The sequence below is a fragment of the Paenibacillus sp. J22FR21 genome (assembly GCF_056269135.1).
Map to the genome: position 1 here is coordinate 57,385 of NZ_JBWDNJ010000004.1, position 115,343 is coordinate 172,727.

Below are 115,343 nucleotides of genomic sequence, written 5' to 3' on the forward strand. Positions count from 1 at the left end.
TTAATAAATCAGGCACTGCATTCGTCAACGGTTATCCCTCCAATGTGACTTACATCGTTTTGATAATCGGATATTTCATGAAGTAAAGAATTACTACATAGATAACAAGAATGATTAGACTCAGTACGCGGGCTTTGCCAATATGAGCCGTTGCACTTTGACCGCTCTGAATCTCAGCTGCAATTCGTTTCAGCGGTTTCGTCACAATCCCCCCCAGTGCTGCAATTGCCAGGAACAGCAAAGTAACAATAATCATCCAAATTACTTTATACTCACCTTGCGACATCAAGTAACCGCCTGTCAGCAACTGCAGGACGAGAAAATATTGGGCAATGCGGTTAGCGGAAACCAGACCTTCTGCAAGGCCAGCTTGTCCGGAGCCGTCAAGCTTGGATGCGCGTCCGACCATCAGTGGCAGAACAAGGTAAAACCCCATTCCGGCAGCACCGAGCACGTGCAAAAATAACATGAAATTCAACATCCGTACGTCCTCCTAAATTGTATTATGATCTTTACAAGTATACTAAAATCGGCGCGGCAATTCAAAGAAACCCGTTTATTCAGCGGCAGGTGACAATCGATGCTTCACCATAACAGCTTTGATCGCAAAATATTCGACATCATCCGGAAGCGCTTCTTTGATCGGCTTGAGCTTGTCTACCCCAACCTGATTGATGGTTTCCACAATCTGAGCCTCATACTGCTGGGGAATAAAAGCATCCCAGTCCAGCTCCTCGCCTTCTTGTGCACATCGCAGCAAGTGGTTCTCGATCGTCACTCGTCCCATACCGCGAATCGACGCGATGTCAGCGATGGAATGACCCATGCCTAGCAGCGTCAATGACTGCATGTGGCTTGATAACCCCTCTAGCTCTGCTTGAATAGCAGCTGTGAGCGCTTCAGAAGGCTTCTCACGCTCTGCACGCGGCACTGATGTGACTGAATCAGTGTGGGGAGTAGAAGACTGTGAGAAAAGCGTACCGCCTGTCTCAGCCGCTGCATCTCCTTTAAACGATCTTACGATTGCAATGACTTCACTGCCGTATTTGTTCGCCTTAGCGGCCCCGATTCCTTTCACGCCGAGCAGCTGCTCTGTATTAACCGGCTGTCGATCCGCAATTTCACGAAGTGCCGCGTCGAAAAACAACATAAACGGCGGGACATGCTCTCTGGCCGCCGTAACCCGGCGCCATTCGCGAAGTGCTTCAAACAGCGGCGTGTTCGCCGAAGTGACCGAAGTGCTCTCGGTTGCCCTTCTTTTGGCTGCCGCACTTTGTCTGCGATGAACCGTCACTTTCCCTTCCAGCACAGGAAGTGCTTCGGCTGTGAGTGAAACCGTCGGATACTCGCCTTCGCTGATACGCAAATAGCCTTCTGCCACAAGCCAGTACAGCAGATCCGTGATCTCCTTCTCAACCCAGCTCCTCATGAGTCCATACGTGGACAGACGGTCTAACCCAAACTCAATAATACGTTTCTCTCTTGAGCCCTTCAGCACCTTAGCTGCAAGTGAAATTCCGAATCTGCCCTTGAGCCTTCCCACGCAAGATAACGCCTTGCGCGCATCCTCAGTCGTATCAATCAGCGCGCTTTGATCCAAGCAGTTGCTGCATTTTCCGCATTCCGGCACATCCGACTCTCCAAAATATTTCACGATATACTGCAGCAGACATTTCTCCGACCTGCTGTAATGCATCATCGTATAGAGCTTATTAAGCTGAATCGTCTTCCGCTCCGGATCGCCGGTGCTTCTGTCGATCAGAAACCGCTGCACCTGGACGTCCTGCGGTTCGAACATGAGGACGCAATCACTCTCTTCACCATCACGTCCTGCACGTCCGGCTTCTTGATAATACGACTCGACATCGCCAGGCATCTGATAGTGAACGACATAACGAACGTTCGGCTTGTCGATCCCCATACCAAACGCATTCGTCGCAACCATCACCCGATAGTCGTCGAATCTGAACTTCTCCTGTGCATCGGCACGTTCTTCGTCGCCTAAGCCGCCGTGGTATTTGCCAACCGTAATCCCAAGCCGGCTCAAATCCTCGCTCACTTCATCCGCTTCCTTGCGTGTTGCCGTGTAGACGATACCTGATTGATCAGGCCGCTGTGAAACGAAGTCGCGCAGAAATTTACGTTTATCCGTTCCCGTAACTACGGAGAGCGTTAAGTTCGTCCGGGCAAATCCGGTTATGAAAATATTCGGCTGGCGCAGTCCGAGCATCGCGGCAATGTCATCTGCGACTTCCGGTGTCGCCGTTGCCGTGAACGCCGCAACCGGCGGCCGATTCTCCAATCTCCCGATCCAGCCCGCAAGCTGGCGGTAGCTCGGACGGAAATCATGTCCCCATTGCGACACACAGTGCGCCTCATCGATCGCAATCAGCGGAATATGCATTTGGCTGGATAGAGAGTCGAACATATTGCTGTCCAATCGCTCGGGCGCTACAAAAAGCAGCTTGTACACTCCCTCTGCCGTCTGCCTCACTACATCGCGGTAGGCAGCAGCATCTAAAGAGCTGTTTAAATACGCTGCGGGTACTCCTAAGCGGTTTAACGCATCCACTTGGTCCTTCATTAACGAAATAAGCGGCGAGACCACAATCGTGGTCCCTGGCAGCAGCATGGCCGGAAGCTGATAACAGATCGACTTTCCTCCGCCGGTCGGCAGAATCGCGAGCGTATCTTTACTTGCGAGCACGCCTTCAATGATATCGCTTTGTCCTTTGCGGAAGCTGTCGTAGCCGTAGACTTGCTTCAGCATCTGCTGTGCTTCAGTATGCATGGGCAGCCACCTCCTTCTTCAAATTAAAAACAGCAAAACCCTGACGAAGAATCTGTCAGGGTCTCATGTGCTTCATGAGCTGTGTCTTGCTCTATTAGCCGTTAACGACCGCGATCACGTTGCGAACGGAGTTCGCGGACTTCTCGAGTGCCGCTTTCTCGTCTTCCGTAAGCTCAAGCTCGAATACTTTCTCGATGCCGTCACCGCCCAGAATAACCGGTACACCCATGAATAGGTTGTTGTAGCCGTATTCCCCTTCTAGCAGCGCGATAACCGGAAGGATGCGTTTCTTGTCCTTCAGAATCGCCTCTGTCATCTGAACGAGCGATGCAGCAGGAGCATAGTAAGCGGAGCCGTTACCCAGCAGGTTGACGATTTCGCCGCCGCCAACACGTGCACGCTGCACAATCGCTTCAATGCGATCAGCCGGAATCAGTTTCTCGATAGGAATGCCGCCTACGTTGGAGTACCGTACAAGCGGAACCATATCGTCGCCATGACCGCCAAGCACGAAACCGCGAACGTCTTCCGTAGATACGTTCAGCTCTTGTGCAATGAACGTGCAGTACCGTGCTGTATCGAGTACGCCGGATTGACCAATCACTCGGTTCTTAGGAAAACCAAGCGTATTGTATGCCGCGTAAGTCATCGCATCAACGGGATTAGAAAGAATAATCACGTAAGCATCCGGGCTGGTCGTTTTAATGTTTTCGCAAACCGATTTCACGATGCCGGCATTGGTGTTGACCAAGTCGTCGCGGCTCATGCCCGGTTTACGAGCGATTCCGGCAGTAATGATTACTACAGATGAACCAGCTGTATCTGCATAGTCGGAAGTACCTGTAATTCTGGAGTCAACACCAAGAACCGGTGTCGATTCCAACATATCAAGCGCCTTGCCTTTAGTCGGGTTCTCAAGCTGCGGGATATCGACCAAAACAACATCGCCAAGCTCTTTCTGCGCAAGCATCAATGCTGTCGTAGCACCTGTGAAACCCGCACCTACAACTGTAATTTTATTACGTTTAATCGCCATTACAAACGGCCTCCCTTAAACAAATGTAATTTACGCCTGTCTAAATCCGTCATCAGCCGGCTGGGATTCCAAAGGATAAGTCCTTGGGGTCCTCCTCAAGTTGAGAAGGACCCCAAGGGGACGTGCTTCGTATGGGTGAACTACAGGTTTTTGATGATTTCGTCAGCGAATGCGGAACATTTAACTTCAGTTGCGCCTTCCATCAGACGTGCGAAGTCATAAGTAACGGTTTTGTTGTTGATTGCTGTTTCCAGACCTTTGTAGATGGAATCAGCAGCTTCTTGCCAGCCAAGGTGCTCAAGAAGCATTACGCCGGACAAGATAACCGAACCTGGGTTAACAACATCAAGGTCAGCGTATTTCGGAGCTGTACCGTGAGTTGCTTCGAAGATTGCATGTCCAGTCAAGTAGTTGATGTTAGCTCCCGGAGCGATACCGATACCGCCAACTTGTGCAGCCAGTGCATCAGACAGGTAGTCACCGTTCAGGTTAAGCGTTGCGATCACGTCGAAGTCTGTAGGACGTGTAAGTACTTGTTGCAATGCGATGTCGGCGATAGCGTCTTTCACGATCAGCTTGCCAGCTGCTTCTGCATCTTTTTGTGCTTTGTTAGCTGCGTCAGTGCCTTCTGCTTCTTTGATGCGGTCGTATTGACCCCATGTGAAAGTTTGTTCTGCGAACTCTTGCTCAGCCACTTCGTAGCCCCAGTTCTTGAACGCGCCTTCTGTAAATTTCATGATGTTGCCTTTATGAACGAGTGTCAGCGATTTACGGCCGTGTTTCAGCGCGTATTCGATCGCAGCACGTGCAAGACGTTTGGAGCCTTCAGCGGAAACCGGCTTAATACCGATACCGGATGTTTCAGGGAAACGGATTTTGTTAACGCCCATTTCGTTTTGCAGGAAGGAAATCACTTTCTTCACTTCTGCGGAGCCTTCTTGGTACTCGATACCTGCATAGATATCCTCTGTGTTTTCGCGGAAGATAACCATGTTTACAAGCTCAGGACGTTTAACCGGGGAAGGTACGCCGTCGAAGTAACGAACAGGACGCAAGCATACATACAGGTCAAGCTCTTGACGAAGCGCTACGTTCAGGGAACGGATACCGCCGCCGATTGGCGTAGTCAGAGGTCCTTTGATCGCTACGATGTATTCGCGGATTGCAGTCAGTGTGTCAGCCGGAAGCCATTCGCCATAAGCGTTGAATGCTTTCTCGCCGGCAAATACTTCGTACCAAGCGATTTTCTTCTCGCCGCCGTATGCTTTGTCAACAGCTGCATCCAGAACACGCTTGGACGCTTTCCAGATGTCACGGCCTGTGCCGTCGCCTTCGATGAAAGGGATGATTGGGTTGTTAGGAACGTTTAGTACACCGTTATCGATTGTAATTTTGTCGCCTTCGGTTGGCAGTGCGAACTTTTCGAGTTGCATGAATGAATTCCTCCTAAGATTATGCGTTGTTCCTTGAGTGCATGACTATGACTCGAAGCACACGCGTGATTAATGGATTACTATCGATAAACATAACTTGACGGGAGCCGGCCCCACAACCTATTGGCTGTGCACCGGCACCCCGCCCTCTTGCAAGGCGCCATCAGGCTGTGCCTGCTGGCGCTTGACAGCTTCTTATTCTTAACGCTGTGTAATAGGCGTTACCTTCTGGTCTACCGGTCCTGTGTACTCAGCACGAGGGCGAATCAGGCGGTTATTCTCATATTGCTCAAGAATGTGCGCTGTCCATCCGGATGCACGGCTGATGGCAAAGATCGGTGTGAAGAGGTCACGCGGAATTTCCAGCGTAGTGTAAACCGATGCGGAGTAGAAGTCAACATTCGGCTTCAGTCCCTTTTGTCCGGTTACAAGCTCTTCGATCTTAACAGACATTTCGTAAAGCTCCATGTTGCCTGTCAGTTTGCCAAGCTCACGGGACATCTTCTGAAGATGTTTCGCGCGCGGATCGCCGCCTTTGTATACGCGGTGACCGAAGCCCATGATCTTCTCTTTGTTCGCAAGCTTCGCGTTAATATAGGATTCTACATTATCGAAAGAGCCGATCTCTTCAAGCATAACCATAACGGCTTCGTTCGCACCGCCGTGAAGAGGACCTTTCAAAGCGCCGATTGCGGATGTTACGCCGGAGTAAATATCCGAAAGCGTTGCAACCGTAACACGCGCTGCGAATGTGGATGCGTTAAGCTCGTGGTCTGCATGCAATACAAGCGCTTGATCCAGTGCTTTAACAGCTACTTGATCGGGCTCTTGTCCTGTTAGCATGTAGAGGAAGTTGAAAGCAATGGAGACGCCGCTCTTCGGTGCTACCGGCTCTTGACCTTGGCGAATGCGTGCAAATGCCGCAACCAGCGTAGGGATTTGAGCTTGGATCTTGATGGCTTTCTTGATATTCGCCTCTTGCGACATATCGTTAGCCGATTCGTCAAACAGGGCAAGACTTGAAACCGCTGTACGAAGAGCTGCCATCGAATTTGTATTTTTAGGGTAGAGCTTCAATTGTTCCAGCACCCCTGCCGGTACAGTCGCAAACTCGTTAAGTTGACCAAGCAACTCGTCCAGTTCGGATTGGTTTGGCAGCTTGCCGTACCAGAGTAAGTAAGCCACTTCTTCAAAAGAAGCGTGCTCCGCAAGATCATCGATGTCGATTCCGCGATATGTCAGTACGCCATCGATGATCGAGCTGATCGAGGATGTCGTTGCGACAATGCCTTCTAGACCTTTGGTTGCTGTCATGTTTCTCTCTCCTTTGACCTCTTTTTATTTAAAAAATGGAGTAACTATTAACAATAATTGGATTCGAGTTCCGTATCGTCGCTTTAATCATATCGGATTTTGACCGCGAAGTGAACAAAATCGGACATAAAATTGATTTATCGGCACCATAAAGGTTTTTTCTTCACCTTTCCTGCAATGATTTTTCCCAAATTTCTATGCTTTTACCCTCATGAACAAGCACTTTATTGCGCCGCTGTAGAAATGGTAAGATGTGATAATAGAATTAGGACTTGCATCGACATGAAAGGGGCTTACTTATGACGGAACAGCGAATTGGCATCATCGACATTGGCTCCAACTCCATCCGGCTTGTTATCTATGAACGGACTTCCGGCGGCGCTCATCGCGTCATCGACGGAAGCAAACGTGCAGCCCGTCTCAGCGATCAATTGGATGATGAAGGCGCACTGCCTTCCGGCACGATCGACGAGCTTGTAGATATGATTAATCACTTTCGATTAATTTGTGCGCATCATCGTACAGGACTTATTCGCGCTGTAGCAACCGCTGCTATTCGCAACGCATCGAACCGAAGTGAAGTGCTGCACCAAATCGAAGCGAAAACAGGGCTGCCCATAGAATTGCTGTCAGGCGAAGAAGAAGCCGGGTACGGCTTTCTGGGCATGATCAATTCCATGGACATCCAAGACGGCTTCCTCATCGACATCGGCGGCGGAAGCACGGAAGTTTCGCTATTTAAGAATCGCACACTCGTACAAGCCGTTTCGTTCCCTTTCGGCTGCGTCAGCATGACTCGCCGCTTTGCAAAGGGAGGTATGTTATCCGACCAGCAACTACGAGAGCTCGAGCAGTATGTAACCGAATATGTTGAACGTGAAACATGGCTTAAATCGAGTCCGGGAAACCCGCTAATTGGAGTCGGAGGCACTGTACGAGCACTCGGCAAGGTACATCAGGCCCATACAAAGTACCCGTTCGAGAGTACTAACAACTACCCATTATTGGCACAATCGACGGACAGTTTATTTGAACTGCTGCGTAAGGAGCCTCTTGATAAGCGCAGTAAATTACCCGGCTTGTCGAAGGACAGGGTCGATATCATCGTCCCCGGCATTGCCATCTTGCGTACGATTTATCGGCTCATAGGCGCCTCGCATTATATCGTTTGCGGGGCAGGCCTGCGCGATGGTCTCTTCTACGCTACTCGCTTCCCAGAGCGTCCAAGGCTGGATGACGTCCTTACGTACAGCGTCAACAATCTGGCTGCCCTGCATCCCGAGGCGCCGACGCAGCATACCTCACAGGTCAATCGCATTGTGCTTAGCTTGATGGATGCGCTGCAATCGCAGGTGCGAAATCCGGTCCAGGCGCGGCAGCTGATTGATGTTGCTTCGATACTTCACCGAATCGGAGCCAGCATCGATTACTACGATTATCGTAAGCATACGTTTTATCTGATGATCAATTCGCATATTAACGGACTATCGCATTTAGAGCTGCTTATATGCGCATCCATTGCTTCTTTCAAAGGAAAGAATCGAGTCAAGCAAATTGCTGCAGCCTATAAACCGATGCTTGGCGAAGAAGATATCAACCACATTTGTCAGCTGGGTACCTTGCTGCAGCTGGCCATCGCACTCGATCGCAGTGAAACCCAAGCCATCGGCAAGCTCCTGATTGAGATTGCCGGCGGGAAGCTTCATCTGCGCGCTGTTCGCGCCGAAGGCATGCTTACCGTTGAACGGAAAGAAGTCGACGCGCTCGCCGGTGACTTCAAGAAGGTATGGGGATTAATTCCCGTCCTCCATACGCCGGATTACCGATAAGTTTTCCATTTGCGAATGTTTTTCGCTTGAAATTGACTTCGCAGAACCGGAAGATCATTCTGAACAGGCTCGTAGTTTCCACTTGGTTGGAGCTCGCGGGCCTTTTTGTTGTCATCCAAGTTAAGACGCAGCACATTGAATAAATTTTTGCGCAATCTCGCATCAAATACAGGACACATCAATTCGATTCGACGGGTTAAGTTTCGCGTCATCCAGTCTGCACTGGACAAGTACAGCTCCTCTTCGCCCCCGTTATGGAAATAAATGATCCGCGAATGCTCTAAGAACCGGTCAACGATACTAATTACTCGGATATTGCTGCTTTGGCCGGGTACGCCCGGTCTTAGACAGCATACGCCGCGAATAATCAGCTCAATTTTCACACCGGCCTGCGACGCCTCATGCAGCTTATCGATCATCTCTTGATGGGATAGACTGTTCATTTTTGCAATGATATGAGCGGGTTTGCCTGCTGCAGCATGGGCGATCTCGCGATCAATCAAATCGAACAGCTTCTCCTTCAGGTCAGACGGAGCGACGCCGAATGCTTTCCATTCGTAAGGAGACGAATACCCTGTTACCTCGTTAAACAATGCCGATGCATCGGCACCGATAATCGGATGAGATGTAAACAGTCCGATGTCTGTGTACAGTTTGGCCGTACTGTCATTATAGTTACCCGTACCGACGTGCACGTATCGGCGAAGCATGCCTTGTTCCCTGCGCACCACGAGCGTGATCTTGGCATGTGTCTTCAATCCGACTAGGCCATATACGACATGACAGCCCGCTTTCTCAAGCTGCCTCGCCCATGCAATATTACGCTCCTCGTCAAACCGTGCTTTAAGCTCCACGACCACCGTTACCTGCTTGCCGGACTCAGCCGCCATAGCGAGCGCCTGAACAAGCGCGGATTGACCGCTGACCCTGTACAACGTCATTTTGATAGCAAGCACATCGGGATCCTCAGCAGCTTCCGCTACAAAATCACTTACCGCCTCAAACGACTCATATGGATGGTACAGAAGCACATCCTCCTGCCGGATTACGGAGAAGATATCATCCGAATGTTCAAACTCTTGGGGGTAAACCGGCTCAATCCGTTCAAACAACAACGATTCATAGCTCGACGACAGCGAATTGGCAAAGCGCATCAGAAAACTCAGGTCGAGCGGCCCGTCGATTTCAAATACATTTTCCCCCTGCTCAAGCTCTTCCTTCAGCATTTGAAGGGCATAAGGGTGTATACCCTTCCCATATTCCAAACGAACCGGAAGTCCCCATCTGCGGCGGCGAAGCTCCTTCTCGATTTCCTCGAGCAAGTCCTCGGCGCCTTCTTCGTTCAGCGTAAGATCGGCATTACGCGTTAAACGAAACGGATCAACCGCTATCGTCGTATAACCGTTAAACAGGGTGTTGATATGTCGTTCAATCAGCTCTTCAAGAAGCACGAATTCATTCTTCTTGCTGTTAACCCGTCCCGGTACAGAAATAAACCGCTGCAGGATCGAAGGCACTTGAACGATCGCAAAGAAAGGCTCTTCTTCCTCCGGCATATTCTCTCGTCCCAGAATAACGGACAAATAGAGCTCCTTCGTATGCAGCAACGGGAACGGACGGCTTTGGTCCACCGCCATTGGCGTCAGCACCGGAAACACAATATCATAAAAATATTCATCTACAGCCTTGAGCTGCTGTGCATTTAATTCTTCTATGGGACGGAAGCAAATGCCTTCCTTAGCCAAGCCGCGCATTACTTCGCGGTACGTGCGGTATTGATCCGCAACCATTTGATTCGTACGTTTCATTAATCGCTTCCACAAGCCGGCAGGTGTATAGCCAGTGAAATCCCGCTTCGTATAGCCTGCTTTCATTTGATCTTGAATGCCTGCAACGCGCACGCTCATAAATTCATCCAAGTTGCTTGAGACAATTGCCAGAAATTTGGCTCGCTCGAGCAGCGGATTATCGGGGTCCTGCGCTTCTTCCAGCACTCTTCGATTAAATTCGACCCAGCTTAAATCGCGGTTTACATACGGTGATATCGTTTTATTCATTCCGGATCCTCCTGCTTGTCGATTACTCCAATTATGTAGTTTGTTTGTTTCTTCCTTATTAAACTATTGTAAACGCCATGTAAAAGACGAGACTTTATGACTAAATTTTTTTTTGATAAACATCGAAATATCGCCTATGCTACAATTATACAATAAATAGAGGAACGTTTTTCCTGTTTCACATCTGAAGGAGTGATCGCTGTATGGACCGTATCATATGGAAGCGTATCTGGCGCATTTTACTGCTCGTTGCCGGATTAGTAGCATTCGTGCTTGCTGTCGTATATGTAACTCCGCTTGTGTATCCGTTTCTGCTGGGATGGCTGCTTGCTTACGCCATAAATCCCATTGTTAATCTTCTGCAAAGGAGACTTAAGGTACCTCGCTGGATTGGGGTTACGTTCACGCTCTTGGTTTTCGTTGCCGCCATGGTGACCATCGTTTCCGCGCTCGTGACACGAATCGTGGTGGAAATCATTCACTTGTCCAAATCGCTCAGCAGCTCCATTGACTGGTGGCGCGATCAGTTCGAAATCATTGTCGCTTCCCCGGAGATTCAGAACCTGATCGAGAAGCTAAACGCATTCTACCAAGATAATCCAAATTATCAAGAAACGATTAATTCAAAGATCAACGATACGGCTAATTTATTGGCACAAACGAGTACCAATATTATAACCTATTTCTTAAACGGGATCGTTAGCATCATTACATCGTTGCCGAATGTAGCCACCATCATGGTCGTCGTTCTGCTTGCGGCTTTCTTTATAAGCAAAGACTGGAGCCAGCATGTCAGACGCATGTCCCATTGGTTTCCCGCCGAACTCCGCAAGTCCATATCCATCGTATGGGTCGATTTGCAAAAAGCCCTGTTTGGGTATGTACGTGCACAGTTTATAATGATTTCCATCACAGCCATTGTAGTAACCGTTGGTCTGCTTATCATTGGAGTCGACTACGCGGTCACGATCGGTATGCTGATCGGGCTTGTCGACCTGCTCCCTTATCTCGGTGTCGGAGCCGCTATGGTACCTTGGATCGCCTATACATTCATTTATGGAGATGTATCGCTCGGAATCAGTTTATCGATTCTATACGGCGTCATCCTCGTTGCAAGGCAAATGATTGAGCCGAAGGTGCTTGCGACGAGCGTCGGTCTCGATCCATTGCCGACACTCATTGCGATGTTCGTTGGCCTCAAGCTGTTCGGCGTACTCGGACTGATTATCGGGCCGGTTTCACTCGTTATCTTGACCGCTATACATAGAGCGAATGTGTTTCGGGATTTGTATTGGTTTGTGGTTCGTGGGCCAAAGCCGAAGTAGGGGGAGCATCCCCTAGGACCCCGCTGTTTGGACATTAAAAATCTAATTCACATACTAAATTTCTAAGAGACCTGCTAATTCCGAAGAGACCCCCTACCTTAGAGACCCCCTAAATCCCCCTAGAAGGGGGACCCCGAGGGACCCGTCCCTCTGGACACCCGGAAGGTTGGCGGTGACAGTTACTGGGCAGCTCCCTAGTTGCTACGTGCCCAGTACTCGCTTTCGTCCCTCCGGGACACGCTTTTGGTTTTGGTGCTCCAACGGAAAAGAAGCTTGGCCTATTGGCCATGCCTGAAGAGAAACCCGCCGTTTTTTATAACGCCGGGTTTCTTGTTCGAGTTGCCTGTGAGCAATTACACCGGCCTTGAGCGGCGGCTAACGGTTGTCAGAGTGGCTATTTCAAGAAATGTACACCTTTTAAAGGGCTAACGGTTGTGAGCATCGCTATCCACTGCATAGTTGATGATTTTTATCGGAAAATGTCCAAATAAGCTCGCCTGCAACCGTTAGAATATTAAAAACCGTTTTTGGGGCTATTTAACCACTGTCACAACCGTTACAGGTTGGCGGTTGATGCTACTTGGCAGCTCCCTAGTTACATTGCTCCCCGTACTCGCTTTGGCGCTCCAATGGAAACGGCCAAGCTGTTTTTTCAAGCCTAAAAGCGGCTAGCGGGAGTTTACCTTCTTCGAATCGTTAATGAACCGTTGCGGAGCTTCTTTTCTAGCCAGCGAAGCATGAGTAAGCGGTAGAAGGGGCGGGTGAATGGGAGAAGCAAGGTAACGCCGATGATGTCGGTGAAGAAACCCGGCATGAGCAGCAGCAACCCACCGATGAGTACACAGATGCCGTTTAGCATGGCATGGCCAGGAGGCCTGCCGCTTTGGAGTTGGGCTTGGACATCCATGAATGCTTTGCGACCTTCGCTTCTGGCTAACTGCGCTCCTGCGAAACTGGTGATCAGTATGAGGCCGAAGGTTGACCATCCTCCGATGAAGTGACCCATCTTTATAATGCCCCACATCTCGATGGCGGGAACGATAATAATTGCGGCGATAATCCATTTCAGCATATTAGCAGCCTCCCTCTTCCTTGTGCGGCATGTTTCCATCTGCAACAGCCTGCATCATGCTGTAAAGCTCAGGAAGCAGCTTATCCAGCCTCGAAGGCCGCCAATCCCGGTTTACCCACACATGCCGAGTCCCGCCTCGTACAAGCAGCTTCCCCGGCGGCTCAGCACCTTGAAACCAACCTAGCGATATGTGTTCCGTATCTTCGACAAGGCGAATCTCCGAACGAAAAGATACACGAATGGGTGAAAATTGTTCTAAACGCGTACAGATGATGATGTTATTATCATACCGAGCCGGCGATACATAGGAGCAGTCCAAGTCAACGACCGGCAGCAGTAAGCCTTGCTTCTCAACCGTTTCATAGGTCATCCCCAAAGCCCGAACAAGCTCAGTACGTCCAATTTCAAACCATGTCACATAGTTCCCATGGAACACTACGCCCATCTGGTCCGTTTCCTGATACCGAACACGAAGGGGATGCAAATGCCAGAGAGTGTTCTCTTTGTCTGCTTCTGTCATGCTTCGATCAATCCTTTATCCCGTAATCTATAGAGCTATTAGCGGCAAGTCAGATTATTGTGCATTATCAAAGCCGTTAGGCACCGTATAGCCAAAAAGCGACGGTGCTTGCGCACCATCGCTTCCCTCAAACAACAAACCTTACATTACTTTAGCTTGACCCGAGTAGATAACGCCAACTTCAGCGTAAACCGTTACTTCGGAACCGTCTTGCAGAAGCTCAAGTGCGTTCTGAACGCCAAGAATTACAGGGATTCCAAGGTTAAGCGCGACAATCGCCGCGTGGCTAGTGATGCCGCCTTGCTCTGTAATGACTGCTGCGGCCTTCTGAATCGCAGGCATGTACTCTCTGTCAGTGGAAACTGTCACGAGAATGGAGCCTTCAGTTGTCTTAGCGATCGCCTCTTGCGGAGTACGTGCTACAACCACTTTACCAGTAGCGCTTTGGCTGCCGATCCCTTGACCTTTGGCAATCATTTCACCGATTGTATGAATCTTGATCAGGTTCGTCGAACCGGAACGTCCAACCGGAACACCAGCTGTAATGATAACCGTATCACCAAGCTTCACGATTCCGGAGTTGATTCCGCCTTGTACAGCGATATCGAACATTTCATCTGTTGTTTCGGCAGGTGTGCCAAGAACCGGGATAATCCCCCAGATGAGCGCCAGACGGCGCATGACTTGCTCTTGCGGCGTAACTGCCACGATTGGCGATTTCGGACGGTATTTGGAGACCATACGCGCCGTATAACCGCTCTCAGTCGAAGTGATGATCGCTTTCGCGTCCAAATCAAGTGCGGAGTTCGCAACTGCTTGGCTGATCGCTTCTGTTACTGTCGTTTGTTGTGCTCTTGCTTGTTTCGTGAAGATCTCACGGTAATCAAGCGCCGATTCCGCACGCACGGCAATACGGGACATCGTTTGAACGGATTCTACCGGATATTTACCGGCAGCTGTCTCCCCGGAAAGCATGATTGCATCCGTACCGTCAAAAATCGCATTCGCTACGTCACTCGCTTCCGCACGAGTCGGACGCGGGTTGCGCTGCATGGAATCCAGCATTTGTGTAGCCGTGATTACCGGTTTGCCTGCGCGGTTACATTTCTGAATCATTTGCTTCTGAACCAAAGGTACTTCTTCAGCCGGAATTTCTACGCCAAGGTCGCCACGCGCAACCATTAGACCGTCGGATACTTCAAGAATTTCATCGAGGTTGTCCACGCCTTGCTGGTTCTCGATTTTGGAAATGATTTGGATGTGACTCGCACCATGCTTCTCAAGCAATTCGCGAATTTCAAGAACGTCAGTCGCTTTACGAACGAAAGATGCGGCAATGAAATCAATGCCTTGCTCGATACCGAATACGATATCGTTAGCGTCCTTCTCCGTAATACCAGGCAGGGAAATATGTACGCCCGGAACGTTAACGCCTTTCTTGCTCTTGATCGGACCGCTGTTTACGATACGGCAAAGGATTTCAGTGCCTTGCACTTCTTCAACCGTAAGACCGATTAAACCGTCATCGATTAGAATGGTGGAACCCACTTCAACATCTGCAGGAAGGTTCGCATACGTTACAGGAATACGGTTCTTGTCACCAAGAATTTCTTCGGTAGTAAGTGTAATCGTTTCGCCTTGATTCAGTTCAATCGGCTCTTCTTTCAGTTTGCCGAGGCGAATTTCCGGACCTTTCGTATCCAGCAGGATTGCTACGGTTGTGCCAAGCTCGGAACATGCTTGACGGATGTTCTTGATTCGGTTGCCGTGCTCTTCAAAGTCGCCGTGCGAGAAGTTAAGACGAGCGACATTCATGCCGGCATTGATTAGTTTCTTCGTGTTTTCCAGCGATTCGCTGGATGGGCCAATCGTACATACGATCTTCGTTTTACGCATAAGTAAATTCCATCCTCCGTCTGATACGTTCACATTTAAGTTGCTATTCTCTATACTTGCGCTGATTCGATCTCGTTCAAAATCAGGTCAGCTTCCGGCTCAGGAGCATGGAATTGACCGATTTTGCGGAATTTATTGTAACGATCTACGACAAGCTCCTCTGAGGAAAGCTTGGACAGCTCGCCAAGATGGCGCCAGATCGCTTCTTTAATCGTCTCGGACTGCTCAGCCAGGTCGCGATGCGCCCCACCTTGCGGCTCCTTGATAATCTCTTCCACGATACCGAACTCAAGCAGATCATCTGCTGTTATTCTCATTACTGCAGCCGCTTCATCCGCACGCGAAGCATCTTTCCATAGGATGGATGCTGCGCCGTTTGGCGAAATTACCGAGTAAATCGCATTCTCCAGCATAAGCACGCGGTTACCGACACCAAGTGCCAAAGCCCCGCCGCTTCCGCCTTCCCCGATAACCACGCAAATAATCGGCACGCCGAACATGGCCATTTCACGAAGATTACGAGCAATTGCTTCGGATTGACCGCGCTCCTCCGCCGTATTCCCGGGATATGCGCCTTTCGTATCGATCAAGGTTACAATAGGACGACCGAATTTATTCGCCTGCTGCATGAGTCTCAATGCTTTGCGGAACCCTTCCGGATGCGGACTGCCGAAGAAACGGGCAATATTGTCCTTCGTATCTTTACCGCGCTGATGGCCGATTACCGTAACCGGTACGCCGTTCAGCTTAGCAAGTCCTCCCACAATAGCAAGATCATCTGCAAACAGACGATCTCCGTGAAGCTCGATGAAATCGGTGAAAATCATCCCTATGTAATCCAGAGAGGTTGGTCGGCCATGATGACGCGCCAAGTGCATCTTCTGCGCCGGCGTCAATTCATCATACAGCTCTTCCTGCAACTGTTTACAACGGTCCTCCAGCCGGCAGATTTCATCGCTGAAATCAATGCCTGACTCTTGCCCGAATTTCTTCAGCTCTTCGATCTTCTTCTGCAGCTCGTTAAGCGGCTTCTCAAACGGCAGCTCACCCGCCATTGATAATTTCCCCCTTTACCGAATGCATATCAAGCAATTTAGCTAATGTTGCTTTCATTTCTTTACGATGAACAACTTTATCAAGCTGTCCATGCTGCAAATTGAATTCTGCGGTTTGGAAATTATCCGGCAGCTTCTGACGAATCGTCTGCTCGATAACCACTCGACCGGCAAAACCGACGAGAGCACCGGGCTCGGCCAAATTAAAGTCGCCAAGCATCGCAAAGCTTGCGGAGACGCCGCCTGTGGTAGGATCGGTCATAATGGAAATGTACAGACCGCCGTCGCCTTGGAACTTTGCCAGTGCCGCGCTTGTTTTGGCCATTTGCATCAAACTAAGAATACTTTCTTGCATCCGCGCGCCGCTTGATGTGGAGAAGATGAGCATCGGCAGCTTCTTGGCATGGGCTTGTTCAATCGCACGCGTGATTTTCTCACCGACGACAGAACCCATGCTTCCTGCAAAGAAATCAAAGCTCATGAAAGCGGCGACGACCGGCAATCCGCCGATCGTCCCCTCTCCTGTAACAACTGCATCTTTAAGACCGGAGCTCTTCTTCTGAGCTTCCAGCTTGTTTGCATAACCCGGGAAAGGAAGCGGATCAACCGACTCCAGATCCGCATCATACTCAACCAAACGCCCTTCATCGAGCGTAATGGCGATTCGTTCCCAAGCGTTCAGCCGGAAATGATGGCCGCAGCCCGGGCATACTTTTAAGTTTTTCTCGACTTCTTTGCTGAATTGAATATTGCCGCACTTCGGACATTTGGACATTAAGCCTTCCGGAATATCCGGCTTCGTTCTCGGCTGGCCCGAAGGAATTGTGGCATATTTCTTTTTATGAAATAAGTCCTTGAACACAAAAGACACCTCTTTGGGGGCGCAAAGTTTTAAAGTAATCGTTGCGCTTATGAGTATGCGGTAGTTTAGAATGTACCTCTGTAAACACAACAGTTCTGAATTTACACGCTGTGCGTTAGGTACGCAATAGTTTTTTTTGCATGGCCCGCAAGTGGGTACGCCGTAATTGGAATTAACGTTGCGAGTTGAGAATGTTGTTTAACACTTCCTGCACTTCTTCCAGTTCGCCAGATGGGACCAATATTTCGTACTGTTGCTTAGAAACATTAATCGGTCTGATCTTTACGAGAAACCCTTCTTGGGTCAGCCGGTTTTTAATGCTCTCCGCAATTTTTGCCGTCGGCGCGATGTAGATAACCGTCCACATGAAGGAACCTCCTGAGCATTGATAAAAGATCATCTGCGCGTACATGTAAACGCATTGGCCGCAATATAAACACACGTTATCTGGGCATATGATGTCATAATGATACCATATGTTTAGTTTTCACCGCAACGCCACAAGGCTGGAAGCGAGTTTGAACCCCTAAGAGAGTCTAAGAGAACCCTTACTGATTAAGGACTATCGTCAATTTCGTACCGATTAGCCTTCGGATCCTGATGTGCAATGCGTGCGGATGCCGCGGCAGCCAGCCCGGCTACCAGATCGTCTAGGAAGACATGCACATGCTTGCCTTTCTCGTTCAATTTGCGAATGATGCCCGGCTTTACTTTGTCCAAGTAGCCAAAGCTTGTGAGTCCGATCATCCCATACACGTTCGTGATGCCAAGAGCCAGCGTTTCGTCCACGCCGTAAAGGGATTCATCAGCCTCCATGATCGCCTGAAGCGGCTCTGGCAGCAGTTTGCGCTCCGCTAACTCATCGAGGGCAATGCCTGTAAACAGTACATACTGCACCTCTCGTTTATTAAGAACCGTATGCACACTCTCTTCGCATTCTTGGTGAGTGAGATCCGGATTATAAGGACGCTGCAGCGAAAATACGATATCCGCAACATCACCGACTGTAACACCACGTCTGTTAAGCCATTTTTCCATGTCGGACGACACTGTTCATTCCCCCCGCATCGGCTTGTACGAATCGGGCGGAGCGCCAGCGGCCAACAACCATCGTCAGCTGACCAAACGTCAGTCCGCACAAGCGGCGAAATGCAGAGCCAACAATAGCGCTCTGTGTCTCCTAAATGTATGCAGCCGTTAGGCAACTTGTGCCTGGCTTTACGAAACGATTATTCCTGTCCATTATTATTTCACGACCGCTGAGCCTTTACCAAAAATCGACTCGATCTGCTGCAGCAGCTGCGGTGAAGGCTTAATTCGGAATGCATCGCTTAGGGCGACAGTACGGCCTTCTCGCTCATAGAACAGCACCGTCTCATAGGTACCTGCGCTGCCTCCGAGCAGTGCCTTCAGCTTCTCAAGCGCTGAGGAATCCTCGCGTCCGGCAACGATCTTGATATAGAGACGCTGCGGGCGTTTCGCCGGCACAGATGACTTAGCTGAGCCGGCTTGCGCTGCGGATGAGACATTGGCCGGGGTATGCTCCGCCGATGCTTGGTTCTTCGCAGAAGCCACCGGCTTCTCCTCTCCCTTTGCCGCAGAACCTGCCGATGCCGTTGCCTTCGCAGGCAGCGTCGTCGATGCCGGCTGCGATCCAGAGCCAGCTGACGCGCCGCCTTTGCGTTCGGCCGGGCCTGAATTGCCGCCGCCGGCAGTTCGCGCGGCCTTGCTGCGCGCTTGCCGCTGCAGGCGCTGCACCTGCGAGGCGGCATCCTGCCCCGGTCCGCCGCCGCCGAGCAAAGCGACATCCTCGATCAGCAGCTTATAATCCTCGTCCTGATGCTGCACATTTGCGAGGACGAGAACCAAGCTGCCGGGATCGAGCAATCCCGAGTGCCGCTGCCAAATCGTCGGAAAAGCAACAGCTTCCACGCGCATAATCCGATCCTCGATTTCCAGAAAAGCCATCTGTTGACCTTTGCGCGTCGTAAACGGCTTCACCGACACCACCATCGCGGCTATGACTGCGAAGGAACCTTCCGGCGCTTCGGTTAGGTCAACAAGACGATCGAGCGGCAATTCTTCCAGCAATTCCTTATGGTCGTCGAGGGGATGACCAGACAGATACATGCCGAGCAGCTCCCGCTCCAGTGCAAGCAGCTGCCCCGTCGTAAACGGTCGTACTTCAGGCATTTCGATATCCCAGTTCTGCACCTCGTCGAAGCCGAACAGTTCGATTTGCAATTCTTCGCGTTCCTTGCGCCACTTCAGCGCGGCATCGACCGTCTCATCCAGCACCGCGATCAGCTGTGCGCGATGACCGGCCAAGGAATCGCAAGCGCCTGCTTGAATCAACGACTCCAGCACCCGTTTGTTCACGACGCGCAGGTCGACTCTTCGGCACAGATCAAGCAAGCTGTCAAACGGACGTTCCGCACGTTCCTTCAGCAATGAATCGATCGCCTGCGTGCCGACGTTCTTGATCGACGCCAAACCAAAGCGCACCGCCCCGTTAACCGGCGTGAACGTCACGCTGCTCTCGTTTACATCAGGCGGCAGAACGGCAATGCCCATTCGGCGACATTCATCCACATATTCGGCCGTCTTGCGCTGACTTCCCGTCACGGATGCCAGCATAGAAGCCATAAACGGAACGGGATGATTCGCCTTCAGCCAAGCCGTCTGAAACGCCAATACGCCATAGGCCGCGGCATGCGCACGCGGGAAACCATAATCGGCGAAACGGACAATCATGTCATAAACCGCATTGGCGTCCGACTTCTCGTACCCTTGGCTTAAGCTTCCCTCCACGAAATGAGCGCGCTGTTCATCCAACACTTCTCGCTTCTTCTTGGATACGGCACGACGGAGCAGATCCGCTTCTCCCAATGAGAAACCCGCCATTGACGAGGCAATCTGCATGATCTGCTCTTGATACACGATGATCCCATAGGTATCAGCCAGAATCGGCTCAAGCGACGGATGCGGATATTCGACCTCCACATGTCCGTGCTTGCCTTGAATGAATTTGGGTATAAACTCCATAGGGCCCGGCCGGTAAAGCGCAAGTACGGAGACGATGTCTTCGAATTGCGTCGGCTTCAGCTCCTTGAGCACTCGGCGAACTCCGGCGGACTCCAATTGGAAAATCCCCGTTGTTTCACCGCGCGTGAGCATCTCGTAAGTTGCCGGGTCCTGATCGGAAATAAATCGAAAATCGACCGTAATGCCCTGCTGCTCCTTCACCCAATTGAGCGTTCGTTCAAGAATAGACAGCGTACGCAGACCGAGAAAGTCCATCTTCAGCAATCCAACGGATTCCAGATGTTCCATCGAATACTGGGTTAACGCCGTACGCTCGCTGCCTGCTTGAAGCGGCACATAATGCGTCAAGGGCTCGCCGGAAATGACAACTCCGGCGGCATGCGTCGAAGCATGGCGCGGCATTCCTTCCACCTTCAAGGCCATCCGCAGCAAATCGCCGGTCTTCGGCTGGCGCTCAGTCGCCTCGCGAAGCTCCGCACTCATCCGCAGCGCTTCTTCCAGCGAGATGCCAAGCTGATTCGGGATGAGCTTCGCAGCCCGATCCACTTCGGCGAAAGGAACGGCCATTGCGCGGCCGACGTCTCGCACGGCAGCTTTGGCCGCCATCGTTCCGAACGTAATGATCTGTGCCACATGCTCCTCGCCGTATTTGGCAGAGACATAACCAATCACTTCATCGCGGCGCTCGTCATTAAAATCAATATCGATATCGGGCATCGAAATCCGTTCCGGGTTCAGGAATCGTTCGAACAACAGCTTATATCTAATCGGGTCTACGTCGGTGATATTCAGTGTGTAGGCGACCAAGCTGCCGGCAGAGGACCCCCTCCCCGGACCGGTCCGAATCCCCTGTTCATGGGCAAAACGGATGAAATCCCAGACGATGAGGAAATAGTCGCTGAAGCCCATTTTATCAATGACACCCAGCTCATATTCCAACCTCGTCACCGCATGCACCTTCGCTCGCGAATCTTCGGCCCAGTCCGAATTTCCGGCGTAGCGTGCTTCCAATCCTTCATGGCATAAAGCGGCCAAATAAGCCGAAGACGACATCCCCGTCGGAATCGGACTGAACGATGGAAGCAGCGCTCGGCCAAACGTTAGCTCCAGATGGCATTTCTCCGCAATTTCAACCGTGCGAGCAACCGCATCAGGCGCCTGGCGGAACAGCATCGTCATCTCATCCGCGCTCTTCAAATACATCTGATCCGTCAGCATTTGCAGCCTATCGTCATCTTCGATTGTTTTGCCCGTGCCAATGCAGATCAGCACATCCTGTACCGCCGCATCCGTCGACTTCAAGTAATGAACATCGTTTGTCGCAACGGTCTTGATGCCCGTCTCCTGCGCAAGCGCAAGCGTCGCCTGCAGCACCTTCTTCTGCTCCAGCATGCCGTGATCTTGCAGCTCCAAGTAGAAGTCGTCGCCAAAGATATCACGGTACCTATTCGCAGATCGAAGCGCATGCTCCGTTCGGTCATGCAGCAAATGCTGGGCAATCTCGCTCCCCAAACAGGAGCTAAGACAAATAAGACCCTCAGCGTGCTGCGAGAGCGATTCAAAGTCGATACGCGGCTTGTAGTGGAAGCCTTCCAAATGTCCGATCGAACTCAGCTTCATCAAGTTGCGATAGCCGGTCTCATTCTTGGCCAGCAGGATGAGATGATAAATCGGGTTATCTTTGCGAGTGCCCTTCTCGAAGCGAGAGCCTGTCGTTAAATAAACCTCGCAGCCGATAATAGGGTTGATTCCTTGTGCCTTGCAGGCTTTATAGAACGGAACGGCGCCGTACATGACGCCATGGTCCGTAAGTGCCAGCGCCTTCATGCCAAGCGCGGCCGCTTGATCCACAAGATCCCGAATTCTTGCAGCCCCATCGAGCAGGCTGAATTCGCTATGAACGTGTAAATGTACAAAGTCTTGTCCGCCGCTCATCGCTATTCCTTCTTTCTTTCTATCGAAGCATCATTTTATACTAGTTTATCATATTGAAGCCCTCCTCGCCCATAGAATGGACTAGGGGACGAGCATGACGCCCTCTCATTCTACAGGAAGGGTGGACGTTACAAATGGACTCCTTCTTATCCAAAGCCACGATAGATTTCTTCATTGCCTTCGGCGTTGTATTCGGCGGCTCCATGCTGGCAGGCATCGGATCTGTCTTCGTATTGGCAGCACCGGCAGCCATTATGCTGGAAACCGCGTCAAGGCTGAAAATATGGGCTCTCGTAGCGGCCGTTGGCGGAACGATAGACCCGATGCGTGTCATTGAAAGCAATATGATCGAAGGGCATCTCTCACCGGTGGTGCTGCAAATTGCGTATATCCTATGTGCTTTTCTCGGTGCGCATATGGGAACTGAACTTGTTCGGTGGTTATGCAGAGGGGCGGTCTGACCGATGAGGGTACCGCCTTTTGAACGTTTTACGAGGCTGATGCAAGCAGCTGCTTATATTGTGCTGGGGTCCATAATAGGCGCGATGATCTACCACGCCATCTTCTTCATGAACTTTAACGCGTTGCGCAACAGTAATACGGCGCTTGAGGATAAGCTGATTGACTATGAGGATCGAATCGAGAAACTGAATAAATTTAAAGACCAGCATACCGTCATTCAGAGTGTTCAGCCGATTCTGCTGGATAATAAAAACGGTGATGGAGCCGTCATCGCGAATGAACAAGACAAAAAAGCGCTCAAATCAAAGCTGAAGGCAGACTTGTCCGTGTTCGTCGGCACCAGTATTTACAAAATCAATTCAAACGCCGAGCTCTCCTGGGACCTGCTTGACCGCAAAATTTACGCGGTGGAAGGCAAGGAGTTTGTCGTTCAAATTCGTACGATGCTCGTTGTCGATAACGTGCTTCAAGTGTGGTTCAAAGCCGCGCTCAATCAGCGACAGATTAATTGATTCTACCTCGTCCCATCCGTTTCACTTGCAGCTGCAATTCATGGTACAATAAGGCACATATTGAAAGCTGCACAGCTAAGAAGGAGATGCTTGTTTTACTATGGTCAATGCATTACATTGGGCGATCGTTATTATCATTTGCGGCACATCGCTGCTCTCGGTTTATTTCAGCTTCCAGGCACGCCGTTCTACCGACACGCGTGTAAGAGGTATAAACGCTGCACGGATGAACATAAGTATGGGCGTCATGCTAATCTTCATCGCTTTGTTTATGATGCTTGCTTACAGCGGCTCCACGGTAAAAGTCATCATCGGCGCTCTGTTTATCGTTCTGGGACTGTTCAACCTGTTCGCAGGACTTCGCAACGGCAGCGTTTACCGCTCGATGAAAGGTTAATACGGATCGATCAGCTGCGCCGTCAGCAGCGCTTTGGCAGCAAGGCCGCCGGGGTCTTTCAACTCAATTTCGAGCTTGGCGCTCTTGCGGCTCATCTCCAGTAAATTCGGCATGATGACCACTTCACTTTCCAGCTGGACGGGTCTTACGAAGTACGTCGTCATGCTTTCAATGACATAATCCCGCTTTCCTAACTCCCGGATTAATCCTCGTGCCGCCTGATTCATGAGTGTAACCAATACGCCTTCGGAGATCGTACCGAATGTTCCGGACATCTGCGGCGTAATGCGTCCCTCGTACAGCCATTCCCCTCCATGCTCGCTTTCTTTCTTCTCAAAGCCCGCTCCGATCAACTCATCGAAGGTTTCACCTGACTCTTTCTGTTTCCCGGCATAACGCATCGCTTCCAGCACCTCGCTACGGCTAAGTGCCGCCAGCAGCTTACGATTCTTATCGACAATCGGCAGCAAGTCGATTCCTTCGGCCGCCATCGTATGTGCCGCAGAAGCGATCGGAATGTTCGGCGCAGCCGTAATGGGACTTCGCGTCATCAGCCGCTCTACGAACTGTGAATCCTGTGCACCTTCAGCATCCTTAGCGGTCATGATGCCGACGACTCTGCCTCTATCATCCAACACGGGGAATCGCGTCCCTCCGACACGGCTGGCAAGCGAAATATAATCGGCTTTCGTCTCGCCGAGTCTCATCGTTTCAACAGGACGGCTGTAGGTGACGATATCCTCTACCAGCATGATCTTCTGACGGATCAATCTGTCAAACATGGCACGGTTAATCATCGAAGCGACGGTAAACGTATCATATTTGGAGGAAATAATCGGCAATCCTTTCTCATCCGCAAGCTTTTTCATATCCTCACTGGTGCCGAATCCCCCTGTGATTAACACGCCTGCCCCCTGCTCAAGCGCGCAGCCGTGTGCGCCTTGCCTGTTACCGACAATCAGCAGACTGCCCGCGTCAATATAACGGACCATCGCATCGAGCTCCATCGCACCGATGACGAATTTATGCAGTGTTTTCACGAGTCCTGCCGCGCCGCCTATCAGCTCGCCTTGCACAATATCAAGTACTTCTCCGAACGTTAACCGATCTAGCGATTCCCGGTTCTTCCGCTGTATCCGGACTGTGCCTATCCGCTCTTTGGTGCTGACAAGCCCGGTCGATTCCGCTTCTTTGATCGCTTTATATGCAGTGCCTTCACTGACTCCGAGCTCCTCGGCCATCGTGCGTACAGAAAGTTTCGTACCAATCTCGAGCTGCTGGATATACTGCATGAGTCGCTCATGTTTCGTCTGCGATTCAAGTCCTTTGTCTCCTGTTATCACAGTGGCCCCCCTTACTTGTTTCAACCAATTGCTCGGCTTGTTCTAGTTCTATATTAGCAGATGCTCTTCCTGCTGGCACACCTGCGGAGAGGTCAAGTATCTCGGAAAAAGGGCCTTTCCCCCCTGCTTTTCATGATGTCCGCTAATCACCAAGGGGTAGATGTCCTCATATGATGAAAGTAATTCGTGTGAAAATCCCATAGACCGCAAGCTGCACGTCGTCATCCTCCAGCTTGGAAGGAGATCCGTCGATGCTGAAATCGAAAGTCGCCGTTCAGGTGATCAGCCCAGGCATCTTGCCGGATGATGCCATTATGCTCGGTGATGCTTATTTGAGACAGTGGAAAATACCGCAAGGGCAGCCTATTATGCTGAAATTCGGTGCATTCCGCCACTATGTAAAAGTAGTCCCGGTCGAGCGGTTTGACGGTATGCGTATTGGGCAAAGCTTAGCCCGCAAAATGGGGCTGATCTCGAGCACCACACTGCGAATCCGTTACCGGCAGGAGAATGCCACGCTCTCGATTGGCCCGCTGATCGGCGTGCTCATCAGCCGCGATGATCCCGAAGCCCGGGATCGGCCTTTTGGCACCATCACTATGTTCTGCAAGGAACTCGTAGACGCCTGCGAAGCGCAAGGCGCTCATGTTTATTTCTTCACACCGGATCATATTACAGACAATTTCAACACGCTCGAAGGTTGGGTCTATTCCGATGGCTGGCGGAAAGTACCTGTACCTGCACCTGATGTTGTTAACAATCGTCTGACCTCGCGCAAGCTCGAAAACCGACCGAATGTACAGCTCTTCATCAAAGAAACCAAGCATCGTCATAACAGTGTCGTGTTCAATGAGAAGTTTCTCGATAAAGCCGAAGTGTTTGATGCCCTCGTGAAGGATCCCGCTCTCGTTCGCTATTTACCCGAATCCCATGTACTTCGCGGTTTGCAGGTGCTGAAGTCGATGTGCTCCAAGCACAATACCGTTTTCTTGAAGCCGGTACGCGGCAGCTTGGGCAAAGGCATCATTCGCATCTCCAGATTAGATACCGACTCCTACTCGGCTCAATATGCTACGACTGCCGGCACCCGCAGGCAGCATTTCGGCGGGGTTGATAAGCTCTATGCTTCCCTGGCTGGCAAAATGAAAACGGTGCGCTATCAAATTCAGCAAGGGCTGCATCTGATCGACATCATGGGAAGGCCTGTCGATTTCCGAGCGCTCGTACAGAAGAATGAAACCGGCAAATGGGCGCTGACTTCCATTGTGGCACGAACAGCCGGCAACCATCATTTCGTGTCGAACCTGGCACGCGGCGGTACGCTAAGCACAGTGAAAGAAGCGGTCAATAAGTCCAATTTATCCGGGTCAAGCGCTCAAGAAGCACCGGGAAAGCTGCAGCGGGCAGCGCTTGAAATCGCCAAAGGGATCGACACTCACATTCCCGCCCATTTCGGCGAGCTCGGGATCGACTTAGCGCTTGATGCCAGCGGCCGGGTGTGGCTGCTCGAAGTGAATTCCAAGCCATCCAAGAACGACAATACACCGCTTCAGGATAATAAAATCCGTCCTTCCGTTCGAAATATGGTGCGTTATTCAAGACATTTGGCCGAATTTTAACGAAAAGGAGGAAGCGGTAATGGCTGAGAATCCGTGCAGCAGCGTCCTCGGTATTATGATTAGCGAACCGTCTCATGTCCCCTCCTCAAGCTCCGGTGGTCCGTATCCCCCTCCGGTGATGCCCGAGGATCTATTTTGCCGCCGTTTATCCCGGTTTGGGCAATCTATCGGCCTGTTCGTCTATTTATTCTGCGCTTCCCAAGTCACAGGCGGCTCGTCTCGATTGATCAAAGGCTTCATACTGAAGCACGGCCAGTGGCAGCAAGGAAGCTTCCCGCTTCCTGATGTGCTCTATGACCGTTCGCTTCCAAGGACGAATGCCCAATATAAGCTTGCAAGCTGCGCACTAGCGGAACTGAAACGCCTGAAGCCGTATATACTGCTGAATGGCGCACTTCCCGGGAAACTAGACGTTTATCGGGAGCTCGAACGCGATTCGCAGCTGTCGCCTTGGCTGCCTTCGACTTACAAGTACGAAGGAGCTGCCGTTCTGACTCAGCTGATGAAGCAATATCCCGAAGGTTTATTTCTCAAACCCTCTGCCGGCAGCCATGGAAAAGGTGCCATTCGCCTGCTTCGGAGGGATGACGGCTGGCAAATTGACGGCCGTGATCGGAAGAACCGTCCACTTGCGGTGTTGCACGACAATTGGCAGGACGTATGCCGATGGGTTAATCGCTTCGTCGCTTCCACGACGTATATCATTCAGCCTTACCTGCCCCTCACCGGCAAAGACGGCCGCTCCTATGACGTTCGGGTCTTAATCCAGAAGGACGAAACGGGCAGCTGGTCGTTCACAGGTGCAGCTGTCCGGACCGGGCAACTGGGGAGCGTTACCGCCAACTTACATGGCGGCGGCTCCGCTGGAGACGCTCTCGAGGCATTGACAGAACAGTTCGACGGCGAAACCGCCGGACGTCTGCTCGGGCGAATTCGCTGGATCAGCGAACGGGCGGCGGCTGCGCTGGAGAATCATTTTGGCAGGCTCGCCGAACTTGGCATCGATTATGGCATAGAGCAAGGCGGCCGAATCTGGCTGCTTGAAGCCAATGCCAAACCCGGACGGAAGGCGCTGGAAGGCAACGAAAGCGCTGCGAGGCTGGCCATTGAACGACCGATCCGTTACGCTATGAAGCTTGCCGCACACAGACAGCCGGTTTATCAGTTTGGACGAAATCAAAGGAGATACATCCAGGAGGTTCATCCATGAGTTTGACATCTTGTCATGTACACTTCTCACCATCAAGCGATCGAATCGTTTACCTGTCGGGCTCACTCCTTAAATCACTGAAGCTCTCCGGCAAGAAAACCATTCAGCTTAAGCTTGGTCATGAAAGCATAACTGCTGCCGTAAAGTCGATCGATCGGCAAGGCCATCACCTCTACCTCTCCGCAGGCGTTCGTCAATCCATCCGGGTTCCGAAAGCCGGCAGCATCTCTTATGTCCAAGGCGAAGATAATGAGGTTCAACTCGGACCGCTTATCGGCGTGCTGACAGACGGAAGCCGTTCCGCCGATTCACCTTTTGGCGCACGGTCGGGGTATATCCGGCAGCTTCTCAAAACAGGAGAACGCAAAGCCTATTTCTTCGCCTTTACTCCGCGCGACGTGAATTGGAATCAAGGGACGATTAATGGGTACTTCCTAAACAGTACGGGAAGCTGGTACCGCAAAGTCGTTCCGCTCCCTGACGTCGTTTACAACCGCCTCCCAAGCCGCATCGCCGAGACAACAGCTACGATCATGTCGCTGCGGGAGAAGTTTATCCGTAAAGGGGTTCCGTTCTTCAACTGGAGCTTCTTCAATAAATCCGATGTTTATAAGCTGCTCGATAAGGATGTTGAAGCGCTGGAACATCTGCCTGAATCGGTCAATAACCCACGCGCTGACAAAATCAAAGAAATGCTGGAGAAACATCAATTTATTTATTATAAACCTTCTGCCGGCAGCCTCGGCATCGGGATTTATCGACTGACGTATCATCCCAAACGCGGATACTTTGCCAGATATCGCAGAGGGGATACGAATGTGCTGCTTCGCTTCACGAACTTCAGCAGTCTGATGCGCATGCTGGAGACAAGACACGGAAGCGGACTTGGTCGATATGTCAGCCAGCAAGGTGTGCGATTAATCGAAATTGACGGATGTCCGATCGACTTTCGTTTCCATATGCACAAGAATGGCAGCAACAAATGGGTGCCGGTGGGCATCGGCGCGAAGAAGGCCGGTCGCGGCAGCGTCACCACGCATATTAAGAACGGCGGGCAACTGCTAACGCCGGAACAAGCGCTCAGCCGGGCTTTCGGTGATCGCTCCGACGAAATCTTGACGAAAGCCAAGGATGTCTCGGTGAGGCTGTCGGAAGCGATTGAACGCAACTTCCCGCATACGCTGGGAGAACTCGGTCTTGATATCGGCATTGACAAGGACGGCGAGGTTTGGATGTTTGAAGCCAATGCCAAGCCGGGTCGGTCGATCTTCAGCCATCCTGCGCTGCGTGCGCAAGGACGTGATTCCGTAAGTCATATTCTGGATCATTGCATGTATTTAAGCAGGTTCACGGGGCAAGGAGGCGAAGCTTAATGGCACTCGTTATTCACGAGGATACGGCGGCGGTAGATGAAGCCGCCTCCATTCAGCGTAAGCAGCCGGTTCTCGCTATCTTGACGATCGAAGATGATATACAGCTATTTCGCGGCAATCGTGGAAATTTTGCAGACATCATTGCAATGGGAGCCGAATTCGGTTTTACGGTTTACGTCCTTACTGTCAAGCAGCTGAAGTTTCAGCGCAAGCTGCTTGACGGCTTCACCTTCAACACGGCAACAGAGAGCTGGGAGCTGCAGAAGTTCCCGCTGCCCGACCTCATCTATAACCGAATTCCACTCCGCGAGGATGAGCTGCAGCCCGAAGTGAAACGTAAAATTGCGGCATGTGTCAAACATCCCCGCATTCAGATCTTCAATCCTGCTTTCTTCAATAAATGGAGCCTGTTTAAATGGTTAAAGCAGTCGCGGACAACTCAGCCGTTCATTCCGGCAACACGCCGCCTGCTAACAATCAGCGGACTCGGAAAAATGATGCTGAAGCATAAATTTCTCTATCTCAAACCGGTCAGCGGCAAAGCCGGCAAAGGAATCATGACGATCCAGCTGCAGCAGGAAAAGCCGCTTCCCTATCGCTTGAAGATACAAGGGGATCGCGGAAGCACGACCTACAATTGCGGCACGATCGGGAAGCTTTGGACCCGCATTATCAAAGAAAGCAGCGGGGAACGTTACATTGCCCAGCAGGGCATTCAGCTCGCTGCCTTTAATGAGCGCTCCTTCGATCTTCGTGCACTCGTACAGAAGAATCGTCGCGGACAATGGGACATCTCCGGCGTCGGCGCACGTGTCGCCGGAACGTACAGCATTACGACACATGTTCCTCGCGGAGGCAGCATTGAAGATCCGGAGAAGCTGCTTGTCAGTGTATTTGGTCAAGATGAGGCACGTAAACTGCTAGTAAAGGCCCGCAACGCTGCGTTAATTATCGCTCGTCAAATCGAGCGCGGCTCCGGCCGCCGATTGGCCGAAATGTCGATGGATCTTGGCGTGGACCAGTTTGGAAGTATCTGGTTCTTCGAAGCCAACGCGAAGCCGATGAAATTCGACGAGCCGGATATTCGCAAACGTTCGCTTGAGCGCATCTTTCACTACAGCCAATATTTGCTCAAGCTGAAGGGTCTATAGCGAGGAGTGATTTGCCGTGCAGGTAAAGCTGCTATCACCGACCCAATGGGCATCTGCGAAGGAAAAGGTCACCCGCTTCATATACCGGAATGGCGACGATCGCATCACGAATGCAGCCTTGGTTGAAATGCGGGAGCTTCCCGCATCTCAACTGGCCAGCAGCCGCTCCGGCGAGGCACCTGCTGCAATTGCGCTGGCGATTTCAAGCAGCGGGAAGCTGGCTGCGTGCGCATTTGCTGCCGAAGGCGGCGAACGCGCATGCTTCGTCGTCGTTGCCCCGGAGTTCCGCGGCCAAGGCGCCGGGAGCGCACTGCTGAAAGCACTCAGTCAGCACATGGGCTCTCTCACCTGCTCAGTCGCCTCGGATAACCCCTCCAGCATGGCCATGTGTTTCCGTGCTGGTATGAAGGCTGTGAGCCTGCATACCGGTCCGACCGGCAAGCCGACACTGCGTTTTGAGAGTTAAGTTAAGTTAGGCCTATGCCTCACCGCTTTGTAAAACCTTAAGCTTAGGCAATGCTTCCGATGCTAGTTTTTGCGCTCACCGCAAAACCTTTTAGGAGGAGTCCTTATGGTTCAGCCGGTTCTCGGCATCCTGACGCTCTATTTGAATGACAATGGATGGCTCGAGGAGAAACCGATCTATCAACGCATGACGTTGGCCGGCAAGAAGCTCGGTCTTGAAGTATTTGTGTTCACACCGGCGGACGTCAACTATTCAGATCATCGAATTCACGCCCATATCTATGACACCGCATCGCAAAGCTGGACGCGCAGATGGCGTTCCTTCCCCCATATGATCTATGATCGCTGCCGCATTCAGCGCAGCCATCGCTTCGTCCAGTTAAGCCATTTTCGCAAAAAATACGGCCACTTGACCTTCTTAAACCGGGTGCTCCGCAACAAGTGGACGGTATATCGTACCATGCGCAAAGAAGATGACTTTGTCCCCCATCTCCCAATGACACGGCTATACGAAACTCCCAGCGATCTGACGGAAATGATCCGTAAGTATCCGCTCATCTATCTCAAGCCAATCAACGGAACCGGGGGCAGAGGTATTCTGCGCATCGAGAAGCAGCAAGGCGGCGAGTATTTAATCCAGGGAAGAGATCAAGATCGGCGTATCGTTCGTCCTCAGCGTACCTCACTCACCGGCATTCAAGGCCGGCTGGCTTCTTGGGATTTGAAAGGGAACCGGTATCTCGTGCAGCAAGGCATTCAGCTTAAACTACCGAATGGCCGTGTGCATGATTACCGGATGCTTGTGCAGAAGAACGGCAAAGGGGAATGGGAAGTGACCGGCTGCGCAGGACGAATCGGCGCTTCCGGCAGCATTACCTCCAACCTGCACGGGGGCGGTCAGGCGATCAAGATGCAGTCGCTGCTTAGCGACTGGATTAGGAACGAGGATACAGCTGCCGATATTCGGCTGAAGGCCGAGGATTTCGGCGTGAAAGTAGCCGCCTACCTCGAGGAATCCTACGGGCGCTTATGCGAGCTCGCGCTTGATTTGGCCATCGATCGGAGAGGACAGATCTGGCTGCTCGAAGTGAATCCGAAGCCGGCTCGCGAAGTATTCGCGCAGGCTGGGGAACGCGAGACATATAAGCAAGCCATCATCCGGCCGCTCGAATACGCCGTCTGGCTTTACGATCAGAAGAAGCGGCGCAAAGAGAAGCAGGAGAAGCAAGAAAAGAACGAAAAGCAAGAAAAACAAGTGCCTTCGCTGGATTAAGTCCCGCTTAGCCGCATCGTTGACCAACCAAAGAGAGGTACCCAGTACCTCTCTTTGCGTTACATCCTCGATATTCCACCAATGAGCGGTACCCAGTACCTCTCTTTGCGCTTCATCCTCGCTTTTCCGCCAATGTGCGGTACCCAGTACCTCTCTTTGCGCTTCATCCTCGCTTTTCCGCCAATGTGTGGTACCCAGTACCTCTCTACGCGCTTCATCCTCGCTTTTCTGCCAATGTGTGGTACCAATGAATGTAGACAATGTGTACCTAGAGGGCAAGCATCGGAGCCAAAGTGGCGAAATCCGTGGATGTAGCGTGCCTAGAGGGCTACTTTGGAGCCAAAATGGCGAAATCCGTGGATGTAGCGTGCCTAGAGGTCTACTTTGAAGCCAAAATGGTGAAATCCGTGGATGTAGCGTGCCTAGAGGTCTACTTTGGAGTCAAAGTAGCGAAATCCGTTGATGAAGCGTGCCTAGAGGTCTACTTTGAAGCCAAAGTAGCGAAATCCTCCCCGCCAACGCCACATCCCCCGCTCACCTCACCCACCAACCAAACAAAAGGCTGTCTCAAAAGTCGCCTTGCGACTTTTGAGACAGCCCTTTAGTTCTACACTTGCGTCAATGCAAGCAGCTCGCGGAAATCAGAGATTAGCGCATCCGCTCCCTGCAGCTCTTCCTTGCGGCCATACACGGCATAGGCGCAGCCAATAACGCCTAGCCCATTGCTCTTGCCTGCTTCCACATCGGAGGAACGGTCACCGACCATCCAAGCGGATTTCACGCCGTGATCCTCCATGAGCCGGGCAACGAGATGGATCTTCGATGCTGTTCCATACTCACCTGCACTGTACAAACCATCAAACAACGGAGCGATCCCCTTGTAACGGGCAACCTCTTTCACATAGCGTTCCAACCCGTTGCTAGCCACAAACAATCTGAACCCTTGCTCCTTAAGTGACTGCAGCGTCTCCGCCACATGCGGATACAGCTCGCCTTCCCCGGCTTCCAAGCCCTCCAGCTCATACTGGAGCAGCAGCTCGTCAGCCCGTCTCTGAGCAGCCTCAGTTCCGTCCGGCATCACTTTGCGCCAGATATCCTCCAGCAGCATGCCAAGACAGCTCAGCAGCTTCTCTACCGGCGGAGTGGGCTTCATATACAACCCCTCTGCCCGCAGCGTTTCGAAGATACGTTCATGCACGTGGATGAGCAGCGTATCCGTTTCAAACAATGTACCATCCATATCAAATATAATGGCCTCTGGTCGCGCCAATGTAACGTTGGTCTGCAAGAAGAAATCCCCTTTTCGCATTATTGCCCTTTATCATACTGGAAAAGAAGACCGGCGCGCAACCTGCATTTACCATTTGCCGGGATCGATATCTTTCGGTCCAAGGCCATTCCATACATTCGAAATCGTCGCTTGCTCCGGATGCTCGAACACTAGGAATGCCGTAGGCAAATATCTGCCCTCGCTGCTCTTGGTAGACGGTTTGTTGATCACATGACCGTCGTTGACCAGCACAGTGGACGACCCACCGTCTAAATTGGCTGCAATGACCGCACCGCGCTCCAGCATAATTTGCTGCACATCGTACAGATTCGCGCCAATACTATGACCAGGCTGTCTGCCGTCGATGACCACGAAGAGAATAGCGCCATCCTCCCTCTGCCCCATCGCCGTCCTCGGGGCGATTCCCCAGCCGTCTGCTGCATTCTTAATAAGCCCCTTACCGTTCACAATAATGCGGGGCTGGAACGTCACCGCTTCCTGCACGCCCATTTGCTCCAGCTCAGAGATCGAGTAGCGGCCCGCTACCATCTTGCCATCGCGATCAAGTCCAACGACTTGCGTTGATTTCGATTTGCCCAAATCATCATAGAACAGCTTCCCGCCGGACATCACGATGCCAATTGGCTGAAAGCCATTGCCCTGCCAATTCGGATCTGCAAAGCCGCCGCCATTAACGCCGGCTATAGCCCCGGTCCGCTCTACCATACTGCGCACACGCTCACCACGGCCTTGTTTTGCCGGAACGCCGATGCGGATTTTCGTCGGATCATTCACCGTCATAACATACCCGCTGTAACCTGTACCGGAAATCTCCTCGATCTCAACGAGCGGCTTCTCTTCCGGCTGTGTGCTGACCGGCACGGCTGTATCGACCGGCTGCGGTTGCGACTGTGTATGTATTTCGTGTGTATCTCGTTCTTCTCCCATAGCATTAAATCGCTGCTGGTATTGCTGTACACGCACATCCAGCTCATGCTGTCCGATGATATATTTCGCCCAATGCCTGTGCTGCGTTGTAATGAGCGTATCCGCCATCAGATAGCGAAAGTTGCTGCCGGACGGTGTCAACAGCAGCCAACCGATTCCGGTAATGCCCAGCATCAGCAGGATCATCCCGCTGATGGTCATGATACGGATCATTCGGTTCCAGCGTCTTCGGAAACCATGGTTGGTCGTCCCTTGGTGCTGTAGTGGAGTGTCAGTACGTTTCATAGCTGCCTCTCTCGGTGTCGGTACATTCGATTGTATGTCCATCCTCCGCCTCGCTTTTCCCAGACTTCAAACACATTGTAACTAGTAAACGCGAGGCGGAATATAAAAGTTTCAGTCGAATGAGGGTTTTGACAAAACTAGTTATATTTCGCCAAAAAATCCCTAAGAAAATTCAAAAAAAGCCGGCTCCGCAGGAGGGCCAGCTTCGTACTTGTACATAGATTGAACACGATACTAGAACACTTTCTTCGTGCTCTGATCGGCTTTTATCATCTCGACCGCTTCCTTAAAACGCATCGCATGGACGATTTCACGCTCACGCAGAAATTTGAGACCATCCTGCAAATCCACGTCGTCGGTCATATCGATAATCCATTGGTACGTCGCACGCGCCTTCTCCTCAGCTGCAATATCCTCATACAAATCGGCGAGTGGATCACCCTTCGTCGCAATATAGGCTGCCGTCCACGGTACACCTGAGGCGTTGTTATAGAACAGGCCGTTATCGTGATTCACATAATGCGGAGCGAGTCCCGCTTCTTCAAGCTGCTTTGGCGTCGCATCTTTGGTAAGCTTGTAGATCATGGTGGCGATCATTTCCAAATGGGCGAATTCCTCCGTACCAATATCCGTAAGCAGGCCAATCACCTTGTTAGGGATGGAGTACCGCTGATTTAAATACCGCAGTGCCGCTGACAGCTCTCCGTCGGCCCCACCGTACTGCTCGACCAAGTAGCCCGCCACCCTGGGATCACATTTGCTGACCCGAACGGGGTACTGGAGCTTCTTCTCATAAATCCACATGGAATCTCCTCCTCTCCTTCCTAAAGCTGCAAATCTGCGCCTAGACTTGCCAAGGCCATGGGCATTCGACCCATTGCCATGGATATTTGGAGTAACTGTGACCGAATTGCATGAGCGGCCCGTATTGCATCTCGAACTGCAGTGCACACTGCTGACGCTGCTGCGCCAACTGATTGAATTGCTGAAGCGCCTGCAGATCATTAGGATGCGTATCGAGGTAAAGGGTCAACTCAACTAAGGCAAAATCCAGCTGTTGCAGCTCAAGCAGCTTCTTATAATAGTTTTCGTCCAACTGCTTATTCATCCTGTTGCCCCCTCACCCTAGCTTTTCGCCTCATAAGGGCCGTATAATGCCGGCCAAAGCGTCCCCAATTTGAGTGCATCTGCCAGTGAAAATTGCGGTAAATTCATGGGCTGATAAGGAATGAATTCATTCGGCGGTACATAATAGGACTTCACATATTTAGGCGGGCAAGGATCGAACGGACCTACGAAGGGGTACCAATCTCGTGTCGGCTTCATCGCATTCACCTGCATTCTCCTCCTATTAAACGAATCTGACCGAAGCAGTAACCAAATTCCATTTCTAATCATATGACATTCGCCCAGTAAATGTTCCTGTTGATTTTGTTGATATCTGATTTTGATTTCCCGGGGAATAGTAGTTGCCGATATAACAAAAAAGACCGACGCCTTCAATCATCCATGATGATCGAAAGCGTCAGCCTCGGTCTCTGCTTCTTTATTCCTTCTCTTCTTGTTCCTGCAGCTCGGATTGTTCCGTTTGCTGCTTCACACGGTAGATAAACACGCGCAATACTCGCAGCCGTTCACTCTCCGCTACTTCAAAAGCGTAATCCTCAACTACGATCTTCTTGCCTTTATCCGGATTGCCTTCCAGCTGCGTGAAGAGCCAGCCGCCGATCGTATCGACGTCTTCGTCCTCAATATCCAAGTTAAACATATCGTTGATTTCTTCGATTAGCATCCTGCCGTCTACAGAGGTGACATCCCCTTTAACGACAATGTTAGGCTGCTGATTATCAAATTCGTCATGAATTTCGCCGACGATTTCCTCCAAAATGCTCTCCGTTGTAAGCATACCAGCAGTTCCGCCATATTCATCTACAACGATAGCGAGCTGCGAATGCTTGCGCTGCATCAGCTTCAAGACATGGCTGATTTCCATCGACTCCGGAACATTGAGTATAGGACGAAGATATTTCTGAATGGATTGCTCCTCATCCGGGTCAGAGGTGAGTAAATCCGTAATATGCACAAATCCGATGAGCTGATCCTTATCCTCTACACAAACGGGATAACGGGTATGTTTGGTGGTGTAAACGATCTTCATGTTCTCTTCATAAGAATGATCCGCATAGAGACAGTCCATATCGGTCCTAGGCAGCATGACTTCGCGAGCAAGTCTGTCACTGAATTCGAAAATATTATCGAACAGTCGCAGCTCATCCTTGTCGATGATGCCGCTCTTGGCGCTCTGATTCATCAGAATGCGAATTTCTTCCTCGGTATGTGCCGAATCATGTTCGCTGGCAGGCTGAACGCCAAACAAACGCAGTAAGCGATTGGCCGATCCGTTGAGCAGCCAAATGACTGGCAGAAACATTTTGTAGAAGAACAGCAGCGGCATCGAAAGCCATAAGGAAGTCGCTTCCGATTTCTGAATAGCCAGCGATTTAGGCGCAAGCTCTCCAAGTACGATGTGCAGGAAAGTAATGACGATAAATCCGATAATAATCGAAACCGTATGTACGAGCGTCTCATCCGTCAAACCGAATTTGAAAAACATGGGTTCAACGATGAGATCAGAAATCACCGGCTCTCCTACCCAACCAAGACCAAGAGAAGCTAATGTAATACCGAATTGCGTGGCTGATAAGTACGCATCGAGCTTTTTGTTTACGGTCAGCGCATATTTAGCCCTCTTATGTCCTTCATTGGCCAGCTGAGTTAACCTTGATGAACGAACCTTCACCAGGGAGAACTCCGCCGCTACGAAAAAACCGTTCAACAATACAAGAATAAGGACTACACTTAAGTTTAACAGAATTCGGCCTGCTTCAAATTCATGCAAAGGCTTCGTCCGCTCCTCTCATCGGCATATCGCCGCTCTATCTATATTATAGGATGGCTTGACGAGCACCAAAGTCGACATCCCGGTAATACATATCTTTCACGAGCAGGTTCGGTCCGCAGCAGGACGCAGCCGGGCAGTGACAATCAACGCTGCGTGCCAGCGGATGTGCAAGCCAGCGACCGAACAGATCGTCTAATCGATCTGATCCAATGTTGCCGAACGCCGGAACGTCAGAGAAATCGGTGACGAACACATCGCCGGTAAATAAGTTCACATTCAAGCGATTGCGGCCATCCGGATCGTTCCGGACCGTTACAAGCGGTGCTGCAGCCAATCTCGCCAGCAGCTCACGATCTTCCTTCTGCTCATTGCAGTGGTAGAACGGCAGCGTACCGAAGAGCATCCATACCGATGGGTCCCTGCTATCCAGCAAGGAAGTAATCGCATCCCGCATCTGTTGCTTCGAAATGACAGGCAGATCCGCCGCAAATGCGCTTGGGTACATCGGATGTACTTCGTGACGCTTACAGCCCATTTCCAGAATCAACTTGTGGATCTCTGGCATTTTATTATAAGTCCGGAAATTTATCATCGACTCTGCCGATACGAATAGTCCACCGTCACTGAGTCGTCTTGCATTATCAATCATGCGATCATACATACGCGCAGCCGTGTCCTTCGAAACAGGATGCCCGCTTTTGGCGAAGCCTATTTGGTGAAAATCATCGCTGCTCGTGTAATTGAATGAGATGTGCATTACATCCAGATAAGGCGCGATTGCTTCATACCTGCCATAGTCCAATGTAACATTGGAGTTAATTTGAGAGGATACGCCACGACTGCGAGCATATTTAAGCAGCGGAATCATGTAGTCTTTCACTGCCTGAGCGGAGAACGTCGGTTCACCACCTGTAATACTGATCGTCTTCAGATGTTCGACTTCGTCCAATCTGCGCAGCAGCGTATCAAGCGGCAGCTTCGCAGGCTCCGCCATCACTAAAGTATCACCAACAGCACAATGCTCGCAGCGCATGTTGCATAAATTGGAAAGTGTCATCTCTACACTTGTCAGCACATGTTGACCATGCTCGCGCAGGGAAAGAATAGGATCCCACGGATCGTTCGCGGGCGTGAATAACAGCTTTGAATCCGGTTGTACAAAAGGTATAGCATTCTGCATTTGTTTCAGCACCTTACTTTGTCATGATATACGCACGTTCTTCTTATAATAACTTTCTTTTATTGTAATGTCCGAAGTCGCTCGTTGCAAACACAATGGCGCAAAAAACGAAAAGGAGCCTGCTCGGCTCCCCGGACTACCGTATTGAATTGGGATGCTGCAGCAGTTACGCGCCTCAGCTTCAGTACGCCTCTGCAAAAGGCTGATCTTCATTTACGCCTACAATCATCGTCGTCAATTGCTTCGATAAGTCAACCTCGTAAGGGACCTTCAACTCTTCGCCTTGCTCATCGTTCAGTATACGCACGACAGGCCTGTGCGGGCAAGAAGCGTTGATATCTACGACGACGCCGCTCTCTCCGGAATGAAACTTCACCGTAATGCCGAGCGGGTAAATGGCGACTTTATCACGGAACAGCTGAAGCATCCGCTGCTCATATAACGTGCCCGTACCTGCATATAAGGATTCTACCGCTTCATGGGGCAGAAGCGGATTACGATAAATGCGGGTTGTCGTCATTGCATCATAGGAATCGACGAGTCCAATCCACTTCGCATACTCGTGAATCTCGTTGCCTTTAATGCCGCGCGGATAACCGCTCCCATCGAGCCGCTCATGATGCTGGTAGGCACAGTGAGCAGCGAGCAACGGAATATTCGGCTCATCCTTGAGCAGATAGTAACCTCGTTCCGCGTGCCGCTTCATTTCTTCGTATTCATCTCTCGACAGCGAACCCTGCTTCTTGAGAATGTTCATACTGATTTGCGTCTTGCCAATGTCATGCAGCATGGCGCCAAGGCCAAGCGTCATCAGCTCGTCCCGAGAATAACCGTTCGCAATACCCAGCAAAGTCGTATATACCGATACGTTCAGTGAATGTTGGAACAAATAATCATCCACAATGCCCATGTTCATGAGCATAATCATAGCATCCTTCTGATCCGTCAAATCATCGATAACCATCGTCATTATTTGTTTGAACGATTTCGCTATATATGGATAAGTAACGCCGCTCTTCCGATTGGGACGATCCATTAAATCTCGGAAATTCGTTCGAATCTCGCTTAGTGCCCTATGCCTTGTTTCTTCGCTTATTATATCGGGAATAATCAGATCAGCCGTTCGCGGATCTTGAATATAGACAAAATGCACGCCGCATTCATAAAGGCGAGTTATCAGTTTTGCCGTTAATTCGACATTCTCGGCGAGTAAGACCAGTCCATCCTCGGAGTATATCTTTTTAGCTAGTCTCATGCCCGGCCGGCACATCTGTGTGGGCAATAATCGCATCGTATCGACCCCTGCCTTGCATCTATTTTCCTAAATTTGTAGGCTAGGTAAGAAGAAATGCTATGCCGTACAGTGTCGGCGTTGTAAGTTTCTCCTCTGAGGATACCAGTCAAGCATAGATAGCAATCCAATACTTTCTAGTAGCAATAAAAGCCTCGTAATGTTACTGTAAGGGATTTCCGAAAAAAGAGCAATAACCGATTCGCCAAATATCGACATATTCGCGTTATTTTTATTAGCTCATCACAAACAGCCAAAACAATGCCGCCACTACAAAACGGTAAATAGCGAAATGCGTCAGTCTCACCTTCTGAATGAAGCGTAGGAACAAGACGATGACAAGCCACGCAACAACGAAGGATACGAGGAACCCTACAATAAAGAACATCAAATTGTCGCCTTCAATAAACTTGTAATTATCGAGCATTTCGTAGCCGGTAGCCGCCACCATGATCGGAATGGCCATCAGAAACGAGAAGTCCGCAGCTGCTTTATAACTTGTTCCTGTCAGCATACCGCCGGCGATCGTAGAACCCGAACGGGAGAAACCAGGCCAAAGCGACAAGCATTGCAGCAAGCCGATACCGAGAGCCTGTTTGTACGAAATATCGTCCATCGTTTCAGATACGACCTTGATCCGACGAGACTTCTGCAGCCGCTCAGCAGCGATCATGTAGATCCCGCCTACCACAAGTGAAATCAAGACCGGTGTCTGATTGAACCCTTCGCCTTTAATAATATCCTTGAGCAGGAATGCAAGCAGCATGGCAGGCACGATACCAAGCGCAACATGGATCAAATTCAATTTTCGTGCTTTGCGTCTTCCGGAAGAAAGCGTTCCGAGAGATTGTGATTTGCGCGACAAACCAAATAAATCGAGAATGCGATCCCAGTAAACAATAGCCATCGCTAATATAGCGCCAAGCTGAATGACGATTTCAAATGTAACAATCGCTTGATCGTCCGATGCAATCCCAAGCAGCTTATTCGTCAATATCATATGGCCCGACGATGAAACAGGCAGAAACTCGGTTAATCCTTCTACAATACCTAAAATAATCGCGTGAATAATGTCTCCCATTTGATCCTCCTAAGGCGTTCTGCTATTCAATTATTCTACAATCCAACGATGCCGATAACTCTCGGCGATCGCGTCTTTATCGAGCAGCTCTTGCTCCAGCACATCACGTAGAAACTCAGGCAAATAATAAGTAACGTCTGTGCCGTATTTGATTTTCTCATAACCGACACCAAAGGTAAACATATCGATCGTCCCAACAATGTAGACCCTGTCATCCTGTAAAAGGTGACCATTTACTACAATGGAGGAGATTCGGTTGTAGTTCGTCCGTTCCGGCGAATAGTGAATCTCGAGTCCGTCTACGGCAAGCGTGCCAAGGACAAGACCGCGGAAACCAAACCCGCGGATCGGTTTATCCACATATTCGCGTTGGAGTGCTTCTTCAAGCGACAAGCGGATTTCAGTGCCGGTCAGTTTCATTCGGCACGGATTGATCGGAGACGGGCAGAGGGCATGCAAATCGCCTGCCGTCACCTCTCCTGCGGTGAGGCCTCTGAGCAGCTGCCCCGTGTTGACGATGCCGATCTCGGCGTCGGCTTTGCGCCGCAGTCCTGCGGCAAGCAGATTGGCGAGCGATGTTTCATGCTCGCTGCTTGCAGGCATAGGTTCGTCCAGCACCGTGATAACCCGGCTTAGACGTTGGCTGCTATCCGCTTGAAATCCGCTGATGAGTGCGGTTGCTTGAGGTTGCTGCTCCCGCGGTTCCATCGAGACGACTTTCGCACGGATGATAGGCCGATTCGTTGCGGCCTCCATCCTAATCTCCACATGCCCCAGAAATTCTCCGAATTTACCTGCCGCACAGAGAGAAGTCTCCCCAATTACTTCAGGCTCTTCGAATAAATGATGCGTATGACCGCCCAGGATGAGGTCGATACCTGGAATTTCAACAGCCATCTTGCGATCCAGCGTGATGCCGACATGCGACATCACCACTAACACATCTACTTGCGATCGCAGTACGGCAACTTGCTCAGCCACGGCTTGCATCGGATCTGTAGCATTCCAGCCAAGAAGCTTATAGAAATCAGCAAAAGCTGCCGTCACGCCAATGAGGCCGATACGCAGTTTCCCTTTATGAATAATCGTGTTAGGAAGCAGCCAGGATGGACGTTTGCCATCCTCGAGCTGATAGAAATTGGCGCAGGTCGTCTTGAAGGCTGCTCGCGTTCCGTAAGCTTCCGTGAGCTGATCCGGTGTAAACGTCAGCCCTTCATTGTTACCAATCGTTACAACCTCATAACCGGCCGCATTCATCATATCGATGTTAGCCAGGCCGTCGCTTGCTTCCGTTTCTACACGCATGCGGTCCATGTGATCGCCGATATCCAGGGTGAGCACACGCTCAGCCCCGTATATACGCCGTGTCTCCTCGATGTATGCAGCCATTTTGGCTGCTTGCTCCAAACGACTGTGAATGTCATTGCTATGTAACAAAACGACATTTGGCGCATCCGCTGCCTTATCTTTCATGCTGGCCTCCCGGTTGCAAGGACTACTTCTTTAATCGCATCTCTTCTGCTGAGAAGGTTTGCTTGAAGCCGTAGGATACTTCCCCGCGTTTCTCTTCGTCATGGATGAACTTGCATACGACAACGCTTTTTACATTTAAGCATTCGCTTGAACCATGGGGCACATACAGTCGAATCGGTCCGCCTTTAGGCAGCGCCTCTCCATCGATGGCATACTGTACAGCAGCGTCCTTTAATTGCTCCCAAGGAATAAGCGCCTCGAACGTATCGACTGCCTCTACCTTTAGATGAGTAGGCAACGGCGCATCAGCAGCGATTCCTTGCCTGTCGCGCCATTCTTTGAACCATGCGCCGAAATCGAACGCTTCTCCGGCAACACCGGCGATTCGACTCGATAACGGAAAACTGGCTCCTGCCAGTTTGGCCATATCATCAGCTGTCATTCGAACAGGCTCTTGTCCTGTGTATGCGATCGTAATTGAAGTATTCCCTGATTGAACGGTCATGCGAATCCCTCTCTTTTCACCGAAATAGGTTTAGCCGCCGATCTGTGACATCCGTCTTCCGGTAGGCTCATGGCTTTGCGCCTCATCGGAAAGCTTCGCCGCCATCTCATGATTAAGCGGTTTAATTGCCATTGCTTTGCTAAACAGCTCAAGCATCTTCTTCTCATCGCCAAGTGCAGGCTTCACATTCAATTCATCTACCCAGTACAAGCAAGGATGAATATGACCGTCTGCGGTCAAGCGAAGCCGATTGCACCTTGTGCAAAAATGGTCACTCACGGGATGGATCAGTCCGAAGGAGCCTTTGCCGCCTTCAATCCTGTAGTCATCGGAAGGCCCATTCCCCTGCACATCGTGAATCTGTTTAATATTCAGGCCATTCTCCTCCGCGATTTCAAGAACTCTCGTAAGAGGCAAATAATGATTTCTCCAATTGTCATCGGCATGTCCGATAGGCATGTATTCGATAAAACGCACATGCAGCGGTTGATCGTGAGCCATACGCAGAAAAGCAGCGATCTCATCCTCGTTGACGCCTTTAAGCAGCACGCAATTGAGTTTGATCGGGGCAAAACCGACTTGAGCCGCAACCTCTATGCCTTTCAAAACACGCTTCAAATCACCGCGCCTTGCAATAAATTGAAAACGTGCGGGATCGAGCGTATCCAAACTGATATTAACACGGTTTACGCCAGCCTCACGAAGCGCCTGTGCTTGATCGGCGAGGAGAACGCCATTCGTCGTCATTGAAATGTCTTTGATGCCCGGAATGGCGGCAAGCTGACGGACCAAACCTGCCAGGCCCGGTCGGACGAGCGGCTCTCCGCCGGTAATGCGCAGTTTGGAAATCCCCAAGCTTGCGCCGGCGCGCACGACCTCGGTAATTTGATCATAACTAAGCAGATTCTCCGCAGGTTCGAACTGTACACCTTCCTCAGGCATGCAGTACAGGCAACGTAAATTGCAACGATCCGTAACGGAAATTCGCAAATAATCATGAACGCGTCCAAATCGATCTGTTAATGCAGTCATTTTCCGCTCACCTCCTCGGTTCCCCAGTCTCTGCCTCTAGCATAACATTTTTGGACACATTATGGTATGCTATGGAGACCATTAACATTATGAATGCGAGAGGTTAAACACATGTCTGTAAAATGGAATATCCACCTTTTTGCTGGTCTTGCCGAGCGTTTCGGAGGAGCTGTCATCACGCTTGAACTGGATCAGACCAAGCTTACCGTGTATCAACTGAAGCAGGAGCTGATCACTCGCTACCCTGTCGATGCCTCCTTGATTTCGATATCTTTCATGGCCTGCAACCAGACTTATGCCTCAGATGAGCAGCTTCTGCAGGCAAGTGATGAGCTTGCCCTGCTCCCACCTGTATCAGGCGGGGAAGAAGCAGAACAAGCAGTAATCAAGACCGAAGCAGCTCCTGTCGACCTCTTTGTAGTGACGGAACAACCACTTTCGGTAGAAGCGATTACCGCAATGGTCATTGTGCCTAACAACGGGGCTGTCCTTACTTTCACCGGCACTACCCGGGAATGGACGCACGGCGTGCGTACTGTACGGCTGGAGTATGAAGCATATGTCCCTATGGCCGTTAAGACCCTGCAGCAAATCGGCGATGAAATCGAATCTCGCTGGCCCGGGGCCAAGGTTGCTATCGCCCATCGAATCGGTGTTGTTGAAATCGCCGAAATCAGTGTCGTCATCGCCGTCTCTGCTCCGCATCGCGGTGACTGTTATGAGTCAAGCCGTTACGCGATCGAACGTCTGAAACAAATCGTTCCGATATGGAAAAGAGAGATTTGGGAAGACGGTTCCGAGTGGAAAGGACATCAATTGGGTCCATGGAACCCCGTTTCGCCGCTATAAAAGGTTTTTTGTTGCTTTTTGTCCATATTTTAGCGAGTCAAAATAGGGTGTATAGTACTGTTTTTTTTGCGCTCTCATTGTCAATTCTGCATTTTATTGCTACCATGGTCTTATCACTGTTTAGCCTAATTGATAAGTCATTCGAGGTGAATTATGCGGATCCATGTGACGGAGCTTAGAGATGGAGATAAATTAAGTAACGATACTTTCAACGGCTACGGCTTACATGTACTTTCTAAAGGTACGGAGCTATATGCCAGAGAAATTTCGAAGCTATTTCAACATCAAATTGAATATGTCGATATTATCTCAAGGAAACAAGAGGAATCGGCTCGAACGATAGAATCAGGAATCAACCCCAAATGGATACCTACAGTTCAACCCATCTACCAAGATGCTGTGAACGGGTACGAACAATTGTTTCTTGAAGCGATGCAGAACGGTAAAATTATCGAAGATGACGTCGTACATACGTTTCAGCCGCTTGTAGACAATTTCAGAATGGAACGCGATGTCGTCTCCATGCTGCTTCTGCTTAACACCAAAGATGATTACACGTATCAACATTCCGTTCAGGTGGGAATGCTTTCTTACTACTTATCCTCTTGGCTCGGCTATTCCGAGAAGGAAGCCGTTAAGATCGGACAAGCCGGATTCCTCCATGATATCGGCAAATGCCAGATCACGGACGGAATTCTTAATAAGCCCGGCAAACTCTCTGATGACGAGTTCGAATCGATTAAGAAACATACGATCTACGGGCATCAGATCATTAGCGAATCCTTCGGCGAATCACTTGCCGCAACAGTAGCCCTACAGCATCACGAGCGCATTGACGGTACCGGATATCCAAACCGTTTAAAGGGCGATGATCTCCATCCCGTCTCCAAAATCGTGGCAGTTGCTGATGTGTACAGCGCGATGATTTCCTCACGTGTGTATCAGAAGAAGCGTGATCTGCTCTTCGTTCTGAAGGAGCTGTATCGGATGAGCTTCACCGAGCTGGACGCCTTTACAACACATACCTTTATCAAACATATGATTCCTAATTTTATCGGCAAGCAAGTAGAGCTCGTATCCGGCGAAACAGGAACCATCATTATGACGCATCCCTCCGAATTTTTCCGCCCATTGGTTCGCATTGAAGATCGCTTCGTCGATCTTACCGTCACTCGCAATCTTGAAGTTAAACAAGTATTCATGTAATTCTCCTACCATCAACAAAAACTCCGAACCTCTTCAAGAGGGTTCGGAGTTTTTGTTTGGCGTGCAATTGTATCGTATCGAATCGGATTAACCGATCGAGCCTTCCATCTCAAACTTGATGAGACGGTTCATCTCGACCGCGTATTCCATCGGCAGCTCTTTCGTGAACGGCTCGATGAAGCCCATGACGATCATTTGTGTAGCTTCTGCTTCGGTAAGTCCGCGGCTCATCAGGTAGAACAGCTGATCCTCGGAAACTTTAGATACCGTCGCTTCATGCTCAAGCGTAATGTTGTCGTTCATGATTTCGTTGTACGGAATCGTATCCGATGTCGACTCGTTATCAAGAATTAGCGTATCGCATTTGATGTTAGCCTTGGAGCCTTCGGAGTTACGGCCAAAGGAAGCCAAGCCGCGATACGTGACTTTACCGCCGTGTTTACTGATCGACTTGGAAACGATCGTCGAAGTCGTATCCGGTGCCAGGTGAGTCATTTTTGCGCCTGCATCTTGATGCTGGCCTTTACCTGCTACTGCGATCGAAAGTACCATGCCTTTAGCGCCACGGCCTTTCAGAACGACTGCAGGGTATTTCATTGTCAGCTTGGAGCCGATATTACCGTCAACCCATTCCATTGTCGCGTTTTCTTCGGCAACGGCGCGTTTAGTAACAAGGTTGTAGATATTCGGAGCCCAGTTCTGAATCGTTGTATAACGGCAGCGCGCATTCTTGAGAACAAGAATTTCTACTACTGCGCTATGCAGCGAGTTCGTGCTGTAGATCGGTGCTGTACAGCCTTCAACGTAGTGTACGAAGCTGTCTTCGTCCGCTACGATCAGCGTACGCTCGAATTGACCCATGTTCTCGGAGTTGATACGGAAGTATGCTTGAAGCGGAATTTCGCATTTCACGCCTTTTGGAACATAGATGAAGCTGCCGCCGGACCATACCGCACTGTTCAGTGCTGCAAATTTGTTATCTGCCGGAGGAATTATCGTACCGAAATATTGCTTGAAGATCTCCGGATATTCGCGAAGGGCGGTGTCTGTATCCGTGAAGATAACACCTTGCTTCTCCAGATCTTCTTGCATGCTGTGATATACAACCTCGGATTCGTACTGAGCGGATACGCCTGCAAGGAACTTCTGCTCCGCTTCAGGAATACCAAGCTTATCGAAGGTTTCTTTAATTTCCGTAGGAACTTCTTCCCACGTTTTGCCTTGCTTCTCGGAAGGACGAACATAGTACTGGATATCGTCGAAATCCAGATCATCCATGTTGCCGCCCCACTTAGGCATAGGCATTTTGTAAAACTGCTCCAGCGCCTTCAAACGGAACTCAAGCATCCATTCCGGCTCGTTCTTGATCTCCGAAATCGTACGAACGATCTCAGGAGTCAGCCCTTTACCGGATGAGAAAATCGCTTTATGTTCATCGCGAAAACCATATTTATAATCTTCTAAATCAGGCATTTCTTTAGCCATCGTAATAGCCTCCTACCATACGCGGTAACCGCGCTTTATTGTTTCTGATGTTCAATTCCTTTGCGCAGTGCATTCCATGAGAGTGTTGCGCATTTAATGCGAGCAGGGAATTTGCTGACGCCTGACAATGCTTCGATATCTTCCAGTTCTTCAAACTCAGCTTCTCCGCCTTTGATAAAGGTGGAGAATCGTTCCGCAAGTGCAAGTGCTTCTTCCGTTGTTCTGCCCGTCACAGCTTCGGTCATCATCGATGCCGAGGACATGCTGATCGAGCAGCCTTCTCCGGTAAACTTCGCTTGTTTCACAATGCCGTCTTCCACTTGAAGCTGTAAAGTGATGCGGTCGCCGCACGTTGGATTGTTCAGGTTAATCGTAAGCGAATCTTCGTCCAAGGTGCCGCGGTTACGCGGGTTTTTGTAATGATCCATAATGACACGGCGGTATAAATCATCCAATTCCATAACCGAAGAACTCCTTTGTCTGCTGGAGGCCGTCAACAAGCCTGTCAACGTCCTCTTCGGTATTGTATAAATAAAAGCTTGCTCTGGCTGTAGAAGAAACATTCAGATATCGCATCAACGGCTGGCAGCAGTGGTGGCCTGCACGAACCGCAATCCCCTTCGTATCAAGCACAGTTGCTACGTCATGAGGATGGACATCATTTAAATTAAATGTGACTAGACCCGCACGATTATCGACAGGTCCGAATATCGATATGCCATCGATGGTACTAAGACGCTCGTACGCGTAAGCAGCAAGCTTATGCTCGTGCTTCTCGATTTCATCCAGACCGATTTCAGTCAGGAAATCAATCGCCGCGCCAAGTCCGACCGCACCGGCAATAATCGGTGTGCCGCCTTCAAACTTCCAAGGCAGCTCCTTCCACGTGGAATCATGCAGATCCACATGATCGATCATTTCTCCGCCGAATTCGATCGGCTCCATCTCTTCAAGCAGCGCCTTCTTGCCATAGAGTGCACCAATACCTGTCGGAGCACACATCTTATGACCGGAGAACGCGTAGAAGTCGCAATCCAAATCACGTACATCCACCTTCATATGAGGCGTGCTTTGCGCGCCGTCGACGACCATCTTAGCGCCATGACGATGAGCGATAGCAGTGATTTCTTTGATTGGATTAATGACGCCGAGTACGTTCGACACATACATGATCGAGACGATTTTGGTCCGATCCGTGATCGTTGCTTCTGCATTCTCGAGCGTGATGGATCCGTCTTTCTCAAGCGGAATATATTTGAGCGTCGCGCCGGTTGCTTTCGCTACCTGCTGCCAAGGAATCAGATTGGAGTGATGCTCCATTTGCGTAATGACAATTTCGTCGCCTTCGCCGCAAACTGCTCTGGCATAGCTCGATGCTACTAAATTCAATGCCGTAGTCGTTCCGCGGGTGAAAATAATTTCCTGCGTACTTGCCGCATTCAGAAACGCCGCAACCTTCTCGCGCGCGCCTTCGTATGCGTCTGTAGCCCGGGAGCCGAGTGTATGAACGCCGCGGTGTACGTTGGCGTTGTCCATCTCATAATACCGGCTTACAGCATCAATTACAGAACGCGGCTTCTGTGAAGTCGCCGCGCTGTCCAAATAAACGAGCGGATGGCCGTTTATTTGTTGATGAAGGATCGGAAATTGCTCTCTGATCGCTTGGATATTCATCCTTCCAGCTTCCTTTCCAGCAGACGCTGGAGCTGTTCTCTGACCGCATCAATCGGAATTTCCGAAACGACAGGGGCCAAGAAACCATGAATGATCAAACGCTCCGCATCTTTTTTCGAAATACCGCGGGACATCAAGTAGTACACCTGCTCCGGATTTACTTGTCCGACGCTAGCCGCATGTCCGGCTTTAACATCGTCTTCGTCAATCAGCAGAATCGGGTTCGCATCGCCGCGTGCTTTGGGGCTTAGCATCAGTACTTTCTCTTGCTGTACGCCGTTAGACTTTGTTGCGCCCTTCTCGATCTTCGTAATGCCGTTGATGATGGCTGTCGCTGAATCCTTCATCACGGCGCGAGTAACCATGTTACTCTCCGTATTGCGACCGAAATGCACCGCTCCGGTTGTTAGGCTCATCTGTTGCGAGTTTGTTCCAATGCTGATTACTTTAGCGTCGGAGTTCGAACCATTGCCTTTAAGCAGCGATTGCGTGTCCGAAAGCGTGTGGCCATCATGCAGATCGCCGATGACCCATTCGATATTGCCGTCGTTCTCAACAACAGCACGGCGAATCGTCAAGTCGATTACATTCGCGGACATATGATGAACCGTTGCGTATCGAACATGCGCACCGGGCTTCACGATGACTTCAATGATGGATTGCTTTGCAATAGCTTCAGCACTTTCACCGTATGCACTCACTACGTTATCTACATAGGTTACACGGCTATGGCTGTCAGCTACTACTAGGACACGAGGAGCAAAAGTCGCCCCTGCATCTTCACTGAAGAACAATGCCTGTAAAGGAAGCTCGACTTCAACATTCTTCGGAACGTATAGGAAAACGCCGCCGTTCCAAATGGCCGATTGAAGAGCCGTCAGCTTATTCTCATCCTGTGGTACAACGCTGTACAAATACTGTTGAACCAAGCTGCTATGTTCACGTGCCGCTGTTTCCAGATCTGTGAAAATAACGCCTTTAGCAGCAAGCTCTGCCGACAGCTGTTGAAGCACGCTTGTGCTGTTGCGCTGAACAACCAGACCCGCTTGTGCACCTGCGACCAATTCTCCAATGGAGCCCGGAAGCTCGCTTACGGAAGTGATGACAGCTTGCGATTTATGGTTACCGATTGCCGCTAGATTCCAACGGCTGATACGGACTTTTTCCGGAGTGGGCCATTCCAGCGTTTCCGCCAGTTCAGCACCTTTAATTCTTGATTCCTCAAGCCATGCCGGCTCGCCTTTGCTCTGAGATAAAGCAGAAACTGTCTGGCGGTTAACCGGAGCCCCTAATTGTGTACTCATTTCTATTGCTCCTCCTCCGATTAAACCTGTCCGACGGTTTCGTCTACGATGCCAAGTTCTTCTTTAACCCAGTCATAGCCTTCGTTTTCCAGACGCTCCGCAAGCTCGGGACCACCGGATTTAACGATTCGGCCTTGCATCATAACGTGAACGAAGTCAGGCGTAATGTAGTTGAGAAGACGTTGGTAATGCGTGATGATCAAGAAACCGCGCTCTTCGGAACGCATAGCGTTCACGCCGTTGGCTACGATTTTGAGAGCATCGATATCAAGTCCGGAATCGATTTCGTCAAGAACGACGATTTTCGGATCCAGCATCATCATTTGCAAAATTTCGTTCCGCTTCTTCTCGCCGCCGGAGAAGCCTTCGTTCAGGTAACGGTGCATGAATTCCGGATTCATTTCAAGCTCTTTCATCTTGCCTTCCATTTGGCGGATGAATTTGATCAGAGAGATTTCTTTGCCTTCTTCACGGCGCGCGTTAATCGCACTGCGCAGGAAGTCGGAGTTCGTTACACCGCTGATCTCGCTTGGGTATTGCATGGCAAGGAACAGACCTGCGCGTGCGCGCTCATCTACGCCCATCTCCAGAAGGTCTTCACCGTTCAATTCGACCGCGCCTTCTGTCACTTCATATTTAGGATGACCCATGAGTGCCGAAGCCAGCGTACTTTTACCTGTACCGTTCGGACCCATGATGGCATGAACTTCTCCACCTTTTATTTCAAGGTTGATGCCTTTCAATATCTCTTTGCCTTCGATGGCTGCTTTAAGACCATCGATTTTGAATTGTGTTGCCATGGTAAACTGCTCCCTCCAGATGGTTCGGACGTTTCTGCACAAAACGAGTTTTTCTGCTCTAGGACGGCTAAACTGTTTTATGCTTATTGAAACAATTCCTCTTTTAGAATTATTCTAAATTGATTCTCAGTGATTCTCAATTATATTTTATTATAGTTTTCACAGTAAATCAATGTTACTGCGCCTATAACGTAGCCTAGCTTGTACTCGTTTGGCCAAGTGCGTCATGAATTTGACTTATTCTCTGATTAAATTCATCGTCCGACAATACCGGCTGCGCGTCGATGACGGCCAGATCATCCGGAAGATTCACCCAAGATTTGCAACCCGTGTATTGATCCTGCATAGGCAGTGTAAGCGGATTCTTAAGCTTACTTACACGAAGCAGCAATAGATGAAGCGGCTTGCTTCGTTTCCACTTCAACCTATCTTCGGCAAATGTTTCGGTCCAAATATGGAAATCCTCTAATTTGTTCAACGTTTCCTGATCGAAGATCTCAATATCTTCGACTGCTTCTGCCACAGCATTGATCTCGATTGTGGTCGCGCCGGGTTTCCATTCTCCCATAATTTGGCGAACGTCGTCCTGGAAAGGCTCCTTCAAGAGCTCCGGTCTTTGGTGCTCGAAAGCAGGCATGAAATAAAAACGAGGCGCCTTCAGCTGAAAATCTCTCGTTTCCTCCGCAATTCCGCCTTTGCGCAGCACCATAATTTGTTTGCCTTCGGTCAATGCTTTTACCGCAACCGCCCATTCTTTGAGCGCGATCGGCTGCAATTGATCGGTCTTAATCACCATTATTATCACCCTCGTTCCTTAACAATTACATGTATTATAGCAAAGCAAGGTATTCCAACGCGAAAAAAATTTCGCTATACTATATTTATTTGGGCCATGGGAAACATCAACTACATTCCGGAGGTGGGCTATAGATGTCTACATATCATCCATTGAGTGAAGCAGAAGCTATTGAAATAGCGCGAACAATTGAAGGTGTGTTTGAACCGGGCGCGGAGCTGGTTAGCCGTGAAATCGGCGATGGCAATTTGAACTTAGTCTTTCATATCTCGGATCCCGCTGCAGGTCGCAGCATCATATTGAAACAAGCCCTGCCATACGCTAAGGTCGTCGGTGAATCTTGGCCGCTTACGCTTGATCGCGCACGTATCGAGAGCGAAGCGCTCATTCTTGAAGGTCAGCTCGCTCCCGGGCTGGTACCGAATGTTTATCTGTATGACAAAGATCTGGCACTTACGATTATGGAGGACCTAAGTGATCATGTTATTATGCGTCAGGGGCTCATGAATAGCGGTCGTTATCCCTTGTTCGCTGAGCATATCTCCACTTTCCTTGCACAAACGTTATTCTTCACATCCGATCTTGGGCACAATCAGCAAGAGAAGAAGCTGCGCACCAGCAGGTTTATTAATCCCGAGCTCTGCAAAATAACAGAGGATCTCATCTTCGATCATCCTTATACGGACGCAGATACGAATAACTTCGATCCGGCTATCCGAGATGAAGCTGAGTCACTGTGGAGCGATGGCGCGCTTAACCTCGAAGTAGCGCTGCTTCGCGAGAAGTTTCTCACGCATTCGCAAGCGCTGCTGCATGGCGATTTGCACACGGGCAGCATCTTCATTACACCGGAATCGACGAAAGTCATCGACCCTGAATTCGCTTATTACGGACCAATGGGTTTCGATATCGGCGCTGTAATCGGCAACCTGCTCCTAAATTACGCTTCCCGTGAAGGTTGGGATAAGACAACTGCAGAGCGTGAGGAATATCAGGCTTACCTACTGCAAACCGTTACGGATGTTTTGGAGAAATTTGAAGCGAAATTCCTGGCCTTATGGAACGAGCAAGGCGTTGACCGTCTGGCAGGCTCTGCTCCGGGCTACAAGGAAAACTACATGCAGCGCTTGCTCCAAGATACAATTGGATTCGCCGGCTGCAAAATGGTCCGTCGTATTGTGGGCCTTGCCCATGTAGCGGATATCGATAAAATCCAAGATGCCGCCGTTCGGGAACGTGCACAGCGCCTGGCGCTTCGCATCGGCAAAACGCTTATCACGTCGAACCGCAGCTTCACTTCTATTAATCAGCTCATAGATGCCGTTCAAACTGCAGAGAAAGCTGCTGTTAAGGCATAACGAAAGGAACGATCATCATTATGGAATCTACAACCAATCAAGCATTGCAATCCGTTATTTGGGTCGGCACTCAGCTTGACCTGCTCGATCAACGGCTGCTGCCCGAAGAAATCGTCTATCTGCCGCTCGTTACAACGGAAGATGTCTGGGAAGCCATTCGTCATCTTAAGGTTCGCGGAGCTCCGGCAATCGGCATCGCTGCCGCATACGGTGTTGTCCTCGGCAGCCGTGATGTTACGGACGGAGTCGCTGAATGGCTGCAAGTGGTGAAATCCTCCGCTGCTCATCTGGCAACATCTCGTCCAACGGCAGTGAACTTGTTCTGGGCGCTCGATCGCATGACAGCACGTGCAGAAGCACTTGCTGCAAGCGGCGCAGACCTATCCTCCTGCAAGGAATCGCTGGTGCAAGAAGCGATCACGATTCAAAGCGAGGATGAAGAAACGAACCGCCTTATCGGCGAACACGCGTTAACGCTGTTCCAAGATGGAATGGGCGTACTGACGCACTGTAATGCCGGCGGACTCGCTACGGCCAAATACGGTACTGCACTAGCTCCTTTCTACCTGGCTCTGGAGCAAGGCATCAAGCTTCGTGTATTCGCGGATGAGACACGCCCCGTTCTTCAAGGCGCTCGCCTTACCGCATTCGAGCTTCAGCAAGCAGGCGTAGACGTTACCCTTATCTGCGATAACATGGCTGGTATGGTGATGAGCAAAGGCTGGATCGATGCCGTCATCGTCGGTACGGATCGTGTTGCAGCGAACGGCGACGTCGCGAACAAAATCGGCACATACAGCGTTGCTGTTCTCGCTAAAGCACATGGCATTCCGTTCTATGTGGCTTGCCCGTTGTCCACAATCGATTTGAATACGCCATCCGGCGATGAAATTCCAATCGAAGAGCGCCATGAGAATGAGATTACCGAAGGCTTCGGCAAGCGCACAGCCCCGGTCGGCGTGAAAGTCTACAATCCGGCATTCGACATTACGCCAAACGACTATGTAACGGCGATTATTACGGAGAAAGGCATCATTAAACCTCCGTATAACGTCAACCTTAAGAAGCTGTTTCAAGCTGAATAATCTTTTTTAACGACGAAAAAGGTTGCCTAAAGGTCAGCGTAAGCACGCTGCCCGAGGCAACCTTTCTTTCGTCTTTGTTCATCTATACCATCAAGAGAAGAGCATCCGCGCCTTTCATGCCAACCGTTATCCCGAGCGCCTCCGCACCTTCCGTTATAGACTCCAGCGGCGCAGCCATCAGTTCTTCCAATGTCTTCACACCTACCGCACGGCCTGCAATGATGCCTCTATCTTTTAACCGTTCGTTCAGAAGTCCGACATCAAGAGCTCCACACATGATATAGCCTTTATCCGTCGTCACAGCAAGCAGTGTTGTTTTAGGCAGAAGCACCTCAACTCCAAGCGCCGTTGCGCCCCCTTCGAGCGTAATGGGAACCATTCGCATCATCCGAACCACCTCCTTCCACCCTCGCAGATCGCAGACAACCTCAAGCACAAATTACTTCTTCACTATATGCTTTCAGTCGGTGTGAAGTGTTATCAGAATGCCTAGTGGGCATTCTCCTTTTTCGGTCAAAAACGATTCGGCAAATACTACATTTATGAACACTTTAGTGATATAGTTATAGGTACTTTATGACGACATGGAGTGGCATAATGAACCTAACAGATAAACTAACAGCGAAACAGTCCTCCCACCTGTTTAATGTCGACATTCTCGTAGAAGGCGATAACAACGCAATTGCAATGGAGAGACTGCTTCATGCGCTCAATCAATCCGGTTACGCTGACTTTCGAATTAAATCCGGTATTGAATTGGGACGTCTCATTGAAGCTCTGGAAGCCGGTCCTGCCAGCAAGCAGAAGGACAAGGACGCGAAGGCTCCAAGAAACACGGCCAAAGCAGATCCGGCAGCTGCCCCGGTCATTCCTCCTGCAGCACCGAAGCCAGCCGCAGCACTCGATTTAACTTTCGTAACGGATCGTATTAAAGCTTGCATTGCTGAGAATCGCTTGATTCGATTAATGGTGAACAAGGGCTTTGGCGTAAAGCTGAACATCCCTTGCCGAATCATTAACCTGGATGAATCGTCCCAGATGCTGACGGTTTATCACGTCGATGAGAAGCAGGTCTATTCGTTTAAACTCTACGAAATTGACGAGTTTATATAAGAAAAAGGAGCCCTCTGCGGAGAGCTCCTTTTACTTTAAACAGCTAGTTTCAATAGATCCATGATCGCCGCGCCGCGTACCGGCGGACTCCATAAGAAGCCCTGCATTTCATCGCAGCTATGCTCCTGCAGAAACCGTTTCTGCTCCTCGGTCTCTACTCCCTCGGCAATGACTTGCAAGTTCAGGTTATGCGCCATGGCGATAATAGCCGCCACGATTGCGGCATCGCTCGGATCTTGCTGGATATCCCTGACGAACGACCGATCGATCTTCAGCCTTCCGATCGGCAGGTTCTTGAGATAATGGAAGGAGCTGTACCCCGTCCCGAAATCATCGATGCTGATCGTCACGCCAAGCTTCGTGAGCTCAAGCAAGCATGATGAAGCATGCGTGACATCCATCGTCATCGTTTCCGTAATTTCCAGATCCAGACAGCTGGCATCAAGACCTGTCTCCTGCAAAATGTCCGCAACCTTCTGATGCAGATTTTGCTGCATGAATTGGCGAATCGATAAATTGACGGATACGGGAATTTGGCGAAGCCCGGCATCCTGCCACGTTTTATTTTGCCGACAGGCCTCTCTCAGCACCCAATCTCCGATCTGTACGATCAAGCCGTTCTCCTCGGCCAGCGGAATAAATTGTCCCGGCGGGACAAGTCCGCGCTCCGGATGCTCCCATCGTACGAGTGCTTCTACCCCGACTATTTCACCGGTACCGAGATGGTACTGCGGCTGATAATGGAGAACAAACTGCTCCTTCTGAAGCGCGATCTTCAAATCATGCTCGAGCGCCAAGCGCTCTCGCGAGCTGTCATCCCATTCCTCGGAATAACAGAGGTAATCGTTCTTGCCGCTATCTTTTACTTTGGTCAGAGCCAGATCAGCCTTCTTCACCAGCAGGCTGGCATCATCGCCTATGACATGGTTAACGGCAATGCCGATGCTTGCCGTGATATGAAGCGGAAACCCTTGCAGCTCGAACGGCTCATCCAGCAGCAGCTTGAGCTCTTTTGCTTTGCGATCCAGCTCCTGCTCGTCTCCGGCATAGGCGTATAGAATCGCGAATTCATCGCCTTCCATGCGTGCTGCCGCATCCATCTCCGACAGTCCGCGGGTCAGCCGCTCGGCCACCTGAAGCAGCAGCATGTCGCCAAACTCGCGGCCGAAGGAAGCATTGATCAGCTTGAAGCGATCGACATCCAACTGAAAAATAGCCAGATGTCCAACATCACCTCGAACCCTCGCATCCGTCAAGCGGTCATCCAATAGTCTCATGAAAGAATGGCGGTTCGGCAATCCCGTCATGTCGTCGTAGTTCGCCATATAGCGAATTCGTTCCTGGACGCGGTTGCTGTCGCTCACATCCTGGCTAATAATCAACAAACCGATACAGCTTCCATTGCGAATTACGGGCGCAGTAATAATATTTATTTTGAATGAGTAGCCGGAAGCATGCTTAATATTGATCGTCATATCCTTAAGATCGCCTTCGAGCATCTGCCCAAAAGCAGCTAAGATGGCTTCCTCATTAGTCGAGTCAATCAGCAGGAAAAAGGATTTGCCAAGCAGCTCATGCTCTTCATAACCAACCAGCCTGCTTGATGCAGCATTTATTTCCACAACATTTCCCTGCAAGTCGATGACAGCCAGAGGAATCGGACTATAAGCAAGCAATGATTCTACAATGGGTGTATGGATCGATTCAGCTTGGACAACATGCTTGCGCGTCAATCTCACTTGCATAAAGCGGATCGCGATAATAAGCACGCCCGCTGCCGCTGCAATTTGCAGTCCAATCGCCCAATCATCGCGCCACACGCCGCCGATCAGTATGCCAACAAACGTGCATAGGCATGCCAACCACAACGGATTGCGAACGCTTTCAAGTCGTCTTGATGATTTGGGCCGAATCGGAGTTGTCTCCGCCTTTACGAGCACACTTCATCTTCCTTCCATTCGGCATGAACCGTCACATTTTGTTTATTATAAACGATTTTGTTCTAGACTGGATACTGTTTTTCCCAGCATGACGGCATTCGACATAAGAAAAGACGACCTCAAGCGCGGGATGCCGTTATAGCACCAAACGTGAAGTCGCCTTGAATGAGAACCTATCAAACCGAATCTAGTTGCTTTTTGCCTTCCAGATGGAATAAGCGGCAACAGCCCAAGCTACGATAAAGGCAAGTCCGCCAAACGGCGTGATGATACCCAGGAGCTTGATATCCGACAGACTGAGCGCATACAAGCTGCCGGAGAACAGGAAAATACCGATATGCATCAAGCGAGCCGCCCAGCGTATGCCCTTTCCCTGTCCGATTCGTTCCGCAGCCAGCGCGAGCAGGAATAGCCCGATGGCGTGGTACATATGATAGCGGACGCCGGTCTCAAACACATTCAGCATGTCATCTGTAAGTCGGTCTTTCAAGGCATGTGCTCCGAATGCGCCAAGCACCACGGCAATCAACGCGTGGATCGCTCCGTAAGCGCCATATTTGTTAAACATCTCATTCTCCATCCTTTCCAATGGCTGTAAAATACGTTAAACTGTACGATAGCAAATGATTGATAAAGGAGATTTAATCCATGAATGAAAACGGCAGCGAGAACCAGTTCCCGCAAGACGGTTTTACTCCAATACCGGCAGCTTATGAGGAGCAGCCGCCACAAACGCAATCCAAGCTTGGCATAGCTTCATTTATCATTGGTCTCATCAGCATTATCGGCTTTATCATCGCCATTATTCTTGCAACATCATTTATTATGAACCACAACTTTGCAGACAGCAACACTCTTCAGCAGGAAATTGAGGCGAATATGGCAGATATTGAAGCGTACGCGCCGATTATCGGAGCCGGCTTGCTGATTATCGGCTCGATGGGAGCCAGCATTGTAGGTCTTATCCTGGGAATCGTCGGCGCCTGCGCGAAGAATAAACGCAAAGCCTTCTCTATTATTGGGATCGTCACAAACGGATTGCTCCCAATCGGGTTTATCGGTCTATTCCTGATCGGTCTTGCAATGGGCGGCTAAGTGTATGAACCGTTCACTGGTATACAAATAGCAAAGAGGAAGAGCGCGTTCAAACGCGGCTCTTCCTCTTTGTTTTGTCTATTAACCCTCGAACGGCGGAACCTCATACCCGCTTCCAAACGGTGCATCAGGGCGATGAAATTCTCCCATCAACGCGCGGCGAAGCGGAGTTGTTTGTTCTAGGAACGCCTTCGAGTTTTGCAGCCTGTCGGACGCTCTTAACCATGGCGGACTATAGATGTAGTGCATCGTGTACCGATCATAATCACCGTCATGCGCATAGGTGCGATGCCATACCGCATTATGGAATACAAGAACCGAGCCAGCCGGTGCACAGATAACATGGCCGATCGATACATCGCCTTTCTCCTTGCGCAGCGCCTCAGGCATTGGAACCAGACTGCGGTGACTACCCGGAATCAGCTCCATATTCCCCATCCGAGGAAGCGTTTGATCGGTAAGAAGATACGAAGCCCGCAGCTGCAGCAACGGGATTTGCGGGAAGCTCAGCTTCTTGAAATCATAAGCGCCCGAGCCGTCTTGATGCCATCCGCCCATTCCGCCAAAGGCCGGCTGTTTCGTATTCCAGCCGGATTGCATGATGAATCGGTCGCCGTACAGTCCTCTGATCTTAGGAAGTACAGCAGGGTGGTCCATCAGCCGCTCGAGAGCCGGCTCTGTCTCATAGCCCCGTCCTACCTGACCGAAACCTTCCGTGCCCGCAGCTCTATGCACACGCTCCGAAGCTTCCAGGCATTGCTTCACCTCTTCTGCGTTCAGCACATCAGGAATGACAAAATATCCCCATGATTCAAAAATAAAACGATCGGTTTCTGTTAGTTCGCCTGGTGACACTACCGGATTTAACATTGAGCTATCGCTCCTTCTGTAAAGTTAGAAATGGAATATTCGCACGTACTATCACAACTATATGCCAGTCCTACGAGCCGAATGTCAGTCGGATCGTCTGAATCCGTTTGGCGCCAAGCGAAATCGTGACGGCCCCGTCCTTCAGCTGCAGATCCGTGAAGTCTGCAATCGGCTGCTCATCGAGCGAGACGGCTTCTGCCGATTCGATTGGACGATCGAACCGGACAACGGCTGCTTCCGCATTCTCCGACGCATTAAATAATCGAATGTTAACGCCATTCTCCAGCCGCTCCGCCTGCTGAAGCGCACTTATCCGGATTGAGCCATTGTCCACTTGGACGTAGGAATGGACTGCCGGCAAGCTTCTCTCCCGCTGCTGCAGCGATTCATAACGAATGTCATCTCTTCGCACCGTTAGCGACTGCAAGCCGGCGGCGAACTGCTCGCGTTCTGCCCATAGAATTGGCAGCGATACTGTCTGTACCTCGAACGGTCTGATGGCATATTCGAAGGTCATCTCGCACAGGAGCTGACCGCCATCTCCGCCGTCGCTTAATACTTCCTTATCCGTACTGCGATATAACGTAAGCGCGGCTGTACTTGCCTCGTCTTCTTTCATCGCCATCTCATAGAGCCCCTTCGAGTACAGCGCCAGTCCCGCTGCAGCATCTCGCAAGGCAACAATGCCGTTATATGGCGCATCCCCTCGCGCTGTCTCCAAGTGAGCTGCAGCATCGCTCTGCTTATTAGGGCGCTTAACAAGATCAAACGCCGTGCTCGCATAATGATGATCCGTCTGAATCCCTGAAGGGAACAGAAGCTTCAGCCGGTGATTACGTGCCGTGTTGTTCACGATCGTTTGGCAGCGCAGCACCGGATCATCTTTGCGAAGCTCCAGATAAGTGCGAATCCCTAATCCGACCTTGTCATCACGGCGGCTTGTATCGTCATGCGTGATGCCGGCCGGCACGATGAAGTTGATTTCGACACATGCGATACTGACCAGCGGTCCATCTGTAACCGTTGAGATCACTGCGCGGCAGCCTGCGGAATGAAAGATCGAATTATTAGCGGGCGCTACATAATTCCAGCCTTCGCCGATATCAGCCGCATCTTCAAACAACAGCAGCCCGTCATGAACCTTGCCGGTCTGCAGATTCGTCACTCGAATCGTGCCGTTCTCATTCACACGCATTTCGAGAAGGCCGTTATTCCACGTTGTCTCGTTAACCTTCATCGTCCCGAGCAGTCGACGGGGCTGCACGAGCGCAGACATGCCGTACTCCCCGAAAGCCGGCACCGGAATGACCGTTTTCTCAATCGTAAATGCCGCATAGCCGCAGGGAGGAATGCTTCCTACGAATGCCAGCTTCAGGCGATCCACCGTTTCCGCGCTTGGTATATCACGATATTTGCGAACACGTCTTACTTTATTACGTGCGATCTCCACAACTTGGCAATCCAGCAATTGTCCGTTCGCATTCCTCAGCTGGAGGAAGCTGCCCCCAAGCACGATGGATTTCAGTCCGCCCGAGCCGTCATGAGGGAGCTCTGCGTCCACAATGATGACGCCGTCCCCGGCATCCTGAAGCGGATTGTACACGACGAGAATATCGGAACCGACAAGTCCGCTTGGATCAATATGATTAGCAAAATAGTGCAGCTGCTCGTGGTTCATCTGCTGCGCAATGAGTCGGCTTTGATCGAACCGATAGATCATGTCCCGATGGACCTGATCGATGGAACAGCCGCAGATCGAATCATGCGGATGGTTCTGCAGCAGAAACTGCCAAGCCTTCTCCAGAAAGACTCGCGGGTAAGCTCTTCCCTCCAGCATGGCATAGACAGCCCATGGCTCGGCCCATTTCTCAAGCAGAAGCTCACACTGCTGATTCCGCTGCTTCAAGTGGATTCGAGAGGACAGCACGTTCACCAGCACCCAGTTGTTGATCCCGTTAAAGCCATTCGTTCGCTGCTCCCCTTGGTACAATTTCAAGTCGCTGACTTTGCCGCGCAGCGCCTCCAAGTATTGCTCCAACGTGGCATGCATAAATGTCACGCCCTCAAGTTCCTCCGCTTCATTCAGCGTTTGCAGCATCCATGGCAGACGAGGCTCGATTTCGATATGATCCACGCCGTCCATGCCCATCATGATATCCGTCGTAGCCCGTTTGTTCTTATAAGCCAGCATCGACTTGGCTCGATCGATCAGCTCCGGTTCCTCATAGCGAAACTCCCGGTCAACGAACGGCCACCGAAGGAAGAAGTAGAAGTCGCCGTAGGCTCGATCTTCATCCAGCTTTAGTCCAAGCACACGGCTGCCGTCTGCTCCTTCCCATTCCATCTCTGCCGGGTCTCCATCACCGTGGAAGCCGCGGAACAGCACCGCATTATCAATGCCAAATCCACGCAGCAGCTGCGGAAACTGACTGTTATGGCCGAAAATATCGGTGACGTACCCCGATTTGACCGGTTCCGTGCCAAGCTTGCGCGATTCGCGGAAGCCTGTCTGCAAATTACGAATGAGCGATTCCCCGCTGACCAGGAATTCATCCGGCATGACATACCATGGCCCAACGCCGATTCGCGACTCCCGAATAAAGCGCGTTAGCTGCTCCCGCCGCTCCGGACGGATTTCCAAATAATCATCAATGACGATCGTCTGACCATCCATCAGAAAATAGCGATAATCCAGATTGGCCTCCATCGTATCCAGCAGCTCATCGATCATATAAACAAGTCTTGTGCGAAACCCTTGATAATCCTGATACCATTCCCGGTCCCAGTGTGTATGGGATACGACATAAACCGTTTTAATGGAAGATCGCTTCGTCATGAGTTCCTCCTAACAGACCAAATAGGCGTTATTCCGCAGAGAGCTCCTACCCTTTTATCCCTGCCATCGCATAGCCTTGAATGAAATTGCGTTGGAGCAGCAAATACACCAGAATCGGAGGCAGCACCACGATGGCGGTCAGAGCAAAGAAATCAGGATATTCCGGCACTTGGCCGCTTTGCATCATCGTCGTAAGCAAGCTCGTGACGCCTGTATTGATGACCTGAATATTCGGATTGTTGATGGCCACAAGAGGCCACAAATAATCGTTCCAAATCGTGATGAACGTCGTAATGACGATAACCGCAAGCACCGCGCGAACCATTGGAAAATAAATGCCGAATATCGTCCAGAATACGCCGGCACCGTCAATTCGGGCGGCCTCCTCATATTCGAACGGAATAGACTCCATCGTTTGCTTCACCAGAAAGATGGCAGCGATGTTCACAATCCCGCTTCCGAGCAGCAGCGCTCCCCACGTATCGATCATGCCGTGACCGCCTTGCCCGAGCCAATCATTGCCGCCGAGCATAGGAAAACGAGCGAACAGCAAATACGTCGGGATGAGCGTCACCTGACCCGGAATCATCATCGAAGTGAGGAAGATGACAAACACCGTGTCGCGACCTTTGAACCGAAGCTTGGTAAACACATACGAGGCGATGAGGGACACGAAACAAGTAACCGCAATGTAGTAGATGCTTCTAAGCGCCGTATTGATGAAATAGCGGTAAATAAGATTGTTTTGAAACAGATTGACGTAACGGTCCAAATTAATTTCAGTCGGTATTGGGAGCAGAATCGAGTCGTAATAATCCTTGTTCGAGCCGATGGAAGCCATCACCTGAAAGAGGAACGGATAGAACATGACGGCACTTCCGACAATGAGCAGCAAGTAGATGGCGAAACTTTCAAGCTTGCTTCGTTCATTAACCATGTCTTAGCGTTCCTCCCCTTAGGTTTGGTTTCGCTGCGAAATGCGGTATTGAATCATCGTAAGCGTGAACGTGAACAGCAGCACCATGACGGAGGAGGCGCTGGCCATCCCCATATTGAAGGACTGGAAGGCATCCTGATAGATGCGATGCAGAATGATGTTGGTATGGCCCTGAGGGCCACCGCGAGTCAGGAGCTGCACCGGCTCGAAGATCTGAAAGCTGGCGATGATACCCATGATGGCAATGTACATCGTGATCGGACGGAGCGATGGCAGCGTAACGTAGAGCATGATCTTGAACCTCGACGCCCCGTCAACCTTTGCCGCCTCATATAACGTTGTATCAATCCCTTGTAATCCGGCCAAATAGATAATGACCGTACCTCCGATGCCCTTCCAAATGGAGATGAGTATGAGCCAGAAGGTCATCCAGAAGACGCTTTGCTGAAAAATAATCGGCTCCATGTCGAAACGCTCCATCACCTTGCGCGCTAAGCCGGTAACCGGATCAAGAACCGCATTCGCGATCTGCGCAACGACCGCGAAGGATACGAGAACGGGCAAATACCACAGTGTTCGATAGAGGCCGACGGCCTTCACCTTCTGGTTCAGCAGCAGCGCAATGAAGAAGCCGATCGACATGCATCCAACTAGGATAAGCAACCCATACAAGCCTGCATGCAGTAAAGTGACTAAATAATCGCCCGTCGTAAAGAAGCGATGAAAGTTATCTAAAGCGACCCACTTCGGCAGTCCGAGCACGCCATTCCATTCCGTAAAGGACAAATAGATAACGAATAGAACCGGAAATAAAGAAAAAACAGCGAAAAAAACAAACATAGGCGCAAGTAAGGAATAACCGATTACACCGTCACGGTGCCGATTATAGAACGGTCTCAGCCGCTGCAGGATGGACGAGGAATTCTCCCCGGGCACCGCCCGGGGAGCTTCATTCTTCATCTGGACCGTTCTCACTTCAGCTGTTCCTCAGCTGTTTTCTGTGCATCCTTCAGTGCATCCTCGATCGGTTTATCTGTTGTCAGCGTAATATCCTGCGCTTTATACCACGCTTCCCAGATTTGTGGACCGTTCTTCGGATAGACCGGAAGCGGAGCGCTTTGCTCGTTCGCTACGATATCGTTGAACACTTGAAGCTCCGGATAAGCTTTGAGCAGATCCGTGTTTTTGCCTGCTTCCATGTTTGCCGGAAGTCGGCCCGTCGCATTCGCTTCAAGCTCTTGGTACTCTTTGCTCGCCAGAATCGTCAAGAACTCAATCGCTGCCTCAGGGTGTTTCGATTGCTTGAGCGCATAGAACAGCGTGTTCCCTACGATGACGTTGCCCGTATGGCCTGCCTCAGGTACCGGCAGCGGTGCAAAGCCGCAGTTTGTGCAGCCCATTTGCTTGCCCCATGCAATATGCCATGGACCGTTGACGGCAAATGCGACCTTCCCGCTGTTCAGCAGGTTGAAGAATTGGCCTTCATCCGTCATGGACGTGGAGCCCGGAGGCGCTGTTTTGGAAAGCTCACGCAAGAATGTGAGTGCTTTGACGTTCTCCGGCGAATTGAAGGTCACTTGCGACCAATCCTCATTCGTGAAGTCCCCGCCTGCTTGGCGCATGAACGGCGCAAGACGGAACGCTCCGCCAAGACCCATGTTCTGAACGATGGAGCCGTAGTATTTACCTTTGCCTGCAGCAGTTGCTTTCTTGGACATATCTAGCCATTCATCCCATGTTTTCGGCGGTGTATTCGGATCAAGTCCGACCTTCGCCATAACATCCTTGTTATAGACAAGGCTGAATACGCCTGTCATCTGTGCAACCGCGTACGGCTTGCCGTCATGCATAGCCGCTTTCATTGGACCCGGAGCAAGCTGAGCGGCCACATCCTGCGGAACCTCCAGAAGTGCACCGATCCGCGCAAACTCCGGAATGAAGTCTTCACCGTCTGCTACATCCGGTGGATTACCACCCATGACTGCAACCATGATGGCTTGACGAAGTGTATCCGCCCAGCCTTTATCGATATATTTAATCGTAACACCCGGGAATTTCTCTTCCATCTTCTTCTGAATATAATCATAAATCTTCGTCGCTGTCGGATCGTTGGCTTCCGGCATCGCGTTGGCCACGTTATGGCTCCAAACCGTCAACTCAAACGGTTCGGCTGCCGGAGCTGCAGCAGCATCATCGCTGCCGTCATCCGTCGCTTCCGTCGCCGTCGAATTCGTATCGGAACTGGTTGTGTTGTCCGTAGTTGTTGCTGCTTTGTTGTCCGTTGTTGCTGCTGCGTTATTTTTGTTACCGCTTTCATTTTTATTGCCTGAATTGTCGGAACAAGCTGTTAAAACGAGTGTTAACACCACGAAGATGGACAAGATCGAAGAAACCCATTTGCTCCCCTTCATTGACCCAAGCTCCTCTCGCCTCTTAAATTGCTTGTGAACCAAATCAATATCAAATCATGATGTCAGCGGACTGTCGGCTGCACCTCCTTACATATGTATTATATGATATGTCGATATATTACTCCCAAAGAAACTTTATTGTCAACGACTTCTTTTGTCGAAAACTTCCATAAAAAAGAACTCTTCGATAGGAAGAGCTCTGAGGTCGTTTATGGTTTGGTGCGAACCGGGCAAGCTGCCGTTGAAACGCTCGAAACGAGGTGAGGTTCAATAAGCAGTTTCCGATATTTGTTCTCCTGCTGGTTCATTTTTCCCGTGTCATCCAGTAGTTCAAGCAGCTGCTCTGCCGCCAACCTTCCTACGGTTTCCTCGTGCTGGTCGATATAGGTGAAGAAATCGAACTCGCGGCTCGGCGATAAATTATCGAAGGTCACAATGGAAATATCCTTCGGCACCTCGAATCCGAGATGGCGGACGATCCGGTACAAATGCAGTGCCATCGTACCGTTCAGCGTAATGTACGCTGTCGCAAGACCATTCTTAACGTAACGGAAGAGCGGATGCTGCTCATCTAGCTCCTCCCGCTCGTAATCGACGTAGAAATCGGTCAGCATCATCGCCGGATTAATCATCTCCCCCAGCTCTTTGAGCGCCTTCATATAGCCGGACAACCGCTGCTCAATCGTCGTCGTAGACAATGGAACATCTGAACAAATAGCGATATCCCGGTGGCCGAGCTCGTAGAGATGATTGACAGCCTGCCTCGATGCCTCTACCCCGTCAGAGCCGATGAAGTGTGTCTCGATCCCGGTCAAATACCGATCGATAATGACTAGCGGAAACCGCTCGAGCTTCAGCCTTAAGATCTCCTCGTTATAGGTTTCCGCATCGACCGGGAAGATAATCAAGCCGGAAGCGCCCATGTACAGCAGTTCGCGGATAGCTGCGGCTTCACGGTCCTTGGAGTTCTCCGACAGCATGAGCACGAAATTATAGCCGGATTGTTTCAACGCCTTGGAAATGCCTTTATTCATTCTCATGGAGAAGAAATCGCTTATATTGGGCAAAATCAATCCAATCACGTTACGGCTCTCTTCTTGTTCTGCAGGTGTGATCATGCCAACGCTCGACCCAGGTTGCGTCGCGCTGCGCAGCGATAGCGCCATATCGTGGACATAGCTGCCCTTCCCTTGAATCCGGTTCAGCCAGCCTTCCTTGGTCAGTCCGGTCAGCGCATTGGATACTGTAATTCGGCTCACCTCAAACTTCTCCATGAGCTCCTTCTCCGTGAAGATTTTATCGCCCGGACTCCAAACGCCTGTCTGAATCTGGTTCTTAATAAAATCTTGAATGACTTGATAGATCGGAATCCTTCCGTCTTGCATATGAAAACCTCCAATCTGATCGAATGAAACAACCCATAACTTGTATAGTTGTATTATAACCAATATGACATATTATGCAATAGGGTTTCAATCCATGACTTGGGGCTCCTGTCGTAAACAAGGCTTATCGCCGGTACCAGGTGAAGTTAGTACTATGTTTTGAAATATTGTTGACTATACTGAAAGTAAGAAGAGAGAAAGAGGTGCGGCAGATGAGCAGAAAATGGCTGCAGCAAGAGGGTCCTTCCTGGACTCGGCAAGGGATCATCACCCCCGAACAATTACAACGCATTCTCGCCCAATATCCGGAGAAGAAGCGCGCCATCGGGATTATCCCTATATTGGGAAGCATCTTGGTCGGCCTTGGCATCCTCAGCTTCGTTGCGGCGAACTGGGGACAAATTCCGCAGCTGATGCGGCTCATCATTATCGCGGTTATTATGGTTGGATTCTATGGGGCAGGAGAACTGTTCCGCCGTAGAGATCATGAGAAGCTGGGTACAGCTCTCATCGGGCTTGGACTTCTCACTTTCGGAGCCGGCATCGTACTGACGGGTCAAATGTTTCATCTGCAAGCCTATGATGTCACTTCATTTATTGTATGGGGAACAATTGGCGTACTGCTCACTTATCTCATTAAGAGCCGCTACCTATTCCTGTTAACCTTACTGATCTTCACAGGACTACAATGGTACAATTCGACGGAATTCAGTCATTTTAGCTACGTCGCACTTGCGATTATGATGCTTGGCCTGGGTTATTACTGGCTGAAACGTCCCAATACACTGCTTGCTTGGTGTCTGGCTGCCAGCTTTACGATTCAGAGCATCCTGCTTGTAACCGTCAACGACTGGGCCTTCTCTTGGTTCTTCATCCCGATTTGGCTGCTGTACAGCTTGATGGATTGGGCCCGGGAACGTAAATCCGTCTATCCGTTTCAAGCGATCCCGCTCGTGGCGGCGTTTGTCCACAATCTGTTTATCGTCCTGTTCTGGAACGATAGCAACGATTCATCCTTCTTAAAGGATCTGTCTGCACAGCCTTTATGGTTCGGCCTCGCACTTGTAGCTTTGTTCGCACTTTCGATTGCGGGAAAATATCGGAATCACCGCCTCATGTCGAGCCCGGATTGGCTGCTGGCGCTCCCGTTCTTCTACCTGGCTCACGGTGCGGATGCTGCATACTTGATCGTATTGTTCGCTTTCTCCCTATACTTGCTGTGGAGAGGTTATGCGGAAGAATGGGCTGTCAAAATCAACCTGGGCACGCTGCTGTTTCTTACGAGCACGATGGCTGCTTACGGGAAGCTCGCATGGGATTTTATGGACAAATCCATCTTTTTCATCCTTGGCGGTGTCATCCTGCTTGCTCTGAGCTGGTTCTTGAATCGCCGTAAGAAACAATTTCTGGTCGAGCTCCATGAAGAGGAGGAGAAGCCGCATGAATGATCAAACGATGTTCAAACGAGGCCGCAATGTCTGGCTGATCCTGCTTATTGCAGTTCAACTGCTCTTCCTTGGCGGCATCGCGTGCTTTCATTATTCAGCGCTGTGGGTAGGCAAAGAAATCACGCTTCGCACCGTTCCCGTAGATCCTCGCGATCAGCTGTATGGCGATTATGTGCAGCTCAATTATGCGATTAATAACGCCACTTGGTCGGATTGGAAAGATGGAGACAAAGCTAAGCAAGGCGATACCGTTTATGTGTTGCTTGCACAAGATGGGGACACGTCTACGTACGAAATTAAAGGTGTATATGACAGTAAACCCGCTCGCGGCACAGGCGAGGTTGCACTGAAAGGCCGCGTGCAGTATACCACGGATGACACGCTTCGAATCACCTACGGACTGGAGCAATACTACGTGGAAGAGAATACAGGCAAAGAACTGGAGCAGCGCGCCGACAAGCTTATCGTACATGTCAAAGTAGCCCCTTGGGGCAGCGCTATAATTGAAAGAATTCAGCCTTAGACTGCCAGATTGCTAGAATTGGGCCAATTTTGCCTCACATAACCGTTCGAGACTTGAATAGAATGAATAACAATAAGAATCTTTCAAGCTCAATCGGTATGGGGAGGTGCCCAGGCATGGCAGAAAATGAAGGTACGCTTTACACCGTGTCTCGTGAGGACTGGTCACTGCATCGCAAAGGACATCAGGATCAAGCACGTCACCAGCAGAAAGTGCGCGAAGCGATAAAGCAAAATTTACCCGACCTCGTCTCGGAAGAAAACATTGTCATGTCCGACGGGAAGCATGTCATCAAAGTTCCGATCCGCAGCCTTGATGAATATCGCTTCGTCTATAACTTCAACAAAAACAAGCATGTCGGCCAAGGCGACGGCGACAGCCAAGTCGGCGACGTGCTCGGCGTTGACCCTGCTTCCGCCCAGAAAGGCGGCAAAGGCGAGAATGCCGGCGATCAGCCGGGAGATGACATCGTGGAGGCTGAGATCAGCCTCGCTGAACTCGAAACGATGCTCTTCGAGGAGCTGGAGCTGCCGTTCCTGAAGCAGAAGGATCGCGATCAGCTGGAAACCAAAGAAATCCGCTTCAACGATATACGTAAGAAAGGGATCATGTCCAACATCGACAAGAAACGGACGATCCTTGAGAACCTGAAACGGAATGCAACGAGCGGTGTGCCGGGTATTCACGGTATCTCGCCGGATGATCTGCGCTACAAGACGTGGGAAGAAATCATTAAGCCGCAGTCCAATGCGGTCATCTTGGCCATGATGGACACGAGCGGATCGATGGGTTCCTTCGAGAAGTACGTTGCCCGCAGCTTCTTCTTCTGGATGACCCGCTTCCTGCGGCATCAATATGAGAATGTGGAGATCGTGTTTATCGCGCATCACACGGAAGCGAAGGAAGTCACGGAGGAAGAGTTCTTCACCCGCGGCGAGAGCGGCGGTACGATCTGCTCTTCCGCATATATCAAAGCGATCGATATCATCGACAGCCGCTTCCCTCCGACGCTCTATAATATTTATCCGTTCCACTTCTCCGACGGTGACAATCTGACAAGCGACAACGAGCGCTGCGTGAAATTGATCGGCGAGCTGCTCAAGCGGGCAAATTTGTTCGGCTATGGCGAGGTTAATCAGTATAATCGCTCCAGCACGCTCATGTCGGCGTATAAGCATATCAATTTGCCGAACTTCATGCACTATGTTATCCGCGAGAAAGGCGAAGTGTATAACGCGTTGAAGTCGTTCTTCCGTAAGCGGGAATTAGTCGTTTAATTAAAAGGCTGTCACTAAAGCGCGTTTGTCGCTTTGGTGGCAGCCTTCTCCATTATTCGACCGTTCCGAATGTAATCCTCATCCCAGCTGCATAAGTAGCTGCACTCGTTGAAGTAAACGCCGATGCAATTCCCTTCTCCGCCTCGTACTGCCGCGCTGCCTCTTCTAGTTGCATTCCACGCTCCAACAGGCTACGAATGTAAGGATCACGTTCCCCGGGATCGCTGAAGCGCATGGCTTCATACCGATCAGCCCTATTCTTATCTTCAACCGCAGGATCCAGTACAATCACTTTATCGCTGACGCGGCACTCTACATGGCGTAATCCCAACCGATTGAAGTACAAGGGAAGCTTCACGCCGATATTGCCGTCCTTGCCCGTACGTTTGACATCTCTTTCGAATAACTCTTGCAGTAGTCCAAGCGGCATGATACGGGATTGATCAACACCTTCTAAATAAAATCCAGCATGATTCCCGTTCCAATGAGGCTCAAACGTAATGATTTTCCCATCCTTCTTCACGCAGTCGATCATTTTCTGCAGCAGCTGCATCGGATCCGTCATATGGAGCAATACGGCGTGACATAACGCGATGTCATATTTCTTCTCCACCTTGAACGTAAGGAAATCGCCGTTTATAAACTCTGTTTCGTATGGAGCTTCATTAAATAACTCGCGGGCATGATGAATAAGCTTGCTGCCGGCATCAATGCCCGAGTACGTTGAACCAATGGGTAACAATGGCATTAGTCGCAATCCAAGATGCCCGAATCCACAGCCATAATCGATGATGTTGACGGGAGAGTCAATCTTCCATACTCGCTCGATAAGAAACTGAATATAATCATCGTTGTAGAACAAGTTTGCCGCTCTCTTTAAATACGCGATTTGTTCATCCCAATAATAATGCTCCATCGCAATTCTCCTTAGCCTTATTAGCGCCGCGGTCGCTTCATTAAACATACAGGGGAACCCCATAAAACAATAGACTGATATCCAAAATTTATATATACTATTATACAGCCATGCCTTTTTTCGACTTACAAACTCAACGAATAACGACTCCATCAAATAGAGAAACCCGCCGTTTTTGAACACGGCGGGTTTTTTTTAGTTTTGTTTCACTTTGAAGCTCTAAGCATGTTGTCCACAGACTTGCTGAGCTGGCTGAAAATAAAATTCGGCGCGATCCGGCTCATGAGCTTCAACGCATTACTTTGCCCGGGCCGAATTTCGAGTTTATTCTGCTCCATCCCACGAATCGCAGTCCCAACCAATTGGGATACGCTCATCGCTTTGGCACCTGCCATATCTGCCGAATCGAATGAATCTAACAGCGGAGTCTCGGTTAGCGGAGGCGCCAGTTCAAATACCTTTACTCCCGTATTCTTGAGCTGCACCCTCAGCGATTGGGTATAGGAATGGAGTCCTGCTTTCGCCGCACAATACACGGGTGAGATCGGCAGCGGCACAAAGGCCAGTCCGGAGGAGACATTCATGATCGCGGCTGACTCTTGCGATTTGAGATGGGACAGGAATTGTTTCACCATCTGGATGGGTCCGCTTAAATTCGTTGCGATCTCGCGATTGAGATCTTCCAAATCAACCTCCGGATCATGCAGATTAATTCTGCGCATCAATCCTGCATTATTGATAAGAACGTTGAGTTTAGGGAATTGCTTCACCACTTTATCAAACAAAGCTGCAATCGCTTGTGAATCCCCCGCATCGCTTTGCATCGTATGTACGGTCGGAAGCTTCTTCTTCGCCTCATCCAACCTCGCTTGATCCCTTCCCGTTATGATGACGGTATTCCCTAACTTAAGCAGCTGGGCTGCGAATTCGAAGCCTATACCCGAGGTGCCTCCTGTAATCAGAATTGTGTTCCCGCTCATTTTCATACCGTTCATCCTATCCTCTCATCATCATTTTGGCAGAAGTATCCTGCATTATGTATTCGCGGTATTGTTGATCATTCCCTTGTCTGTCTGGTTTTCAATAAAAGTGTCCGATTCTTGAAAAATAATTGAACAAAGTATGAACAAAAGGTGAAGATTGTGTTATAATTAGACATAATTAAATTCGAGCAGATCATTCTCTACGAGGAAGTGAATATTACGATGGCTAATGTAGCAGTTAAACAGCAGACAGAGCGGGACGGGAAATCATTGTTTTTCGTAATGAAGATCGCTGCATGGACAGCGCTTTGTGTTGGGCTGATTCTGTGTTTGTTCAATATTAATGACTTTAGCGACAGCAATGCTACATTAATGTCCGGTGTGGGCTTCATGGTAGGCAGCGTATTTATCTATATGATCGGCACGGCGATGAGCCTGGTGCACAAACGCAGCTCCGAATCTCTATCGGAGTAACGTATGAAGAATAACATCTAGTTGCCGAATGGAAGTATCGTTCAGCAACCCCAAATAAGAGGACTGTTTCCAGATAACTGGGGGCAGTCCTCTTATTTTTTGTCCAATTAAGTCAAACCGTTGAACAGATTATTACAGAAATAAGTCGTTATCTTGACGCCTTTGTTAACAGCACACACACGGCGCGCAGAACGTGATACTATCTTTTTGCAAAGGTAGTGAATGAAATCACAAACTTATTCGCTAATGAGAATCTCGGTGAGCTTAAAGGTAAGTTAGGAGATGAGAGAAATGAAAATTGCAAAGATCATACGGAGGTTTGCAGGGCTCGCTACCATGGCGGGCATCGCTGTTATGACCTCGGGCTGTCAATCGATCGCCGTTTTTGATCCTAAAGGCCCGATCGGAGCCCAGCAGCGTGACTTGATTTACTTCACCATGCTGATATGCCTGATCGTAATGGTGCCTGTGCTGCTGCTGGCGGCATGGATCGTATGGCGCTACCGCGACAAGAAGGATAACAAAGCCGCTTATCATCCGAAGTGGGAACACAGCACCAAGCTGGAGACCATTTGGTGGGGCATTCCGATTGTTGTTATTATCGTGCTCGGCATCGTAACGGCTCGCTACACCTACGACTTGGATCCGGCTAAGCCGCTCCAATCCGAGGTAAAGCCGATTACCATACAAGTAACATCGCTGGACTGGAAATGGTTGTTCCAATATCCGGAGCAAGGCATTGCGACAGTTAATTATTTGGTCATTCCGGAAGACACACCGATCAAGTTCGAGCTCACATCTGACGGTCCGATGAACTCCTTCTGGGTCCCTCAGCTCGGCGGGATGATTTACACCATGTCCGGTATGTCGACGACGCTGCACTTACAGGCAGACGAACTAGGTGAATTTATGGGAAGCGGCGCTAATTTCTCAGGACGTGAATTTGCCAAAATGTCCTTTACCGTTAAATCCGTATCGCAGGATGAATTCGATAAATGGGAAAAACAAGCCGCAGCAAGCGGCGATGCGCTGACAGAGGAAGGTTATCAGAAGCTCGCGAAGCCCGGAACATCCGGTCAGGTCACGTATGCCTCGATTCCCGAAGGCCTCTTCCACCGGATCGTACACGATTATTCGATGAATCGCGGCGCACCGGCAGGCATAGGTCAGAAAGCGACAACGTTAAGTGATGAGCATGCACTGGGCACTGACGAGGAACCGTCAACCGAGGAGCAGCCATCAAAGGACGATACGAAGTCTTCTACCAACGAGACTCCGCAAGATAACCATTCCGGCCACGACATGTCTGGCATGGACATGACCAAATAATGAAAGGAGGCAGTACCATGTTTGAAAAAATCAAATCATTCGTTTCATGGTTCTTCGTTACCGGCGACCCGCTGATTTATGGAGCGGATATCGCAATTACATTAACTGCGCTTTCGATTATATTCGTATTAACGTATTTCAAGAAGTGGACCTGGCTCTGGCGCGAGTGGCTGACTACTGTCGATCATAAAAAAGTAGGTATTATGTATATCATCGCTTCATTGCTCATGCTGTTCCGCGGCGGCGTCGATGCCTTAATGATGCGGACCCAGCTTGCTTTTCCGGAGATGAAATTTCTAACGCCGGAACATTATAACGAGGTGTTCACGACGCACGGCGTTATTATGGTTCTCTTCATGGCGATGCCGCTCATGTTCGGCTTATTCAACATCGCAGTCCCCTTACAGTTAGGTGCTCGCGACGTCGCATTTCCATTCTTGAATTCACTCAGCTTCTGGTTGTTCTTCATGGGCGCCATGCTGTTCAATATGTCTTTTGTGATCGGCGGCTCTCCAAATGCAGGATGGCTGTCCTATCCTCCTCTATCGGAGATGACCGGCAGTCCCGGCGTAGGTCAGGATTTCTACATCTGGGGCATTCAGATTTCCGGTATCGGTTCATTGATGACGGGGATCAACTTCATCGTCACGATTGTCAAAATGCGCGCTCCGGGCATGACTTGGTCGAAACTGCCGATCTTCACTTGGTCCGTGCTTTCAAGCTGCATCACGATCATTCTTGCATTCCCTGTATTGACTGTAACGCTTGCTCTTCTGTTCTTGGACCGCTATTTAGGCGCTCATTTCTTCACGATGGACGGCGGCGGAAACGCCATGATGTACATTAACTTAATCTGGATGTGGGGCCATCCGGAGGTGTATATCGTCATCCTGCCTGCATTCGGGATCTTCTCCGAAATTGTAGCCACGTTCTCGAAGAAACGGTTATTCGGTTACGCTTCAATGGTATTTGCCATGATGAGCATCAGTCTCATGTCGTTCTTCACCTGGCTCCATCACTTCTTCACGATGGGCTCGGGAGCGAACGTAAATATCTTCTTTGCCATAACCACCATGATCATCGCGATCCCAACAGGTGTCAAAATCTTCAATTGGCTGTTTACGATGTTCCGCGGCCGAATTAAATTCAGTACGCCAATGCTGTGGACGATCGCGTTTATCCCTTGCTTCGTTGCAGGCGGGATGACGGGGGTCATGCTTTCGGTAGCTCCGGCAGATTTCCAATTTCATAACAGCTACTTCCTGATCGCTCACTTCCACCAAGTCTTTATCGGCGGAGTTGCATTCGGATACTTCGCAGGTCTGTACTACTGGTGGCCTAAGATGTTCGGCTTCAAGCTGAATGAGAAAATCGGGAAATGGGCGTTCTGGATTTGGAACATCGGTTTCTATGTCTGCTTCATGCCGCAGTACTTCCTGGGACTTGACGGTATGACTCGCCGAGTCAACACTTACACCTGGGACAGCGGCTGGTGGCCGCTCAACTTCACGTCGACAATCGGCGGTTTCTTAATGGGCTTAGGCTTCCTGTTCCAAGTATGGCAAATCGCACACAGCATTAAGTTCATGGAGAAGGATACAACCGGTGATCCGTGGAACGCACGTACGCTGGAGTGGTCGATTCCTTCACCGGCACCGCTGTATAACTTTGCAATTGCACCTACGGTTTCGGATAGAGACGAATGGTGGGAAGAGAAAGAGCGCATCGCCGCTGGTCACGCACCGAAGGAAACACCGCCGCTTGCGCCGATTCATATGCCGCGCAATTCGGCAATCCCATTCATTCAATCGATCTTCTGGTTTATGATCGGGTTCGGTCTAGTTTTCCACTGGCTCTGGATCGCTATCCCAGGCTTCGCCGGTGTCGCGATAACCATGTTTGCGCACTCGTTTAATTACAAGACGGATTACTACATCCCTGTGGATGAAATCAAACGCACGGAAGCTGCGGCAAGGGGGACTGTGTAATGTCGAATCACGCTAACCATCCGCATTCGCAGGCTCTTGCCCACGAGGCAGGTCATGATGGACATCATGATCTGGAGGAGCTTCGCAAATTCGGTTTCTGGATTTTCCTCATTACCGACTGTATTCTGTTCTCTGTCTTATTCGCTACCTATCTAGTCCTGCACCATAGCACTGCAGGCGGCCCGGATGCGAAAGAGATTTTCGAGATGCCCGGCGTTATCGTCGAGACCTTCATTCTGTTAACGAGCAGCTTCACCAGCGGTCTCGCGGTTCTGGCTATGAATGTAGGCAACCGTAAAGGCTTGATCGGCTGGCTGGTTGTTACTGTTCTGCTCGGCGCCTGCTTTATCGGGCTTGAAGTGAGCGAGTTTGTGAAGCTTGTTCATGAGGGTCATACCATTAGCACCAGCGCGTTTCTATCCGCTTTCTTCACGCTCGTCGGCACGCACGGGCTGCATGTAACGGTAGGTATCTTCTGGATTACAGGCATCATTATTCAGCTTACACGTCACGGTATTACACCGGTCACTAAGCGTAAAGTGACGATTACAAGCCTGTACTGGCATTTTCTCGACGTGGTATGGATCTTCGTATTCACAATCGTCTACTTGATGGGGGTGATGTAAGATGGCGCAGCACGGCAATGAGTTGCATGGCGAACATGGCGGCCATACAGGAGGCGGCCACGGCTCGCTGAAAGAATATGTCACAGGCTTCGTTCTTTCCATTATTCTGACGATCATTTCACTGTTAATTGTAATGAACCACTGGATGCATGGAAAAGCGCTGGTCGCCGTCCTAATCGGCACAGCGGTATTGCAATTTGTCCTCCAGCTTCTCTTCTTCATGCATCTGCGTGATGAAAATGGACCTCGATATAATCTGATGACGCTCCTTCTCGGCTTAGTCGTCGTCATTACGATCGTCATCGGCTCCATCTGGATCATGAAGAACAATGGGATGTAGTAGTTCGACCGAGAAAGTCTCGGGCAGCATGAGCAGCTTTCCCGGATTGGAAAGAAACCCAACGTTTATAACGTTGGGTTTCTTTATTTTCGTTTTGTCTAGGGCCATCTTCTTCATGCTCTCCGCAGAACTAAAAATAACGGTTGTCAGCGTGGCTATTTAGGCCATTTAACCACTCTCGCAACCGTTACAGGTTAGAAGAGTTTCTCGAAGCTCCAACCGCGATAGTTCCCATATTTTTTCCGTACATGAGAGCCGCCACGGTCACATTAACGCTCCGCGTGCCGCCATCCCACACGACTGGCAAGCCGAAAGCGGCCGTTACCGCGCGAATCGGCACGTAGGCTCTTCCATTATGGATGATTGGTTGCATGTCGCCAGCAGCCTGCTGCTTCCCGTCGATCCACAGCTGCGGATTGCCGCCTGAGATTTCGCTCACCGCCGCCTGCTTCGTACGAATGAGAACACTTTTAGTTGACGCGTCCCATACGACGTTCTCTTTCGACAATGAGGCAATTGCGCGTACAGGCACTAGTGCATGACCACCGGCTAGCAGCGGAGTAAGCGACGGATCGGCAGCAGGAACACCGTTGACGGAGATAAAGATGTTATTCGCAGGAAGCAGCTTTATCCCGGAATTCGATCCTCCTGTAATTGAGCCCATTCCAACTGCAGCTTCAACCGTAAGTTCACCTGCTCCCGGGAGAAGCGGCTGCAAAGAGCCATCGAAAGCCTCACCGTAAGCCGGCATCGTAAACGTAACGTCGTAGCGACCAAACTTATGCGCTCCCGAATAGATCAACAAAGACGATTTGGACGGAAAGTGAATGCCTTTAGCAGACAGAACCGAGCTGCGGTTATTAAGCGTAGTCGTCCAGAAAATTTGGATCTCGAACGATTCAAACGCAACGTTGTTGCCCGTGACATGCAGCGGTTCTCCGAAGTGCACCGATTGGGGTACACCACCGGAATAATCCGGTAACACTTCCAGGCGCATGAAATCAGCATACGCCTTGGCATTATTCAGAACCAGCCGCTCTTTCCCTTGATCGACGGCCAATTTTCCATGTCCAACTTCATAAACAGTCATGTAGCCGCCGTCCGTAAATTGGATATCCATCTGATTCCGGAAATTACGTCCGCCTTCAGGTGCCGGAATCGCTTCGGCTTTCCCCTTAGTCGCTAGTTGCTGCAAAATGCTGCAAACCACGGATATGGACTTCTGATCCTCTTTGCGTGCTCCGAACAATGGAATATAGCTGTTATCTCCTAAGCTCGGATAAATTTGCTTTATTGTTTGCGGCTTACAATCAGCAGCCTTCGCTGTCAAGCTGTTGCTGTCCGGTTTCTCCGCTTGCACGCTTGCCTCTGCCTGAACTACGGCGTCTCCGGCCACTAGCACAGGAAGCGCCAACAACGCAAACAGCGCAGCGCCAAGCATAGCGGCACGCCATCCGGCAAACAGCCTAACCGTTCTCCTCTGCTGCGTCTTATTTCGTATGATTTGCTCGAACTGTTTCATATTCGGCCTCCCGCTTCCTAACGCACAATGATTTCTATCCTCCTATGACGAGTGCAATGGAGAAAAGTTGCGTGCTAACGAATCGCAGAGACCTTACGATTCGTTAGCAGCATCCGCACACAAAAAAAGCTGACCCCGCAAGGTCAGCTTCCTTAAAACACAAATTCACTCCACGATCCCCGTTCGCTCAATCCCCTCGACAAAATAGCGCTGTGCTAAGGCGTACAACAGCAGAGGCGGCAGGATGACGAGAAACGCCGCTGCCATCATCTGCGTCTCAATGAGATCAAACGGCACCAACGCATTCCCGGCAATCGTCTGCAGGTTCGTCGGCATCTGCGCCATCTGATTGCCCATCATGATGAAGCTGACATCCTTCAAGTACATCGATGGCTCAAACGTGTCGTTCCAATGCCACACGAAGGAGAACAATCCGACTACGAGCAAGGCAGGACGCGAGAGCGGCAGCATGATTCGGTAGAAGGTCCGAAATGCACCTGAACCGTCCATACGTGCACTCTCTTCCAATTCCTTCGGAAACGTAGCGAAGAACTGCCGGAAGATCATGATGAACAGCGCGCCTTTCAGTCCTTGCCCGAACAAAGCCGGGATCAAGAATGGCAGAGGCGTGTTCAGCCAGCCGAGCTTCGCGTACAGAACATAGATCGGGATAAACATCGTCTGGATCGGGATGAGGAATGTGAGCAGGACGATGCCAAACCAGAAGTTCTTGAACGGAATGTACAATCTGGCAAAAGCATACCCCGTCAGCGCGCAGGACACGGTCTGGAACAGCGCCGCCAATATAGCAATTAGAGCAGTTTGCCACAGCGCCTGCACATATTTGAGCCCTCGCATAGCAACCTCATAATTATCCCAGTCCAGCACACGCGGGAAGAAGTTCACCGTAGGGTCAAGCAGATCCGATTGCGTCTTAAGCGAGGTCGATATCATGTAGAACACGGGCTGCAAATAAATGACCGCGACGCTCGTTAAGATGATATACAGCAAACTCTTGAATACGACCCCATCGGTCAATTGTCTCCCGAGGATAAAGACGCGCAGCCTCTCCAGCTTGTGCTCGCGCTTCAAGTAACGGAACCCTCGTCCCGCCAATGGCGCGAACAGGTCCGAGAGCCGGCCTTGCAGCTTCTCCAGTCCGGCTGTAGTGCCCTTCGGATTCGGCATCTTCGTCGTCACCTTCTTCCTTTATTCTGAAGTTTCGCAGCGAGCAGCACCAAGATAATCGGAATCAAGATAATGGCGCTATACAACCAGCCTAGCGCACTGGCATACCCGAAGCCGGTTTCCGGGTCCGCCATATTCGTCGAGATAAACTTCAGAATCGGATTAAACGGACTCGCCGTCTGATCCACCAGCGTATAGACCAAATTGAGAAACACGAACGGCACCGTGGAGGGAAAGGTGATTTTCCAGAACGATTCCCATGGTGTAACACCATCAATGCGGGCTGCTTCATAGACCGAAGCCGGAATCGTCTGAAACGCCGCCAGGAACAAAATAATTTGAATACCCGAAAACCATAAAATAATAACGAACTTCCCAATCAGCTCGACCAGCACCTCCGCAATATTAACCGGCAGCACCTCGTACAGCATATCCGCGATATGATATTGATCCGCGAATGGGAGCTTCGCCTGTCCTTGATCGAACAGCGCCGTGAGCACCTGACCAGTTGCGAAGATGACCGGCAGGAAGAACAACGTCCGAAAGAACATGCGTCCTCGAAACCGCTGATTGAGCATAATCGCGATCAATAGCGCGAAGATAACCGTAATGGGAACGGTCAGAAACATTTCTCGCACGAACAGAAACATATCAACGGGAAACTCATTGTCGTAAATAAAAGCATATTTGAAGTTATCCCAGCCGATAAAATCGTACTGCAGCCCGCTTCCGTCCGTTGCCACGCTTACTTTCGTAAAGCTCATATACAGAGAATTCCCCAGCGGATAAAGCATGAAGACCGCGGTGCCGATCAGCCAAGGCAGCAGAAACAAATACCCTTCCAGCGCCAGCTTCAGCTTCCGAATTCGGTTATGGCGGGCATGCTCCTTGCGATGGAGCGATTCAACCGGTAATACGGCTTCTCTTGAGACGTTACCGTTCACTTGCCCACCTCCCCTCTAACTACCGCATAATTGTTCGCTTTGACCGCTACCCCATCCGTCGACGAATAGGCTTTATCGTTGTAGTTCACGATGACCCGCGTCCCATTCTCATACGATGTCTCGAACACGCCATCCGCCAGCTTGACATGACTGTCCATATAAGAATTCCAAACGCCTCCGCCGGTTGCTGCAAAAGCTTTATATTCCGAGATAATCTGCGATTTCACCAGCTGATATTGCCCGCTCACATAACCGGAATAAGTCGTGCGGCTGAGATCGCGAATATCGCCGGAGGTAACAACGTAATAAGGCAGCGCCCCATATTCCAGCTCGCGCAGAAACTCCGTTCCAGGGTCCGTTCGCAGCGTGCCTGAACCGGACGTATACGCTACGAGTCCGTGCAGCGCCATCGGATAGAAAGGCACACGCTCATCGATCGCCAGATCGTAGTTGTAATCGAGCGGCAAGTTATAGAACATATCCGCGTGGCCAATCGAGAATGCATACGGGTTCGAGGTACCAGCCCAGCCCAGCTTGCTTCGCAGCAGATCCAGCGTTTGATTCGTAAGCGCCGCCGTCTCCGAACGGTTCGAGGTATGTCCGGGCGTGTAGTCGCTGAACAAACCGTCTCCGTATTCATCCATTAATGCGACGCCGCCAACGGATAGCGCTTGCCAATCCTTGATCATGCCGGGCAAATAGTCCTCAAACACCTTCCAAGGATTAATCGTGTAATAATAAAGCGCTTGATTATAGAAATCGCCGTTCTGATAAAATTTAACGACTTTCCCCGAAATCTGGCGCACGCCATCCTTCTTCGGCGAGAAGCCGCTGCCAAAGGAATCGATGCCGATCTTCAGATCGTCATTAAGCACGAGCGGAATGCCCTTCTCCTTCAGATGTTTCTGCAAGGCGAGGAAGCCGGATTTGCCTCCCAGCTTGCCGCCGATCGGGAACCGATCCGGAATGGAGCCGGCAAAGCCGCCTTTCTGCCATCCCCGCAGATTCACCCGTAGGCTGTGAATGCCTTCCGCATACAAGTCATCGACAATCTCCTGTACTTCGTCGAACGTACTGACGACAACGACACTTGCCCCAAGCGGCGTCGGCTGTTCGCTTGCCGCCATTATGAAATCCAGCGTAAGCGGTGGATCGCCGGCGGCGTTGCCGGCGGTCAGTTCATGCGTTTCTGCTAAGTAAGTACGGTACCGCTTCGCCATCCCTACGTAATCGGATGCATCCTTCTCCAAGAACAGATAACGCATCGTAAACGAGGACACATTGAGCGCTTTCTCGTATACGCTGTTAACGTTATTGGGATCGAGCCCTTTTTGCAGAAAATAATTGTTGCGGTACTTGAACTTGGCATAGACGTTGTTGAAGCTTGTTTTGAGCTGGGAAGGCATCGCGACAATGTTGGCAGCAGCTTCCCCTTGCTCGATGACGGAGATAAACCCTTGATCACCGCGCTTCATTCCGAATACCGGATAGTTGATGCTCTCCCTGAAATAGGAATTGTCCACCGATGGAATCGACCAATCGCGGCCATAGACCGGGTAATCATACGGTAAGGTCAGTGCCGCCCTCTTCTTGCCGAACGTGATGAGACCGCCCGGTCCATCCGGCACGAACAAATAGCCCTGCCCATCATCAAGCGCCGCACCGAAGAACGGAAGTACAGATAAGCTGACCACCTGAAACTGCGCTCCTTCGGTGATTCCTTCCTGCGGCAAATGAACGACCAAGCCATCCTGCTCCATGACATATTCGAGATAGACCGAGATTCCGAGCGTCTTCATCTCATAACGAACGCCGACTCCGTTCTGAATCGGCTTCCACGTGATAGCAGCCTCGGTATCAATCGTATTGGCGGTTTCCTCTGCTTTCGTATCCAGATTATAGTAATTGACCAGCATCGGCGAAGCCGCATTCTTCTTCCATTGCCCTTTAGTCGGATCCAGCTCCTGCTCTTCCTTAGAAGGATTACTGAGCCACATATCGCCTGTCGCAGTCTTCACGGCAATTTGACCTGAAACCGGATCGAGCCACAGGCTGCCTGCTTGCTGCTCGCTCATTCGGTACCATGTCGCTCCGCCATAGCTCATCTGCTCCGTTGTCGGTGCTTGACCTGACATCGACAGCTTCGTCATATAAGCGGCTGCATCTGCCACGGAATAGTTGGAGATCGATGTGACCGCAGGCGCCTCGTGCCGATACATCCAGAGCAGTGCAAGCGCGATGACAGCCAGCACGATAAGACGATTTCTTAGCTTGCGAACCCAAGGTTTCTTAAGCCACACGTTCCATCAGCTCCTCTCCCAGGGTTAGGAAGAAGTCAACCGACTGGTACACAAGACCGAACAGCACGAAGCCGAATATCCATAAACAGGCCATCGTGAAGAGCGAGACCGTCGCCATCTTTATCGCTTCCTTCAGGTTGTAGTTATGCACGCACATGGTGCCGATAAAGAGCAGAATGAACATCCACGCATACATGCCATTGACGATTAAGTTGTAAATAACCGATTCCTGAAGCGTCAGCACGCGGGAGATGAGCTGAACCGGAAGCGTGATGACCACGATCGGCATTAAAGCAAAGCTGTTGACGATAAACACGTTCCGGAACGTCCCCTGCCCTTTCAAGACAGAGCCTGTTAAGTAACTCCCAATGACCCAGATGAACCAGGGAAGGATAAAGTTCTGCACTTCCGTCCATAGATTCAGTTCCTGAAACCGCGTTTCGACGAAAATAAAATTGGCGATCGCTTTCCCAATCAGCGTGAAGCCGAAGCTTAAGATGACGATAATAAACGCTACCGTGAGCTTAATCTTCATCCCTTCACCGATTTCCGTCATGCCATTCACGGGATGACGCAGAATACGGAACGCTTGCAGGACGGACTCGCGCCAGCCTGACAATGTCGACCGGTCCACACGGGCTGTTTTCTTCCGCTTAGGTGTATACCAACCAAGCTTCACGGCCAATCGTTTGCCGCCAAATACGACAATGAGCAGCCCCACCAGAATACTCATGCAGAGTGCAAAATACTTCATCAGCCAATTCATGCGCACTTGCCAGAACGCTTCCGAATAGCCCTTCTGATCAAATGCCTTGGAGAAATAGTTCATCGCGCCTTTATAGTCGTTGTCATAGAAGTCTGCCTTCGCAATGCCCTGGTAAGACCGCTCGTAATTGGCGTTACGTAACAGGATCTCCCGCCACAGCGGCTCTCCCTTCTGATACTGACCATCCGCGAATAACGTAACCGCCTCATGCACCTTCGTGCCGAATTCCGTCCGTTTGAACACCTGAATATCGCCAAGCTCTCCATCCGCGACGAGAATGTTGCCATTGGACTGCAGTCCGACGGCAGTCGCTCGCTTGAACAACCCAAGCCTTGCTTCGCCTGTTGACGCATTGCCGAACCGGAAGATCAACCTGCCCTTGGAATCATATTGGAAGATCCGTCCGCGAGCCGCCTCAAGCACCGTAATAATTCCGTTCGCATCCACAGCCACGCTTGTAAAAGACAGTTTGTTCGGAGGCACGAGCCAAGGCGCAAAATTCAAGTTGCCTAACAAATCGACGCCGCCGGAATTGAGCTGCCGCAGCTGACCTTCCTTCATGTCGCGGTTAACCGTATAAATAAATCCGTTCGCGTCCACCGTCATATCGGTAATCGCACCCGGCAGCAGCAGCTGTTCACTCTTCAGCTGTTCGTCGGTATAGAACTTGCGCTTCAACGTTTGGATCCAGTCCATCGGTACTTTGTTCGAGCCGAAGAAGCCCGCAAACTGACCGGTCGGCGTTAATTGCAGCAGCCCTTGATAGCCGCCTTTATTGGCCACATAGATATACCCCCGCCGATCAAGCACCAGCTTTGCCGGTATGAAGGAATACGACTTGGACATCGCCGGGTCTTTCGGCTCGACGTATTCACGCAGAAACTTCGCATTGCGATCGAATACCGCAATTCGCCGGCTTCCCGTATCGGCAATATACACTTCGCCTTCCTTGCTGATAAACACACCTTCCGGCTTGCGAAGCTGCTCCTTGGGATTCGTTACTTTCCCATCCTCCGACTTCGATACATCCGGAAATGTCCGCACCTGCTCACCTGTAGGCGACAGCTCCACAATGCGATCATTGCCTGTGTCTGCTACGAAGATCGCATCATCCTCGGCAATAAACAGATCCTCCGGGTCTTTAAAGCCGGTCCAAGCCTGAACCGGAACAAAGGCGTCAGGCGTCCAAATCCACCGACCGTTAGCATCGCTCGAAAGTGTCCAGTAAGGAAGCGCGGCATTTGCCACCGATGGAAGCACAAGAAGGAAGAGACAGAATCCAAGAAGTAAGGCGTACATGGAACGTTTCCCGGGTTTCACACTCTGGTCCCCCTTTCTCTATTTGATGCCCGAATGTGCCATCGTCGCCATAACACGGCGCTGCGAGAGCATGAAGAATACAATGTTGGGTACGAAAATAATCAAGCTTGCCGCAGCCGCAATCCCCTGCCCGACCACGTTGTTCGCCGCGCCGTTCGTCAGCGTCGTAACGTAGTAAGGGAGCGTCTTCATCGATTCGATCGTCACGAACAAATTCGACGTTTCCGTCTGTGCCCACGAAGCCTGAAACGCCAAGATCGCTACTGTTGCGGTAGCAGGCAGACACATCGGCATAATAATGCGCACGAAGATCGTATATTCCCGGCCCCCGTCAATCTTCGTTGCTTCGATCAGCTCATTGGGAACCTGGTCAACGAACTGCTTCAGCAAGAATACCCCTACGGGCATAGCGACCAGCGGTAAAATATGAGCCAAGTACGTGTTCATAATGCCGATATGCGTAATGACCAAGTAGCGCGGAATCCCGACCGATTCAGGTGCGAACATGAGCGATACGATGATTAGTGCATTAAGCGCTTTGCTGCCCGGAAAGGTGATTTTGGAGAAAGCGTAGGCCGCCATCGTACTGATGAGCACAATCCCCGCTACCGTTGCGCCGGTAGTCAGAATGCTGTTGAACAAGTATCGGGTGAACGGAACGACAGCCGTGACAGACTGCTGAAACAACTGCTGATAGTTGAATAAGGTCGGATTGACGACATAAAATTTCGGCGGGTAGGCGAACAGCTCCCCGATCGGTTTGAACGCTTGGCTGAATACGAACACCACAGGCAGCAGCATGAACAAGCCGAGCAACGTAAGGAAGATCGTTGTAATCGTCTGGAACAGATCCCACTTGAAGGTACGGCGAATGAAGCGGCGAATCGAATGCGTGTTCATCGTTCATCCTCCTTCGTTCCGAAGAGCAGGAAGGAAAACTTCGAAGAGCCGTAAATCAGCAGCAGCAAGATCACGGACAATGCCGACGCATAACCGAACTCGTACCTGACAAAAGCAAAATCGTCAATATGATTCGTCATGAGATGCCCCGAATAGCTTGGTGTAATTAACTGTCCGGTTGCCGTAGCGAGCAGCGTGCCTATTGCTCCCGCCTTCAAGGTGCCGACGACAGCCATGACAGCGCCGAAGAGCATTTGCGGCCGAATTGCCGGAATCGTAATGTAGATGATCTCCTGCAGCCTGTTGGAGATCCCATCGATTTTGCCCGCTTCATACATCTCTTGATTGACCGTCTGCAGACCTGCCAGCATGGCCAAGAATCCAACGCCCATGCTCGCCCATAACGATATGGCAATCATGATCGGCATGAAGTACGCCGGCTTCTGCAGCCAAAGGATCGGAACGTCGGACAAGCCCCAGTTGAGCATCAGCTGGTTCAAGTAACCGACCCGATCCCCGCTGAACACGACGGTCCAGACGACGGTCATCGCAACGCCTTGGAAGATAGAGGGCGTATAGATCGCAAGTGCAAGCAAGTCGCGAGCCGTCTTCGGCAGCTGATTAATGAGCCAAGCGAGCAGGAAACACAGAAGATAGCCGCCGGGACCCACGATTAGCGCAAACTGAATCGTATTCGGTATCGCATATTGGAAGAAGATCCGATCCTGCGTCAGAATCGCTAAGAAATTATGCCAGCCCACAAACTCCGGCCTAGAGAACGCATCAAACGTATAGAAGGAAAGCGCGATCGCGGCCACGATCGGCACGACGATGAAGATGATGAACGTGATCATGAACGGTGCAACGAAGATATAACCGGCAACCGTCTCCCTGCGCAGCCATCGCCTTGTCTTCTTCTCCGGAACCACAAGCGGCGTTGCTTTGGATAACTCCACCTCGTAACTCATGGCTCCTCCCCTTTACCCGGGCTCGGCACATCCGGAATATCGATCGGATGAAGAACCTTCCCTACAGAATCCCGCATGTTGAACTCCACCTGCTTGCGCGCCATTTCCTGGTTAATGGAAATGATCGCTTTATCGAGCTCTTCCCTCGGTACCGCGTTCGCTGCCACGACATTCTGCCAAGCAAATACGAGCTGCCTTGCCGTAAAATAACCGCCCGGCACATTCGGTGCTTCCTTGTACCATTTCCATTGTTCCAGAATGGCTGACAATTGGGAGCGCGGCCAAGGCAGCTTCGCAAAAGCGTTCATGTTCGCGGAATTCCAGCGATATTCCGGTCCATAGATGGCTTCAATATCGTTGCCGAACCGAACCTGCGTCTTCTCCGAAGTCCACCACTGGAGGAACTTCCATGCCAGCTCCTGTTTCTCTGACTTCTCATAGATGATTCCGGCCTGCAGCGGCCCTCCTGCCCAGCGAAGAATGGTGCCGCTCTTCTCGTCCAGGTTGCCCGGGATCGGCGCGATCTGCCATTTGCCCGCGATTTCCGGTGCAGCCACCTGCGTAAGCAAATACGTATTAAAGTCGGTAATCCCGATCGGCATATCCCCTAGACGGAAGTGGTTGAAGAAGCTCGGTACTTCCTTCGGGAGCTGGAATAAGGTGAATAGCTGCGTCCATTGCTTGAACCCTTTAAACGCCTCATCCGTATCGAGCCCCGATACTAACCCGTCCTTACTATAGAGCTCTGCACCGTTCTGATAGAGGAAGGATAAGTAGTCCGCAGGGGTATAGAAGAATTCATGTCCGCTCTGCTGCAAGGTCGGCAGCATCGTATAGACATCCTCCCAGGTTTGCGGCGGCTTCAGCCCCAACTCATCAAGGATGTCGGTTCGGTACATCATGATTTTGAAGTTTTGCGTTTCCGGCAGCGCGTAATTGCCCCCATCATAGTGGAACACGCGCATCGCGCCTGGATTGAACGCTTGGATGGCATCGTTGTAGCCCGGCATCTTGGTCAAGTCAGCTAACGCGCCGCGCATGGCGAAATCACCGACTACGCCACCGTCAACGCCAAGGGCGGCGTCCGGCTGTTCGCCGGCGAGATTGCCCAGAATGAGCATATTCGGGTCAGGCACGATATTTACGTTGACATGAATGCCGGTTACCGGCGTGAACGTTTCATCAGCCAACTGCTGAATAAGCCGCACATAGTTCCGGCCTCTATTCACCCACACATCGATGGCCTTCGGATCATCGCGCGTAAAGTTGTAATCGATGACGAAGGAACGGTAGAAATTGACGGCCGTGTTGCCCAGCTTCTGCCACATATTCGGTGCGACCTGAGGCAGCTCCGCCCCCGGCTGCGACACCCATAAGTAATCCAGCATAAGCGGTTGATCCAGCATCCGAAACGCCCAGCTGCTCAGTTTCTGCTGCGTCGTCGCAAACAGCTGCAGCTCGCTAGGGATTTGCCGGATGCGGCTCTTCATGTTGTTGAATTCATAGGCGGCAGCGCGGAACGAGGATTCCACATCAGATTCCCCAATTGTCAGCCCCGACAAGCGATCGGCCAGTCCCGTCAGATCCGATTCGATCTCCGTCAGACGTTCATCGATATCCGGGATATATTTCTCCAGCTGCCAATCGCGGTTTAGATCGACGTTACCGCCGCTCGTGTAGGAACGCTCGTAATTGCCCGTCACCTTGCGAATCCGCTGCTCCAGCGCTGAGATGCGATTCAGGTTGCGAAGAAGTCCCTCGTAGATGGGCTTCATCGGCGCAGCAGTTGGACTGATGCGCACGGTGTGCTTGCCTTTGCTCAGTTCGAACAGGAACGGCTTGCCTTGTTTATCGGCCAGCGATTTCCCCGCCCAACCCCAAGACTTGCTGTATGCAAATTGCACATCCAGCATTTCCTTGAACGGAGTTTGTCCGTCAATCATGATCGACTCATTCGTATAGGAATTGTTCAGAAACGCCTGTTTGAATTTGAAGCCAAGCTCATACAAGCCTGTCTCCGGCACCTCAATTTCCCACTCTGCCCATTGGCCGGAGATGCGGAACTGCTCGCCGCCCATCGTATTGTAATGGATCAACCCCTCCGGGTCAGGTGAGATGAGCGCATCGCTGACCGATTGCAGCTGGATCGACGTGTTGGACTTGGCACTAATCTGCTCCGCCTCGACCAACTGCACGAACTCCCCGTTCTGTGCCGACGCCTGGTAGTCGCTTGCCACCTCGGCGTACGCGGGAATCTTCAGAGGCGAATCCGCGTAGAGCGACTTCAGCAGCATCGCGCTCTGCTGGTTCACGAGGCGCACCGTATGCACGCCTTTCGTGAAATACCATTTGAGCGGCGTTATATCTGCTGTATAGTCAGCAAGCCGAACATCCTGCTGCTCCTTTATGATCGTCGATTGCGGCAAAATATCATTCCCAAACTCATCTCGCTTGAGCGGATAGCCTTGATACACGAACTTATGCTTCAAGCGGATATTGTCCGCTTCCAGGAAGGGCAGCTCGCCGTCGATATACACGCCGCGGATAATGTCCGTCACCGCGTCATCAGCCGATTCATAGACAACGCCTAGATTGTACAGCCCGTCCTCCGGAATCGTTAGCTGATAATCAACCCAGCTTTCGCCGTCCTTCCAGAGCAGTCCGTTATCCGTCTTCGAGAAATGCGTCTCGTCGGACACCTCCGCATAAGCTGAAGCATCGACTGATATTCGCTCCTTCAGCGCCGCGGCATCGTTGAAGGATTTCCCTCTGGTCGCCTGCCACTCCAAGTAGGTAGGCAGCTTGCCATTAATGTAATCCTTCTCTGTCAAGACCGGCGCGGGACCGGCAGGACCATCTGCCATGGTATATGGCGGAATGCCGCCAAACAGCAGCAAGGAGGATAGGATCGTCAGACAGGCCAATCGTTTCCACAATAAACTGCGAGAGACAATCGGCACGCTCGAGCTCTGACTTGGGCTTAGGCTTGGACTCGGATTTGGGCTCAGCATAACGCTTCCTCCGTCTGTGGATCGAAGAAATGGATCTGCTCCATATCGAATGCGACCGTCACCGCGTCTCCTTCCGCAAAACGTCTGCGCGGTTCCACTCGCACAACAAGCTTGTGATCTTCATTATTCAGATGTAAATAGGCGTCGGAGCCCAGTAATTCTCGGATTTCAATGGCAGCGCTCAAGGATCTGCCTTTATAAGACTCCATATCCGCTCCATCACGCGGGACGGTCATCGTTTCGGCTCTTACGCCCATGATGATTTTTTTGTCCACGTATTGCTCCGCGCGGATTTGCGCCGCCTTCTCTGCCTGAATTTCGAGCGAATACCGTTTCGTATCGAAATACGTCTTCGAATCCCACTTGCGGATATGCCCGTGAATGAAATTCATAGGCGGCGTCCCGATAAAACTGGCAACGAACATATTGGCGGGATGACTGTAGATGTCCTCAGGGGTAGCAACCTGTTGAATGAGGCCTTGCTTCATGACAACGATCCTGGTTCCCATCGTCATCGCTTCGATCTGGTCATGCGTGACATAAATCGTCGTTTTCTTCAGCTGCCTGTGCAGCTTCGTCAATTCTTCCCGCATCTGAACACGGAGCTTCGCATCCAAATTCGACAACGGTTCATCCATCAAGAATACTTCCGGTTCCCGAACCATGGCACGGCCGAGCGCCACGCGTTGTCTCTGACCGCCCGACATTTGTCTGGGCTGTTTATGGAGATGCGCTTCAATTTCCAATACTTTGGCCGCTCTCGCTACCCGCTCCTCAATGACATGATGAGGAAGCTTACGCAGACGCAGACCAAAGGCGATGTTCTCGAAAACCGTCATATGGGGATAAAGCGCGTAATTCTGGAATACCATCGCGATATCGCGATCCTTGGACGACACATAATTGATCATCCGGTCGCCGATGTACATCTCGCCTTCGGTAATTTCCTCAAGGCCCGCAAGCATACGCAGCAGCGTCGACTTTCCGCAGCCGGACGGCCCGACGAGCACCAGAAACTCGCCATCGGCAACCTCCAGATGGAAGTCATCCACCGATTTGCGTCCCTCGCCCGGATACCGTTTGGAGATATGGTTGAATAACACCTGTGCCATGCGCACTAGCCCCCTCTGATCACAACAGTTAGCCTGCAAACCATAATCGCCTAAGCCTCAGGCGAATGCCCTCGGCTTAGACGATCGATTTCGACTTGTACTCGCTTGCCTATTTCATTTTGGCCATCGCATCTGCAATCGCTTTGTTGGCTTTATCTGCTACTGTCGGGAAGTAGTCGTACGCGGACGTTTCTTTCTGGAAGGCATCTGTACCCCAAGTGCTGTTGGTCGCCGATATTTCAGCACCACCCGGAATAAAGATGGTAGGATCGACTTCACCGATTGATGCCGCATACAGAAGCGCATCCACGTTCAGCCCTTTGTACGTTTCCATTTGCTTGAAGTGATCGGTGATTTCAGGCGTTGTGGAGTTCGGGAGCGAGCCGCCGATATCCATCAGAATCTTCTGGCCTTCTACCGTTGCAGCCCAGAACTTCATGAATTGGAACGCTTGATCCTTGTGTTTGCCTGCTTTAGTCAGGAACATCGGGTTGTTGAAGGAGGTACCTACTTGCTTCGCCGTTCCTTTAGGCGTTGGCGCAATGTCCCATTTGAATTTCCATGACGATTTAAAGCCCGGAATCGTCGGCGATACGTGGTAGTAGAACGCTGCATGACCCGTTGCGAAGATATCTCCTTCAAGTCCTGCTTCCTTCACGCGTTTGTCATTCAGCATGATGCCGTCTTTGGAAACCCAGTCCATCATGAATTGATGATCATCCATGACGTTCTGATCGTTGCCGACATAAGTAATCGTGTTCTGAAGGTCGCCGTTCAAATCCATGATGTGATCGGAATGTCCGTTTGAGGCAGCTATGTTAGCGCCAGCAAAGATGGTGAGGATGGCATCATTCGCAATGCCCCATACTTTGTCTTCCGGGTGAGTTGCTTTCTTCGACATGTCGACCAGATCCGTCCAGGACCAGTCATTCTTAGGAGCGTCAATGCCGTATTTATCGAGGATGTCTTTATTGTAGAAGAAGATGAAGGTGTCGTTACCGCGGGATAGACCGTATTGCTTGCCTTGATATTGGAATGGCTCTAGGATGCCTTTGCTGAATTGATACTCTTTGTACTCCGGATCTTCTAAGTAAGGGGTCAAATCTTCAGCCAAGCCTTGTTGTACCACATCGACGAACGTTGGATTCCAGAAAATATCGATCGGCTCGCCGGCCGCGATGCTTTGCGTTACCGCTTTAATCGTGTTCGGACCCGGATCGTTAAAAAGCCACTTAACCGTAATCCATGGATATTTCTTCGTGAAAGCATCGGAGATTTTATGCCATTCCGGGCTGTCTGCCGGTACCCAAGTGGAGATCGTAATCTCAACCGGTGTCTTATCTACTTCTTGGACCGGCTCAGCGGCTCCGTTGTCTGCTTCATTGCTCGCTGCTGCGGTGTCATTCGAGGTTGTTGCCGTGTTCGTGGTGTTTTCTTTCGTATTGGCAGAGGCGTTCTTAGCGTTGTTATTATTGCCGGAAGAACAAGCTGCGACAAGCATGACTAAGGTGAAAGCGATTACAAAAGAAATGGGCTTAAATGCGCTTCGTTTAAACAAAGGAATTCCCCCTTGATCGAAATAAAATCATGACCTTACCCTGCCATTCATCTTTCGAGAAGCCGCGCTATTCACTTTTCACGTGCTCAAGTCAGCTTATTACTACATCACCTCTTGTAAAAGTATACTTAAGTTAGATCATCTTATACCCAATACTACAACATACTTTTCCATTATACAATATGTTATTTCAACAATTAAAGTATACTTTTATGTCGAAAATTCAGGTGAAGCCGTCTTTGCTTCTCCCGTGCTGCTCCGAACGATCAATTGCGGCACAATTTCATCCCGCATCTGCTCGCTCTTCCTTTCGAACAGCAAAATTTGTGCCGCACGCCTGCCAAGCAGTAGCGTGTTCTGATTGATCGTCGTCAAGCTGGGGACTGTAAATTGACTAACCAGAATGTCATCGTAGCCGATAATGCTAATATCGTCCGGCACTAGAAGGCCTCTTTTGCCAGCTGCTTTAATCGCTCCGATAGCCTTGCTGTCGCTTGTTGCAAATATGGCCGTTGGCCGCTGCTCAAGCGACATCAGCCTGTTCAGCCCTTCCGCCCCCATCTGCTCCGACTCGCGCTCCCCATCAACCACGCAAACCAGGTCCAAATCAAAGGCTACGCGGTGCTGGGTTAGCGCCAATTTGTAGCCCTGCAGACGAAGCGCAAACTCCTGATTCATCTCAACCGGTGATTTTCCCGTCAAAACAATGCCAATGCGTTCATGACCGAGCGACAGCAGATGCTCCGTAGCCAGATATCCGCCTATGAAATTGTCTACGATTACGTAAGGAATTTGAAGATGCGGGTAGTAGAAATGAACGGTGACGAGTCGTTTGCCTTCATCCTTCCAGCGTCTAAGCAGATCAAGCGGCATTTCGTTTCCATTCTTCAAGTGGGGATGCAGAATGATGCCGATATCATCGCCCTCGGGCATTTGAAATTCATCATCCATCCCCCAAATATAGAAGGGAATGCCGTGCTGCTCGCACTCTTCCTTGATTCCGGTCAATAAATCCGCGAAGAAGCGGTGATGATAGGCAGAGGCAATTTCATTGTTATAGACAAAATAAATTTGACTAAGCTCCGCCCGTTGCTGCTGCTGCAATCCGTTATAGCCCGTACGTTCCGTCTCCGTCTTCAGAAAACTGCCTTTCCCGCGCGTACGGCTAATAATCCCTTCGTTGGCCAGCTCTGCCAATGCTCTGCGCGAAGTAATTTCCGAGGTGTTGTACATGCGGGCAAGCTCGATCTGGGTCGGCAGCGGCTCATTGTGGCGTATTTTGCCCTCTGCAATCTGCCGCTTTAGATCCTCGATGATATGCTGATAGACATGTTTTCTTCTTCCACGCACGAACATTCCTCCCTACCTGACCCATATTCATGCCATGGAGTGCTCGGTTTCCTCCTGCGGGACAATGCGAAGCGGATAATTGGCATCTGCATCAATCCGATAGTTTGAAGGTACTTCGGCGGTACCGGTGAGCCCATCCGGACCCGTCTTCCACTTGATGGTCATCGTTTGATCGCCGGGCAAAGGCAGAACCGCTTCCGCCGACTCGACTCCATCATAAGGGGACTTCAGATGAATGATCCCGCTCCCCAAATCGGATAAATCTGCACCAAACACGAGCTCATTGAGCAGATACGCCGGCGATGCCCCCCAGCCATGACAAGCGCTGACAGGAATGCCCTCTTGCAGATAAGTCGGTGTATGGCCTTGATAGGTGCTCGGAATGGTGCAGGCAGGCATCTCCGCATCGAAGGTTTCCCACCAGGTCGTCGCTCCGCGACTCAACATCTCGCCCCAATAGCTGCGGATGAGCGACAATGCTTGTTCTCGGCGTCCGACATTGCGCAATACTTCGAGCACGATATGTTGGAAGAAGGGTCCTCTAACCGGCGGGAGTTTTTTGGCGAAATAGTAGTCGTCCAAGAAACGGTTCGTCGCTTCTTCCGTCATTATGCCGCACCAGGCTGCCATGAAATTTGTTTGCAGCGAATAGTTGTTGGATAACGAATCGCCGTCCAAGCAATCTACGAACAGTCCCTTCTCTTCTACCCACAGATGTGTACGAATGGCTTCCGCAAGGCTCAGCGCTTCCGCATCGGCTTGTTCTGCCTTGCTATCCGCAGGATCCAACGCACGCAGCATATCGGAGTATACCTTCAGCGCCTTGTATCGCAGGAAGGAGATCGCGGCAACCTTGTCGCGGCGGTCTATATCGTCCGTCCAATCGATAAAACACCAATACCCTGTCCGATCTGCCCGCGCGAACAGTCCCGTATCATCGCTTTGCTGTCTGAACCAGTCGATCAAGCGATCGGTAACCGGCTGAAGCTCCGCGAGCAGCGCCGAATCGCCGGAGTACCGCCAATAATCATGTAAGCCGATTAGCCAATAGGCGCAGAAATCCGGCAGCAGCATACCGTTATGCTCCGGACCGGTTCCCGGAATCGAGCCATCTGCCAGCTGAATGCGAGCGCCTTGAAGCAGACATTTGCGCAGCAGAGCCGTGTCCGCAAAGTTGGCGTAGATGATTTTGCCCATAACCATGGAATCCACCACCCACAGCGCCTTCTCGCGCCAAGGGCAATCCTCCGTATGATCATGAGAGTTCATTCGCGTCGTATACAAGCTCACCTCATGGATGCGGTTCAACAGATCATCCGAGCTGCCGAACTGCGTCTGCCTGGTAAACGGATATCCGACTTTCTCGCAGCTGAGCGAGGTGACTGTGACGGGAACCGGAGTCGCCATGAACGTGAGCTTCAAATATTGAAACACGCGCCGGCCGAATGGCTGTAGACGTTGGTAGCCCCGTTTGAGCACGAAGGTGTCTACTTCCTGCAGCTCCAGCGATTCTCCATAAGCGATTCGGATGACCCCGCCTTCCGCAGCGTCAATCTCGAGAATCGGCCTGCCGACAACAATTCGGCCGAAGTCATATACGACTGCAGGCATAGAGCCTGGTCTGGAAGCATCTGCCTTTAGGACGGTAGCTAAGTGTGGGTCTGTTGTCTCTTGAGTGTCTGCTGAAGCTGCCAGTAGAGATTCCGGCCCCGTTACGCTGCCTAGGTTCAATTCTGTACGTATAATGGCGGAGGCTTGGCACTCCTCGGTTGCAAGAAAGGGAATTTCACGTGCAATGAGGCGCGGCCACGGGCTGTTCGGATCGCACGCTTGTGCAAGCTCCTGCGAATCCGCCCATGCTGAGTTTGATTCTTTATAGTGAAGCTGCCGCCATTCGTCATCTTGCTGCGCCAGATAGATCTCTTTAAAGCCGCCCCATAAACTAAGCCGTTCATTGGTCGTGCGGAAGCGAGGGGACAGCCTTGATTTCCATGTGTGGTCAGTTGCTGAGATGACGGTTGCAACGTTAGCTTCCTCGACCACGAGTTGGGCGATGATGCCCGCTTCGCCTTGCATTTGGTTCGTAATGATGTTGGACTCGCCGAATTGGTAGCCCAGCACTGAAATGACATTATCGCCTGCTTGCAAGTAACGACCTACTTCATACGAATCATAGTACTGATAATCCGGCGTACATGGCGAAGGCCCGCGGCCGACCCATTGTCCGTTAATCCAGAGATTGTACTCCAGCCTTGCCGACAGATGAAGTACCGGTTGTTGCGCAAGCTCCGATGGCTCAAGATGAATTACTTTACGGAAATCAACATATTGGTTTTTGCAATCACCGCGCTGCTCCAGCCATATCCAGTTCGCATCCCATCTCATAGCCGATCTCCTCTATGTCCAATTTGCTTAATCTGACAACCTTAGATGAGTTAAGTATATTATGCAATTGTATTATTATCAATACGTATACATTATATTTTTTAATGTATAAAAAAGAGCCCTACTAATCATCTATTGATGATTAAGTACGGCTTTTTCGCATTTCATGATATGAAATAGGATACCTTATCGTTCGCGCAGCGCCTCGATGGCTTCTTCATCAAGCTCAATGCCGAGTCCCGGCGCCTTAGGCAGCAGCACTTCGCCGTCCTTGAACGTAAACAAGCCCGGTTTCTTCAGGATTCGATCTATATTCTTAACCGACTCTTCCGGTGTAAGCGGCGGGAAAATCAGTGCATACTCCAGCATCGAGCAAGAAGCGATGGAGGCTCCGACCTGCATCGTCGTCGTCCAGTCCAGACCGCTGGTTCCATGTAGTATGCATGGAACGCCGAAAGCTTCGGCGAGCGTACAAGCCTTGCGACATGGCCAGATCCCACCGCTGATCGCCGCATCCGGCTGCAGGATATCGACGGCTTGTTGGACCAAGTAGTCTCTGAATATAGGCAGCTCCTGCGCGAATTCCCCGCCGGTAATCGGAAGATCGACTTCCTCGGCGAGACGTCGATAGGATGCCAGATCATCACGGGCGAACGGCTCCTCAAGCCAATTCGCATCGACTGCCTCCAAGCCGCGCGCAACCTGAAGCGCTTGCTCGTAGGTCCAGATCCAGCCCGGCAGATGCGCGGTACGATCCAGCATTAGCTCTACTTTATCGCGGCCCCCGATCCGTTTGCGAACAAGCTCCAGCACGCGCACATCATCCATTGGATCCGGACGCCATGCGCGGATTTTGAACCGTTTATGACCCATTTCATAATATCGAACGAGCTGCTCCGCTTGATCCTCGATGGCAATATGCGATTGATCCGACTCTCCCGGCCATACGCACGTCAAATAATAAGGCATCGATTCTCTGGCGCTGCCAAGCAAGGAGCGTACCGGCAGCCCTGCCGCCTTGCCGGCAATATCCCACAAGGCATGCTCGACCGACGGACAGCCTGCAAGTGCGCCGCTTTGCAGATGCGCTTCAATGTCGAGCGGGCTCTTGCCAAGCAGGCGCGGCTTCACCTGCTGCTCCAGCTTACTCGCATCGGTTAACCGAAAGCCGTAGCCGGTAACGCCTTGGTCGGTTTGAATCCGGGTTAGACCTACGCTCGTTACGCGAAGATCATCCGGCTGAGTCGGCGGCGGAGCTAATCGAACTGTAAACGTCTCGATATTCGTAATTCTCATCCTGGCTCACTCCAATTCATTATTATGAATGATAAGTATACTGTAGGTGGAATTATGTCATTTCAAAGTATACATCGATAAAGAGGTCTTGTAAATTATCAATCTGGGTCGATTACTGAATACGGCAGCTAATAACCAGGCTACTACACACCATGTGCGGCACCTGCTACCTCTCTTTATTTCTTCTAATTGTGCCGTTAGAGTTTATTAATTAGCAGTTGGCGGTTAGCGGGCAGCAGTCTGCGCTCTGCAGCCTTCGTTACGCACAAAAAAACCTCTGTTTCCACTTCATAAGTGGCCACAGAGGCTTCCCCCCAATCGCATACTACCTGTCCAGCTCCAGCTTCTGCAGTCCACCTGTACTTCGATGGTAGAGAACGAATGCCATCAAACCAATCAGACCGAACAATCCAGCAGCGTAGAGCAGCCAAGAAATCGGCATCGTCTCCGACAAAGATGTGCTGAGCAGGGGCCCGATACTGCCGCGGATGCCGAACAGCATTAGATGAAGCCCGAACACAACCGCTTCACGCCCCGGAGCGAGTCGGAATACGTAAGCTAGGAAGCCGATATCCCAGATCGCGTCCCCTAAGCCTTGAATGCCGCTGCCAATCATAACAGCCGGCAAATTGCTGAAGATGGCATACAATATGGGGACGATCGCGAACGCAGCTAAACCATAAGCTACGGTTTGTTTGGCCGACAACTTATCAATTACACTGCCGACAACAAAATAAGAAACAAGCAGACAGGTAAAATAAGTCGCTCGCGCATAGCCAATTTCCGTATTCGTAAGCTCCAGCCAATTTACTTGAATAATTTGATACAGCGGCTGAGCGATAATGTTGCCGAAACCCGTAAATGTGCAAGCCAGGAAGAAGATCGCCAGCTCGCGATTCTGCTTGATGAGCTGCAGCTGCTCTTTAAGTGAAGCTCGCTTCGCAGTCTGCAGCTTGGACGGCGCTTCCTTACGCGCTTTCACCTTTGCGAAAACGAGAATGGAGATCACCCCGGTGATGGAAGCAAACAGCAGCGGCCCGGAGGGCCCGCTGACATCGATCCACTTGCCAATCATGAATGCGGTCGGAATCATAATGATTCCCATGGCTACTCTTGTATTGCCCATAAGCTTCCCGCGATGCTCAGGCGGATACATTCGGACGACCATCGAAGCATAGGCCGGCGCCTGCACCCCCATCAACGTATGGAATGCTAACGCTGCAACGACATACATCAAGGGAACGCCAAAAAATGCAGGCAGTATGATAAGTGCCCTTGCGATCAAGTTGGGAATCACGATAAACGGTTTCGGGTCGCCTGAGCGTTCAATCCAGCTTGCCCATAACGGAGAAAGCAGCAAACCAATTGCCGGAGCCGCTGACAGCAGTCCGACCTGGATATTGGAAGCTCCCTGCTGAATCGCCATCGGGATGTAAAACTGGTTGAACACAACATTAAAGAAGCTGAATAACACCGAGGCCGTGGCATCAAAGCAGAAATTATGCCAGGCTCTTGGACCGAGCTGCAGCCGCAGCGTCGAGACTAGCGATTTTATGGCATTCATATTCTATCGTTACCCTTCATAATTAGATCATTTTTCAGAGTATAGTATAACACTCCTTACGTCTTTTGGCGTCTATTTTCCATTTTGACAAACCGTCTTGCATGGGGGCATAATGAACGTTAAGAGAACGTAAAGAGTTCGTTAAGAGATTACCAGATCAAGCTTGTGTATAGGAGGATTTCACCATGCCGCTTTGGCGCCTTAAACGGCTGTTTCAGATGAGGCCGTTTATTTTTTTCACCCTTATATTAGTCATTAAATCGACATTAGCGTGGCTCGTTATCTTTGACGGAGGTCCATCTTGGACGCTGCTCGTCACGGAGCTTCCATTCTTTTGGATCCTATTCTGCTTAATTGAATGGTTCGCCACCAAACGTAAGCTGGCGCTGTATGTGACGGTTAATTTACTTGTCACCGCGATCTTGTTCGCCGTCATTATGTATTACAAATATTTTGGAATCATCGTGACCTATCATGCACTGGAGCAGGTCAATCAAGTAACGGCCGTGAAGAGCAGCGTGTTCTCACTCCTGGATCCTTATTATTTGTTTATTTTTCTCGATATTATCGTGTTTACTTTCCTGCTCGTCAGACGATCGAAATTTCAAGGCTGGAAAACCTTCAGTCAGATCCCGCTTAGCCGATCCGTGATCTCGCTTGTTTTCATCATTTCGCTTGCACTGTGCCTCTTCAATATATTGCCCAATCGTGCCAGCATGAATGAAATTGTCAAAGCAGAAGAGATGGGTATACTCAATTACGAAATCTATACGATCTTCGCGGATGACAATACACCGAAAACACCGATGAAGGAGATTACCCGTGAGCTCATCGATGAAACAAAAGGAATCACGGAGCCCGCAGCACCTAATTACGCGAGCGTGGCAGCAGGCAAGAACCTTATTATTTTGCAAATGGAATCGCTGCAGAATTTCTTGATCGGACTCCAAATCGACGGACAAGAAATTACGCCGAATATGAACAAATTAGCTCGCGAGCATATGTATTTCCCTAATTTCTATCAGCAGGTCGGCCAAGGCAACACCTCCGATGCTGAATTCGTCGTGAATACGTCGTTCTATATTCCGCCGCGAGGCGCAGCAACGATGGCTTACAGTGACAGAGAACTGCCGAGCCTCCCTCGAATTATGGATCAGAACGGCTACCAGAGCGCTACGTTCCATACGAATGTCGTGGAATTCTGGAACCGAATCGGGCTTTATAAAGCGCTTGGATTTGACAAATACTATGATCAATCCTTCTTCGGCAAAGAAGATATGGTATTCTTCGGCCCTTCCGACGAGGTGTTGTACAAGAAAACAGCCGAACAGCTAGATAACATGCAGCAATCCGGCAAACCGTTCTATGCGCAAATTATATCCATGTCGTCCCATCACCCCTTCACAATTCCCGAGGCGAAATACAAAATGAAACTGCCTGAGCGTTATGAAGGTACTTTTGTAGGTGATTATATTCGCGCTCAGAATTACGCCGACTATGCGCTTGGCTTGTTAATTGACGATCTGAAGGCTCGCGGAATTTGGGATAACAGCGTATTCGTAACGTATGGCGACCACCTTGGTCTGCCGGTCTACTCGTTAGACAACGACGACAAGAAGCTGATGCGTGAAATCTACGGTCATGAATACGGGTTTACCGACATGATCAACATTCCGTTAATTATCTCGGCTCCCGGTATTACGGCACCGGCGAAGCTTCCGCAAATTGGCGGTCAATCGGATATTATGCCAACGATCGCGAATTTGCTTGGCATTTCTTTAGCGGATCACATTCACTTCGGGCAAGATCTGCTCAATCAAACGTCGAACATTCTGCCGGAACGTTACTACCTGCCTACCGGATCGATGATTAACGATCAAGAATTGTTTATTCCGGGTACTGCCTATAGTGACGGCACCCATTACCCGCTGCGTGGCACTGTTCAGAATGGATCAACGGTATCCGAGGATCAATACAATCGCGCACTAAAGCTGCTTCATCTATCAGACAGCTACGTGAGTCAGCTGCCGCCGTTGAAGCCTTAACTACAACATCCTATGCCATTAATAAAAGCACTCTTCTCGCTAGCCGGTCATGATGCCGCTAATGAGGAGAGTGCTTTATTTGGGTGCATGTGGATACATTTTATCCGTACAACCCGTATTTGATTTCACAAACTGTGCCTTGCCCCGACTCGCTTGTGAATAAGATTTCCCCGCCCATGACCTTGACGAGACTGACGACGACCATCAACCCAAGTCCCGTGCCCTTCTCCTTCGTTGTGAAGAACGGCATTCCGATTCGTCTTAGCTGCAACTTGCTCATGCCCACTCCGGTATCGGAAATCTGAATGCATACCTGCCCCTTCTCAATCCGAGTCGAAACCGTTAACAAACCGCCTGCCGGCATCGCTTCAACAGCATTCTTCATTAGGTTCAACAGACATTGCTGAAACTTCTTCGGTTCCCCCATAATGTAGACGGCGTTCTTCTGCTGATGCATAATTTGGATTTCGATGCTGGACATAACAGACAGCGGCGCTATCCACGGAATGAGCCCTTCGATCTCCGCGATCACATTGATCGGTCTCGCTTCATCAATCGTCGGTTTGGCATAGTTCAAGAAATCCGTTATGACCGCATTCGCATGCTCCACTCCTTCTATGGCATGCAAGCGATATCGTTCCATGGATTCGCTGTTGACGCCGGGCTTCGCCATCATTTGGAGAAATCCCTGTGCCGTTGTAAGCGGATTGCGGATTTCATGGGAAATCGAGGCCGCCAGCTCGCCAATCATATGGAACTTCTCGGCTTTATAAAGCTCTTCCTGCATATTCTCCTGACTTCTAACCTTATTGCAGGTTATGACGACAACAACAGCGGAGAACATCGTTCCAAGAGATAAGGCCAGCACTTGAGCCGCACTCAGTCCATCACTGTCAGGATACACCACGAGGAACACAACAAAATGTATAAGCATGAACAACAATGCATATCCCATTGTCCGTGAAAGCTCACTCTTCCATAACATCCGGTAATGAAACCATAGTCCCAGCAGCAATAATACGAGATTGCTTGCCAGATTTGCCTCGATATCCGTACCCACAAGGAAATATCCGCAAAGCGTAACCGCCGCACAAATCATTATTCCGGGAACCGCCCCTTCAAACACCGCCGCCATCATAATGCCGATCGGCATGAGATGCAGCGAGAAAACAAGCGGATCAATGGGCTCGATGATTTGGTAACAGGTAGATAACGCTACCATGATGATCGCGATTACCTGCTTCCTTCGCCGAGCCGACAGCATGATCCTTGGGCTTATAAATACAAATGTACAAGACGCTAATATATAGAGCAAACCATGAAATTGATAAATTAGGATGGCGGACATGGGTGTGGAACACGACTCCCTCTAGTAGGTTCGACAATAGAATAGTAAAAAATAACTATTTTTCTCATCTAACTATAACATAGAGTTATATGTTATATCTCCATTATTGGGAAAGATGTTCAATTATGGTTCCATCCATTTTGTGTAAATTTCATTCAACTGTTCTTGTACTTGCTCCCTTTCGCGCCAACGCTGAGCGAGCTTATCCACTCCGAGCAGCTCTGACTTCTCGTTCAGCTCCGTATCCATCTCTGCCAACCGGGCTTCGAGCTGGCTGATTTGCTGCTCCAGCTTCTCCAAGTTGGGCTGCTTCGAGGAGGATTGGGCATGAAGGTCCACTGCTTGATTTCGCTTAACCGGAGATACATCCTTCTTCATGACGGGCGGCAGACTCTCATCCGTACGAAGCTGCTTGCGCTTCTCGGCATATTCATCGTAAGCGCCGAGGTACACCGTGAGCGCAGCTCGATCGAGCTCCCACACTTTATTCGCCAGTCGATTAATAAAATAACGATCATGCGATATCGCAAGAATCGAACCGGGGAAGTCTTCCAGCGCATCCTCAAGCGCTTCTCTGGAGGCGATGTCCATATGATTAGTCGGTTCATCCAGCAGCAGCAAATTCGGCTTCTTCAGGATGAGCAGCGCGAGCCGCAGCCGCGTCCACTCCCCTCCCGATAACTGGCTTACGCTCTTGAACACATCTCCTTGGGTGAATAGATACCGCGCCAAATGCGAGCGAGCTTCGCCCTCCTCCATCCCCGCAGCCTCACGGAAATATGCGAGCACATTCTTCTTATCATCCGCAGGATATTGCTGCTGAGCCAAATAACCGATATCCACGCGTGCCCCGATATCGACCGTTCCGCTGTCCGGCGCTTCCGTTCCGAGAATCAGCTTGATCAGGGTCGTTTTGCCCGTTCCGTTAGGGCCAAGCAGCATAATCTTCTCGCCGTATAGCAGCATCCCGTTGACCTCGTGCAACAGCTTGCGCTCACCGTAGCTCTTGGTTAATCCCTGAAATTCAACGACCCGTTTACCGGAGCGATCTGCCAGCTGGAGCTGAAACTCCGCTCCTTTCGGATCAAGCACCGGACGCTTCAGCCTCTCCATCCGATCCAGTGCCTTCTGCATCGAAGCCGCCCTTCGGAAGAACTTCTCGCTGCCGCCGATTCTGCCCCACTCATGCAGCTGCTTAATTGTCTCTTTCATCTTCTTGATAACCTTCTGCTGCTCTTGGTACTCGGCAAACTGCTGCAGCAGCTGCGATTCCTTCTCCTTCACATAACCGCTGTAATTGCTATGGTAAGTAACGGCTTCGCCGTCTTCGATATCGATTATTTTCTTAACGACATGGTCCAGAAACATCCTGTCATGCGAAACAATCAAGCAAGTACCGTCATATCCGTTCAGATACGACTCCAGCCACTGCACGCCTTGCAAATCCAAATGATTGGTCGGTTCATCCAGCAGCAGCAGCTCAGGCTTGCTGATAAGCTGCGCCGCAAGTCCAATCTTCGTCTTCTCCCCGCCGGATAAGGTGCCATACCGTCTTCCGTACATCTCACGCGGAATTAGCAGCCCCGTCGCAACCGTATCAATCTTCGCATCGAGCTCGTAGCCGCCTTCATTCTGAAATCGCTCCTGCAGCACGGAGTATTCACGAAGCAGCTGCTCCAGCCGCTTCTCGCTCGTTCCCGGATCGGACATTTCCAGCTCCAGCTTCGTCATTTGCGCTTTGCATGCTAAGAGCTCCGCATACCCGGATGCCAGCACATCGTATACCGTACTATCGTCCCAAGCCGCCGGGATTTGTGCCAAATATCCGATTTTCGTATCCTTGCGAATCGTGAGCTGCCCTTCATCCGGTTTAGATAGCCTTGCGATGAGCGAGATCAAGGTGGATTTACCGCTTCCATTGCGGCCAACCAACCCTACCCGCTCCCCTTCGTGAATTTCAAATGTAACGTCTTCAAGCACTAGCGTCGCGCCGTAATATTTCTTTATATGTTGACCATTAACGATAATCATCATGGAATCCTCCCAGTTGTTTCGGAAGATCGCCCCTCTATTGAAACCAACAAAAAAAAGCCGCAGGAAAATGCCCTGCGACTCTTCGGTCTTTACCGATCGAGGTCTAAGGTAGGCGTCTTCGCTTGAGTGATGGTGCCGTATTGGCAAATTTGGACAGACTGCTCCCGTTAGGTCCAAATGTATGCACGATGCCAGCCATAGCAATCGGCAGCTGGCTAATACGGTTGTTCACCATTTCTGAATTCATCCTACCCCACACCTCCTTCCTAATATTTATCTAACAATAACACAGATTACAACCGTGCCGCAAGAAGGCCATGAAGAAACGGGCTATCGCCGTAAAAAAAGCTCATATCACTGTCCGCCCTCCCATACATATAGCTATGAAGCACACTCGCATTACAAGGGGGAAGCGAAATTGCACCAGGATGAGATCAAAGCATTAGAGCGAGCTATTGACGAGATCACTGAGATTGCACAAGGATTTGGCCTCGATTTCTACCCGATGCGGTATGAAATATGCCCGGCCGATATCATTTATACATTCGGCGCTTACGGCATGCCTACCCGGTTCAGCCATTGGAGCTTTGGCAAAACATTTAATAAAATGAAGATGCAGTATGATTTTGGCCTCAGTAAAATCTATGAGCTTGTCATTAACTCCAACCCTTGCTATGCCTTTCTGCTGGATGGCAACTCACTCATACAGAATAAGCTGATTGTCGCGCACGTATTGGCACACTGTGACTTCTTCAAGAACAATGCGCGCTTCAGCGCTACGAACCGTAATATGGTGGAAAGCATGTCCGCCACGGCCGAGCGTGTGAGTCAATACGAGATGGAGTATGGAACCGATGCCGTTGAGAAATTCATCGACGCTGTCCTCGCTATTCAAGAGCATGTCGACTCCACTATTATCCGGCCATATAAGCTGGATAAAGCCCATTACATCGAGCTGCTCAATAAAGCCAATCAAGTCGACAAAGTAGCGCGCCAATCACAATATGACGATCTATGGACGCTTGATGCAGAAGTACAAGCGGAGCAAGCGAGCCTCAAAGCTGCCAATAATGAACCGAAGAAATTCCCTCCTCAGCCGGAGAAGGATCTGATCTGGTTCATTGAGGAATACTCCCCGAATTTGCAGGATTGGCAGCGCGACATCATGTCCATGCTGCGGGATGAGATGCTCTATTTCTGGCCGCAAATCGAGACGAAAATCATGAACGAAGGCTGGGCTTCCTACTGGCATCAGCGGATCCTACGCGAGCTAGATTTAACGAGCGCGGAAACGATCGAATTTGCCTCGCTCAATTCTGCCGTTGTGCAGCCGTCGAGACATTCACTGAATCCCTATTACTTAGGGCTCAAGATCTTTGAAGATATTGAGCGCCGCTGGGATAACCCGACCAAGGAGGAGCAGGATCGCTTCGGACGCAAACCGGGTCTTGGGCGGGAAAAAATCTTCGAAGTGCGTGAGTTCGACTCCGATATTTCATTCCTGCGTAATTATTTGACGAAGAAGCTTGTGGGCGATCTAGATCTCTACGTCTTCGAGAAGAAAGGCGCGGAATGGAAAATCACCGATAAAGCATGGGAGTCCGTCCGCGACCAGCTCGTGACTTCAAGGGTCAACGGCGGCTTCCCAAGCTTAGTCGTAACGGATGGCGACTTTAACCGCGTCGGCGAGCTGTTCCTCTTCCACCAATATGAAGGGGTCGAGCTGGATTTGAAATACGTGGAGCGCACGCTCCCTCACGTCGTTCAGCTGTGGGGCAAATCCGTGCACCTTGAGACGGTCGTCGAGGACAAACGAATCGTATTCAGCTGCGACGGCAAGAAAACGAGCCGAAAATTCATTTAACGAGAAAAGATCGCATTCCCATGCAGCCACCCAGGTGACTGCGGGCATGCGATCTTTTTGTTGATCTATGCGTATCTCCATCACAGCACGAAAAAAGACCGCATCCCCAAACACTCCGGGGATACGATCTGCTAGGCCTCGACCCTTCTCACATCAACCTTCACTTCCAAATTCGCTTCGCTCGTTCCCCGGTAGACACCTTTAACAGGGACGATATCTTTATAATCCCGGCCATGGCCCAGCTTCACGTAACGTTCGCCGACCAGCGCATCATTCGTAGGATCGAACCCGCACCAGCCAAGACCCGGCGCATAGGCCTCCACCCAAGCATGTGAAGCCTGCTCGAAATCCGCGTTGCCCCCGCGCAAGTCACCGACAAAGTGATAACCGCTCACATAACGAGCCGGCACACCTTTCGAGCGACATGCCGCGATCATCAGATGGGCAAAATCCTGACAGACACCGCGACGTCTGCGCATCATGTCTCCTGCGATGGTGTGCACATTGGTCGCTTCCGGATCGTATACGAACTCGTTGCGTATCCGATTGGAAACATAGGCCAGCCAGCTGTATACGCCCTGCTCTTTCTCATTGGGATCACTTAGCAGAGGCGTTTCCGCAAATGCCGCAACCTCAGGCGTAATGCCTGTATACTCCGTAGGCAGCAAATATTCGGCAAACCGGTTCATCGCTCCGTCCGTCGCCAGCCAATCCCATGCTTGCTTAGGCGTCATGCCTTCCTGACCTTCAATCGGTTTAACGGCTTCCTTCGTGACGACCGTCATCTGCGTGCGAATGATCAACCTGCGATGCTGGTCATTGACAGAGAACGCGTGCACGCGATTGCCGAAATAATCGTCATAACTAAAGAGCGGTGCATTCGGCTCCACCGAGATGGAATGCTGATAACACGATTGCTGCTCATTCGTAAATGGCGTCAGCCGGATTTCATTGACACTGTCCATAACCGGATCCTTGTACGAGTATTGCGTTGTGTGCGAGATGCAAAGCTTCATGCGCTGACCTCCCCCATACGAAAAAAGGTATGAGCAAACGACACCCCCAGCTGCCCCGCAGCTTGGAGTAAATGTCCTGTAACTCGCCCTTCCTCATCCCGCTGCAAATCCTCCCGCTCCAAACAAGCCAGCTCCGCCTTCAGCTTCACCACTTGCCGGATGATCCGATCATGTGCCGTACGAAGCTGCTTCTCCTGCAGCTGAATACCGCGCAAATGCTCATCGAGAGCATGCAGAGAGTAATGAACGGAGCGTGGGAACACTTCATTCAGAATAAGGAACTCCATAATCGCTTCCTGCGAGAAACCATCCGCGTAATAACGTCGGAAAGTTTGGTAGCCACTAACGGAACGCAGCACCGCTTGCAGGAATGGATACACATCATTACCGCTATCCATATCCGAAGGGAGCAAGGTTCTGGACGTAATCGCAGATTGCATAATGCGAAGCGTATTCTCTGTTCGTTCCAGATAACGGCCGCATTCAATGAAATGGAACTCGTTCTCGCGCGGCATTACCGACTGTGTGATCCCTTGAAAGAGAGCCGTCCATTCTTTAATTTTGCCAAAAAATTGATGAGGCGACTCCCGGGTCCAATCCCCTGCCTGCTTCTCACGCAGCCACAGATAGAAACCGTTCGTCACATCCCACAGCTCACTCGGCAGCTTCTCCCGAAGCGTCCTTACGTTATCCCGAGCATGATTAACGCATGTAACGAGGGAATTCGCATTGTCGCGATCAAGGGTGATATACAGCACAACATCCTGTTCCGTGTAAGTGCCGTACTGCGACTCGTATGCGGCTCTGCTGCCGAGTGCATCGACGATCCGCCCCCATTTGCACAGCGATTGGGCCTTCTCGCCTGGTTCGCCTTTCGGTATCGTATGCGAGTCATCTGACTGAAGGTGATAGTGAACATCGATTAGCCGAGCATGGTTCTCCGCCCGTTCCATGTACCGCCCGATCCAAAACAAAGCCTCTGCATTCCGGTTCAGCATCGTCCATCCCTCCGCTTCCTATAATCGTTAACGACTAAGCACCCACGTATCTTTTACGCCGCCGCCCTGCGAAGAGTTCACGACTAAAGAGCCTTCCTGAAGCGCTACACGAGTCAATCCGCCCGGAATAACATGGGTTTGAGCGCCCATGAGCACAAATACGCGTAAATCAATATGGCGCGGCTGCATAGCCCCTCCGAGCATCACCGGCGCCCGTGACAGCTTCATCGTCGTTTGAGCGATGTAACGCCCAGGATCACGGCGGATGGCGTCTGCGAATGCATGTATCTCCTTGGAGGAAGCAGCAGGGCCAATAAGCATCCCGTAACCGCCGGAGAGAGAGGTTTCCTTGACTACAAGCTGATCCAGATTATCCAGTACATACTCCCGTTCTTCCTTGCGTGACAAAATGTAAGTAGGTACATTATGCAGAATGGGTTCCTCACCTAAGTAATAACGGACCATATCCGGTACATACGCATAGATCGCTTTGTCGTCTGCCACGCCTGTGCCCGGGGCATTGGCGATGGCAACGTTGCCTGCCCGATAAGCATTCATGAGACCCGGAACTCCGAGCAGCGAATCCGCTTGGAATGCTAATGGATCCAAATATTCATCATCAAGTCTTCTGTAGATGACATCTACCTGACGCAAGCCTCGAAGATCGCGCAAATAGATTTTGTGATCCTTGTAGACCAGATCGCGGCCTTCCACCAGATGGATTCCCATTTGCTGAGCCAGAAATGCATGCTCGAAGTAGGCGGAATTGTAAGCACCCGGAGTCAGCAGTACAATAAGCGGGTTCGGCTTCCCCGATGGCGCCAAGCTGCGCAGCGAGCTGAGAAACACATTCAAGCTGCGCTCGATATCCGCAACCGAACTGTTCAAGTACAAATCGGAGAACAGCTCACTCATCAAGCTTCTCCCTTTATATAAGTAAGAAAACCCTGACGGTGTACGAAGATTATCCTCCAGCACAAAATAGCGGCCCTTCTCGTCCTTAATTAAATCTATGCCGGATGCGGTCATATAGACGTTCTGCGGGACTTGCAGACCTGCCATCTCCGGTCGAAAATATTTATTACCGATGATCATTTGTCTTGGGATGATGCCGTCATTGACGATACGCTGTTCATGATAGACGTCACGGATAAAGGCATTCAACGCTTTAACCCGCTGCTTCATACCGCGTTCAATGCTTTCCCATTCATGCTTTGGAATGATGCGCGGAATGTAGTCAAACGGGATTGTACGCTCGAGCGGCTCGTTCTGATTCTGGGTGTAGAGTGTAAACGTGATTCCTTCCTCCAGCATCCGCTGTTGAATGGTTGTGTGGCGCGCTGTCAGCTCCGGCGGCTTCATACGGGCGAACGTTCGATGAACACTTTCATAATGTGGTCGTACATTAAGATCTTTATCGAACATTTCGTCGTAGAAAGATTGTGAATCGTAAGGATCGAATTGTGATTTCATCGCCATCGACATGTCAACCGCCTCCAAAGCCATCAGTGTCACTATCATGTCAGTTTTTGCACTATCTTGTCTGTTTCATCGTACTCAATTTGGATTATATTACTAAGATCATACTCAATGAGGTCACCTATGTCAACTTATATAACACATAAAAGGCCCGATATAGGCAGCCTTTACAGTAATTTAAGGAATATTATTGTTAGGTTACGCTTACACGCCTTCCTACCACATTACGCAGCGGAAGTCGCGTAGGTTACCCCTTCATTTTCTCGAATAATCAGGTGCTTTACTTTGTCGACGTTCGCTCCCGATACCGTGGCATATAAGCCGCCTCCGCTTTCGGCTGAATCATCGAAGTACACATTTCGTTCAACCGGATTGTAGCATACAGCTGCCGCCATATTAACAACAACGTTGCGATCAAGTCGCTCATAGCCGAATGGTCCAAATACGAGCGTCACTTGCTCCATCGTCTGAGGATACTGATAGCTCGCTCCACTCTTGGTCACAAACTTGGGCCCATTCGAAGAATGTGACACGAAGCATATCTTATCCATTGGAACCCACTCGCTTTCTCCGTTCTTGTTCAGCAGCAACAACTGCATGTCCAACACCCCTTCTGCAACAAAATAAGAACTTATGTTCTTATTCTAACAGATGATTGGTTTGCCTGTACACCGCCTACATGCTTGTACCTCTCTAATCGAATGAAGGCCGCAGTACGCAACTTGCGCGTACTGCGGCACTCTCACTCTACTATCGGTTAAGCAAGCTTCCTACGTAACGCAGCAGCTCGTTGGAACAGACCGGGCAGTATCCATGCTCATCAATCAGCCGCTTTGTTACTTCATTAATACGCTTGAGTTGTTTCTCATCCGGCGTTTTGGTCGAAGTCGTGATTTTTACGATATCCTTTAGATCCGTAAACAGCTTCTTCTCGATCGCTTCGCGCAGCCGTTCATGGCTGTAGTAATCGAATTTCTTACCTTTACGAGAGTACGAGGAAATCCGAATCAATATCTCTTCTCGGAACGCTTTCTTCGCATTCTCCGATACTCCGATTTGTTCCTCGATCGAACGCATGAGCCGCTCATCCGGATCCATCTCTTCGCCCGTAAGCGGGTCTTTGATCTTCGCCCAGTTGCAGTACGATTCAATGTTATCGAGATAATTCTCGAATAGCGTTCTTGCGGACTCTTCGAAGGAGTAGACGAACGCCTTCTGAATTTCTTTCTTGGCGAGTCCGTCATATTCTTTCCTGGCTGTGGAAATAAAATTTAAGTATCGCTCCCGCTCTTCCTTCGTAATCGAAGGATGCTGATCAAGTCCGTCTTTCAATGCACGCAGCACATCAAGGGCATTGATACATTGCAGGTCCTGCTTTATGAGCGCGCTCGAAATCCGATTGATGACATAGCGCGGGTCAATACCCGACATGCCTTCTTCGATGTATTCCGACTGCATTTCCTTCAGATCCGCTTCCTTGTAGCCTTCAATCTCCTCGCCGTCATACATGCGCATTTTCTTAACGAGGTCCATCCCTTGCTTCTTCGTCTCTTTCAGTCGAGTCAAGATGGAGAAGATTGCCGCAGAGCGCAGCGAGTGCGGCGCGATATGAATGTGTTTCATATCGCTTTGACCGATTAGCTTGTTGTAAATCTTCTCTTCCTCCGACACCTTCAGGTTGTAAGGGATCGGCATAACGATCATCCGGGATTGCAGCGCCTCGTTCTTCTTATTGGCGATAAAGGACTTATACTCGGTTTCATTCGTATGCGCGATGATAAGCTCATCCGCTGAGATCAAGGCAAATCGGCCGGCTTTGAAATTGCCCTCTTGGGTCAGAGAAAGCAAATTCCAGAGAAACTTCTCATCGCATTTGAGCATCTCTTGGAACTCCATCAGACCGCGGTTCGCTTTGTTCAGCTCGCCATCGAATCGATAGGCACGCGGATCGGATTCTGAACCGAACTCCGTTATGGTGGAGAAATCGATGCTTCCTGTCAAATCGGCAATATCCTGAGACTTCGGATCAGATGGGCTGAACGTTCCAATCCCGATACGGTTCTCCTCGGAAATCAATACACGTTCGACTTGGACATTCTCAATATCGCCGCTGTATTCCGTTCTTACTCGCATCTGACAGGATGGGCACAGATTGCCTTCGATTCGGACACCAAGCTCCCGCTCTGCTTCAGGCCGCAGTTCATGCGGGATAAGATGCAGCGGATCCTCATGCATCGGGCAGCCTTTAATTGCGTATACAGCTCCTCGTTCTGTTCTGGAGAACTGTTCGAGGCCTCGCTTGAGCATCGTAACAATGGTGGATTTGCCGCCGCTGACAGGTCCCATAAGCAGCAATATCCGTTTCCTCACATCAAGCCGCCGGGCTGATGAATGGAAGTATTCCTCTACAAGCTTCTCAACGGCACGATCCAAGCCGAATATTTCTTGTTCGAAAAACTTGTATTTCTTCGCTGTGCCACCATCATCCACAACCCCGAACGACTCGATCATCTCATAAACACGAGAATGCGCGGTCATGGCCGGAGTAGGATCTCGCTTCAGCAGGTCGATGTAGTCCTTGAAAGATCCGCTCCAAGCAAGTTTTTCGCCTTCCGCTCTGTACGCCGATATCCGTTTCAAAATATCCATGCCGTAACCTCCTATAAGTTTTGCGATTGCAAAACTCACTTCGTAAGCCTATACTCCGACCAGCCTGATGCCACTTACTAGAACGCCTCATGCATGCGGGTAATATTTATCCAGCCATCTAAAGCTGCCCGGCATTTTTTATTGAAGTATTACATTCCTATGCGCTTTCGCAAGGGAAGTTGCCCTATTTTTTAAACAAGATTCCGCCATAATTCGCACTCTGCAGACACTAATTTTACAAAATGTTAATTCTGTTAAAACGAGCATCTGCCCGTCTCTATTGCGCTCGAAGCTATATGTATGAAGACTTGACTCCTTCCTTCGCGCTCCTATAATCCCATGTCGAATGGCGGCGTTTGCGACAAATTTCTGGCGTGGCCGACACGAATAAAGTTGTGACACCGGATGTAACCACGAATTAATGGCTTAAGGGGATGTCCATAATGTGCTATAATCGTGAACAGACTACCCTCCAACGGAATCGAGGCGATGAATTGGCTGTCAAACACGAAACCGAGCTGTATCCGCCAATCAAGTCTTATTTTGAGAAACAGGGATTTGAGGTAAAGAGCGAGGTCATGCATTGCGATCTCGTTGCGATCCATCCGGATACGAATGAAACCATATTGGTGGAAATGAAGAAAACCTTCAATCTCGCGCTGCTGCTCCAAGGTATCGAGAGGCTGCGATTAAACAGCCATGTTATCCTCGCCGTCGAACGCAATCGCAAGAAGGTCGGTGCACACAATCAGCGTTTTGGCGACCTGACCGAGCTGTGCCGCATGCTTGGTATCGGCTTGATGACGGTAACCTTCTTCAAGACCAAATCACCTGTGCTGGAGATGCTTTGTCAACCAGGTGATCCGCCGGTGAGAGGACAGCGGCGCGTCCGTCAAGCACGGCTGCTCACCGAGTTTCGTGAACGCAGCGGCGACTATAATACCGGTGGCAGCAACAACCGCAAGCTCGTCACCGCGTATCGGGAGAAGGCACTTCGTGTGGCATGGGCGCTTAGCCGGCACGGCGAGCTTTCCCCACGCGCAGCAGCGGAGCTGACAGGAATTCCGCGAGCCAACCATTTTCTCCAGAAAGATTACTACGGCTGGTTTGAACGAATACGGCGAGGGCATTATAGCTTGAAACCGGACGGAGCTGCAGCGCTGAAGCAGTACAACCATATTATTGAAGCTTGGCTGCAGCAGCAGCCTGCACAAGCGTTAAACACCGCAATCATTCCTAGAAACAACTGATCAAAGGAGACCGGATACAGATGAGCGAAACGAATAGCTTTAAGATCATTGGCAATGTTGAGGATTTCCCGGAATTTCCTGCACATGTGAAATTGAACAACCAGCCGTATTACATTGTTGAAGCACCGCGCAAGGCCGATGAAGAACAGCGTTATAATCTCATCTCGGCGATCTGTCCGCATGCAGGCGGTATTGTCAGACCGCATCTCAATGAGCTTATCTGCCCGCTGCACTACTGGTGCTTCGATAAAGCGACAGGTGAATCCACCAACATTCCGGGAGAGCAGCTGGATTGCTCGCCGCTGGAGGTTCGGGACGGACAATTTCTGCTTCAGGCCTAATTCGAACATAACCAAACAGAAGAAGCCCAGACTCCTCATAATAAGGACTCTGGGCTTCTTCTCTTAGCCTTAGACATCTATGTTCATGAATTAGCGACGCGCCAGAAACTCATTCAACGCTTCTGCGAAGCGTGAAATACCGGTCGCCATGCGCTCCCCTTGTGTATACGTAAAGTTCAGACGAGCCGTATTACGTGCAGGCTCAGCCGCATAGAAGGATGAGCCGGGAACGAAGGCCACATTCTTCTTCACAGCTGCGCGAAGCAGTGCTTCGGCATCCAGTCCTTCAGGCAGCTCCAGCCAAAGGAACATACCGCCTTTAGGCTCGATCCACTTCACATCGCTCCAGCCCTGCTGCGTCAGCAGCTTCTGCATTTGCTGCATACGGTCGCCATACGCCTGTCTGATCACTTGAATGTGATCATCCAGCGAGAAATGCCGGAGCAGCTGATCCAGCGTCTGCTGATCGAGTGAACTGGAGTGCAGATCAGCCGCTTGTTTCGCTTTCGCCATCATCGAGATCACGTTGCGATTGCCGATTGCCCAGCCTGTACGAAGCGCCGGTGCTACTGTTTTGGAGAAGGTACTTGTATAAAGGACATTGCCGCCATCTGCTTTACCATCAAGCGAGAACAAGGTCGGATAGTCGGCATTGACATCAAATTTAATATCCCCGTATGGATCATCCTCCAGAATGGGAACACCATAACGATGGCTTAGTTCAAGCAGTCCTTTGCGGCGCTCCATGCTCCAAACACGCCCCGTTGGATTACCGAATGTCGGCACCACATAGATCAATCTAGGTTTATGCTGCTTGATGAGACGCTCCGCTTCCGCAATGATCATGCCGTCTTTATCGCTGGCAACGGGAACAACATCCAAACCGCTTAGATTAAATACCTGCAAGCTTGCCAAATAGGTTGGGTTCTCCACCAAGACAATATCGCCCGGCTCCATCAGGACGCGAGTAATCAGATCAATAGCTTGCTGCGAACCGGTGGTCATGATCATTTCATCCGGCTGGACGGGCATGCCCTTCTGTGCCATCCGCACACAAAGCTGCTCACGAAGCGGCAAGAATCCCTCCGTAAGAGCGTACTGCAACGTATTCTTACCGGAACGGAATACCCGCTCGGACGCCTCTC

Annotated in this window: 97 protein-coding genes (2 of these 97 only partly in view); 29 read left to right on the plus strand and 68 right to left on the minus strand. The window is 50.6% G+C overall.

What is annotated here, in order from left to right; all coding sequences use genetic code 11:
• The 6 genes from AC0YNS_RS15710 to citZ all read right to left on the minus strand — a co-directional run.
• Positions 1-28, minus strand: the start of a protein-coding gene (locus AC0YNS_RS15710; protein ID WP_475781942.1) for a sugar kinase. 929 nt of this gene lie to the left of the window's left edge; only the first 28 of its 957 coding nucleotides appear in the window; its start codon is at positions 26-28; its stop codon lies beyond the left edge, outside the window.
• Between the two features lie 21 nt (positions 29-49).
• The gene (locus AC0YNS_RS15715) at positions 50-481 is read right to left on the minus strand and encodes a hypothetical protein (protein ID WP_475781943.1); all 432 of its coding nucleotides are present in this window, start codon (positions 479-481) and stop codon (positions 50-52) included.
• A 75-nt stretch (positions 482-556) separates the two neighbouring features.
• Positions 557-2,791 carry a DNA helicase RecQ gene (recQ, locus tag AC0YNS_RS15720; RefSeq protein WP_475781944.1) on the minus strand — a complete coding sequence of 745 codons (2,235 nt, stop codon included), beginning with the start codon at positions 2,789-2,791 and terminating at the stop codon, positions 557-559.
• Between the two features lie 94 nt (positions 2,792-2,885).
• Positions 2,886-3,827 (minus strand): malate dehydrogenase, encoded by a 942-nt coding sequence (gene mdh / locus AC0YNS_RS15725; protein WP_475781945.1) that lies wholly within the window; start codon positions 3,825-3,827, stop codon positions 2,886-2,888.
• A 140-nt stretch (positions 3,828-3,967) separates the two neighbouring features.
• A complete protein-coding gene (gene icd, locus AC0YNS_RS15730; RefSeq protein WP_475781946.1) occupies positions 3,968-5,260 on the minus strand; it encodes an NADP-dependent isocitrate dehydrogenase in 1,293 nt (430 codons plus the stop codon).
• Positions 5,261-5,461: 201 nt separating this feature from the next.
• Positions 5,462-6,574 (minus strand): citrate synthase, encoded by a 1,113-nt coding sequence (citZ, locus tag AC0YNS_RS15735; RefSeq protein WP_090981768.1) that lies wholly within the window; start codon positions 6,572-6,574, stop codon positions 5,462-5,464.
• 299 nt (positions 6,575-6,873) lie between these two features.
• Here citZ and AC0YNS_RS15740 point away from each other — a divergent pair, with 299 nt between their 5' ends.
• The gene (locus tag AC0YNS_RS15740) at positions 6,874-8,403 is read left to right on the plus strand and encodes a Ppx/GppA phosphatase family protein (protein WP_475781947.1); all 1,530 of its coding nucleotides are present in this window, start codon (positions 6,874-6,876) and stop codon (positions 8,401-8,403) included.
• Here the strand turns inward: AC0YNS_RS15740 and ppk1 are convergent.
• Positions 8,394-10,460, minus strand: a complete 2,067-nt coding sequence (gene ppk1 / locus AC0YNS_RS15745; RefSeq protein ID WP_475781948.1) for a polyphosphate kinase 1 — start codon at positions 10,458-10,460, stop codon at positions 8,394-8,396. The two genes, AC0YNS_RS15740 and ppk1, sit on opposite strands and share 10 nt — an antisense overlap.
• Before the next feature lie 203 nt (positions 10,461-10,663).
• On the opposite strand from ppk1, the gene ytvI reads away from it, so the two are divergent.
• Positions 10,664-11,785: a sporulation integral membrane protein YtvI gene (gene ytvI / locus AC0YNS_RS15750; protein WP_475781949.1), complete on the plus strand. Its 1,122-nt coding sequence runs from the start codon at positions 10,664-10,666 to the stop codon at positions 11,783-11,785.
• A 679-nt stretch (positions 11,786-12,464) separates the two neighbouring features.
• Here the strand turns inward: ytvI and AC0YNS_RS15755 are convergent.
• The 8 genes from AC0YNS_RS15755 to AC0YNS_RS15790 all read right to left on the minus strand — a co-directional run bounded on the left by AC0YNS_RS15755 (position 12,465) and on the right by AC0YNS_RS15790 (position 22,170).
• Entirely contained in the window at positions 12,465-12,857 is a 393-nt protein-coding gene (locus tag AC0YNS_RS15755; RefSeq protein WP_475781950.1) for an FxsA family protein, read from the minus strand.
• A 1-nt stretch (position 12,858) separates the two neighbouring features.
• Positions 12,859-13,377, minus strand: a complete 519-nt coding sequence (locus AC0YNS_RS15760; protein ID WP_475781951.1) for an acyl-CoA thioesterase — start codon at positions 13,375-13,377, stop codon at positions 12,859-12,861.
• Positions 13,378-13,518: 141 nt separating this feature from the next.
• Positions 13,519-15,273, minus strand: a complete 1,755-nt coding sequence (gene pyk / locus AC0YNS_RS15765) for a pyruvate kinase (protein ID WP_475781952.1) — start codon at positions 15,271-15,273, stop codon at positions 13,519-13,521.
• 50 nt (positions 15,274-15,323) lie between these two features.
• A complete protein-coding gene (locus AC0YNS_RS15770; protein WP_475781953.1) occupies positions 15,324-16,328 on the minus strand; it encodes an acetyl-CoA carboxylase carboxyltransferase subunit alpha in 1,005 nt (334 codons plus the stop codon).
• Positions 16,318-17,190, minus strand: a complete 873-nt coding sequence (gene accD / locus AC0YNS_RS15775; protein WP_475781954.1) for an acetyl-CoA carboxylase, carboxyltransferase subunit beta — start codon at positions 17,188-17,190, stop codon at positions 16,318-16,320. The genes AC0YNS_RS15770 and accD overlap by 11 nt, the downstream gene beginning before the upstream one ends.
• Before the next feature lie 172 nt (positions 17,191-17,362).
• Positions 17,363-17,557, minus strand: coding sequence for a glutamate decarboxylase (locus AC0YNS_RS15780; protein ID WP_090981787.1), 195 nt, complete (start codon positions 17,555-17,557; stop codon positions 17,363-17,365).
• 188 nt (positions 17,558-17,745) lie between these two features.
• On the minus strand, positions 17,746-18,228 hold the full coding sequence (locus AC0YNS_RS15785) for a phosphatidylglycerophosphatase A family protein (protein ID WP_475782453.1): 483 nt from the start codon (positions 18,226-18,228) through the stop codon (positions 17,746-17,748).
• A gap of 207 nt (positions 18,229-18,435) precedes the next feature.
• A complete protein-coding gene (locus tag AC0YNS_RS15790; protein WP_475781955.1) occupies positions 18,436-22,170 on the minus strand; it encodes a DNA polymerase III subunit alpha in 3,735 nt (1,244 codons plus the stop codon).
• A 134-nt stretch (positions 22,171-22,304) separates the two neighbouring features.
• Between AC0YNS_RS15790 and AC0YNS_RS15795 the strand changes: the two genes are divergently transcribed.
• From AC0YNS_RS15795 to AC0YNS_RS15805, 3 genes are all read left to right on the plus strand, one after another.
• A complete protein-coding gene (locus AC0YNS_RS15795) occupies positions 22,305-22,631 on the plus strand; it encodes a YtrH family sporulation protein (protein ID WP_090981793.1) in 327 nt (108 codons plus the stop codon).
• Positions 22,632-22,634: 3 nt separating this feature from the next.
• Positions 22,635-23,144: a sporulation membrane protein YtrI gene (locus tag AC0YNS_RS15800; RefSeq protein WP_475781956.1), complete on the plus strand. Its 510-nt coding sequence runs from the start codon at positions 22,635-22,637 to the stop codon at positions 23,142-23,144.
• A 100-nt stretch (positions 23,145-23,244) separates the two neighbouring features.
• Entirely contained in the window at positions 23,245-23,541 is a 297-nt protein-coding gene (locus tag AC0YNS_RS15805) for a YtpI family protein (protein WP_475781957.1), read from the plus strand.
• Here AC0YNS_RS15805 and AC0YNS_RS15810 read toward each other — a convergent pair.
• Entirely contained in the window at positions 23,538-24,881 is a 1,344-nt protein-coding gene (locus AC0YNS_RS15810; protein WP_475782454.1) for a DRTGG domain-containing protein, read from the minus strand. The two genes, AC0YNS_RS15805 and AC0YNS_RS15810, sit on opposite strands and share 4 nt — an antisense overlap.
• Before the next feature lie 254 nt (positions 24,882-25,135).
• Between AC0YNS_RS15810 and AC0YNS_RS15815 the strand changes: the two genes are divergently transcribed.
• The 6 genes from AC0YNS_RS15815 to AC0YNS_RS15840 all read left to right on the plus strand — a co-directional run bounded on the left by AC0YNS_RS15815 (position 25,136) and on the right by AC0YNS_RS15840 (position 31,975).
• Positions 25,136-26,503 (plus strand): YheC/YheD family endospore coat-associated protein, encoded by a 1,368-nt coding sequence (locus AC0YNS_RS15815; RefSeq protein WP_475781958.1) that lies wholly within the window; start codon positions 25,136-25,138, stop codon positions 26,501-26,503.
• 19 nt (positions 26,504-26,522) lie between these two features.
• The gene (locus AC0YNS_RS15820) at positions 26,523-27,713 is read left to right on the plus strand and encodes a YheC/YheD family endospore coat-associated protein (protein ID WP_475781959.1); all 1,191 of its coding nucleotides are present in this window, start codon (positions 26,523-26,525) and stop codon (positions 27,711-27,713) included.
• On the plus strand, positions 27,710-29,086 hold the full coding sequence (locus AC0YNS_RS15825) for a YheC/YheD family endospore coat-associated protein (protein WP_475781960.1): 1,377 nt from the start codon (positions 27,710-27,712) through the stop codon (positions 29,084-29,086). Before AC0YNS_RS15820 ends, AC0YNS_RS15825 begins: the two co-directional genes overlap by 4 nt.
• Entirely contained in the window at positions 29,086-30,237 is a 1,152-nt protein-coding gene (locus tag AC0YNS_RS15830) for a YheC/YheD family endospore coat-associated protein (protein WP_475781961.1), read from the plus strand. The genes AC0YNS_RS15825 and AC0YNS_RS15830 overlap by 1 nt, the downstream gene beginning before the upstream one ends.
• Before the next feature lie 16 nt (positions 30,238-30,253).
• Positions 30,254-30,703, plus strand: coding sequence for a GNAT family N-acetyltransferase (locus AC0YNS_RS15835; protein ID WP_475781962.1), 450 nt, complete (start codon positions 30,254-30,256; stop codon positions 30,701-30,703).
• Between the two features lie 105 nt (positions 30,704-30,808).
• A complete protein-coding gene (locus tag AC0YNS_RS15840) occupies positions 30,809-31,975 on the plus strand; it encodes a YheC/YheD family endospore coat-associated protein (protein WP_475781963.1) in 1,167 nt (388 codons plus the stop codon).
• 607 nt (positions 31,976-32,582) lie between these two features.
• On the opposite strand, the gene AC0YNS_RS15845 is transcribed toward AC0YNS_RS15840, so the two are convergent.
• The 12 genes from AC0YNS_RS15845 to moaA all read right to left on the minus strand — a co-directional run bounded on the left by AC0YNS_RS15845 (position 32,583) and on the right by moaA (position 43,942).
• Positions 32,583-33,284, minus strand: a complete 702-nt coding sequence (locus tag AC0YNS_RS15845; protein ID WP_475781964.1) for an HAD family hydrolase — start codon at positions 33,282-33,284, stop codon at positions 32,583-32,585.
• Between the two features lie 48 nt (positions 33,285-33,332).
• Positions 33,333-34,406, minus strand: coding sequence for a phosphodiester glycosidase family protein (locus AC0YNS_RS15850; protein WP_475782455.1), 1,074 nt, complete (start codon positions 34,404-34,406; stop codon positions 33,333-33,335).
• Positions 34,407-34,712: 306 nt separating this feature from the next.
• Positions 34,713-35,282 (minus strand): manganese catalase family protein, encoded by a 570-nt coding sequence (locus AC0YNS_RS15855; protein WP_475781965.1) that lies wholly within the window; start codon positions 35,280-35,282, stop codon positions 34,713-34,715.
• 40 nt (positions 35,283-35,322) lie between these two features.
• Positions 35,323-35,586, minus strand: coding sequence for a spore coat protein CotJB (locus AC0YNS_RS15860; RefSeq protein WP_090981814.1), 264 nt, complete (start codon positions 35,584-35,586; stop codon positions 35,323-35,325).
• A 17-nt stretch (positions 35,587-35,603) separates the two neighbouring features.
• Positions 35,604-35,804, minus strand: coding sequence for a spore coat associated protein CotJA (locus tag AC0YNS_RS15865; RefSeq protein ID WP_475782456.1), 201 nt, complete (start codon positions 35,802-35,804; stop codon positions 35,604-35,606).
• Between the two features lie 220 nt (positions 35,805-36,024).
• Positions 36,025-37,377: a hemolysin family protein gene (locus AC0YNS_RS15870; RefSeq protein WP_475781966.1), complete on the minus strand. Its 1,353-nt coding sequence runs from the start codon at positions 37,375-37,377 to the stop codon at positions 36,025-36,027.
• Positions 37,378-37,423: 46 nt separating this feature from the next.
• Positions 37,424-38,560, minus strand: a complete 1,137-nt coding sequence (yfkAB, locus tag AC0YNS_RS15875) for a radical SAM/CxCxxxxC motif protein YfkAB (protein ID WP_475781967.1) — start codon at positions 38,558-38,560, stop codon at positions 37,424-37,426.
• A gap of 181 nt (positions 38,561-38,741) precedes the next feature.
• Positions 38,742-39,851, minus strand: coding sequence for an HD-GYP domain-containing protein (locus AC0YNS_RS15880; RefSeq protein WP_475781968.1), 1,110 nt, complete (start codon positions 39,849-39,851; stop codon positions 38,742-38,744).
• Between the two features lie 235 nt (positions 39,852-40,086).
• Positions 40,087-40,932 carry an undecaprenyl-diphosphate phosphatase gene (locus AC0YNS_RS15885; protein ID WP_475781969.1) on the minus strand — a complete coding sequence of 282 codons (846 nt, stop codon included), beginning with the start codon at positions 40,930-40,932 and terminating at the stop codon, positions 40,087-40,089.
• Positions 40,933-40,962: 30 nt separating this feature from the next.
• Positions 40,963-42,405, minus strand: coding sequence for a bifunctional metallophosphatase/5'-nucleotidase (locus AC0YNS_RS15890; protein WP_475781970.1), 1,443 nt, complete (start codon positions 42,403-42,405; stop codon positions 40,963-40,965).
• A 22-nt stretch (positions 42,406-42,427) separates the two neighbouring features.
• Complete coding sequence (locus AC0YNS_RS15895; protein ID WP_475781971.1) at positions 42,428-42,910, minus strand: hypothetical protein; 483 nt, start codon at positions 42,908-42,910, stop codon at positions 42,428-42,430.
• A 30-nt stretch (positions 42,911-42,940) separates the two neighbouring features.
• A complete protein-coding gene (moaA, locus tag AC0YNS_RS15900; RefSeq protein ID WP_090981827.1) occupies positions 42,941-43,942 on the minus strand; it encodes a GTP 3',8-cyclase MoaA in 1,002 nt (333 codons plus the stop codon).
• A 111-nt stretch (positions 43,943-44,053) separates the two neighbouring features.
• Between moaA and AC0YNS_RS15905 the strand changes: the two genes are divergently transcribed.
• A complete protein-coding gene (locus AC0YNS_RS15905) occupies positions 44,054-44,791 on the plus strand; it encodes a molybdenum cofactor biosynthesis protein (protein WP_475781972.1) in 738 nt (245 codons plus the stop codon).
• Between the two features lie 153 nt (positions 44,792-44,944).
• Entirely contained in the window at positions 44,945-45,997 is a 1,053-nt protein-coding gene (locus tag AC0YNS_RS15910; protein WP_475781973.1) for an HD-GYP domain-containing protein, read from the plus strand.
• An 87-nt stretch (positions 45,998-46,084) separates the two neighbouring features.
• Here AC0YNS_RS15910 and sufB read toward each other — a convergent pair whose 3' ends face one another.
• The 6 genes from sufB to AC0YNS_RS15940 all read right to left on the minus strand — a co-directional run bounded on the left by sufB (position 46,085) and on the right by AC0YNS_RS15940 (position 52,056).
• Positions 46,085-47,482: a Fe-S cluster assembly protein SufB gene (sufB, locus tag AC0YNS_RS15915; RefSeq protein ID WP_475781974.1), complete on the minus strand. Its 1,398-nt coding sequence runs from the start codon at positions 47,480-47,482 to the stop codon at positions 46,085-46,087.
• A 35-nt stretch (positions 47,483-47,517) separates the two neighbouring features.
• On the minus strand, positions 47,518-47,943 hold the full coding sequence (gene sufU, locus AC0YNS_RS15920) for a Fe-S cluster assembly sulfur transfer protein SufU (RefSeq protein WP_475781975.1): 426 nt from the start codon (positions 47,941-47,943) through the stop codon (positions 47,518-47,520).
• Entirely contained in the window at positions 47,930-49,156 is a 1,227-nt protein-coding gene (locus tag AC0YNS_RS15925; protein ID WP_475781976.1) for a cysteine desulfurase, read from the minus strand. The genes sufU and AC0YNS_RS15925 overlap by 14 nt, the downstream gene beginning before the upstream one ends.
• Positions 49,153-50,460 carry a Fe-S cluster assembly protein SufD gene (gene sufD / locus AC0YNS_RS15930; protein ID WP_475781977.1) on the minus strand — a complete coding sequence of 436 codons (1,308 nt, stop codon included), beginning with the start codon at positions 50,458-50,460 and terminating at the stop codon, positions 49,153-49,155. The genes AC0YNS_RS15925 and sufD overlap by 4 nt, the downstream gene beginning before the upstream one ends.
• 20 nt (positions 50,461-50,480) lie before the next feature.
• The gene (sufC, locus tag AC0YNS_RS15935; RefSeq protein ID WP_475781978.1) at positions 50,481-51,260 is read right to left on the minus strand and encodes a Fe-S cluster assembly ATPase SufC; all 780 of its coding nucleotides are present in this window, start codon (positions 51,258-51,260) and stop codon (positions 50,481-50,483) included.
• 196 nt (positions 51,261-51,456) lie between these two features.
• The gene (locus AC0YNS_RS15940; protein ID WP_475781979.1) at positions 51,457-52,056 is read right to left on the minus strand and encodes a DUF1802 family protein; all 600 of its coding nucleotides are present in this window, start codon (positions 52,054-52,056) and stop codon (positions 51,457-51,459) included.
• A gap of 134 nt (positions 52,057-52,190) precedes the next feature.
• On the opposite strand from AC0YNS_RS15940, the gene mtnK reads away from it, so the two are divergent.
• On the plus strand, positions 52,191-53,414 hold the full coding sequence (gene mtnK / locus AC0YNS_RS15945) for an S-methyl-5-thioribose kinase (RefSeq protein WP_475781980.1): 1,224 nt from the start codon (positions 52,191-52,193) through the stop codon (positions 53,412-53,414).
• Positions 53,415-53,434: 20 nt separating this feature from the next.
• Positions 53,435-54,499 (plus strand): S-methyl-5-thioribose-1-phosphate isomerase, encoded by a 1,065-nt coding sequence (mtnA, locus tag AC0YNS_RS15950; protein WP_475781981.1) that lies wholly within the window; start codon positions 53,435-53,437, stop codon positions 54,497-54,499.
• Between the two features lie 82 nt (positions 54,500-54,581).
• Here mtnA and AC0YNS_RS15955 read toward each other — a convergent pair whose 3' ends face one another.
• Entirely contained in the window at positions 54,582-54,887 is a 306-nt protein-coding gene (locus tag AC0YNS_RS15955) for a YunC family protein (RefSeq protein ID WP_475781982.1), read from the minus strand.
• 209 nt (positions 54,888-55,096) lie between these two features.
• On the opposite strand from AC0YNS_RS15955, the gene AC0YNS_RS15960 reads away from it, so the two are divergent.
• The gene (locus AC0YNS_RS15960; protein WP_475781983.1) at positions 55,097-55,612 is read left to right on the plus strand and encodes a hypothetical protein; all 516 of its coding nucleotides are present in this window, start codon (positions 55,097-55,099) and stop codon (positions 55,610-55,612) included.
• 35 nt (positions 55,613-55,647) lie between these two features.
• On the opposite strand, the gene AC0YNS_RS15965 is transcribed toward AC0YNS_RS15960, so the two are convergent.
• Together AC0YNS_RS15965 and AC0YNS_RS15970 are read right to left on the minus strand one after the other, a co-directional pair.
• On the minus strand, positions 55,648-57,552 hold the full coding sequence (locus AC0YNS_RS15965) for a putative bifunctional diguanylate cyclase/phosphodiesterase (protein WP_475781984.1): 1,905 nt from the start codon (positions 57,550-57,552) through the stop codon (positions 55,648-55,650).
• Positions 57,553-57,739: 187 nt separating this feature from the next.
• On the minus strand, positions 57,740-58,120 hold the full coding sequence (locus AC0YNS_RS15970; protein WP_475781985.1) for a DUF423 domain-containing protein: 381 nt from the start codon (positions 58,118-58,120) through the stop codon (positions 57,740-57,742).
• Between the two features lie 80 nt (positions 58,121-58,200).
• Here AC0YNS_RS15970 and AC0YNS_RS15975 point away from each other — a divergent pair, with 80 nt between their 5' ends.
• The gene (locus AC0YNS_RS15975; protein ID WP_475781986.1) at positions 58,201-58,647 is read left to right on the plus strand and encodes a hypothetical protein; all 447 of its coding nucleotides are present in this window, start codon (positions 58,201-58,203) and stop codon (positions 58,645-58,647) included.
• 81 nt (positions 58,648-58,728) lie between these two features.
• Here the strand turns inward: AC0YNS_RS15975 and AC0YNS_RS15980 are convergent, their stop codons facing one another.
• The 6 genes from AC0YNS_RS15980 to AC0YNS_RS16005 all read right to left on the minus strand — a co-directional run bounded on the left by AC0YNS_RS15980 (position 58,729) and on the right by AC0YNS_RS16005 (position 67,086).
• Positions 58,729-59,517 (minus strand): phytanoyl-CoA dioxygenase family protein, encoded by a 789-nt coding sequence (locus AC0YNS_RS15980; RefSeq protein ID WP_475781987.1) that lies wholly within the window; start codon positions 59,515-59,517, stop codon positions 58,729-58,731.
• A gap of 70 nt (positions 59,518-59,587) precedes the next feature.
• Positions 59,588-62,353: a glycoside hydrolase family 38 N-terminal domain-containing protein gene (locus AC0YNS_RS15985; protein WP_475781988.1), complete on the minus strand. Its 2,766-nt coding sequence runs from the start codon at positions 62,351-62,353 to the stop codon at positions 59,588-59,590.
• Positions 62,354-62,399: 46 nt separating this feature from the next.
• Positions 62,400-63,290, minus strand: coding sequence for a carbohydrate ABC transporter permease (locus tag AC0YNS_RS15990; RefSeq protein ID WP_475781989.1), 891 nt, complete (start codon positions 63,288-63,290; stop codon positions 62,400-62,402).
• Between the two features lie 18 nt (positions 63,291-63,308).
• Positions 63,309-64,265 (minus strand): carbohydrate ABC transporter permease, encoded by a 957-nt coding sequence (locus tag AC0YNS_RS15995; RefSeq protein WP_475781990.1) that lies wholly within the window; start codon positions 64,263-64,265, stop codon positions 63,309-63,311.
• Entirely contained in the window at positions 64,262-65,701 is a 1,440-nt protein-coding gene (locus AC0YNS_RS16000) for an ABC transporter substrate-binding protein (RefSeq protein ID WP_475781991.1), read from the minus strand. The genes AC0YNS_RS15995 and AC0YNS_RS16000 overlap by 4 nt, the downstream gene beginning before the upstream one ends.
• A gap of 209 nt (positions 65,702-65,910) precedes the next feature.
• Complete coding sequence (locus AC0YNS_RS16005) at positions 65,911-67,086, minus strand: GntR family transcriptional regulator (RefSeq protein ID WP_475781992.1); 1,176 nt, start codon at positions 67,084-67,086, stop codon at positions 65,911-65,913.
• Positions 67,087-67,298: 212 nt separating this feature from the next.
• On the opposite strand from AC0YNS_RS16005, the gene AC0YNS_RS16010 reads away from it, so the two are divergent.
• The 3 genes from AC0YNS_RS16010 (at position 67,299) to yhbH (ending at position 70,334) form a co-directional block, all read left to right on the plus strand.
• Positions 67,299-68,534: a DUF2157 domain-containing protein gene (locus AC0YNS_RS16010; RefSeq protein WP_475781993.1), complete on the plus strand. Its 1,236-nt coding sequence runs from the start codon at positions 67,299-67,301 to the stop codon at positions 68,532-68,534.
• Positions 68,527-69,057 carry a GDYXXLXY domain-containing protein gene (locus AC0YNS_RS16015; protein ID WP_475781994.1) on the plus strand — a complete coding sequence of 177 codons (531 nt, stop codon included), beginning with the start codon at positions 68,527-68,529 and terminating at the stop codon, positions 69,055-69,057. The genes AC0YNS_RS16010 and AC0YNS_RS16015 overlap by 8 nt, the downstream gene beginning before the upstream one ends.
• A gap of 116 nt (positions 69,058-69,173) precedes the next feature.
• Positions 69,174-70,334 (plus strand): sporulation protein YhbH, encoded by a 1,161-nt coding sequence (yhbH, locus tag AC0YNS_RS16020; RefSeq protein ID WP_090981871.1) that lies wholly within the window; start codon positions 69,174-69,176, stop codon positions 70,332-70,334.
• Positions 70,335-70,386: 52 nt separating this feature from the next.
• Here the strand turns inward: yhbH and AC0YNS_RS16025 are convergent, their stop codons facing one another.
• Both AC0YNS_RS16025 and AC0YNS_RS16030 read right to left on the minus strand, forming a co-directional pair.
• Complete coding sequence (locus tag AC0YNS_RS16025) at positions 70,387-71,250, minus strand: class I SAM-dependent methyltransferase (RefSeq protein WP_475781995.1); 864 nt, start codon at positions 71,248-71,250, stop codon at positions 70,387-70,389.
• A 206-nt stretch (positions 71,251-71,456) separates the two neighbouring features.
• Positions 71,457-72,245 carry an SDR family oxidoreductase gene (locus tag AC0YNS_RS16030; RefSeq protein WP_475781996.1) on the minus strand — a complete coding sequence of 263 codons (789 nt, stop codon included), beginning with the start codon at positions 72,243-72,245 and terminating at the stop codon, positions 71,457-71,459.
• Between the two features lie 210 nt (positions 72,246-72,455).
• On the opposite strand from AC0YNS_RS16030, the gene AC0YNS_RS16035 reads away from it, so the two are divergent.
• The 5 genes from AC0YNS_RS16035 to cyoD all read left to right on the plus strand — a co-directional run bounded on the left by AC0YNS_RS16035 (position 72,456) and on the right by cyoD (position 76,990).
• Positions 72,456-72,707: a hypothetical protein gene (locus AC0YNS_RS16035; protein WP_475781997.1), complete on the plus strand. Its 252-nt coding sequence runs from the start codon at positions 72,456-72,458 to the stop codon at positions 72,705-72,707.
• A 291-nt stretch (positions 72,708-72,998) separates the two neighbouring features.
• Positions 72,999-74,036, plus strand: a complete 1,038-nt coding sequence (gene cyoA / locus AC0YNS_RS16040; RefSeq protein WP_475781998.1) for a ubiquinol oxidase subunit II — start codon at positions 72,999-73,001, stop codon at positions 74,034-74,036.
• A 17-nt stretch (positions 74,037-74,053) separates the two neighbouring features.
• Positions 74,054-76,024: a cbb3-type cytochrome c oxidase subunit I gene (locus AC0YNS_RS16045; RefSeq protein WP_475781999.1), complete on the plus strand. Its 1,971-nt coding sequence runs from the start codon at positions 74,054-74,056 to the stop codon at positions 76,022-76,024.
• On the plus strand, positions 76,024-76,650 hold the full coding sequence (gene cyoC / locus AC0YNS_RS16050; protein WP_475782000.1) for a cytochrome o ubiquinol oxidase subunit III: 627 nt from the start codon (positions 76,024-76,026) through the stop codon (positions 76,648-76,650). The genes AC0YNS_RS16045 and cyoC overlap by 1 nt, the downstream gene beginning before the upstream one ends.
• Position 76,651: 1 nt before the next feature.
• Positions 76,652-76,990 carry a cytochrome o ubiquinol oxidase subunit IV gene (gene cyoD, locus AC0YNS_RS16055; protein WP_475782001.1) on the plus strand — a complete coding sequence of 113 codons (339 nt, stop codon included), beginning with the start codon at positions 76,652-76,654 and terminating at the stop codon, positions 76,988-76,990.
• Positions 76,991-77,177: 187 nt separating this feature from the next.
• Here the strand turns inward: cyoD and AC0YNS_RS16060 are convergent, their stop codons facing one another.
• The 14 genes from AC0YNS_RS16060 to AC0YNS_RS16125 all read right to left on the minus strand — a co-directional run bounded on the left by AC0YNS_RS16060 (position 77,178) and on the right by AC0YNS_RS16125 (position 99,174).
• Positions 77,178-78,512: a copper amine oxidase N-terminal domain-containing protein gene (locus AC0YNS_RS16060; RefSeq protein WP_475782002.1), complete on the minus strand. Its 1,335-nt coding sequence runs from the start codon at positions 78,510-78,512 to the stop codon at positions 77,178-77,180.
• 165 nt (positions 78,513-78,677) lie between these two features.
• Entirely contained in the window at positions 78,678-79,700 is a 1,023-nt protein-coding gene (locus tag AC0YNS_RS16065; RefSeq protein ID WP_475782003.1) for a carbohydrate ABC transporter permease, read from the minus strand.
• A gap of 8 nt (positions 79,701-79,708) precedes the next feature.
• Positions 79,709-80,644, minus strand: coding sequence for a carbohydrate ABC transporter permease (locus AC0YNS_RS16070; protein ID WP_475782004.1), 936 nt, complete (start codon positions 80,642-80,644; stop codon positions 79,709-79,711).
• Complete coding sequence (locus AC0YNS_RS16075; protein ID WP_475782005.1) at positions 80,641-82,944, minus strand: DUF5696 domain-containing protein; 2,304 nt, start codon at positions 82,942-82,944, stop codon at positions 80,641-80,643. Before AC0YNS_RS16075 ends, AC0YNS_RS16070 begins: the two co-directional genes overlap by 4 nt.
• Complete coding sequence (locus AC0YNS_RS16080) at positions 82,934-85,030, minus strand: YIP1 family protein (RefSeq protein WP_475782006.1); 2,097 nt, start codon at positions 85,028-85,030, stop codon at positions 82,934-82,936. Before AC0YNS_RS16080 ends, AC0YNS_RS16075 begins: the two co-directional genes overlap by 11 nt.
• 18 nt (positions 85,031-85,048) lie before the next feature.
• Positions 85,049-85,930 (minus strand): carbohydrate ABC transporter permease, encoded by an 882-nt coding sequence (locus AC0YNS_RS16085; RefSeq protein WP_475782007.1) that lies wholly within the window; start codon positions 85,928-85,930, stop codon positions 85,049-85,051.
• Complete coding sequence (locus AC0YNS_RS16090) at positions 85,927-86,898, minus strand: carbohydrate ABC transporter permease (RefSeq protein WP_475782008.1); 972 nt, start codon at positions 86,896-86,898, stop codon at positions 85,927-85,929. The genes AC0YNS_RS16085 and AC0YNS_RS16090 overlap by 4 nt, the downstream gene beginning before the upstream one ends.
• Positions 86,895-89,909 (minus strand): extracellular solute-binding protein, encoded by a 3,015-nt coding sequence (locus tag AC0YNS_RS16095; RefSeq protein ID WP_475782009.1) that lies wholly within the window; start codon positions 89,907-89,909, stop codon positions 86,895-86,897. The genes AC0YNS_RS16090 and AC0YNS_RS16095 overlap by 4 nt, the downstream gene beginning before the upstream one ends.
• On the minus strand, positions 89,903-91,021 hold the full coding sequence (locus AC0YNS_RS16100; RefSeq protein WP_475782010.1) for an ABC transporter ATP-binding protein: 1,119 nt from the start codon (positions 91,019-91,021) through the stop codon (positions 89,903-89,905). Before AC0YNS_RS16100 ends, AC0YNS_RS16095 begins: the two co-directional genes overlap by 7 nt.
• Before the next feature lie 109 nt (positions 91,022-91,130).
• Positions 91,131-92,579: an ABC transporter substrate-binding protein gene (locus tag AC0YNS_RS16105; protein WP_475782011.1), complete on the minus strand. Its 1,449-nt coding sequence runs from the start codon at positions 92,577-92,579 to the stop codon at positions 91,131-91,133.
• A 210-nt stretch (positions 92,580-92,789) separates the two neighbouring features.
• Positions 92,790-93,929, minus strand: coding sequence for a LacI family DNA-binding transcriptional regulator (locus AC0YNS_RS16110; RefSeq protein ID WP_475782012.1), 1,140 nt, complete (start codon positions 93,927-93,929; stop codon positions 92,790-92,792).
• Between the two features lie 27 nt (positions 93,930-93,956).
• Positions 93,957-96,314, minus strand: coding sequence for a family 78 glycoside hydrolase catalytic domain (locus AC0YNS_RS16115; RefSeq protein ID WP_475782013.1), 2,358 nt, complete (start codon positions 96,312-96,314; stop codon positions 93,957-93,959).
• Positions 96,315-96,500: 186 nt separating this feature from the next.
• Entirely contained in the window at positions 96,501-97,610 is a 1,110-nt protein-coding gene (locus tag AC0YNS_RS16120; protein WP_475782014.1) for a mandelate racemase/muconate lactonizing enzyme family protein, read from the minus strand.
• Positions 97,611-97,935: 325 nt separating this feature from the next.
• On the minus strand, positions 97,936-99,174 hold the full coding sequence (locus AC0YNS_RS16125) for an MFS transporter (RefSeq protein ID WP_475782015.1): 1,239 nt from the start codon (positions 99,172-99,174) through the stop codon (positions 97,936-97,938).
• Between the two features lie 185 nt (positions 99,175-99,359).
• Between AC0YNS_RS16125 and AC0YNS_RS16130 the strand changes: the two genes are divergently transcribed.
• Entirely contained in the window at positions 99,360-101,219 is a 1,860-nt protein-coding gene (locus AC0YNS_RS16130) for an LTA synthase family protein (RefSeq protein WP_475782016.1), read from the plus strand.
• Between the two features lie 100 nt (positions 101,220-101,319).
• Here AC0YNS_RS16130 and AC0YNS_RS16135 read toward each other — a convergent pair whose 3' ends face one another.
• The 3 genes from AC0YNS_RS16135 to AC0YNS_RS16145 all read right to left on the minus strand — a co-directional run bounded on the left by AC0YNS_RS16135 (position 101,320) and on the right by AC0YNS_RS16145 (position 104,848).
• A complete protein-coding gene (locus tag AC0YNS_RS16135) occupies positions 101,320-102,483 on the minus strand; it encodes an ATP-binding protein (RefSeq protein WP_475782017.1) in 1,164 nt (387 codons plus the stop codon).
• Between the two features lie 207 nt (positions 102,484-102,690).
• Entirely contained in the window at positions 102,691-104,598 is a 1,908-nt protein-coding gene (gene abc-f, locus AC0YNS_RS16140; protein ID WP_475782457.1) for a ribosomal protection-like ABC-F family protein, read from the minus strand.
• A 106-nt stretch (positions 104,599-104,704) separates the two neighbouring features.
• Complete coding sequence (locus AC0YNS_RS16145; protein WP_475782018.1) at positions 104,705-104,848, minus strand: RAxF-45 family protein; 144 nt, start codon at positions 104,846-104,848, stop codon at positions 104,705-104,707.
• 171 nt (positions 104,849-105,019) lie between these two features.
• On the opposite strand from AC0YNS_RS16145, the gene AC0YNS_RS16150 reads away from it, so the two are divergent.
• A complete protein-coding gene (locus AC0YNS_RS16150; RefSeq protein ID WP_475782019.1) occupies positions 105,020-106,465 on the plus strand; it encodes a SpoVR family protein in 1,446 nt (481 codons plus the stop codon).
• A gap of 131 nt (positions 106,466-106,596) precedes the next feature.
• On the opposite strand, the gene AC0YNS_RS16155 is transcribed toward AC0YNS_RS16150, so the two are convergent.
• From AC0YNS_RS16155 to AC0YNS_RS16175, 5 genes are all read right to left on the minus strand, one after another.
• Positions 106,597-107,481, minus strand: a complete 885-nt coding sequence (locus AC0YNS_RS16155; RefSeq protein ID WP_475782020.1) for a transglutaminase family protein — start codon at positions 107,479-107,481, stop codon at positions 106,597-106,599.
• Complete coding sequence (locus AC0YNS_RS16160; protein ID WP_475782021.1) at positions 107,478-108,479, minus strand: alpha-E domain-containing protein; 1,002 nt, start codon at positions 108,477-108,479, stop codon at positions 107,478-107,480. The genes AC0YNS_RS16155 and AC0YNS_RS16160 overlap by 4 nt, the downstream gene beginning before the upstream one ends.
• 27 nt (positions 108,480-108,506) lie before the next feature.
• Entirely contained in the window at positions 108,507-109,964 is a 1,458-nt protein-coding gene (locus AC0YNS_RS16165) for a circularly permuted type 2 ATP-grasp protein (RefSeq protein ID WP_475782022.1), read from the minus strand.
• 218 nt (positions 109,965-110,182) lie between these two features.
• Entirely contained in the window at positions 110,183-110,557 is a 375-nt protein-coding gene (locus AC0YNS_RS16170; RefSeq protein WP_475782023.1) for a hypothetical protein, read from the minus strand.
• 151 nt (positions 110,558-110,708) lie between these two features.
• Positions 110,709-112,607, minus strand: coding sequence for a PrkA family serine protein kinase (locus tag AC0YNS_RS16175; protein WP_475782024.1), 1,899 nt, complete (start codon positions 112,605-112,607; stop codon positions 110,709-110,711).
• A gap of 443 nt (positions 112,608-113,050) precedes the next feature.
• Here AC0YNS_RS16175 and AC0YNS_RS16180 point away from each other — a divergent pair, with 443 nt between their 5' ends.
• Positions 113,051-113,857, plus strand: a complete 807-nt coding sequence (locus AC0YNS_RS16180; protein WP_475782025.1) for a DUF2161 domain-containing phosphodiesterase — start codon at positions 113,051-113,053, stop codon at positions 113,855-113,857.
• A 20-nt stretch (positions 113,858-113,877) separates the two neighbouring features.
• On the plus strand, positions 113,878-114,198 hold the full coding sequence (locus AC0YNS_RS16185) for a Rieske (2Fe-2S) protein (RefSeq protein ID WP_475782026.1): 321 nt from the start codon (positions 113,878-113,880) through the stop codon (positions 114,196-114,198).
• 90 nt (positions 114,199-114,288) lie between these two features.
• Here the strand turns inward: AC0YNS_RS16185 and AC0YNS_RS16190 are convergent, their stop codons facing one another.
• Positions 114,289-115,343: the 3' portion of an aminotransferase-like domain-containing protein gene (locus AC0YNS_RS16190; protein ID WP_475782027.1), read on the minus strand. It continues 142 nt past the right edge of the window; the window shows 1,055 of its 1,197 coding nt (coding positions 143-1,197); the start codon falls outside the window, past its right edge; its stop codon occupies positions 114,289-114,291.

Excerpts from the sequence above, each read along its gene's own strand:
- AC0YNS_RS15895 (WP_475781971.1), bottom strand. The coding sequence starts at position 42,910 with ATGACCGTTCAATCAGGGAATACTTCAATTACGATCGCATACACAGGA.
- ytvI (WP_475781949.1), top strand. The coding sequence starts at position 10,664 with ATGGACCGTATCATATGGAAGCGTATCTGGCGCATTTTACTGCTCGTT.
- AC0YNS_RS15755 (WP_475781950.1), bottom strand. The coding sequence starts at position 12,857 with ATGCTGAAATGGATTATCGCCGCAATTATTATCGTTCCCGCCATCGAG.
- AC0YNS_RS15855 (WP_475781965.1), bottom strand. The coding sequence starts at position 35,282 with ATGTGGATTTATGAGAAGAAGCTCCAGTACCCCGTTCGGGTCAGCAAA.
- AC0YNS_RS15785 (WP_475782453.1), bottom strand. The coding sequence starts at position 18,228 with ATGGAAAAATGGCTTAACAGACGTGGTGTTACAGTCGGTGATGTTGCG.
- AC0YNS_RS15815 (WP_475781958.1), top strand. The coding sequence starts at position 25,136 with ATGCTGAAATCGAAAGTCGCCGTTCAGGTGATCAGCCCAGGCATCTTG.
- AC0YNS_RS16185 (WP_475782026.1), top strand. The coding sequence starts at position 113,878 with ATGAGCGAAACGAATAGCTTTAAGATCATTGGCAATGTTGAGGATTTC.
- AC0YNS_RS15910 (WP_475781973.1), top strand. The coding sequence starts at position 44,945 with ATGCGGATCCATGTGACGGAGCTTAGAGATGGAGATAAATTAAGTAAC.
- AC0YNS_RS16165 (WP_475782022.1), bottom strand. The coding sequence starts at position 109,964 with ATGTCGATGGCGATGAAATCACAATTCGATCCTTACGATTCACAATCT.
- sufD (WP_475781977.1), bottom strand. The coding sequence starts at position 50,460 with ATGAGTACACAATTAGGGGCTCCGGTTAACCGCCAGACAGTTTCTGCT.
- cyoD (WP_475782001.1), top strand. The coding sequence starts at position 76,652 with ATGGCGCAGCACGGCAATGAGTTGCATGGCGAACATGGCGGCCATACA.
- AC0YNS_RS15955 (WP_475781982.1), bottom strand. The coding sequence starts at position 54,887 with ATGATGCGAATGGTTCCCATTACGCTCGAAGGGGGCGCAACGGCGCTT.
- AC0YNS_RS15790 (WP_475781955.1), bottom strand. The coding sequence starts at position 22,170 with ATGAGCGGCGGACAAGACTTTGTACATTTACACGTTCATAGCGAATTC.
- AC0YNS_RS15975 (WP_475781986.1), top strand. The coding sequence starts at position 58,201 with ATGAATGAAAACGGCAGCGAGAACCAGTTCCCGCAAGACGGTTTTACT.
- yhbH (WP_090981871.1), top strand. The coding sequence starts at position 69,174 with ATGGCAGAAAATGAAGGTACGCTTTACACCGTGTCTCGTGAGGACTGG.
- AC0YNS_RS15960 (WP_475781983.1), top strand. The coding sequence starts at position 55,097 with ATGAACCTAACAGATAAACTAACAGCGAAACAGTCCTCCCACCTGTTT.
- sufC (WP_475781978.1), bottom strand. The coding sequence starts at position 51,260 with ATGGCAACACAATTCAAAATCGATGGTCTTAAAGCAGCCATCGAAGGC.
- AC0YNS_RS16120 (WP_475782014.1), bottom strand. The coding sequence starts at position 97,610 with ATGAGAATTACGAATATCGAGACGTTTACAGTTCGATTAGCTCCGCCG.
- AC0YNS_RS16060 (WP_475782002.1), bottom strand. The coding sequence starts at position 78,512 with ATGAAACAGTTCGAGCAAATCATACGAAATAAGACGCAGCAGAGGAGA.
- recQ (WP_475781944.1), bottom strand. The coding sequence starts at position 2,791 with ATGCATACTGAAGCACAGCAGATGCTGAAGCAAGTCTACGGCTACGAC.
- AC0YNS_RS16035 (WP_475781997.1), top strand. The coding sequence starts at position 72,456 with ATGGCTAATGTAGCAGTTAAACAGCAGACAGAGCGGGACGGGAAATCA.
- AC0YNS_RS16130 (WP_475782016.1), top strand. The coding sequence starts at position 99,360 with ATGCCGCTTTGGCGCCTTAAACGGCTGTTTCAGATGAGGCCGTTTATT.
- AC0YNS_RS16015 (WP_475781994.1), top strand. The coding sequence starts at position 68,527 with ATGAATGATCAAACGATGTTCAAACGAGGCCGCAATGTCTGGCTGATC.
- AC0YNS_RS15985 (WP_475781988.1), bottom strand. The coding sequence starts at position 62,353 with ATGACGAAGCGATCTTCCATTAAAACGGTTTATGTCGTATCCCATACA.
- AC0YNS_RS15715 (WP_475781943.1), bottom strand. The coding sequence starts at position 481 with ATGTTGAATTTCATGTTATTTTTGCACGTGCTCGGTGCTGCCGGAATG.
- moaA (WP_090981827.1), bottom strand. The coding sequence starts at position 43,942 with ATGACTGCATTAACAGATCGATTTGGACGCGTTCATGATTATTTGCGA.
- AC0YNS_RS15770 (WP_475781953.1), bottom strand. The coding sequence starts at position 16,328 with ATGGCGGGTGAGCTGCCGTTTGAGAAGCCGCTTAACGAGCTGCAGAAG.
- cyoC (WP_475782000.1), top strand. The coding sequence starts at position 76,024 with ATGTCGAATCACGCTAACCATCCGCATTCGCAGGCTCTTGCCCACGAG.
- AC0YNS_RS15795 (WP_090981793.1), top strand. The coding sequence starts at position 22,305 with ATGGACTCCTTCTTATCCAAAGCCACGATAGATTTCTTCATTGCCTTC.
- AC0YNS_RS16175 (WP_475782024.1), bottom strand. The coding sequence starts at position 112,607 with ATGGATATTTTGAAACGGATATCGGCGTACAGAGCGGAAGGCGAAAAA.
- AC0YNS_RS15865 (WP_475782456.1), bottom strand. The coding sequence starts at position 35,804 with ATGAAGCCGACACGAGATTGGTACCCCTTCGTAGGTCCGTTCGATCCT.
- AC0YNS_RS15905 (WP_475781972.1), top strand. The coding sequence starts at position 44,054 with ATGTCTGTAAAATGGAATATCCACCTTTTTGCTGGTCTTGCCGAGCGT.
- AC0YNS_RS15860 (WP_090981814.1), bottom strand. The coding sequence starts at position 35,586 with ATGAATAAGCAGTTGGACGAAAACTATTATAAGAAGCTGCTTGAGCTG.
- AC0YNS_RS15840 (WP_475781963.1), top strand. The coding sequence starts at position 30,809 with ATGGTTCAGCCGGTTCTCGGCATCCTGACGCTCTATTTGAATGACAAT.
- AC0YNS_RS15850 (WP_475782455.1), bottom strand. The coding sequence starts at position 34,406 with ATGATCCGTATCATGACCATCAGCGGGATGATCCTGCTGATGCTGGGC.
- AC0YNS_RS16100 (WP_475782010.1), bottom strand. The coding sequence starts at position 91,021 with ATGGCACAGGTGTTATTCAACCATATCTCCAAACGGTATCCGGGCGAG.
- AC0YNS_RS15990 (WP_475781989.1), bottom strand. The coding sequence starts at position 63,290 with ATGGTTAATGAACGAAGCAAGCTTGAAAGTTTCGCCATCTACTTGCTG.
- mtnA (WP_475781981.1), top strand. The coding sequence starts at position 53,435 with ATGGAATCTACAACCAATCAAGCATTGCAATCCGTTATTTGGGTCGGC.
- AC0YNS_RS15830 (WP_475781961.1), top strand. The coding sequence starts at position 29,086 with ATGGCACTCGTTATTCACGAGGATACGGCGGCGGTAGATGAAGCCGCC.
- AC0YNS_RS15845 (WP_475781964.1), bottom strand. The coding sequence starts at position 33,284 with ATGCGAAAAGGGGATTTCTTCTTGCAGACCAACGTTACATTGGCGCGA.
- AC0YNS_RS15760 (WP_475781951.1), bottom strand. The coding sequence starts at position 13,377 with ATGACAGAAGCAGACAAAGAGAACACTCTCTGGCATTTGCATCCCCTT.
- pyk (WP_475781952.1), bottom strand. The coding sequence starts at position 15,273 with ATGCGTAAAACGAAGATCGTATGTACGATTGGCCCATCCAGCGAATCG.
- AC0YNS_RS15800 (WP_475781956.1), top strand. The coding sequence starts at position 22,635 with ATGAGGGTACCGCCTTTTGAACGTTTTACGAGGCTGATGCAAGCAGCT.
- AC0YNS_RS16125 (WP_475782015.1), bottom strand. The coding sequence starts at position 99,174 with ATGAATGCCATAAAATCGCTAGTCTCGACGCTGCGGCTGCAGCTCGGT.
- AC0YNS_RS16160 (WP_475782021.1), bottom strand. The coding sequence starts at position 108,479 with ATGCTGAACCGGAATGCAGAGGCTTTGTTTTGGATCGGGCGGTACATG.
- AC0YNS_RS16145 (WP_475782018.1), bottom strand. The coding sequence starts at position 104,848 with ATGAATTCAGAAATGGTGAACAACCGTATTAGCCAGCTGCCGATTGCT.
- AC0YNS_RS16135 (WP_475782017.1), bottom strand. The coding sequence starts at position 102,483 with ATGCTGTCGGCTCGGCGAAGGAAGCAGGTAATCGCGATCATCATGGTA.
- AC0YNS_RS16065 (WP_475782003.1), bottom strand. The coding sequence starts at position 79,700 with ATGCCGAATCCGAAGGGCACTACAGCCGGACTGGAGAAGCTGCAAGGC.
- mdh (WP_475781945.1), bottom strand. The coding sequence starts at position 3,827 with ATGGCGATTAAACGTAATAAAATTACAGTTGTAGGTGCGGGTTTCACA.
- AC0YNS_RS15970 (WP_475781985.1), bottom strand. The coding sequence starts at position 58,120 with ATGTTTAACAAATATGGCGCTTACGGAGCGATCCACGCGTTGATTGCC.
- AC0YNS_RS15740 (WP_475781947.1), top strand. The coding sequence starts at position 6,874 with ATGACGGAACAGCGAATTGGCATCATCGACATTGGCTCCAACTCCATC.
- cyoA (WP_475781998.1), top strand. The coding sequence starts at position 72,999 with ATGAAAATTGCAAAGATCATACGGAGGTTTGCAGGGCTCGCTACCATG.
- AC0YNS_RS16030 (WP_475781996.1), bottom strand. The coding sequence starts at position 72,245 with ATGAACGGTATGAAAATGAGCGGGAACACAATTCTGATTACAGGAGGC.
- mtnK (WP_475781980.1), top strand. The coding sequence starts at position 52,191 with ATGTCTACATATCATCCATTGAGTGAAGCAGAAGCTATTGAAATAGCG.
- AC0YNS_RS15980 (WP_475781987.1), bottom strand. The coding sequence starts at position 59,517 with ATGTTAAATCCGGTAGTGTCACCAGGCGAACTAACAGAAACCGATCGT.
- AC0YNS_RS16180 (WP_475782025.1), top strand. The coding sequence starts at position 113,051 with ATGTGCTATAATCGTGAACAGACTACCCTCCAACGGAATCGAGGCGAT.
- AC0YNS_RS15805 (WP_475781957.1), top strand. The coding sequence starts at position 23,245 with ATGGTCAATGCATTACATTGGGCGATCGTTATTATCATTTGCGGCACA.
- AC0YNS_RS15780 (WP_090981787.1), bottom strand. The coding sequence starts at position 17,557 with ATGTGGACGGTTATCTACATCGCGCCGACGGCAAAAATTGCGGAGAGC.
- AC0YNS_RS16115 (WP_475782013.1), bottom strand. The coding sequence starts at position 96,314 with ATGAGATGGGATGCGAACTGGATATGGCTGGAGCAGCGCGGTGATTGC.
- sufU (WP_475781975.1), bottom strand. The coding sequence starts at position 47,943 with ATGGAATTGGATGATTTATACCGCCGTGTCATTATGGATCATTACAAA.
- AC0YNS_RS16090 (WP_475782008.1), bottom strand. The coding sequence starts at position 86,898 with ATGAGTTACGAGGTGGAGTTATCCAAAGCAACGCCGCTTGTGGTTCCG.
- ppk1 (WP_475781948.1), bottom strand. The coding sequence starts at position 10,460 with ATGAATAAAACGATATCACCGTATGTAAACCGCGATTTAAGCTGGGTC.
- AC0YNS_RS15925 (WP_475781976.1), bottom strand. The coding sequence starts at position 49,156 with ATGAATATCCAAGCGATCAGAGAGCAATTTCCGATCCTTCATCAACAA.
- AC0YNS_RS15885 (WP_475781969.1), bottom strand. The coding sequence starts at position 40,932 with ATGGGAGACATTATTCACGCGATTATTTTAGGTATTGTAGAAGGATTA.
- AC0YNS_RS16005 (WP_475781992.1), bottom strand. The coding sequence starts at position 67,086 with ATGCAAGACGGAAGGATTCCGATCTATCAAGTCATTCAAGATTTTATT.
- AC0YNS_RS16045 (WP_475781999.1), top strand. The coding sequence starts at position 74,054 with ATGTTTGAAAAAATCAAATCATTCGTTTCATGGTTCTTCGTTACCGGC.
- AC0YNS_RS16095 (WP_475782009.1), bottom strand. The coding sequence starts at position 89,909 with ATGCTGAGCCCAAATCCGAGTCCAAGCCTAAGCCCAAGTCAGAGCTCG.
- AC0YNS_RS15890 (WP_475781970.1), bottom strand. The coding sequence starts at position 42,405 with ATGAAAGATAAGGCAGCGGATGCGCCAAATGTCGTTTTGTTACATAGC.
- citZ (WP_090981768.1), bottom strand. The coding sequence starts at position 6,574 with ATGACAGCAACCAAAGGTCTAGAAGGCATTGTCGCAACGACATCCTCG.
- AC0YNS_RS16085 (WP_475782007.1), bottom strand. The coding sequence starts at position 85,930 with ATGAACACGCATTCGATTCGCCGCTTCATTCGCCGTACCTTCAAGTGG.
- AC0YNS_RS15880 (WP_475781968.1), bottom strand. The coding sequence starts at position 39,851 with ATGCGATTATTGCCCACACAGATGTGCCGGCCGGGCATGAGACTAGCT.
- sufB (WP_475781974.1), bottom strand. The coding sequence starts at position 47,482 with ATGGCTAAAGAAATGCCTGATTTAGAAGATTATAAATATGGTTTTCGC.
- AC0YNS_RS15940 (WP_475781979.1), bottom strand. The coding sequence starts at position 52,056 with ATGGTGATTAAGACCGATCAATTGCAGCCGATCGCGCTCAAAGAATGG.
- AC0YNS_RS16000 (WP_475781991.1), bottom strand. The coding sequence starts at position 65,701 with ATGAAGGGGAGCAAATGGGTTTCTTCGATCTTGTCCATCTTCGTGGTG.
- AC0YNS_RS16025 (WP_475781995.1), bottom strand. The coding sequence starts at position 71,250 with ATGGAGCATTATTATTGGGATGAACAAATCGCGTATTTAAAGAGAGCG.
- yfkAB (WP_475781967.1), bottom strand. The coding sequence starts at position 38,560 with ATGCAGAATGCTATACCTTTTGTACAACCGGATTCAAAGCTGTTATTC.
- AC0YNS_RS15820 (WP_475781959.1), top strand. The coding sequence starts at position 26,523 with ATGGCTGAGAATCCGTGCAGCAGCGTCCTCGGTATTATGATTAGCGAA.
- abc-f (WP_475782457.1), bottom strand. The coding sequence starts at position 104,598 with ATGATTATCGTTAATGGTCAACATATAAAGAAATATTACGGCGCGACG.
- AC0YNS_RS16010 (WP_475781993.1), top strand. The coding sequence starts at position 67,299 with ATGAGCAGAAAATGGCTGCAGCAAGAGGGTCCTTCCTGGACTCGGCAA.
- icd (WP_475781946.1), bottom strand. The coding sequence starts at position 5,260 with ATGCAACTCGAAAAGTTCGCACTGCCAACCGAAGGCGACAAAATTACA.
- AC0YNS_RS16170 (WP_475782023.1), bottom strand. The coding sequence starts at position 110,557 with ATGCAGTTGTTGCTGCTGAACAAGAACGGAGAAAGCGAGTGGGTTCCA.
- AC0YNS_RS15825 (WP_475781960.1), top strand. The coding sequence starts at position 27,710 with ATGAGTTTGACATCTTGTCATGTACACTTCTCACCATCAAGCGATCGA.
- AC0YNS_RS16155 (WP_475782020.1), bottom strand. The coding sequence starts at position 107,481 with ATGAAGCTTTGCATCTCGCACACAACGCAATACTCGTACAAGGATCCG.